Raw genomic sequence first — 113,146 nt, forward strand, 5'->3', positions numbered from 1 at the left:
TCTCGCCCCCGCCGCCCCTACCCTTCCCCAAGCTCTCGACTTCGCTCCAGCAGGAGGGACCCCTATCGTCCCCGGGTCTCCGCCCCGGACCCCGCCAGGGGCGCTGCGGCCCCCTGGACCCCCGCCGTCGCCCGAAGGCCTCGTCCTCAAACGCCGGACGGGCTGACACATATGACCCGGGCGCCAGCCTCCGAGGGCCACCCTCAGCGCGGGCCCGCACCTCCAGCCCGTCCGGACCCATCCAGCGCGGGTCGACATCTCCGGCGCGGGCCCGCACCTCCAGCCCGTCCCGCGTTCGAGGACGAGGCCGTCCAGGCCGAAGTGGGGGTCTGGGGCGGCAGCCCCCAGTGACGGGACGGGGGCACCCCGAAAACCTCAGCCGAGCTGCGGCATCACCGCGGACGCGATCAGCTCCAGGTGGTCCAGGTCGTCGAGGTCGAGCATCTGGAGATACATCCGCTGTGAACCGACGCCCTGGAACTGGGCGATCCTCTCGACGACCTCCGCGGGCGAACCCGCGAGCCCGTTCGCCTTCAGCTCCTCGACGTCACGTCCAATGGCGTCCGCCCGACGCTTCACCTCCAGGTCGGTCCTGCCGACACAGGCGACGAGCGCGTTGGAGTACACCAGGTCGTCCCCCTTGCGCCCGGCCTGCTCGGCCGCCGCCCGTACTCGCTGGAACTGCTGCTCGGTGTCCGCGAGGGAGGCGAAGGGGATGTTGAACTCGTCGGCGTACCGCGCCGCCAGTGCCGGCGTCCGCTTGGCCCCGTGACCACCGATCAGCACCGGCACCCTCGACTGCGCGGGCTTCGGCAGCGCGGGGGAGTCCTTGAGCTGGTAGAACTTCCCCTCGTAGGTGAACCGTTCACCGACCGGCGTGTTCCACAGGCCCGTGACGACGGCGAGTTGTTCCTCCAGCCGGCCGAACTTCTCCTTGGGGAACGGAATCCCGTACGCCTCGTGCTCGGCCTCGTACCAGCCGGAGCCGAGCCCGAGTTCCACCCGCCCGCCCGACATCTGGTCGACCTGTGCCACCTGGATGGCAAGGACGCCCGGGAGGCGGAAGGTGCCGGCCGTCATAAGGGTGCCCAGGCGGATCCGGTCCGTCTCGCGCGCGAGGCCGGCCAGCGTGATCCACGCGTCGGTCGGACCGGGAAGGCCGTCCGCGGACCCCATGTGCAGGTAGTGGTCGGAGCGGAAGAAGGCTCCGTAGTGGAGGTCTTCGGCGGCCTTGGCGACGCGGAGCAGCGTCTCGTAGGTCGCCCCTTGCTGCGGTTCTGTGAAGACTCGAAGATCCATGTATCCATCATGCACCGGTCGCATCAACCGTCCCACCACAACCGTCCCCCCTGCGTCGCCGCCACCCCCGTGACCGACCGTGCCGATCCGGACACGGGGTGCCGTGACCGTCGGCTCCCCGCTCCCCGGGAGCCCGGCGGGGGCCGCCACCAGCGGAAATTCCCGGCTCCGCCGGAGACGTTCGCTGTAGGTTGGGCAGGCGCGCCGAAGGCACCGCATGGCGCGCTCTTCCCCTGCCGCGGTTCACCGTCGTCCGGCACCGGACACCCGGAGCACCCGCACCCGGAGCACGCGTTCCCGGAGTGCGCGGTCACGTCCGTACGGAAACTCCGCGGCTCAGATGACGTTTCGAGGCTGACCCACAGTGTTTCTGACGATCAGCACCACCGGCGACCCGGAACGCCCCGCGACCGACCTCGGATTCCTGCTGCACAAGCACCCCGACAAGGCGCAGGTGTTCTCGACCTCCTACGGCACGGCTCACGTCCTCTACCCCGAGGCGTCCGCCGAGCGGTGCACGGCCGCGCTGTTGCTCGAGGTCGACGCGGTGGCGCTGGTCCGGCGCGGCAAGGGCAAGGGCCGCGGCGGCGCACCCGACGCCGCGCTCGCGCAGTACGTCAACGACCGCCCGTACGCGGCGTCGTCCCTGCTGGCCGTGGCGCTCAGCGCGGTGTTCTCCAGCGCGATGAAGGGACAGTGCGCCGCGAAGCCGGACCTGCCCGCGCGTGCGCTGCCCCTCCGGATCGAGGTGCCCGCGCTTCCCGCGCGAGGCGGCGCCGATCTCGTACACCAGCTGTTCGAGCCGCTCGGCTGGACCGTGGGCGTCGAGGCCGTGGCGCTGGACGACCAGTTCCCCGAGTGGGGCGCGTCGCGGTACGTCCGCCTCGTCCTGGAGTCGGACCGGCTGACGCTCGCCGAGGCGCTGCGCCACCTCTACGTCCTGCTCCCCGTGCTCGACGACGCCAAGCACTACTGGGTGTCGTCCGACGAGGTCGACAAACTGCTGCGGGCAGGCGAGGGCTGGCTGCCGGACCACCCCGAGCAGAAGCTGATCACCAGCCGGTATCTCTCCCGGCGCTGGTCCCTGACGCGTGAGGCGATGGAGCGGCTGGAGCTCGTCCGGCTCGCCGAGACCGACGACACCGAGGTCGAGGACATCGACAACGCGGTCGACGAGGAGACCGACACCGAGGACAGGCCGGTACCGCTCGCCGTGCAGCGCCGGGACGCGATCCTCGCCGCACTGCACGCCCGCGGCGCCGGACGGGTCCTCGATCTCGGGTGTGGACAGGGACAGTTGGTGCAGGCGCTGCTCAAGGACGTGCGGTTCACCGAGATCGTCGGGGTGGACGTGTCGATGCGCGCGCTCACCATCGCCGCGCGCCGCCTCAAGCTGGACCGGATGGGTGAGCGGCAGGCGGCACGCGTACGGTTGCTGCAGGGCTCGCTCGCCTATACCGACAAGCGGCTCAAGGGGTACGACGCCGCCGTGCTCAGCGAGGTCGTCGAACACGTCGACCTGCCCCGGCTGCCGGCCCTGGAGTACGCGGTGTTCGGCTCCGCGCGCCCCAGGACCGTCCTGGTGACCACCCCGAACGTCGAGTACAACGTCCGCTGGGAGACCCTCCCGGCCGGACACACCCGGCACGGCGACCACCGCTTCGAGTGGACCCGCGAGGAGTTCCGGAGCTGGGCGCGCGCGGTGGCCGAACGGCACGGCTACGAGGTGGAGTTCACCCCCGTGGGTCCCGACGACCCCGAGGTGGGGCCCCCGGGATTCCTCCGGGGACACCATTGAAACGATCTTGTATAGATGATCTTTAGGGGTCCTGAAAATGCCCCTCTGACCTGCAGTTTCTCCCCGTTTTTCTGCCGCTCCCGCGATCGCCTTCGAATCCAAGGTTGGGCGCAAAACGGCCCCGGCCGGATGGCATCCGACCGGGGCCCTGTGCTGGCCGCCCCCTCTTCGCCGACGAAAAGAGGCGCCGCACACCGGCGCTGGTCCCGCTACGTCCCCAGCGTCGGGAGTCTCTACCAGGCCGTCTTGGTGTACGGGTGCCAGTGCCCGCCGCCGCCGTCCCGGGGCGGGTGCCCCACGGGCTCGGTGCAGTGGACGGCCTTCTCCGGGTGCTTCTTCCAGCAGTAGTAGCCGCCGAGGCCCTGCGCATGCTTCGGAACGGGTGTGCTCACGGAAGGTCTCCTGTCTGCGACGGGCGTTGTGGACGCTTCGGACAGCGGGGTCCGCACTCGTACACCTCGGTACTGAGGTCGTGAGCGCCGACGCCGCCGCGGGCCCGGCCGGCTGACCTTGCCCCGCCCATCAGTCGGACGCCGCACCAGCAGCAGTTCCAGCCGGAGTACTGGGCGCGGGTCAGGTTGACGGCGAGGGGAGGCTTCGGCCTCCATGTCATGTGCGGTCGGCGAGGGGGATGAGGTGGCGCTGCTCGCGGCAGGGGGCGCACGCCCACAGCGGGACGGGCGGGGCGCTGTTTCGCTCGATCGCGTCGACGATGACCGCAGTCGACGACGGGCCCTTGTGCCAGTCGCACCGGCGGTTGGCGCCTGTCGGGGTGGTGGGTGCGGCCTCGGTCTGCGTATCGTCGTCCATGTCGACTCCAACCAGTCGTCCAAGCCCCGGGCCGTGACAGCGGCCGCGGGGGTTTTTCTCGTGGTCTCGACGCTACGCCGGTTGTCAGGTGTTGTCATGTGACGTCACCTGATGAGAAGCATCGCCGTATGACTCCTACGGTCGATATATGACGCTGGACCTCGACGGACCCGAGCCTCTGTACGAGCAAATCGCCGCGATCCTCGCTGCCCGGATCGCCGACGGGACGTACCCGCCGAAGCGCCGCATCCCCTCCGAGGCAGGGATCGTTGCCGAGTTCGAGGTGTCCCGGCCCACCGCGCGTGCTGCTGTGCAACTGCTCGTCGAACGGGGCCTGGCCGTGACAGTGCGGGGCAAGGGCTCCTACGTGGCGGGGCCGGCCGAGGCCTGACCCCGGACGCACAAAAGCGGCCCCGCCCTCCCACACGGGGAGAGCGAGGCCGCTGTCATCGGGCGAAGAGGGCGACGGCACCGGTCGCGGCGCCAGCGAGACCGGCGAGGACGCCGATCGTAGGCATGGGCCACCGGGCCCGTTCGAGAGTACGGAGACGGCTCTCGTGGTCGGCAACATCCTTGCCGAGTTCAGTGAGGCCCTGGCCGATGCCGTCGAGTTTGGTCTCGACCCGGGTCACGCCATCGCTCAGGGATCTCAACTCCTGGTACATCTGGCCGCTGCTGATGAAGACGCCCGGGTCCGGGACCGGGGTGCCCATCAGGCGCCCGGGGTCTTGCGGTTGGGCACGGCGTAGGTGATGCCCCACGCGCCGAGGACTGCGAGGACGATGGTGACGCCCTCCCCGGTGGTGAGGACGTTGTCCTGCACGGCGGTGACGGCGGCCGCGGATCCGGCCGCGATACCGGCGAGCAGCGACTTGGCGATGCTGGCGATACGCATGGTGAGCCTCACTTCTTCTCGAGCGCGGTGACGCGCTTTTCCAGGGACGTGAGCCGCTCCTCGGTGGTGGGCGGCGCGGAGGTGGCCGGCGACCAGGACGCCGGGTGCTGCAGCCGCTCGGCGACGTCGGCGCGCAGCTGGCCCATGCTGAAGACGAACAGGCCGCGCGTGCCGTAGCCCTCGACCGGCCCCTTCGGGTCGACCTTTCCCTCGACGCTGGTCTCCAGGTGGCCGGCTACCGAGCCCGCACCCCAGCCGTGGTGGCGGCAGATCGCGGCATTCCAGCGGACCCACGCGTCGTACTGCTCGCGGGTGTAGGTGTCGGTGCCGTTGCCGAGGTTCTCGGTCTCGATGCCGTACAGCAGGTCGTTGCCGTCGACAGTCGACGTCTTGTCCTGCCGGGGCAGCTTCGTCTCCGCCGTGAGCGCGGCGATCACGTTCGCGGCGGCCAGCCCGGCGTGGTTGGCGCGGTGGCAGGACACCAGGACGGCTATCCCGGACTTGGGCAGGAACGTGTGGGCGAGGGGAGCGGGCAGGTTCGGCGCCCCGTCCACGGCGACGGCGCGCAGGCTGTTGCTCCCTGCGGTGTGGTGGTTGAGGACGCCGTGGACCGGGCCGAAACTCTTGCCGGTGGCGGCGTCGCGCCCGCGGGTGGTCCAGCTGTCGTACTCGGTGAACTTGACGCCCTCGGCCTTGAGGGCGGCGCGCCACTGTGCGGCGGTCATGGGTGTGGCCATGAGTTCTCCAGGCATAGAGAAAGCCCCGGCCATCTGGCTCGGGGCGGCGGGGCAGGCGGTCAGGCTGTGGGGGTGATCGGCTCGGAGTAGGAGTACAACCGGGTCGCGGACAGCAGTTGGAAGTCCGGCGAGGACGTGATGAGGTCGACGAACTGCTGGACGATCTCCGCCACGCCAGGTGCGTCCGGATTGTCGGTCGTCGCAGTCACGTCGAAGATGACCGGGTACTCACCGACCCGGTCGACGCTGCTCGCGATCGCCGTCCACTGGCTCCGAGACGGTCCTTCCGGGGTGCCGAGGGGCACGAGAGGCCTCCCTAGTTGTCGATGATGAATTCGGCGTGCAGGCGCAGGTTGCGGCCGTTGGCGATGTCGAGGTTGGAGGTCCTCAAGGTGGCGAGGCCGTCCGTGCCGAGGACGAAGCCGCCGAAGGAGGTGCCGTCATCCCAGGCGCCGTTGATGGTGCCGTTGGTGGGCCGCCAACCGACGGGCACGGTGGCACACGTGGTGTCTGGAAGATTCCCGCTCGTGAGGACGATGGCGGCACCGGTGCGCAGCAGGTACAGGTCCAACACGAAGCTGCGGCCGGTCCGATAGCCGCGGAAGTCGTTCACCGTGAACCCAGAGCCCGCCAACAGGCCCGAGTTGGTCGAGATGACGGGCGGGCCGTCGTTGAGCCGGTTGCTCGTGATCCGCATTCCGGGCTGCCACAAGGTCACGGAGGCCTCCTTACAGGGGGGCGATGGCAGGGCGGGCGAGCCGGACGTCCGTGCCCGCGGCCTGCGCCTTGACGATGCCGTTGACCGAACGGACCACGGTGAACTTCTGCGGCGTCAGCTGCTGGAAGGCCGCATACGACGCCACCACGGGCAGGGTGTTGGTGTTGGCGCTCGACAGAATCGACCGGGTACCGATGGCGCCGGCCGCCGCGAACTGGGTGTCGGTCGTGGTGACGGACCAGTCGGCCGGCTCGATGGTGCCCTCCGGCCAGATCTTCGCGGACAGCGTGCTGCCCGTGATCTGGAAGCGGACCGCGAACAGGGCGCCCGCGGCGTGCACGAGGCCGCTGGTGTTCGCGGCCGTCGCCAGCAGGGTCTCGGTGCCGCCGACGCGCTTGCGCAGGGTCAGCGTCACGGTCTGCGTGGTGGAGAGGTCGACGCGCGCCAGGTAGCAGTTGTTCACGTCGACGAACCGGCCCGCGAGGTGCAGGAAGTGCGATCCGCCGGTGGCGAGCTTGTCGGTGCCCATCAGTGCCATGATGTCGAGGTCGGCCGACGCCCAGGGGACGGTGGTCCACCGGGACACGTTGATGCTGCCCATCGACGCCTTGCCCTGCCCGAACACGGCGCGCAGGGCGCCGACGTAGGCGGTGAACGCCTTCGTCCGCTGCCCGCTGTCGCGCATCGACCGGGTCGTGTCGCCGTTCGGGAAGAACGACTCCCGTAGCGCCCTCGACATTTCGAGCTGTACTCCGGCGCTGATCGTCGTCTTGTTGGCGATGTTCGCCGGGTCGCTGCCGTTGATCTCCTGCGCGGCGTTGATGACCCGGAAGCCGGCCTGCGTGAGGGCGGCAGAGATCCTGCCCACCATGAGGGTGTCCAGGCCGCCGATGGACGTCTCCGGCACTCCGTCCGTCCCGGTGTAGCCGTGGAACGACAAGCACCGCTTGGCGGCGGTGACGATCCCCGTGGCGATCGGCTCGTTGAAGTTCGTGCTGGTGACGTGCAGGTCGACGTTGTTGGACGCCTTGATGCCTGCGAACTCGTAGTGGTTCATCAGGCCGGCGCCGACCGCGCGGGCGGCCTCTCCGGAGCCGACCTCGATGCCACCGCCGTGGATCGCGATGGATGACCAGGTGGCCCCGGAGACCGGGACGGTGCGCCGCTCGTAGGAGACGCCCTCGGTCTCGGCGGCCGCCAGTGCCGTGTACGACGCGTAGAGGTCTGCCACGTCATGCCCCCTGCACGCTGTAGTCGGATGCGCTGCCGCCAGTCGTCGTCCACGTCTCGCCGGTCAGTGCGGTTCCCCACCCGTTGGTGACGAGCCGGTTGAAGTCGTCGTCGACAGCGCCGGTGACCGCCGTGACGGTCATGACCTCGCCGCCGACCCCGATGTTGAATGCGGCCTCCCACACCCACAGCGTGCCGTCCGTGACGTTGACCGTCAGGGTGGTGGCGGTGGAGGTGACGGAGGTGGCCAGGCTGGAGGCGTCCGTATCGACGAAGCCGAGCGCGTCGTCCTCGACGATCCCGACTATCCACGGGCCGGCCGGGGTGCAGTTCAGCTGCAGGTCCCAGTCGTTGGGGTGCCCGATGGTCTCCTGCTGGCCCTGCATGAGCAGGTCGATCGGGCCCGGCGGCAGCCACGCCGGCGGGTTGGCGATCTGCGCCCGGTCCCCCGACTCCAGCAGCGTCACCGCATCGACCAGGCCCGGCGCGGCCGCCAGGTTGAGGTTGAGGACCGGATAGCGGGACTCGTCCCAGGTCCCCAGGTACAGCTGCCAGTAGGCGTGCGGCTCGGCCTGGTCGTCGCTGTACAGGTTCTGCGTGACCGCGGTGTCGTACAGGCCGACGCCGTTGGGCGGGTCCTGGACCGACAGCGGGCCCGAGGTCAGCACGGCCCGGCCGGAGGCGCCGCCGTCACGGGTGACGGTGACGTCGTTGCGGACCTTCTGGTCGTCGTCGACGGGCTCCAGCGGCGGGGCCACGTGCCCGGCCACGTTGTAGTCCAGGGCGAGGCCGACAGGCTGGTTGTACATCGAGATGCGGTCGCGGTAGGCGAGGCCGACAGCGTCGCGCCGTTCGTAGAGGATCCCGCCGTCGACGTCCGCGGCTTCCTCGAGGAGCGACAGCAGCGTGTCGATGCGCTGCGGCCCGACCTGCTCTTGCAGGGTCGGTTCGCCCCACTGTCCGAGGCGCACGCCTTCCTCCGAGGCGAGCCGGGACATGCGCTGGCCGGCTGTCTCACCGGTCCACGCGTCGACGGCCTTGTCGAAAGCGTGGGTGAAGTCGGTGTTCCACACCGCGATGTGGCCGATGGCCATGCCGTCGATGTCGGCGGAGTAGCCGTCTGGCGGGGAGGCGACTCCGGTCGGCCGCCCGATGGTGCCGGCGAAGCTGCCGGAGAAGAAGCCCGCGTCGCCGCCGACGTCGGTCCAGGTGATGTTCCAGTTCACGTTCCCGCCGACCTGGAGGATCGCGAGCTTCGCCCTGATCCACTGGTTGTACAGGTCGGTGCTGGTGACGATGTCCACGCTGAAGACGGTGGCGCCGTCGTCGTCCTTGCACAGGATGCGGGTGCTGACGTTGTTCTGCTGGACGTACCACTCGCGGGCGGTGCCGGTGGACAAGACGCGCATGATGGTGCGCAGGGTGGTGTTGACCGTGTCGATCCGGTACATCCACTCGACGGCCCACCGGGTGAGCGTCGTGGACGGGGCGGGCACCCGTCCGTACAGGGTGCACGCGGTCGTCGTCGACGAGATGATCGTGGGCAGGGCATTGGAGCTCACCAGCGAGTCCGCGGCCGCCCAGTTCGCCGGGGCCAACTCCAGCGGCTTGACGCCCGCGATGGGCGAGTAGGCGCCGTTGGCGGCCTTCCCTTCCTCCATCGGCCAGTACGCCATCGGCCCGAAGGACGGGATGCGCCGGCGCAGCGTGGAGTCCAGGCTCTTCGCGCCCTGTCCGAGGCGGCGCAGGATCCCCGAGGCCTCGATGGGCACACGGACGTCCTTGCCGGACACGTCCCAGCGCGACGGCCAGGACGACACCTCACCAACGAACCGGACCCGCCGGTTGCTGATGGACGTGCCCGCCGGGATCGTCCACGTGCGGCCCGCACCGTCCACGAACGAGGTGGCACCCACGGCCTGCGCGGTGAAGACGGGGTTGGCGACCACGGTGCCGCCGATCCCGTTGCGGACCTCCGCGGCGTGGACGCGCCCCGCCGGGAACGTCAGGGCAGCGTTCAGCGCCCCGACCTGCAGAGCGGCCGTGGAGTTGAAGATGGACGTGGTGCCGGCCTGAACGACCGGGTCCCCGAGCTGGGTCCAGGGCCCAGCGATCGTCGGCGCGGTGTAGAAGGTGATGGTGCGGCCGCTGGCGCCGTTGTCGACGTCCAGCGTCGCCCGGACTGCCAGGCGCCCGTTGGCGGGCAGGACCGGCTGTGCGGTCGACTTCACGCCGATCACGCTCGTACCGTCCACAGACCACTCGAGATACAGCCGCTGGTCGCGCACGGCGAACATCCAGGACTTGTTGGCGCTCGCGCTCCCGAGCTTCCCCATCAGCTCCGTGGTGTGAAGGCTGTCGGACGCGTCCAGCCAGTTCGTCAGCAGCGCGTCGATACGGACGTCGATGTCCCCGGTGATGTCCAGGGCTGCCACGTCCGGGGTGGACGCGCAGCCGCCGGGCACCCCCGGCAGGTCCAGGAACGGCGTCCCCGCCTTCACGATGACGCGCAATGGTGTGTTCCGCCCGATGATCCCGTAGTAGGGCGACAGCGGGTTGCGCGGCGAGTACTTCCCGGAGCGGTTGTTGAAGGTCAGCTTGCAGTTGCCGGGGTCGACGTCCGCGCCCTCGTCGGCCCGCCCTCGCGTGATCACAATCTTCTCGTTGACGTAGACGTCGTTGGTGATGTCGACCCAGGCGCCGTTGATCCAGAGATCGATCTCGACGTCGAGGGGCGTCTGGGGAAACACCACGGTCAGGCTCCTTACTGGCCGAAGGCCTTCTCTGCGCTGCCCCGGCCCTTGACCCGGACGATCTTCCGCAGCAGCTTGTGGAGGTCGTCCTCAGCACCCGAGGTCTCGAGCCGGATGACGAGCCCAGCGCCGCCGGGCACGATCGGCGAGGACTGTCCAAGCGCCGGCGCCCCCGCGAGGGCAACGCGGCCGCCCGCCGCGGTCGAGGTGAGCGCGTCGTTCATGGCGGTGCGCGGCTCGTCGGAGCGGTCCCGGATGCCCTGGGCGAGGTTCGACATGAGGGAGTGGCCGGAGTAGAGCGTCCAGCCGCGACCGCTGAACGGCCCCTGTTTCGCGGGGCTGAACGGGAGGTAGCTCCGGGCTTTGGACAGGGCGCTCTTCACGGCCTCCGCCGGCGCGCTGAGCATGGACTTGATGCCGTTGACGAAGCCCTGCAGCAGCGAGCGCCCGCTGCTGTACAGGTAGCTGCCGAGGCTGCCGAGCGCGCTGCGGGCCCGCCCTGGCAGGCCCCGCACCCAGGTGATGGCGGAGTTGCCGCGGCTGACCACCGCCGACCGGAACCGGTTGAACGCTGCCGAGCCGGTGGCGTACAGGCGGCTGCCCAGCGAGGACATGGCGGCGACGGTGCGCCCGGGCAGGCCGCCACCCAGCTCACGATCGCGGTTGCGATGCGGATCGTCCCGGACTTGATGCTGTTCCAGTGCTTGATCACCAAGCCGGGCAGCGTCCAGTTCAGGAAGAAGCTGAGCAGCTTGCCGGGTACGGCCTTCACGAAGCTGACCACGGCGTTCCAGGCGGAGGCCGTGCCCTTCTTCACCGTGTCCCAGTGCTTGATCACCCAGCCCACGGCGAGGCCGATCGGTCCCGCGATGATCCCGAGCAGGTAGGGCCAGTTCGTCTTGATCCAGTCCCAGACCGCGAAGGCGGCGGTCTTGATCCCGCCCCAGGCCGCGGACCAGATCTGCTGGAACCAGGTGGTCTTCGTCGCGATCAGGACGATGACGGCGATGAGGGCGACGATGCCGATGACGATCCAGGTCATGGGGTTGGCGAGCAGGGCGGCGTTCGATTCCCAGATCGACGCATTCCAGATCTTCGTGACCACCGTGCCGATGGTCTTGCCCGCGTTGTAGACCTTCTCCGCTGCGGACACGGCGAGGACGGCCACGGCGACGCCGGCGAGGATCCCGGCGAGCGGCCCGAAGATCTCCTTGTTCTTCATCGCGAAGTTGACGAACGTGCCCGCGACCTGCGTGGCCGTCATCGTCGCGGTCCGCTGGAAGCCCTCCAGCGCGGCCTTCGGGTTGTCGCCGAGGGTCTTGGTCATCTTGTCGGCGGCCCCCGACACGTCCCCCAGCCCCTTCACGGCCTTGGACGGGTCGATGGCGTACAGGGCCTTGGAGAGGTCCTCGGACTGCGTGCCGAGCAGCTGCTGCGCGAGGGCGTACCGCTTCGTCGGGTCCGTGACGCCGCGGAGCTTGTCGGTGATGGTCTGCAGCGCGGCCCGTGCCTTCGGGCCGCCGTGGGCGAACGCCTCTGCCATGTCGTGGGCGTTCAGCCCCAGGCTCTTCAGGCCCTTTGCCGCGGACTGGTCCTGGACGCGGATGTTGAGCTCCTTCATCGCGTCCGCGACTAGGTCGGCGTCCCGGGCGCCGGCCTGCAGGCCCTGCTTGAGGATGCCGGTCGCCGTCGCCCCGTCCAGCCCCAAGTCCCTGAACTGGGTTCCGTATTCGTTCAGGGTGTCCAGGAAGTCGTCGGCTTTGTTGACGCCCTTCTGGAATCCGGCGGTGATGATGTCCATGGCCTGATCGGCGTTCTGCGCCAGGCCGGTCTTGAGCATCTGGCCGACTGCCGCGGTGACCCCGCCGAGGTCCTGGTCGAAGGTGTCGCGCAGGGCGATGACCTTGGTGGTGATGCCCTGCAGGCCGCCCTCCGCCTTGGAGGTGTCGCCGATGTTCTGGTAGACGTTCCTGATCGCGTCGTTGACGTCCTCGGTGGACTCGCCCCACGCGTTCTTGTAGACGTTTGCGGAGACCTTCGCCAGGTTGGCGGCCTCCGCCTGGCCCACGCCGAGCTGCGCGGCCAGCTTGTCGTTGGCGGCCTCCACGTCCATGGCAGACACGAACGACGCGCCCACCCCGACGCCGAGTGCCGCTCCGATCGCCGTGCCCGCGTTGGAGAACTTCTCCTTCATCGAGCCGAGCTGCTCGGACGCCTGGTCGCGGGCCACCAGGTTGAAAACCAGAGAGGTGTCCGACGCCACGGGGAATCACCTCCCAGGTGTTCAGTTGTCGAGCTCCGCGCGGGCTTCGTCGATCTGCTCCTGGTAGTTGTCCAGCCAGCCGAGCAGCGCGTCCGTCTCCTCGACGGTGAGCAGCGCCCATTCCCAGGGACGGATGTGCAGCAGGTTCGCCGCGTTGCCCAGCTGCCTCAGACGGCGATCGGCGGCAGGGCTTTTCCCTCGGAGTCCTCGTCGATGGCCGTCGCGATCTCCCGGTTGATCTGGTCGATCTGCTCCGGGTCGGCGTTGCCGTTCTCGATGAGCTGGTCGCGCATCAGCTCGTACTCCTGCTTGGAGTACTCCAGGCGCAGCTCGTCCCACGCGAAGTCGACGTCCTCGAACTTCAGCGTGGGGTGCTCGCGCTTACGCAGCACCCACAGCAGGGCCCGCCGGCACACCGCGTTGCCGTTCAGGACGCCCTTGGTGAAGTCGGTGAAGTCCATTCGGGAGCGCCGCTCAAGGGCCTCCCGTTCGGCCGACATGAGCTTCTGCGGCTTGTACTGGAACCGCTGCTCCTCGCCGCCGTCCGGCTCGTACACCAGGTACACGTGCGTCTCCTTCTACCGGACCCGGCCGGCGATACGGGTGGCCATGGCTTCCATGGCCTCGTGAACTGCTTGGTTGTACGCGCCCTCGCGGCCGGTGAACGACCGGTCGAACCACTCCAGCTTTCCGCGCTGGTGCGCCCAGTTCTCCCGGTTGCCGTACACGGGGTGGCGCCAGCCGGACGCACGGTTGGTGCGCTTCGGCGCGTTCGGGAAGCCGCGGACGTTCTTCGTCTTGAAGGCCTTCACCCGGGCCCCGGACCAACGGCCGCCGAGCTTCACCTCGGGCCGGATCTTCTTCGCGATGGCGGCCCGCAGTGCCGGGGCCGGGTGGCTGTTCAGCGAGACCATGCCCATGATCGAGCCCTTGGCCTGCTCGGCTCCCGGCCGGAGAGCATCGCGCATGTTCGCGGCGAGCTCCTTGCGCAGCTGCTTGCCGTCTTCCTCGGCGCGGATGGCGCGGACCAGCTGGTCCAGGCCCTCGTGCGTGACGCGCAGATCGAACGGTGGCCCGTCAGCCATCAGGTCGTTCCGCGGGTGACGGCACCCGAGGTCGGGTAGCTGACGCCCACGGACGCCTCGTCGCCGACCGACCCGGAGATCGGGTTCCATGCGTTGATCAGCACGGACCCGGTGTACTTCGGGTTCGAGGTGCCGACCACGGCGTTGCTGGCGCGGACCTCGAACGTGACGACCGTGCCGAGCAGCGGCCACATGATGGAGTCCAGGGCGGAAGCCGCTACGTCCTGGAACAGGTCCAGGGCGAGCTCGCCGGACTTGAGGCCACCGAGCAGCTCCTTCCACCCCTGGCTGCCGTAGGTGGTGACGTCCTTCTCCTCCACCTTCGTGGTGAGCTCCGCCTTCTTGGCGTAGGCGGACAGATCGACGCCGTTGACCGCCACGTACTCGGCGAGCAGAACCATCTTGGGCATGACAAACGCCCCCTTCCAGGGCTAATGACGGCCCCGGTGCGGGCCGGACAGGGTGGGTACTGCGGTGGGGCTACTGGCTGCCGAGCGAGGACACGAACAGGAAGCTGGGCGTGGTCCCCGTGATGGTCCAGGCGACGCGCCACCACGTATCTGTGATGGCCGTCCCGGCGGTGCGCATGATCTGCCCGCCTGCCACGGCGGCCGCGTTGAACGTCAGCCGGGTGGTCGGGCTCGCGAAGGTGTTGTCCACGGACGACTCGACGCGGGCCGTCAGGCTCGGCGTCGTGCCGGCCACCGAGAGCACGTGCAGCGCGGCGTACAGCCGCTTGCCCGCCGCTATGGCGCCGAGCTGCAGGCCGGTGCCGGTACCGGTCGCCGTGCGGGCAGTACCGGGCGGGTGGGCGAACTGGCCGCGTGCCAGAGGCCAGCTGCTCTTGCCGCCGCTGGTCCACGGGGCGATCTCGCCGACCGCATCCAGCAGCTTGTAGTCGCAGCGCAGGGCGTTCGTCAGGTAGGCCAGGTTTCCCACCGCGGCGCCGTTCGGGCCCATCGACCAGGCGCCGACGCTGCCGAGCTGCGCCCAGGCGGCATCATCGACCTTGCTCGGGTCGCCGGCCTCCCACTGGCCCTCGCTGCTGATCTCGGCGGAGCCGAGGCCGCCGAGCAGTTCCTTGTAGCCGCCCGATGCGAAGTTGGTGGCGTCCTTCTCCTCGATCTTGGTGGAGATTTCGACCTTGTTGGAGGCGCTGGTGAGGTCGACGCCGCCGGTGAAGAGGCGCGCGTTGGTCAGGACGAACTTGCTCACTCTGCCGCCTCCTTCTTGGTCCTGCGGCGCGGGGCCGGACTGGTGTCGTCCTCGACTTCCTCGGCGATCCCGGAGGCTACGAGGTGCTGCGCCTCGCCGGTGGTGATGTCCTCCACGGCTCCTTCGTCGGGCCAGGGCACGCCGTTTCGCGTGGCACCCGGCGGCATCTGCACCAGCATGCGGATGCGCATCTCAGCTGCTCCCCTCTCCGATGACTTTGATCATCAGTTCGGCGCCGACGTAGTTGGAGCCGGCGTGTTCGTACCAGCGGTAGCCGCGGACACTCGTGACGTGCAGGTCGTGGGCGAGGCCTCCGAGGGCGTACTCGCCGGGGCCGCCGCGGGCCACCTCGATCGCCGCCTTCAGTGACGCAGGCCCGGAGCCGGACAGCATGGCGTCCAGTAGCCGCTGCGAGGCCCGGTCGTCGGCGGTGGAGACCAGGACTCGGGTGGTGAACGTCAGCTCGTCCAGGCTGCGGCCCATGGCCTTGTCGAAGTCCTGCTCGTACTCGCCGACGAAGAAGTGCGGCGCGATGACGCTGTCGGGGACGTAGCCGGAACAGGTCAGCTTGCCCAGCCCGTCAGGCAGGATCACTGGCCGGGCGGCGTCCGCGATCGCATCACGGACGGAGGAAATCTGCATGCCGCCCCCTATCCAAAGCCGGGCAGGATGTACGGCTCGATCAGCGCCCACACGTCCGGATCCCGGCGGGACAGGTTGCGCACGCCCCACTCGGCCGAGCCGATGATGCCCTCGGGGGAGTCCTTGCGCTTGTAGAGACGGGTGGCCTGGATGAGACAGGCCGATGAAACGTCGTCCGGGACAGCCGGCCATCCGAACTTCGCGGTGACCCGGATGCGAGTAAAGGCCGTGCCCCAGATGCTGTTGGACCGCAGCAGGCCGGTGATGGGGTACCCGTCGGCCAGGGCGTTTTCGGGGGTCGTCTCGTAGCTGCCGGTGATGGCAGCGAACGAGCCGCCCCCGGTTGACGCGCTCTCTACCGTCATGCCGGTGGTGTCGCCGATGTCGTCGACCAGGAGTACGTCACCGTCTTCCTCGCGGACGACACGGGCGTGCAGCCGGTAGGTGCGTGCGACAGGGGTGTCGTCCAGCCAGAAGCGGCGCCCGGTCGCACGGTCGATGCCGCGGGACGCAGACTTGAGCGCCTTGTCCAGCAGGGCGTCCCGGGTGGTGTCGCTCGTCTCGATGCCCAGCTGCACCTTGAGGTCGTCGCGGGTGGCGTACTCAGTGGCCATGTCAGGTGGCCTCCGTGCCTCGCGCCCTGCGGCCCTTGGGCGGCGTCGACCGCGACGACGGCCTGGCGGGCTCGGTCTTCTCGCCGGCGGGCGGTTCAGCGCCACGCAGCCGCAGCTGTTCGTCGACCTGGTCGACGCGGTCCGTCAAACCGCGCTGCACCAGGCCCTCGCGCTCGCGCAGCAGCGCGGCGACCATCGGGTCCTCGGTAGCCATGCCTTGCTCCCTCCCGGGATGAGTGGTGAACCACGAGGGCCCGCCCCAAGCGGGGCGGGCCCTACGCGGCGAGGGATCAGACGCCCGTGAACGTCGGCGTCACCAGGCCGGTGCCGCCGATCTTCCGGGCCTGGGCGTAGCGGGCGTGGGTGTACGCGAAGTAGCCGTACACGACCATCAGGACGCCGAGGCTGGCCAGCTTCGGCTGCTCCGCCCGGATGTACATCGGGGCGCTGGGGTCTTCCCACAGGTGGCACTCGTTGCGGTCCACGAGGTAGACCTCGTCCTCGTTGGTGCCCGCGCCGTAGTTCGTCGCGATGTTGTTGTCGACGATGACCGGAGTGCCGTTGGGCAGCGTGCCGCGCACGCCGCTGCCGTAGGTCGTGCCCAGGTTGGTGCCGGCCATCTGCGCGGCGATGCCCGGCTGGCTGATGAGCGGCCAGGTCGACGACAGGGCGTTCTGCATCCAGTACCAGCGCCGCGAGTGCATCACGGCGATGTTCTCGCCGGACGCCTGGTCCAGCAGTGCGGCCTCGACACCCGACAGGCCCTCCAGAACCTTCGGGTAGAACTCCGTCGCGGTCGGCGTGCCGTCGGTGTACGCCACGGCGGTGGCCACGTTGGTCAGGCCGTTGGTGGCCTGGTTCAACAGCGTGGAGTCCAGCGTCGTGGAGTAGCGGCGGAACAGGTCGTCGAGGACGACGGGCTCGACGCCGGCGCCGCGTTCGATGGCCTGCCGGGACAGCGTCTGCTGGCCCGCGTTGGTCTGCACCGGAATGGTCATCAGCGTGTCGTCGATGTCCGTCTCGGACACGTTGGTGTTCTCCGACGCCTGCAGCGCGGTGCTGGTCGTCGTGGTGATCCGGGACAGGTTGACCGTCATGCCCTGCGCGGGCAGGTCGTGGCCGCGGATGGCGTCCGCGAACGGGCGTCGAGCGGCCGCGGCCGGGGCGTACAGGTCGGTCAGGTACTGCGGGACCACCAGGCCCGCGAACGCGCCCGTACCGGCTGCACGCTGCTCGATCTGGTCCCCGCGTTCGACGCGCTCCTCCTGCATGTGGCGGGCAAGGCGGGACTGGGCCTCGTAGTCGCCGAAGAACGCGGACGCCACGTCCCGCTCGAAGCTGGAACCGCGGCGGTCGTGGTCGGGCCGGTAGGTGCGCTCTTCCTGGCCGACGCGGGCGACCTGGTCGTAGGCCGGGGCCCGGTTGGCCGCCGGGGCGGTGCGGGCGGACAGGGCGGCGATCTCGTCCTCGCGGGCCTGCTCGGCGAGCAGCTCCTCGAGGGCGCCCTGGCGCCGGGTGACCTCGGCGTCGGCGGCGTCGCGGGTGGCGACCCGCGCCGTGACGGCGTCCTCGGTCAGGTTCTCGTCGGAGCGCAGCGCGACCAGCGCGTCCTGCTCCTGCTGTCGGGTGGTGATCGCCGTCTCCAGCGCGGTGCGCGCCTGGGCGATCAGGTCGGCGAGAGTCATCTCGTCCTCCTTGTCGATGGAATCCAGACGCCCCGGTCCAGGTCAGACGGCCACCCGAGGCATGGCGCCGGGTGGTCTCGTGCGCGCGAGCGCAGGGCAGTAGCTCCCGCCGGACGGCGGGAAGATCAGGGGTCAGCGGGCGAGCGCGATCTCCAGGAGCGCGCGGGCCCGGCTGTTCGTCGGCGCGGCCGCGGGCTGCCGCAGGCTCGCACCGGTGTAGGGGTTGGCGCCGTAGCCGACGATCGCGACGTCGCCGCGGTGGATGTCGTACCGGTTGATGCGGTACTCGGTGTAGTCCGGGGACCACTGTCCCGACTCGATGCGGAACGCGAAGGACATCTCGTCGATCAGGCCCGAGCGCAGCTTCGGCGCGATGTACGCGACGTCGTGGTCCGTCGGGTCCAGCTGCGGGGCGCGCACGGACAGGCCGTTGGCGTCCTCAGCGAGGAACAGCGTCCCTGTGGTTGTGCGTGCCAGGCGGCGCAGCTGGTCGTGGCCCAGGACGAGAGGCACGTCGAGGTCCGCGCGGGCCAGGGAATCGGTTCCCGCGCCCTCGGTGACGACCTCGGTGTACGGGCCGAACATGTCCCACATCTCGTAGGCCTGCTCGTACACCGACGCGTGGCCAAGGAACTCCAGCGCGCCCGTATCTCCGGCCTCACGCACCTCGACACCGGACAGGGAAGCGCGCACCGTAGCGCGGGATCCTGCCTGCTCGGCGCTGCGGCGCTGTGAGGGCCGGTCGGCGCGCTGGCGCACGTTCTGGGCTCGGGCCGCCGCGGCCGCGGCGCGCGTGTTTGTGGTCATGACGTAGCTCCCGGTACGGCGGTCGTGGGCTGGGCAGGAACGGACCGCGAGCCGAACAGCCGGTCAAACTCGGCGAGCTGCTCCTCGGTGAACGGCGGCCGCTCCTCGATGGCCCGCGCCTCGGACGGGGCCAGCGTGCGCGAATCGATCTGGGTCTTCAGCGTCTGGGCACGAGCCGCAGGATCCATCCGCAGGAGTGCGTCCGTGTTGAGCTTCACGTAGCGCGGATTGGACACCAGCTTCCGGCTGAACGCGTCCTCGCGTCGGCCCACGGCCGGCCCCAAGTGCATGATGAGGAACTGCAAGTTTCTCTGGCTGATGTTGGCGTAGGTGACGCTGCTGCCCGACACCGCGGCGTCGATCAGGTCGCTGGGCACGCCGAAGAACCGGGCGATGTCGCCCATGCCGAACTGGCGGGCTTCGATGAACTGCGCCTGCTGCGCCACGGCCTGGATCGGCTTGTACTCCCAGTCCGAGCCGTGCACGAACACGTCCCCGTTGGAGACAGCCGCCCGGAACGCCTCCTTGGCCTCCCGCGCGTTCTTCTGGTTGATCGTCTTGCCGACGTTCTTCAGCGTGCCCGATGGGATGATGCCGGCCCCGAACCAGTCACGGGCGAACTGCTGCGCGTTCAGGGACTCCTCGATCGTCCACGCCGCATACGCCACCGGGGACAGGCCGAGCGGGAAGCCGGCGACGGTGTACTGCTTCTCGTGCCACACCTCCCACGGGTCGTACTCGGTGCCGCAGATCTTGAACTTTTTGATCTGTGAGCCGTTGGCGCGGACGGTGACTTCGCTCAGCTCCACCAGGTCGATACGGCCGGGCAGCCCGCGCCCGTCCGGGCCGATCACGCCCGTGCGTTCTGTGATCAGGCCGAAGCAGTTCCCGGCCCGGTCCAGGTCGAACTCGGTGGAGTACATCCACTCCTTGATGCCGACTTCCTGCCCGCCTGGGGTGACCAGGACGGGCGGCTTGGGCACCTCCACCTGCAGGCCCTGCACCTTGCGGTACACGTCGATCGGCATCATCGACACCAGGTCGGCCCGTAGCCGCAACGCCGCCCACACCGCGGAATGCCGCAGCGCTGAGTCGTTGGTGACGTGCACGCTCTTGCCGCCGAGCCGTCCCTCGCGGGACAGATTCAGCAGATCCTCGGCGGTGACGATGTTCGCGTCGCGGGTGACGGCGCGTCGCATCCTGTCCAAGATGCCCATACGGCCTCCCTACGCGAACGAATCGCTGACGTCGTAGTCCTCTTCGACCTGCGGGCCCCGGATGAGCAACGCCCAGCGGGCGAACGTGGCCGCGCACAGGGGGCTGATGTCCACCAGCGAGCTGGTGCGGTCGAGCGTCCAGGCGTCGCCGTTGCGGCGCGTCCGGGCCCCGTTCACGGCCGCAGTGAGGGGCACCTGGTCAAGGTGGGCGATGGTGCCCTGATTCATGGCGTCGGCCAGCTGGCCGCACGCCTCGACGATGTCCCCGTTGCGCATCACGGCCAGGTCGCCGCGTTCCGGATGTTCCTTGTCCTTCGGCACGTCGATGCCTGCGGCGATCAGGTCGTCGATGAGCGATCCGGCCGGCGCCCCAGACGACGCGATGGCCACGGCAACCGGCTTCCACAGGCCGCGCAGGCGGACTACGGCGGGCACCAGCCAGTCCGTGCCCGGTCGGCGGGCGACGACCTCGACGTGCACGCGCCCATCGGCCCGCTTGGACGCGGCCGCGATGGATGCGTAGCTGCGGTCCTGCGAGACGTCGATAGCGAGCGCCACACTGTCCGGCACAGGCTTACTGTCGGCGTCGAGCAGCCCCGGCCACTTGCCCTTCGGCACGTTCGGGTCCGTGGGCGGCGTGGGCTTCCGGGTCCGGTTCAGATAGGCCCGGTCGAACTCGGCCGGGTCCATCTTCTCCAGCTCGGCAGCGATGATGGCCTCGGTCACCGTGTGTCCCAGTGCGGGCAGCGTGGCCCGCCACGTCGCCGGGTTCGCCCGGTCCATATCCTCCGGAGCGAACCACTCGAAGTAGCAGGCCCGAGGCCGGGCCGCCGCGGCGTCCTCGGCGAGCGCCGCCCACAGGGCCTCGATCAGTGCACGGCCCATCTCCCGCTTCTTGTTCAGCCACACGCTCTTCGTCGTGCCGCCGGCCGACGCCCACCACAGCTGGGCCATGGATCGGGTCAGCATCGCCGGGGAGAACGCCTGCTCCAGCCGGTCGTCCTCATGAGCGAACGCCTCGTCGATGAACCCCAGGTCGAGCGGCGGGCCGTGCCCGGCTTTCTCGGTGTTCGCCGTGATGCCCATGCGCGAGCGGGTCGACGGCCACAGGATCGCCTCGTTGCCGTTGCTCTTCCGGATCCTGGCGCGCTTGGCCAGATCGGAGCCGGAGATCTTCTCCCAGAACTCATCCTCCCAGCGCTGCCGCGCCATGCCCCTCGTCTGCGCGGCGTAGACGATGTTCTGCCGCTGCCAGGCCAGCGCGCGGTGCACCTGGGCACCGAGGCACAGCTCGGTCTTGCCCTGCTGCCGGGAGACGGACAGGCCGACCTCGCGGTGCGCGAACAGGCCCGTCTCGGGGTCGATCTCCAGGGCGACGTCCGACACGTATTTCTGCCACGGCATCGGCGGGGCGCCGAGCTTGGCCATGACCTTCCACAGCTTCGGTCCGAGCGACGGCCTGTCCGGGTGGCGCGGTGTCCCCCAACGCGGCGGGCACTCCAGGCCGTACCGCTCGTACAGATCCTCGGCGAACTCAGTCGGGGGAGCCCAGGTCTCCGAGGTCGTCGTCATCGTCAGCGGCCCGCCCCTCCAGCAGCTGGGCGAGCGTCTGACGGAGCTCGCGGGTCAACTGAGGCAGCATCTTGTCGTCCTGGGCGACGGGCTCACCGCACGTCTCGCACGCGCCGGTGGCCGCAGCGTCGATGCGGCCGGCGAGCGTGTACGCCAGCTCCGACAGCGATGGCTCCACGCCGACCAGGTCGCCGAGCTGCTCGACGTCGCTCCGGACGGCGTCCTCCACCGAGCCCATGGCCGCCCCCTTCCATGATCATCCGGTCGGCATTGGCCCGGGGGGAGAAAAATAAAAGCTGGTCGCGGGGTTGAGAAGATGATCTTCCCTAAAAAATCTTGGCCGTCTCGGATCCGAACTGATCTGATCGGTCTGATCGTCGATCTCACGCGCCTCTGACCTGCATGTTTGTCAGGACACTCCGGGCATACGTCCGCCCCGCATCCGTTCCTCGCTGCGCACCAGGTCGGACAGCCAGCGTGGGTCGATGCGGGCCTCGCGGCGCAGCACGTAGCTGACGGCCTCACGGTTGGCCGGGTCCTTCAGCCAGCGAGCGATGTCGTCATGGCTGGGTTCGGCAGGGGGCGGCGGGGGTGGTGCTGCCGAACGTTCAGGCTGTGCCCCGCTGGCCTGATGCATGCCGTCCTCCCTCATCCGACGAGAGGTTCACAGGCCAGTAGTTCCTTGCCGCGTTCCTCGTACCACCGGATGATGGCGGCCTCGACGACTTCGCGAGCCTCAGCGGTGACGTCGTCGGCGTACATCTGCTCGCCGTCCTTTTCGGGCAGGTTGTCGACGGAGTGGACGACCAGGCTCACGTTGAAGCCGGTGCTGGTCTTGCTCACACGTCCTCCTCTACGGTCCGGCGAACCAGTCGACGCTGGTCTGCAGCTGGACGACGTCGGCGAGGGGGCGGTCGCCCTTCTCGTTGTTGCACTTGCGGAGGCAGGTGGGGCAGCCGATGACGCCGTGGATGGGCGCGAGGTTGTCGGGGTCGCGCCGTGCGCCGCCCTTGCTGACGGGGATGATGTGGTCGGCCGTGTCGGCGGCACCGTGGCCGCAGACGATGCACACGTCGGACTCGGCGAGCAGGCGGGCGCGCATCTGCCGGAACTCGTAGCTGGTGAGCTCTGACCGGTCGGTGGCCATGCTCACCTCCAGGTACGCCGAGGCCCGGCCTGCGTGTGCGGGCCGGGCCTGGTCGGTGCAGTGTCAGCGGCGGCGGAACAGGCAGACGAGGGCGACGCGTTCGCCTCCGAGAGTCTTGCTCTCGGCGGCCGCCATGTTGGCGAGCGCCCAGCCTTGGGCCTCGATGGCTTCGATCTGTTCGCCGACGCCGGTCATGGGCGCGGTCGTCATGCTGGTCTTGTTGGCCTCGATGAACTTGTACACGAGGACGCTGCGTCCCTCGGCGTAGGCCTTGCGCGCTTCGTCGGTCGCGCCCTTGGCCTTGGCGTTGTTGATGAACCCCATGGTCCCCCCTTGGACTCTGGTGATGAGGGGCTCAGTGTGGCGCTGCGCGGGTTGCCGGGCGAGCGCTGCGACAGGGTTGTGACACGACGAAGCCCCAGCCGGGGGGACCGAGCTGAGGCTTCGTCGTGCGTTTGTGGTGCCGGTTGAGGGCACAGTTGTACACGCAGATCGTCACACGCCGTCTGACCTGCGGTCAAGCGGCAGCGCGTGCTCGTCGTTCAGCGAGGAGCGCGGCGACGTCCTCGACGGCGTAGTGCGGGTGTCGTTCGGTGCCTCCGACCCGCTTGAGGCGGCCCCGGTAGACGAGGTTCCGGACGCCCCCGGGGCTGGTGCCGAGGGCTCGGGCGACGTCGCGGGTGGTGTACCGGCCGGGCGGGGCGGGCTGCTCATTCATCGGTCCAGTGTGGCGCGGAAGCGACCCGCAGGTTGTACCTCCGACAGTGCGCTTCGATCTCGCCCTGGATGCGGTCGAGGATCTCGCGGCAGGACTGCTCGAACGAGGCGCTGATCTCGTCGCCCTGCTCCTCGGAGTAGCGGCCGCTGTTGACGTCTTCTTCGATCTGTTCTCGGGCGCGGTCGTTGGCGATGTTCTGCTTGCGGTACTTGTCCTGCAGGCGCTGGAGCTCTGCGGTGCCGATGGGTTCCTCTACGGAGCCGAGTTCCTCGGTCATGGTGCTTCCCCTCCCTGTGGTGCTTGCACTGATAGTTCCGATGTTCGCGGTCAGCCATGCCTCGGCGGTCTCAGTTGGCTTGTTCGGGGTCGCTGGCGCCGGCATCAGGGTCTGGGTGCAGGATGCACATAACCCCGTTCGGGTCCAGAGCCCCTCTCGCCCTCTTGAGCCTGCGACGTGCAGCTTCAGCAGATTCGGGGGCAGCCCCTCTCGGTGGGGGAGTGGCTGACGAATCGGACATCCGGCGGGCGGCGCGCCACAGGGCCAGCGCCCCAACTACCCACAGCGCGAGGACTCCCACGGTCACGGAGAGCCGGAACGTCACGGCGACCACGACCCCGGCAAGGACGACCAGGAGGCAGGCGCCGGCCGCCCTGCTCGGCTCCTCGGACTCGGCTTCGGCCTGCTTCTTGCGGGCCATCAGAACGCCCCGTAGACGTGGTCGCCGATCCAGTTCACGGCGAGCGCGAGCGGCACCGCGGCGAACCCCGCGACCCCGGCCGAGGTGCCGAGCGTGATCCCGCACCAGGCGCCGCGCTTGAGGACGCCCGCCTGGTCGTCGCTGGCCTTCTTCACCGCGGCGATGAAGCACGCGGTCAGGATGAGCACCGTGCAGTTCCCCGGGCCGGACAGTGGGACGAACGTCTTCGCGGCGGCGAGCTGGCCGGGGTGCTCCCCGACTCCCCAGAACAGGGCGACGTCCCCCAACCAGTTGGACAGGCCGAGGACGCTGCTGGACGCGGTCCCGATGAGGCCGCCGATGCCGAGGGTGGTGAGGCAGCCATAGGACCAGGACAGCAGCCAGGGCAGGAGCTTGGCCGCGTGCTTGAGGGGGTCTTTCGTCAGGGGCTTGCGGCCGGGCCACCAGGTGATGATCTGCCAGCCGAGGAGGCAGAGGCCGACGGTCACGCCACCGGCGGTGACGTAGTTCATGGAGTGCATCGGGTTCCTAGCGGCAGACGGCCGCGGCGAGCGCGGCGCACGTGAGGATGAACGCGACGGTCCCGGTGATGCGGGGGACGTCGTGGAGCGCGACGGCGCACAGCCCGAAGAGGGCGAGCAGGGCGGACAGCCCGAAGAACGCGGCGAGGATCACGTGTCCTCGCGGGCCTTCCGGAGCAGACGCCGGCCGTAGCCGTCGGAGATTCCGAGTCTGGTTCCGATCTCGGTTCCGGTGAGTTCCGGTTCCGTCTCCAGCCAGTTCCGCACGGTGGTGACGCGGGTCTCGAAGGTGGTGTTCTGGGAGTCCTCGGTCTCGATGTCGGCGGCGCCGGTTCCGGTGGGCGGAACTGTGGGCGGAACTGGTTCCGGTGCCGGTTCCGTCTCGGGTCCGGTCGGTTCGGGGACGATGCCCCAGGTCCGGTACTCGTGCAGGTCGGGGCCTGTTCCGGTGGTTCCGCCTGCGAGTTCCGCCAGGGGGCGCCAGGGGCCGAGGACGGGGCCGACGGGCACCGCGTCGGCGGTCGTGTCTGGAATTCCAGACACCGGTTCCGCCCGCTCGACGGTGATCGGTTCCGCTGGTTCCGCCTCGACCGGAACCGGTTCCGGCGCGAGTTCCGGCGAGGCGGCAGGTGTAACAATTTCCCCGGCCGGTGTTACACCTGCGGGCCCCTCGGAGAGCCGGTGGACGCGCCACAGAACGAGCGGCGCGACCGCCGACACGGCGACGACGAGGAGTACGGATACGGGCAGGAGACTGACCTCGACGAGGTGGCTCGCCGCGTTCACCGCGATCAGCGTGAGCACGACCGTGAAGACGTCACGGCGGGCCCGGAGCGCGGCGAGCGCGTACACGTCGAGTGCGGCCGGCACGCCGGCGGCAACGTACGTCCCGAACCCGCAGGCGACCGCGAGCTTGTACTCGGCGGATGCGAGGACGGTGAGGACCGCGGCGAGCGCGGCCCACAGCAGGGGGTCCCGCTTCACGCTCCACCTCCGAACCGGCGGCGGTCCTTGCGCTCCCAGGCGTCGCCCTTGGCGGACGTCTTGCCGAGGTTGCGGTGGTGTCGCTCCCGGCGCTTGCGGGCCGCGCTCTCGGACGCGGACTCACGGCCCTCGTAGTTCGCGGCGCGCTCCTGGTCGTTGCCGAGGAGGCGGTCGAGGAAGCCCATTACTGGACACCCCCGGAGCGGAGCGTGTCGAGCTGGTCGGCGAGGCCGCGGATGCGGTCGGCGTAGGTGTCGAAAGCGGCGGCGAGTTCGTACAGGCCGACAGGGTCAAGGGTCTGTCCGAGCAGGCCGACCGAGGCACCGAGGCCGCCTCCGGGCAGTTCGGCGAACGGGGCTTCCACGAGTCCGGTGGTGTCGAAGACGTGGCCGTGGAAGACGAGTTCGACGTCTGCGCCCTGGTGGAGGATGTCGGCTCGCCTGTCGCCGGGCGTGGACTCGTGTCCGATGCACCACGAGGGTTCGGGCAGGGTGACGTCGCCGTGGTCGGCGGTGGGCAGGGTGATGGTGCGGGGCTCGCTCACTGGCTCTCCCCGGTGGGGAGGGTGACGGCCTGGGACCAGGTCTTGCCCTGGTTGAGGGCGGCGTCGGCCTGGTCGGCGGTGACGTACCCGGTGATCGGGTGCTCGGCGAGACGTTCGCGCAGGTAGTTGGCGTCCCAGGTCACGCCCAGGTCGGGGGCGTCGTCGCCGAGGACGCTGCGGAGGGCGATCCGGACGTGGGTGGCGCGGGTGGCAAGCAGTCGGACGCGGACCTCGTCACCGCCGATGGTCGCGGCGTGAGGCAGGTCGATCGCTTCGAGGACCGTGGCGAGCAGGTCGCGGACGGGATCGGGGATGACGCTCGGCCCGGCGGGGTTATCCACACTGTGGATAGGGGTGTGGATCACCGGGTCACCTGCTTGGTGCGCACGCGGCGGAGCGCCTCGTCCATGTCCGGGTCGCTGTCGCCCGGTCGGGTGACGGGGGCGGTGCGGAAGCCGGTGGGGGCGGGGGTGTAGTAGCCGCTGGCCTGGTTCATCTCGCGGTCCGCGTATTGCCAGGTGCCGGTGTCGACGGGCACTTCGGCCACGTTCCGCTTCGCGCGGTAGTGGGCGGTGACGGTGTGGCGGGCGAGGGCGGCGAGCCAGTTGTACATCTGGCCGTCGGTGGTGGCCCGGCATTTGTGGAGGTCGAGCCAGGCCCGGTAGAAGGCGTCCGCGGTGAGGTCCTCGGCGAGGTGCTGGTTGCCGCCGCGGACCTCGTGCTGGACGAGGCGGGTGATGGCCGGCTGGAAGCGGGTGTAGATACGGGTGAAGTGCTCGTTGAGCTGCTGCGCCGGGGTGATCTGGGCGCGCGAGGGCGCGCTAAAGTTCTGCTGGTCCATGAAGGAGGTCCGTTCTCCTGACTGGGCAAGCGGTCCCCGGACTGGCGTTGCAGTCGCCGTGCTCCGGGGGCCCACTTGTATGTGGGCCTGCTATTCGGTTGTGTCGGGGGAGTCCGAAGGCGTTGCAGTCGCCCGGCCGTGCTCCCGGATGTACTTCCGTACCGCGCTGACGTTGATCCCGAGTTCTCGGGCGACAGCTGATTTGCTACCGAGTTCCTCGGCGCCGTCTTCGAGCGCTGCGGCCCGCTGTCTGGCTACTTCGGATAGCTCGGCTTGCAGCTCGCTCCGCCGCTGGTCAGCGGCATCAACGCGTGCGCGCCAATGGGATGTTGGCACAGCCACTACTTTATGGAACCCCGGGGTTCCAGTCAAGGTGGTCATGCAGATTCCTTCGGCTGGTAATGCTTCATGAGGAGCCAGTCCTGCTCGGTGGCGTAGGTCGCCGAACACCAGCGGCAGACCACCCGGCCCTGCCCGGGGAGCCGGTTGATTGGGGCGCCGCACACCGTGCCGGTGTCGTCCGTCACCGCGACACACAGACCGACCCGCAGCGGCCGCGGCAGCGGAGCCCCGACGATCGACAGGGCCGCGCTCTCCAGCGCCCACACCTCCCGCGCCAGATCCCCGGCCGCGGGATAGTGCACCACGATCCACTCCAGCTCCATGCCCAGCCACCGGCAGTCCGCAGCCAGCCCAGACCGGGGCGGCGGCGTGTGCTGCGGCCAGCGCACCCGCTGCACGTCCACCCGCCAGCCCTCGACCACGGCCACCATGTGACCGCCGTCCACCAGGTCGAACACGTCTTCGTTCAGTGGTGAGCGGGGCCCGGCGCCGGACGTTGTGACCACCTCGACGGGGCCGGTGCGGCGCGGCACCAGGTGCACGCCGAGTTCCGTGTATAGATCGGGCAGCGCCGTCAGGGACTTCGCCAGCCTGGCGGTGTGCCGTTCGCACAGCATCCGGCCGCCAGTCTCTTCTCCGCACACCTCGCACCGGTTGTCGGGGGCTGCGGCTACGCTGGTGTGGACATTGCAAGCGTCTGCTGGCTGCGACGCTGTGAGCCCCCCGTCCGGCACGCTGGCGCGGGGGGCTCTCGTCGTACTGGGGGTCTCCATCCCGGGCTCCTTCGTGGTCTGCTGGGGGTGGCCGGCCCCGTCTCCCGCAGGGCCGGCCGGTTGCGCACGGACTACGGGGCCGCCCAACCGCCGCCGACGTGCTCGCCAAGGACGGCCTCGATGTCTTCCAGGCCCTGCTCGGTGAGGAAGATCGTCCCCAGGGGCGACGTTCCGGTGATGACGACCGGGCCGCGGATCTTCCCGGCCAGCCCGAGGTGAGTGGCAAGCCGGGTCGCGGCGTTGTTGACGGGGCGCCGGTAGGAGCCGAGCATGCCGCCGGTCTCGTCCAGCCACAGCGCCCACTCGTCGGTGAGGTCGACGGCTTCGAGGCTGCTGCTGTTGGTGACGGCGCGGATGACGACGGCCCGCTGGGCGGGGTCCTCGGGGAGGGTGATGCGGGTCGTGTAGCCGCCGGTGTCCATGAACAGGGCGTTGGGGGTGGTGGCCATGGAAGGCTCCTTCGGGGGCGAGGTGTTCCATTTGGAACACTTGGGATGCTGGGTGGGAGGCCGTCCCGGTTCCCGCGGGGCGGCCCTTGCCGCATAGGTCAGATGCCGGACTCGTGCCTGTGACCGGTGTGGTCTTCGGTTTTGCTGGTCGCCACGGGCTCGCCGTAGGTGGGCGGGATGGCCAGTACGTGGGGCGCAGGGATCACATCGACGGACACCCCGGTCCTCCAGTCGCCATCGAGGCCGCCCGCGTCGTTCTGCCAACGGAACTCGTTGGCGTGCGTGGCCCCGGCGCGCGTGAGGAACATGGGCTCCACCTGGACCTTTTTGTCGCCGCCGTGGAACATAGCGTCGATCAGCGCCCACGCAATCAGCGGGAAGACCTTGGCTTCGTCGCGCTCGATCTCGTTGGTCTTGCGGTTGATCCGCTCAACCTGGGTTCCGACAGACCATCCGTCAGGCGCGGGGATCAAGGAGAGCACCTTGCCCCCGTACCGGGTCCCGTTCTCGTGGGCTTCGATCGCTTCGTGATCGCTGGACATTTGATCCCCTTCGGTTTGGCCCGGCCGCGCCGTTCGGTGGCCGGCGGTATGCGGGTCAGATGGTGCGTCCGCCGTGATGCTCGGGCAGGAGCATGGGCAGCGGTTGGCGCCGAAGACGTTCGATGGCGGAGGTGACGCGTCCGTCGCCGATCGCCTGCCGCTGCGCATCTGAAGCCCTACGCATCCGGCCCCACACCTTGGCGAGCGGCAGGTTGGTCACGGCGATCAAATATCCGGTGGCTTCCCACGGGCCCCGGCAAATGCAGTGCGGATAGCGGTGGAGCACATCGCCGGGCTTGTTCGTGGCGTCTCCGTGACGGTGCCAGCCGGCACACCAGGGGCACCAGGCGAAGACCTGCGCGAAGGCGGCAGGCTCGCCAGGTCTCTTCCCAAGGAAGCCGTACAGGGTCGGTGCGTTGAGCCGAGCGCACGTCATGCAGTCTCCGCAGAAGCAGGTGCCGGGTTGGTGGGGCATGAGATTCCTTTCTTCGCCGGCGAGATCGTTGGCGTGGGTTCGTCCCACCCCCCTAAAGGGGTGTGGGACGCACACACACAAGTGCGTCCGGGACTCACTGGGACGCGCTGGGACGCACTAGTCGCTTTGTGGTGTTCCTGCAGGTCAGGGATGCAGAGAGCGCGTCCCGTGATGGACCATCAGATTCACCATGCATCTTGTTCCAAGATCGGGACGCGCTTACGGTGCCTCTGACCTGCGGAAATGCGAGCCTCCGAAAAGCTGATGCCCCGTCACGGGACGCACTGGGACGCACACGAACCTTCACTGCTCGGCCCCCCTCGCCTCGGCCAGGACGTGTAGTACGGCACCCTTCGGCCCCGGCACGCTCGCGACCTCGCCCGCCTGCACGAGACGCGCCAGGGCCCGCCTGGTCACGGACGCCCTGCCAGGCACCAGATCGCCGATCGTGCGACCGCTCAGCGGCTCCGACGCCTGCTTGAGGGTGATGAGGACCTTCGCCTTCCGAGCCTCGGTCTCCGCCTCCTGCTTGGCGTCCGCCTCCTGCTCGGCCTTCGCCTCCTCTTCCGCCTGCCGCTCGATCGGCGGGTACAGCACCGCCTCGACGGGCCCCGGCCCCGTGGCGTCGACGACCAGGTCGGCGAACCAGAACAGCCCGGACTCGTGCGGCAGCGCCTCCTTTCGGAGCTGGCCCGGCCGATCCTTCGCGATCCTGATCCGGGACCGACCCTTCACCCCGATGCCGAACGGCTGGACGTTCTCCATCAGGTACATCACGCCGTTGAGGCCGTTGAGCTTATGGACGCCGCCGATCGCGTACCGGCCCCGGTTGTCGGTCGACTTCACGACGTGGTCGAGGGTCACGACCGCCGGGCCCGCGTCCTGGAGGGGGCGCAGCACCTTCCGGCCGAAGACCGCGACATCCTTGTTGTCGTTGATGTTGAGCCCATGCAGCGACATTCCCTCGGTGACGCCATCGACCACGGCCAGCGAGGGCCCCAGGGCCAGGATCTCGGCGAGGTCGACCATGTCCGCGAGGCCGAGCGGCTCTTCGGGGCGGACGTAGTGGAAGCGCTCCAGCAAGGCGTCGGCGTCCGCGCCCATCGCCAGGAGCCGGCCGACGACGCCAGCGGCCTCGTCCTCGAAGTCGAGGAAGAGAACGTGGTTGCCACGGTTCAACTCCTGGATGGCGAGGATCATCGCGAACCAGGTCTTGCCCGCCTCGGATTCCGCGGCGACGGTGCTCATGCGCCCTGGGTAGAGCACACCCACGCCGTCGGCGCGCGCCCCTACGGTGGGCGTCGCGGGCTTGTGGGAGCCGTCCACGAAGGTGGTCAAGTCTTGCCCACGCCAAGATCTGCGACCGCCCTGCGCGGCCTCCCCACTCCGCTCGTCCGGCTGGTAGCCGTCGGGCAGGATCAGCCCGACGCCCTGACCCTTCGATGACGTGCGGGGAAGCCACAGCGGCTCGTCGCTCACGCCCCCACCGCCGGGTCTCCGGGGTGCGGGACCGGCGCCCAGACCTGCACGAACTCGGAGTCCTTGTGCCCGGCTGCAAAGTGGTCGGCGGCGTCCTTACCGGTCGCGGCCTGCACCACGTAGATCGTGCTGGCCACGCCCCGGAGTGTCTCGACGACGGCGCGCGCGTGCTTCTCGCCCTGCTCGTCCCGGTCAGCGACGATAGTGACGTCCGCGCCTTCGAGGTACGCGGCGTGGTCGGCCGTCCACTTCCCGGCCCCGGCTGCGTTGCAGGTGGCAGCAAGTCCGTGGTCGACGAGCGCCTGGACGTCCTTCTCTCCCTCGGCGATCCAGATCACACGGTCTGCTTCCTTCGCGACCAGCAGCTCGGGCAGGCGGTACGGGATGAGCGGGACGAGCCGGTTGCCCTCCTTGTCGTTGAGGGACCAGCGGCGCCCAGAGCGGGTGGTGTCGTCCGGCCTCCACTGTGCGAAGCACTTGTGGTCGCAGCGGGTCACGCCGTGGACCACGGCCTTGTTCTCGTTGCGGTAGACGTACTGCGCAACGCGCTTGTGGCCACGGTCTTGGCAGGGGATCCACGTGTCATCGGCGGGCCGGTCGCGGGATCGGTCCAGCGGCTCGTCGAAGAGGTCTGCCTCGGTCCATCCGATCGCCGTGAGGAAGTCGGCGTTGCCGTCGCACTTATGGCAGTGGATGACGACGCCGCCGTTGTTGCCGCGTCGAACGGCAACGGTGTCTGGTGAGTCTCCGTCGTGGCAGACGCCTTGGACGCGGAGGGCGCCGCCGCTGTAGCGGTGTTGCAGGCCAAGGTCGCGGACGCGGTCGGCGAGCTTGTTGTAGGCGATCCCGTCGGTCACGCGGTCACCTCCGGGAAGTAGTACGTGCCGGTCGGGCGGCCGATGCACCGCGAGCGGCGGGGGCAGACGCGCGGTGCGGCGGCGGGGCCGGCGGAGTGGACGTGCTGGCTGTCGCAGAACGGGCAGTCGACGACGAGCAGCGCGCGCTGCTGGCCGTCCTCGAACTGGGTGTCGCGGTATGCGACGAGGCGGGCCGCGGCGGCGGCCATGCCGAGAGCAGGCGAGGCGGGCTGGATCTCCGTCTCGTCGTGCTCGGTGTCCTCCCCGAAGATCGGGAGGACGCTGGTGGTGCTGTTCACGAACGTGCTCTCTTCTACGAGCGGGGCCAGTGGTGTTCGTGAGTGCGCAAGCGGCCCCGGGCCTGGGGGATGGCCCGGGGCGCGGCGCTTCCCTGAGTCAGCTGGTGTTCCGCCGCTTGGCCTTGGCGACCTCGTCGCCCACTGCGATGACGTCGTTGATCCACCTGCGGACGGCGGTGAGCACCGTGACCGGGGTCGGCTGCTCTTCGAGGTGGGCGCGGATGGAGCCGAGGACGATCTCGTGGCGTCCGTGCTCGGCGGCCCGCTGCAGGTAAAGGTCGTCCGGGACCAGGTCGACGGGTTCGTCCACCGGCCACCCGCCGGGACGCTGCTCGGTCACTTGCCGTCCTCCGTCGTGTTGCGCATCGCCAGCCTGTGGCGGAGCAGGTCGAGTTCGTCGAGGACGTTGGACAGGGCGGATGCGTAGACGTTGATCTCCGCTTCCTCGTCGATGGGGCGCCGGATGCCGCTGAGCGCGTCGTGGAGGAGGTGCTCGTCGTCGCCTTCGAGGTACGTCTTCACCTCGGCCGCGGCAGCGTCGAGCCTGGCGGCGCGCTCCTCGTCGTGGAGGCGGACGATGTACGCGACGAACAATCCGTCGAGCGACTGCGCTTGCTGGACCGGGGTGAGCTGCCGCCACGCCTCATAGCCGATCTTGGCTACGTCGACTCCGTGCGGGTGCTCGCGGTGCAGCTTGGCCCGTGCTTCCTGCACGGCCGCGTAGAGGTCGGTGTTGCCGGCCATACCGGAGACGATCTGGTTGAAGTCGTTCACGATGCCTCCCGTACCGAGGGCTGGTGGAACGCGGCGCGGATGATCGCGCGCTGGGTGTCGGTGAGCGGCGGCGCGGCGTCGACGATGCGGTCGATGCGCGCCCAGTACGCGGCGTTCCGTTCGGGGTCCTCGAACCGGACGGGCCGGGCCGGGCGGCCGGAGGTGTCTCCGGCCGCCGCGGTCTTGGCCGGGGCGGTCACTCGCCCGCCTTCTCGTCGAGGGCGCCGCGCAGCTGGTCGAGCGCGTCCAGCGCGGTGATGGCGTGCGGGAGGACGACCAGCCTGGGCCAGACGGTGATCTGCCCGTGCAGCTGGTCGTCAGCGCTCTCGTTCGCTCTCACCACTCGCATGCCGTGGTCCTGTGCGATGGCGGTGACCATCGCGCCGATGCAGACTTCGAGGACGGAGTCGACGTCGTTGGCCTCGCGGAACATGTCGCCGAGAGTGTTGAGGACACGCTCGTAGTTCTCGTCCCAGAGGCCCGCATCCTTGGCGGTCTGCTTGTCGATCTCGATCTGCGCGAGCGCGCGTTCGACATCGGGCGTCAGTGCCGGCTTCGCGGGCTGGCTGAGTTTGGCCACCATGGTGGCGGCGATCTGGTCGGCCTGCTCCGGTGTGCAGAACCCGGTCTCCGCAGCGGCCTTCCGCACGGCGTCGGGGATGGCGTGGAGAGTCTTGGCGCGGCTCGCGGTGAGGATGCGGTCCGTCATCTCGTCGGAGGGGGACTGCTTGGCCGCCGATGCGTGGGGCGGGGTGGGCTGTACGGTTGTGCTCATGAGCGTCTCGCTTCTTACTTGTGGGTAGGTGCGGACTTGCTCGACTGAGGCGACCCGGCTGGACCCCGGGTCGCTTCGTCGTTCCCGGCGGCTGACCCCGACTGGACCTCGGGGCCAACCGCCGCGCTGTGTTCGATGAGGTCGTCGATGCTCAGGCCGTAGGCCTGCGACAGGACGAGCAGAGTCTCAGACGCCGGTTTCGCTACGCCCCTGCGCAGCCGGGACAGCGTGGACTCGGAAATGCCCGTGCGCTTCGCGATGGCGTAGCAGCTCCGATCGCCTTGCGCCGACGCGGTCTCCAAGAGCAGACCGCTCCGGAGCCGGTAGTTCGCCATGACTATCTCCTTGCTCGACAGGTACTACCTGCCGGTGCAGGAAACTTACGCCCCTACTGCCTCAGCTGCAAGTATCTGTCTGGCGAGGCAGCAATGATGCTCTTGCTGGCGGGGTAGGCGCTGACTTACTTGCGCGCTAGCATGTAAGGCATGGCTGACCAAGACGTACTACGGACGGAGCGCTTTGCTGACTTCGTTCGCGACGCCGCCCGCCGGGCCGGCTATGACATCGACTCGCCCCGCGGGGGCGGCAAGACTGCGCTCTCCCGCGACACCGGCATGTCTCCGTCGTCTGTCGGCCGCGTGCTGGCAGGGAAGACCATGCCGGATCCGGCGTATCTGGAGCCGCTCGCCCGAGCGCTACGGGTCGCACTACCGGAACTTCTGGTTCTCTCAGGGCTCGTCTCCCGGGATGTCCTATCGGCACAACAGCCCGCGAGAAGCCTCTCTCCCCGCGAAGCCGCGGCAGATCTGGGGATTAGGGATCCCGCCAAGATCGAGCTTTTCGAAACAATGGTTCGCGCTCTACTGACGGATCAGAATATTTCGTCAGGCGGGCGTTCGAGCGAGGGGGAAGTAGCGTGAGTACAGGACGTCACCGCGGCACAACTCACTGGGGAATTCTGCCGAGGACTGGCCGTGACGTCACGCATTTGCCCTACGACATCTCGACCATCGCATTGAGATGCATGGGCAGCGGCATCGTCTTGGGGATGGTGGCCGGGACCGTCTTGGCATTCACCGACGGGGTCGGTCTCGGCGGCTTGATTTTCTGGTCCCTCATTGCGGCCACCGCCTCACTGTTCACGGTAGGGGGGGGCCTCGGTAAGTACGTGGTCTCAGCGGAGCGCTACTACAAAATGCTACAAGGCGACCTTTGGGTCTATGCGGTGAAGAGGGCCCGCGCGGACTACCTGGCCGCTCGCCAGACGGAACTCGAACTACATATCGCAGACTTGAGGGCGGACTTCGCGGCAGAGAAGGCCGCACTAGAAGATCTCCGCGAAGAGCGAATCGCGCAAGAGCGAATGGCTGGATTCATCGACGGCGTCAGCAAGTCGCCGGAAATGATGGCCTACCTGTCCAACCCCAGGAATCGACTCAGGATCGTTCCGGACTCCGAAGAGAAGTCCGCCTGACAGGGTCGGACCTCATACGGTCGGGACCCGCATCCACACGATTTCCACCGCGTCATAGTCGAAGTACCCGCCATCGGGCATGCGCCCGGGCTGTGGCGTGGACGGGGCTGCCTGCTCACCGCTTCCAGACGATGTGGATCGATCTGAAGAAGTCCTCATCGGATCGCCTCCCACCGCCCAAGGGCAGGATCGTGACGTCCATCAGGGACTTGAGTACCGAGCGGCGCCTGTCCAGCTCCAGCGCCTTCCACGCCTTACCAACGTCCGGAGCGCCCACCAGACTGACCAGAGGGTCCCGCTTGCCTGCACGCTCCAGGCTCTTGGTGATCACGGCGAGCTGCGCTCTGGCGGTGTCCGAGCCCTGAGCGAACTGGGCCATGTCGATGTGACCCGAGCCGAAGAGGGCCGCAAGGTCGACCAGCCGCTGACGGGTCTGATCGCTTTGCAACTGGAGCCCGGCGACGTCCACGTCGTCCGGGCCCGGCTCCAGCAGATCGACGGCGTCAGGCCGGGAGAGCCGCTTCACGATCAGGTCGCTGATGTAACGGTCCACCCTCTCCGCCTGACGCGCGCCGCCGTGGCCTGTGATGCATCGGTAGCCCGGCTGCGAAGTGCTTCCTCCCCGGCCACACTTTGTCCGCTCCGTGCACCCAGGCTGGCCACACCTGTAGATCAGGGAGCCCAGCCACTTCGGCTTGGATCCACGAGCAGAGGTGCGGGCCGGGTTCTTCAGCACAGCCACCACGCCCCGGAACTCGGCTTCGGTGACGATGGGCTCCCAGGAGCCCCGCCCGATCTCCTGGCCCTGGTAGATGGCGATGCCCGCGTTCCTCGGCCGGAGCAGCAGAAGGCGGGTGTCCGTCGGCCGGATCGCGTTGCCCTGGGTCGAGAGAATGCCCTCGTCCCGCAGCCAGCGGGAGAAGCCCTGGATCGAGCCGCCCGACAGGAGCAGATCGGTGCCGTACTTGATCGCGGCGGCTTCCTTGGGCACGGCCTTGTCCATGTCCAGGACCGGGACCTCGATCTCCTCGCCCGTAGCTTTGACGATCTTCTTGCGCGTCTCGCCCGTGGGCATGCCCCATCCGAACGGGCGGATCCCGCCTCCCCATTCGCCCGCCTTCGCCTTCTGCTGGCGTTTGCGGGCCACGCGGGCGCCCTTGTGTTCGGACTCCTGGCGGGCGACGGCGCCAAGGATGCGGGCCGTCATACGGCCGTGCGGGGTGGACAGGTCGATCAGCCCGGCCTGGACGGTGTGGGTCAGGACGGAGCGTTTCTCGGAGAGCGCGATGTACGCCTCAAGTTCCGTGGGGGAGCGGTGGAGCCTGTCGGTATGCCAGGCAAGGACCACCGTGGCGTCGCCATCTCCGAGGCCCTGGAGCATCTCCAGGTAGTCCTTGCGGGGCTTCCCGGAGTATGCCGACAGGTCGTTGTCCTCGAAGACTCGGACGACTTCGTACACCACGTCGGGAGTGGACAGCCGCTTGGCGAGAGCATGGCAGTCCTCGATCTGCCGCTCGGTACCGAGGTGGGCTCCGGTGCGGTCCTGCGAAATACGTGCATAAACGTAGCAACGGACAATCCGCCACGTTGAGTTGGTGGCCGTAGCGGCGGAGGACTTCATACGCTTGCTCCAGGTGGTACCGTACGGTCATGGAGAAGAGGGCATGCTCCGTCGGGAGCTGCGGAAGGCCCATCCACAGTCGCGAGACCGGCTACTGCTTGGCCCATCACGGTCGTTACAGGCGAACCGGTGACGTGCAGGCGTGGCGCCCCATCCGCGAGAACGTCACTGGCGATCCGGAGGCGTCGTTCTGGGCGAAGGTCAACAAGACCGAGACGTGCTGGCTCTGGACGCGCGGGCAGTTCGGCAACTCCGGCTACGGGAGCTTCAGCATCCGTACGCCCGAGGGGACCAAGAGCGTCCGGACTCACCGCTATTCCTACGAGATGGTCAATGGCCCGATCCCGGACGGACTCCACGTCCTCCACCGGTGTGACACGCCCCTGTGTGTCCGGCCGGACCACCTCTTCCTGGGGACCCCTCTGGACAACGCCAGGGACAAGGTCGTCAAGGGGAGGCTCCGAGTCGGCAACGTCAAGGGGGAGAGTCACGGGAAGGCCAAGCTGACGGACGACGCCGTTCGTGACATCCGGGCGCGGGCGGGGGTCCGGGGCAGTCAGGCCGCTCTCGCTCGTGAGTACGGCGTGAGCCCTCAGGTCGTGAACGACATCATCAAGCGGCGGCGCTGGGCCCACATCGAGTGAGTAACAACGGACCACCTTGATCGCGATGTTGAGCGTCTGCATGGCCCTGATTCTGTCATGGTTGTATGTCCTAGGAGAAATGTCGGGCCGCCGACCCAGATGGCCACGTTCTCCCTGAACACAGCCACCCCGGACGCGAAGGAGGAGAAGGCCGCATGAGCAGCGAAGTAACCACCCAGGGGCGGGTCCTGCCCGTCACCGACCTCTCCCTCGTCGTCCTGATCGGCGCGTCCGGCTCGGGCAAGTCGACTTTCGCCCGCAGGCACTTCAAGCCGACCGAGGTCGTCTCCAGCGACTTCTGCCGCGGTCTCGTCGCCGACGACGAGAACGACCAGAGCGCCAGCGGCGACGCCTTCGACGTCCTCCACTACATCGCGGGCAAGCGGCTCGCGGCGGGCCGGCGCACGGTGGTGGACGCGACGAACGTCCAGCAGGAGAGCCGCCGCCGGCTGATCGAGATCGCCAGGGAGCACGACGTACTGCCCATCGCGATCGTCCTCGACGTGCCCGAGGAGGTGTGCGCCGCGCGCAACGCGTCCCGGACCGACCGTGCCGACATGCCGCGCCGTGTCATCCAGCGGCACATCCGCGAACTCCGGCGCTCCCTGCGGAGCCTGGAGCGCGAGGGTTTCCGGAAGGTGCACGTGCTGCGCGGCGAGGCGGAGATCGAGGGCGCCGGGATCAGCACCGAGCGGCGCTTCAACGACCTGACCCACCTGACCGGTCCCTTCGACATCGTGGGCGACATCCACGGCTGCGCCTCGGAACTGGAGACCCTGCTCGGCAAGCTGGGCTACGTCGACGGCGTGCACCCGCGGGGCCGTACGGCCGTCTTCGTCGGCGACCTCGTCGACCGGGGACCGGACACACCCGGCGTACTGCGCCGCGTGATGTCCATGGTCGGGTCTGGCAACGCCCTGTGCGTTCCCGGCAACCACGAGAACAAGCTCGGCCGCCACCTCAAGGGCCGCAAGGTCCAGCACACCCACGGACTCGCCGAGACCGTCGAGCAGTTGGCAGGGGAGAGCGAGGAGTTCCGCGCACAGGTACGGGAGTTCGTCGACGGTCTGGTCAGCCACTACGTCCTGGACGGCGGACGGCTCGTCGTCTGCCACGCCGGTCTGCCCGAGCGGTACCACGGCCGCACCTCCGGCCGGGTGCGTTCGCACGCGCTGTACGGCGACACGACCGGGGAGACGGACGAGTTCGGCCTGCCGGTGCGGTACCCGTGGGCGGAGGACTACCGGGGCCGTGCGGCGGTCGTCTACGGCCACACCCCGGTGCCGCAGGCGACCTGGCTGAACAACACCCTCTGCGTCGACACCGGTGCCGTCTTCGGCGGCAAGCTCACCGCGCTGCGCTGGCCGGAGCGCGAGCTCGTCGACGTACCCGCCGAGCGGGTCTGGTACGAGCCCGCCAAGCCGCTGGCCTCCGAGGCACCCGGCGGCCACGAGGGGCGTCCGCTCGACCTCGCGGACGTGCACGGCCGGCGGGCCGTCGAGACCCGGTACGCCGGGCGGGTCGCGGTGCGCGAGGAGAACGCGGCGGCGGCCCTGGAGGTCATGAGCCGCTTCGCGGTCGACCCGCGGCTGCTGCCCTACCTCCCGCCGACGATGGCGCCGACCGCGACCTCTCGGATGGAGGGCTATCTGGAGCACCCGGCGGAGGCCTTCGCCCAGTACCGGGAGGACGGGGTCGCCCGGGTCGTGTGCGAGGAGAAGCACATGGGTTCGCGGGCGGTGGCGCTGGTCTGCCGGGACGCCGGGGTGGCGCGTGAGCGGTTCGGGGTGGCCGACGGGCCCACCGGGTCGCTGTACACCCGTACCGGCAGGCCCTTCCTCAGCGACGCCGAGGTCACCGAGGAGATCCTCGGCCGGCTTCGGGACGCCGCGGAAGCCGCGGGTCTGTGGGAGGAACTGGGGACGGACTGGCTGTTGCTCGACGCCGAGCTGATGCCGTGGTCGCTCAAGGCGTCCGGGCTGCTGCGGACGCAGTACGCGGCGGTCGGCGCCGCGTCCGGGGCGGTGTTCCCGGGGGCGCTGGCCGCGCTCGAAGGGGCGGCGGCGCGGGGTGTCGACGTGCGGGAACTGCTGGGCCGGCAGCGGGAACGGGCCGCCGACGCGGAGGCGTTCACCGACGCCTACCGGCGGTACTGCTGGACGACGGACGGCCTGGAAGGGGTGCGGCTCGCGCCCTTCCAGATCCTGGCGGTGCAGGGGCGCAGCCTGGCCGCGCTCCCGCACGACGAGCAGCTCGCGCTGATCGACCGGCTCGTGGAGCACGACGGGAGCGGGCTGCTGCAGACGACCCGGCGGTTGTTCGTGGACACGGGGGACGCGGAGTCGGTGCGGGCCGGTGTCGACTGGTGGCTGGAGATGACCGGGCGCGGCGGTGAGGGCATGGTCGTCAAGCCCGTGGAGGCGGTCGTCCGGGACGCACGGGGCCGGTTGGTGCAGCCCGGCATCAAGTGCCGGGGGCGGGAGTACCTGCGGATCATCTACGGACCGGAGTACACCCGGCCGGAGAACCTGGCGCGGCTGCGGGGCCGGTTCCTGAACCACAAGCGGTCGTTGGCGATCCGGGAGTACGCGCTGGGGCTCGAGGCGTTGGAGCGGCTGGCGGAGGGGGAGCCGTTGTGGCGGGTGCACGAGGCGGTGTTCGGCGTCCTTGCGCTGGAGTCCGAACCGGTGGACCCACGTCTGTAGCCGTTCTCCTCGCCCCCGCCGCCCCTACCCGACCCATCCTCCACTGGGGGGCTCGGCCCCCAGACCCCCGCTCCGGCCTGAACGGCCTCGTCCTCAAACGCCGGACGGGCTGGGTATTTCAGCCCTTCCGGCGTCTGAGGACGAGCCCTTCGGGCGATGCGGGGGTCCAGGGGGCGGCGGCACTTTGGCGGGGTCCGGGGCGGAGCCCCGGGGTCGGGTAGGGGCGGCGGGGGCGAGATCCGTCAGGTCACCAACCGCAACCTGACGCTCGCCACCCCCACCCGCACCGTCTGCCCCCACACCAACTCCACCGCATCCCCCTCCATCCCGTCCCCGAACGCGATCAGCCGATCGGACTCGACGGTGAGCGACAACCGGGCGGACGCCCCGAGCTCGCCGGCCACGAGCGACGTACCCGTGACCGGCGACGGCCAGGCCTCGCGGACGAACCAGATCAGCCGTTCGTCCGTGGGCCGGGGCAGCGGCAACTCGCCGCCCCGCCCCTGCCACACCGAGCGGAGCCACCCGCTCGCCCCCGTCCCGGTGCCCACCAGCACCCCGGACGAGGCCTGGGGCTCGACGGCACCCCCGTACTCGTCGAGCCCCAGCCGATAGCGGGCCGTCTGATGGCCCGCGGCTCCCAGATAGATCTCGTTGAGCGCCAGCAGCCGCTGCGTGTCGTCCGCGACCGCCTCGACCATGGTCAGCTCGTCGGCCCGGCCCCCGAGCGCCGACGTGAGCAGGGCGCCCGCGTCCCGGGGCCGATGCCGTACCAGCACGCCCGGATTGCGCCCGGGATCGGTGTCGATCCCGATCACGGGCTGTCCGGAGAGGTACTTGGCGACATTGGCGACCAGCCCGTCCTGCCCCACGACGACCACGACGTCCTCGGGCCCGAACAGGAACCGGTCCAGGTCGCCCCGCTCGACCCTGGCCTGACGCCACGTCAGCGGCACCGCCGACGCGACCTCGGCCAGCGCCCGCCGGTTCCGGCGGCTCCGCTCCGCGACCTCCTCGATGTCCCGGCCGCGGGAGGTGAGGAAGAACGCCGCCTGCCCGTGCGTCCCGTGCCGGGCCACCAACTCCTCGTACTCCGTGGTGCGATGGACGAGCACGACCCGCGGGGCGAGACTCACGCCGGCTCTCCCGGGGCCCCGCCGAGCCGCGAGAGCAGACCGGTCAGGACGTCGGGCGACACGGTGACGCTGTCGATGCGCGGCAGGTTCTCGGCGAGCCGCGTGCCCGTCAGGGCGTGCAGCGTGGCCACGTCCACGTCCGAGTGGACCCGCAGCCAGGCGGCCTGGGCCACGGCCCGCGCCTCGCCGACCTCGCGCGCGGCCTGCGCCTCGGCCTCGGCCAGCCGCACCACACGGGTGCCCTCGGCGTCCGCCAGACGTACGGTCCGTGCGGCCTCCGCCCCGGCCCGCACCGCGTCCGCCGCCGCGTGCTCCTCCGCCTCACGCCGTGCGTTCGTGCCCCGCTGGTCGACCAACTGCTCCTCGCGCCGCGCGAGTTCGATCTGACTCGCGAGCTCGTTCTCGGCGATCGCCCGCTCCCGCTCGACCGCGACGGCGCGCCGTTCGTACGTCGCCCGGTCCGCCTCCTGCTGGATCTGCTCGCGGGCGGGGGTGCGCAGAGCCCGCTCCACCTCGGGCTCGGGGCGCAGCGCCACGACACGTACGGCCACGACCTCGATCCCCGTGGAGGGAAGCCGGGGTTCGGCGGCCAGGCCGCCCGCGATCCGTTCGCGCACCGAGGCGACGCCGTCCACCAGGGCCGCCGCCAGAGGCGTACGGGCGAGGACGTCCAGGGCGTGCTGCTGGGCCGTCTCGGTCAGCAGCGTCCCCAGCTGTTCGAGGGGAGTGCCGCGCCAGGCGCCCGTGTCGGGGTCGATGGAGAAGTCCAGGCGCGCTGCCGCGACCCCCGGATCGCTGATGCGGTAGGTGACGGTGGCCTGCACCGCGACGTCCTGGAAGTCGGACGTACGGGCGTGGAAGGTCATCGCCAACTCCCGGTCGTCGACCGGTACCTCGGAGAGCGCGGCGGTCAGGGAGCGGTACCAGAAACTGAGCCCGGGGCCGTCGTGCACGAGTTGCCCCGACCGGTGGTGGCGGACGTGGGCGGTCGGCGCCCCGCGCAGATGGCGCCAGCCGAGACGCCGGGTGATGTCGGCCATGGGTACCCCCTTGTCACCGGGCGGTCCCGGCGACCCTTCGTTCCTTGTTGTCGTCAGTAAGACGATAATCAGTGTTCCGGTTATCGTCAAGGGGACGAAATCAAGTGGTCCGGGTCGGCCCGATCCGCGGGTGAACGGGCGTCCGGATGGTCAGGATGGAGGCATGGGATTCCACGTCGACTCCGAGGCCGGGCGGCTGCGCCGCGTCATCCTGCACAGGCCTGATCTGGAGCTCAAAAGGCTCACCCCCAGCAACAAGGACGCGCTGCTCTTCGACGACGTGCTGTGGGTACGCCGGGCCCGCGCGGAGCACGACGGGTTCGCGGACGTGCTGCGCGACCGGGGGGTCATCGTCCATCTCTTCGGCGATCTGCTCGCCGAGACGCTGGAGATCCCGGCCGCCAGATCGCTGGTCCTGGACCGGGTCTTCGACGAGAAGGAGTACGGGCCGCTCGCGACCGACCACCTGCGGGCCTCCTTCGAGACGCTGCCCGCCGACGAGTTGGCCGCCACGCTCGTCGGCGGCATGACCAAGCGGGAGTTCCTGGACGCTCATCCGGAGCCCACGTCCGTGCGCTTCCACGCCATGGAACTCGACGACTTCCTGCTCGGTCCGCTGCCGAACCACCTCTTCACCCGGGACACCTCCGCCTGGATCTACGACGGGGTCTCCATCAACGCCATGCGCTGGCCGGCCCGGCAGCGAGAGACCGTGCACTTCGAGGCGATCTACCGGCACCACCCGCTCTTCCGGGACGAGTCCTTCCCCCTCTGGTCGGAGGGGCAGGCGGACTACCCGTCGACCATCGAGGGCGGTGACGTCCTGGTCATCGGCAACGGCGCGGTCCTCATCGGCATGAGCGAGCGGACCACTCCCCAGGCCGTCGAGATGCTCGCGCACAAGCTGTTCGCCGCCGGCTCGGCCCGCACCATCGTGGCGCTCGACATGCCCAAGCGCCGGGCCTTCATGCATCTCGACACCGTGATGACGATGGTGGACGGCGACACCTTCACCCAGTACGCGGGGCTCGGCATGCTGCGCTCGTACACCATCGAGCCGGGCGCGGGGGAGAAGGATCTGAAGGTGACCGACCATCCCCCGGAGCACATGCACCGCGCGATCGCCGCGGCGCTCGGGCTCACGGAGATCCGTGTCCTGACCGCCACGCAGGACGTGCACGCGGCCGAGCGCGAGCAGTGGGACGACGGGTGCAACGTCCTCGCCGTCGAGCCGGGTGTCGTGGTCGCCTACGAGCGGAACGTGACCACCAACACGCATCTGCGCAAGCAGGGCATCGAGGTCATAGAGATCCCGGGCAGTGAGCTCGGCCGCGGCAGGGGCGGCCCCCGTTGCATGAGCTGCCCGGTCGAACGGGCAGCCGTATAGGCTCCGGTACCGCTCCCGCACCCGGCACCCCCAGGCCCCCGCCAGCCCCCCGGGTCACCAGGGCCGGCCTCGCGCACACCGGTCGCCGTACCGGTCGCCGCGACGCATTCCCCATCGGCTCCGTCGGCACGGCCGCCGGGGGTGTGCCGACCGCACCCTCCGTATAGAAATGTTGGACATCGTATAGAATTCCAAAGGTCCTCACCCGCGTCACCCTTTCCGTCCCGCAGCCCCCAGGAGCGCCCCCATGGCGACAGTCCCGACCGCCCTCGCCGGCCGCCACTTCCTCAAGGAGCTGGACTTCACCGGAGAGGAGTTCCGCGGTCTGATCGAGCTGGCCGCCGAGCTGAAGGCGGCCAAGAAGGCCGGGACCGAGACCCCGTACCTGCGCGGCAGGAACATCGCGCTGATCTTCGAGAAGAGCTCGACCCGCACGCGCTGCGCGTTCGAGGTCGCTGCCGCGGACCAGGGCGCCTCGACGACGTACCTGGACCCGTCCGGCTCGCAGATAGGCCACAAGGAGTCCGTGAAGGACACCGCGCGCGTCCTCGGCCGGATGTTCGACGCGATCGAGTACCGGGGCGACAGCCAGGCCTCGGTCGAGGAGCTGGCGGCGCATGCCGGCGTGCCGGTCTACAACGGTCTGACCGACGACTGGCACCCCACCCAGATGCTCGCGGACGTGCTCACGATGACCGAGCACTGCGCCAAGCCCCTCGACGGGATCGCCTTCGCCTATCTCGGTGACGCCCGTTTCAACATGGGCAACTCCTACCTGATCACCGGCGCGCTCCTCGGTATGGACGTCCGTATCGTCGCCCCGCGGGCCTACTGGCCGGCCGACGAGATCGTCGCGCGCGCCCGTGGACTCGCCGGGAGCAGCGGCGGCCGCGTCACCCTCACCGAGGACGTGGGCGAGGGCGTCCGGGGGGCCGACTTCGTCGCCACCGACGTCTGGGTGTCGATGGGTGAGCCCAAGGAGGTGTGGGACGAGCGCATCGAAGCCCTGTTCCCGTACGCCGTGACCATGGACGTGCTGCGCGCCACCGGCAACCCGGACGTGAGGTTCCTGCACTGTCTGCCGGCCTTCCACGACCTCGGCACCAAGGTCGGACGCGAGATCCACGCCGCCCACGGTCTCGACTCGCTCGAAGTGACCGACGAGGTGTTCGAGTCGCCCCACTCGGTCGTCTTCGACGAGGCGGAGAACCGGCTGCACACCATCAAGGCGATCCTGGTCGCGACCCTGGCCTGACCGGCGTCGCCGCAGGCCATATCCTGACCGGCGGTCCGGAGCCATCCCTTCCGCGGCCGCCACGCGACTCCCCCCGGGCCCTCGGCTCCGCCCGAGCGGGGGGACACACCCCACCGTCGCACCCCGCACCACCGGAAATGAGCACCACCCGCATGCCCGCTCCACGCACCACCCGCACGCCCGAATCCCCCCACGCGTCCCCAGCGCCCCGCACCACCACCGATACCCCCGCCGCGACCCGGGTCCCGGACGCCCCCGCACTCCCCGTGCTCTCCGTATCAAGTCCCCCGCGCTCCTCCTCGCCGAATCCGGCGCCGACCGCGAGGGCCACGGCCTCAAGCGCACCATGGGCCTCTTCCAGCTCATCTGCTTCGGCGTCGGCGCGATCGTCGGCACGGGGATCTTCGTCGGCCTCTCCGACTCGGTGGCGCAGGCCGGACCCGCCGTGGTCGTCTCGTTCATCCTCGCGGCGATCACCTGCGTCTTCACCGCGTTCTCGTTCGCCGAGCTCGGCGGCGCGATCCCGGTCTCCGGATCCTCGTACTCCTTCGCCTACGCGGGGCTCGGCGAGGGCACGGCCTTCCTCGTCGGCTGGTGCCTGCTCCTGGAGTACGGCGTCTCCGTGTCGGCCGTCGCGGTCGGCTGGAGCCAGTACGTGAACGAACTGCTGCACAGCCTCACGGGCGCGCAGCTCCCGGCGGCGCTCTCCACCGGCCCCTCCGACGGCGGAGTCGTCAACCTCCCCGCGGTCATCGTGATCGGGCTGGCCTCGGTGCTCCTGATTCGCGGGGTGCGCGAGAGCGCCCGGGCGACCGCCGCCATGGCCCTTCTCAAACTCGTCGTGCTCGTCGTCTTCTGCGCGATCGGGTTCAGCGCCTTCAAGGACGGCAACCTCACCCCGTTCTCGCCCGCCGGCCTCGGCGGCATCGGCGCGGGCACCACGGCCGCCTTCTTCTCCTACATCGGCTTCGACGCGATCACCACCGCCGGTGAGGAGGCCAAGAACCCCCGCCGGGACATCCCGGTCGCCATCCTGGTCTGCATCGGCCTGGTCACCCTGCTCTACTGCGCCGTCGCCCTCGCGGCGATCGGCGCGGTCGGCGGCGACGCGGTCGGCGGCCGGCCCGCCGCGCTCTCGTACGTCGTCGACGTGGTCACCGGCTCCACCGTAGGCGGCGCGGTCGTGGCGTTCGGCGCGGTCGTCGCCATCGCCTCGGTGGTGCTCGCGGTGATGTACGGGCAGACCCGCATCCTCATGTCCATGTCCCGCGACGGACTCGTACCGCGCGTCTTCGAGAAGATCTCGCCGAGGACGTCGACGCCGGTCGCGGGAACCCTGATCGTCGCGCTCGTCTTCGCGGTCCCGGCCGCCTTCGCCTCCCTCGACGCCGTCGTCAACCTGACGACCATCGGCACGCTCGCCACCATGGCCGCCGTCAATGTCGCGGTGATCGCACTGCGGAGGAGGGAGCCGGGTCTCGCGCGTACGTTCCGGGTGCCGCTCTACCCCGTCGTACCACTGCTCGGCGTCGGCTTCTGTCTGTATCTGATGTACGAGACGGGCTGGACGACCTGGATCCAGTTCGCCGGGTTCCTGCTGGCCGGAGTCCTCGTGTACGTCCTCTACGGACGCCGACGCTCGCTGCTCGCCCGTCCGGCGGGGGCTACGCGGGCCGCCGCTGAGCCGGCATCACGGGAAGCCTGAACCAGACCGCCTTTCCGGAGTCGGTCGGGCGGTGACCGCAGGAGGAGCTCAGGGTGCGGATCAGCAGGAGGCCGCGCCCGTGCTCCTGCCAGGGATCGGGCGCCTCGATCGCCCCGGGGACGGTGAGGTTGCCCGGCGGCGCCGGGTCCGGGTCGTGCACCTCGACCTGGCAGCCGGTCGCCATCAGTTCCACGACCAGCTCTATGGGACCGTCCCCCGCGGTGTGCTCCACGGCGTTCGCCACCAGCTCCGCGGTGAGCAGCTCCGCCGTGTCGCTGTCGGCCGAGTGCTCCAGCTCGGCCATCGCGGTGCGGACCAGGGCGCGGGCCACCGGCACGGCCGCGGCGGTGTGCGGCAGCGCGATGCGCCAGGATGCGGGGGCGGGGGTGTCGTGCAAGGTGGGTCCGTTCATGGAGCAGGCTGTCCTGCTTTCAACTTTAGGGATGGTACGGCGCGGCTGGGCAGAGGCGCTCGGCGGGCGCTTGGCGGGACGTTCGGCAGGGTCCTCCCGGGACGTTCGGCAGGTATGAGGTGCGTACCCAGGTCAGCGGCCCGCCTCCCGTGAGCGCCCCTGTCGTTACGGGCCTATCGAGGTTCCGTTACTCGGTGACGGGCGAGGCGCGGGGCGGCGGACGGCGGTCGCTTCACGCCGGGGTTATCGCGCACTCGTGACGACAGTCACAGACTGGTGATAGCTTCGTGAGGGAGCGCGGGCGGTCCCGCCGCGCAGACCGCCGCCCCGCCCGAGGAGGCCGTCCGTCATGAGTCCCTTCACCGGCTCAGCCGCCCGCACCTCCGACTGGCGGCACCTGAGGTGCGAGCTCGCCGACGGGGTCGCCACCGTCACCCTGGCCCGGCCCGAGAAACTCAACGCCCTCACCTTCGGCGCCTACGCCGACCTGCGCGACCTGCTGGCCGAGCTCTCCAGGGAACGGTCGGTGCGCGCCCTGGTGCTGGCCGGCGAGGGCCGCGGCTTCTGCTCGGGGGGCGACGTCGACGAGATCATCGGCGCCACGCTCTCCATGGACACCGCCCAGCTCCTCGACTTCAACCGGATGACCGGACAGGTCGTGCGCGCCGTACGGGAGTGCCCCTTCCCGGTGATCGCGGCGGTGCACGGCGTGGCCGCGGGCGCCGGAGCCGTGCTCGCGCTGGCGGCCGACTTCCGGGTGGCCGACCCCAGCGCCCGCTTCGCCTTCCTCTTCACCCGCGTCGGACTGTCCGGCGGCGACATGGGCGCCGCCTATCTGCTTCCCCGCGTCGTCGGGCTCGGCCACGCGACCCGGCTGCTGATGCTCGGCGACCCCGTCCGTGCGCCCGAGGCCGAGCGGATCGGCCTGATCAGCGAGCTGACCGAGGAGGGGCACGCCGACGAGGCCGCGCGGGCACTGGCCCACCGCCTGGCGGCCGGGCCGGCCCTCGCGTACGCCCAGACGAAGGCGCTGCTCACCGCCGAACTCGACATGCCGCTCGCCGCCTCCGTCGAACTGGACGCCTCGACGCAGGCCCTGCTGATGAACGGCGAGGACTACGCCGAGTTCCACGCCGCCTTCACCGAGAAGCGCCCGCCGAAGTGGCGGGGGCGATAGCCGTGGCCACCCCGCGACAACCGGGCGACCGGGAACCGGTCGGCACCGTTCGGCCGCCCACGGGTGCCGCGCTGGCCGCGCCGGACGTGACCGGACGGCCCGGCGCGCCCCTGCGCGTCGCCGTCGTCGGTGGCGGACCCGGCGGCCTGTACGCTGCCGCCCTCCTCAAACGGCTCGACCCCGGCCGTGAGATCACCGTGTGGGAACGCAACGCCCCCGACGACACCTTCGGCTTCGGCGTCGTCCTGTCCGACGAGACGCTCGGCGGCATCGAACACGCCGACCCGGTCGTGTACGCGGCGCTCCAGGACGAGTTCGTGCGCTGGGACGACATCGACATCGTGCACCGGGGCGTCCACCACACCTCCGGCGGCCACGGCTTCGCGGCGCTCGGCCGGCGCCGGCTGCTGGAGATCCTGCACGAGCGGTGCCGCTCGCTCGGCGTCGAGCTGCGCTTCCGCGCCGAGGCACCGGCGCCGGCCGAGCTGACCCGGGCGTACGACCTGGTCGTCGCCGCCGACGGGGTGCGCAGTCCGACGAGGGAGGCGTACGCGGACGTGTTCGGGCCGTCCGTCGAGGAACACCGGTGCCGCTACATCTGGCTGGCCGCCGACTTCGCCCTCGACGCCTTCCGCTTCGAGATCGCCGGCACCGAGCACGGTGTGATGCAACTGCACGCCTACCCGTACGCGGCCGACGCCTCCACCGTCATCGTCGAGATGCGCGAGGAGGTGTGGCGGGCCGCCGGGTTCGCGGACCTCGACCCGCAGGAGTCCGTCGAGCGGTGCGCCAAGGTCTTCGCCGACGCGCTGGGCGGACGGCCGCTGCGGTCCAACAAGTCGGCGTGGACCACCTTCCGCACGGTGGTCAACGACCGCTGGTCGCACGGCAACCTGGTGCTCCTGGGCGACGCCGCGCACACCGCCCACTTCTCCATCGGCTCGGGCACGAAGCTCGCAGTCGAGGACGCCCTCGCCCTCGCCGCGTGCCTTCAGGAGCGGCCCACGCTCGACGAGGCACTCGCCGCGTACGAGGAGGAGCGCCGCCCGGTGGTCGCGTCCACCCAGCGCGCGGCCCGTGCGAGCCTGGAGTGGTTCGAGAACGTGGGGCGGTACGTCGACCAGCGCCCACGCCAGTTCGCCTTCAACCTCCTCACCCGCAGTCGCCGGGTCACCCACGACAACCTGCGGCTGCGCGACGCGCACTTCACGGCCGCGGTCGAGCGCGAGTTCGGCTGCCCACCCGGCACACCCCCGATGTTCACCCCGTTCCGGCTGCGCGGACTGACCCTGCGCAACCGGGTCGTGGTCTCCCCGATGGACATGTATTCGGCCGTCGACGGCGTCCCCGGCGACTTCCACCTCGTGCACCTGGGAGCGCGGGCGCTCGGCGGTGCCGGTCTGGTGATGACCGAGATGGTGTGCGTGAGCGCCGAGGGCCGTATCACGCCCGGCTGCGCGGGGCTCTACACGCACCGCCAGGCCGAGTCCTGGCGGCGGATCATCGGTTTCGTGCGCGCCCAGGCGCCCGGCACCGCTGTCGGCGTCCAGCTCGGTCACTCCGGCCGCAAGGGCTCCACGAAGCTGATGTGGGAGGGCATCGACGAGCCGCTCGAAGAGGGCAACTGGCCTCTCGTGGCCGCGTCCCCGATCCCGTACGGACCGCGCAGTCAGCCACCCCGCGAACTCTCCCGCGCTCAACTGACCGACATCCGGGAACAGTTCGCGGCCGCCGCCTGGCGTGCCGCGCGCTGCGGCTTCGATCTCCTCGAACTGCACTGCGCGCACGGCTACCTGCTCTCCGGTTTCCTCTCGCCACTGACCAACCGGCGCACCGACGCCTACGGCGGCTCGCTGGAGCGCAGACTGCGCTTCCCGCTGGAGGTCTTCGACGCCGTACGTGCGGTGTGGCCGGAGGAACGTCCCATGACCGTCCGCATCTCCGCCACCGACTGGGCCGAGGGCGGCACCACCGGGGACGACGCGGTCGCCGTCGCGCGGGCCTTCGCCGCGCACGGCGCGGACGCGGTGGACGTGTCGACGGGTCAGGTGGTGGCGGACGAGCACCCCGAGTACGGACGCTCGTACCAGACTCCGTACGCCGACCGGATCCGCCACGAGACGGGCCTGCCGGTGATCGCCGTCGGCGCGATCTCCTCCTGGGACGACGTCAACTCCCTGCTCCTGGCCGGGCGCACCGACCTGTGCGCGCTCGCCCGCCCGCACCTCTACGACCCGCACTGGACCCTGCACGCGGCGGCCGAGCAGGGGTACGAGGGCCCGGGCGTCGCCTGGCCGAAGCCCTACCGCGCGGGCAGCAGACGCCCGCAGACCGGGCGCACCGACGCCCCCAGACCACGCCTGTCACTGGAGCCTTGAGGGCACCCCGCCAGGCACGTCCGGGACGACACCCGGGTGAGCTCTACGCGGGCACCTCGGTGAAGGCCGCCCCCGCGTCGCGCAACCGCTCGTGCAGGGCCCGGAAGACAGCGGCCGAACGGGCCCCGGGCCAGTCCCGTGGCAGCAGCGCGACGGGAAGTCCCGGGTCGGCGTACGGGAGGTGGCGCCAGGTGTCCAGGGCCAGCAGGTAGTCGCGGTACGCCTCCTCGGGAGGGGTGTCCGTCCGCCGCTCCCAGGCGCGCAGCACGGGCGCGTGCCGGTCGAGGAACGCCTCGTGCTCCTTGGCGATCGAACCCAGGTCCCACCAGCGCGCGACCGCGTCCGCCGTCGCCGCGAAGCCCAGGTGCTCCCCGCGGAAGAGGTCCACGTACGGATCGAGCCGCAGCCGCGCGAGGGTGTGCCGCGTCTCCTCGTACAGCCGGGCCGGAGCGAGCCACACCCCGGGCGCGGCCGTCCCGAAGCCGAGACCGGCCAGCCGCGAGCGCAGCACGTGCCGCTTCTGGCGCTCCGGCTCCGGCACGGAGAAGACGGCGAGCACCCAGCCGTCGTCCTCGGGAGGCGTCGTCGCGTACACCCGCCGGTCGCCGTCGTCGAGCAGCTGCCGCGCGTCCGGCGACAGCCCGTACCCCGCCGCGCCCGCCGGGGTTCGGGCCGGCTCGAGCAGTCCGCGACGCTTGAGCCGGGAGACCGACGAGCGCACGGAGGGCGCGTCGACGCCGACCGCGGCGAGCAGCCGGATCAGCTCGGCCACCGGCACCGGGCCGGGCATGAAACGGCCGTACGCGCCGTAGAACGTGACGATGAGGGACCGGGGGGCGCGCTGCTCTGACACATTGATCACTCTAGTGCTCGAAGATCACTTGGAACCGCCGCCGGGGGACAACTCACCCCCGGCGGGCAACTCGCCTCCGGGGGATGCCTGCGCGGGGATGGAGGCACGCAGCCGGAACCGCTGCAGCTTCCCCGTCGCCGTGCGCGGCAGCACGTCCAGGAAGACGAACTCGCGGGGGCATTTGTAGGGTGCGAGCTCGGACTTGAGGAAGACCCGCAGCGCCTCAGGGTCCCGTGGCGTGCCCGGCCGCAGTACCGCGTACGCCACCACGACCTGGCCGCGTGCCTCGTCGGGGCGGCCCACGACCGCTGTCTCGACGACGTCCGGGTGGCGCAGCAGGGCGTCCTCGACCTCCGGCCCCGCGATGTTGTACCCGGCCGAGACGATCATGTCGTCGGCGCGGGCGACATAGCGGAAGTAGCCGTCGGTGTCGCGGACGTAGGTGTCGCCGGTGATGTTCCAGCCGTCGCGCACGTACTCCCGCTGCCGCGGGTCGGCGAGGTAGCGGCAGCCCACCGGGCCGCGTACGGCGAGCAGGCCGGGTTCGCCGTCCGGTACCGGATTCCCGTCGGCGCCGACCACGCGGGCATGCCATCCGGGGACGGGCAGGCCGGTCGTGCCGGGTCTGATCCGCTCGTCCGCCGCGGAGATGAAGATGTGCAGCAGCTCGGTGGCGCCGATGCCGTTGATGATGCGCAGCCCGGTACGGGCGCGCCAGGCCTGCCAGGTCGCTGCGGGCAGGTTCTCACCCGCCGACACACAGCGCCGCAGCGACGTCGTGTCGTACCGGTCCAGTTCCGTCAGCATCGCCCGGTACGCGGTCGGCGCGGTGAACAGCACGGAGACACGGTGATCCGCGATCGCGGGCAACAACTGCTTGGGACCCGCCTGTTCGAGCAGCAGGGAGCAGGCGCCCGCGCGCATCGGGAAGATGACGAGTCCGCCGAGCCCGAAGGTGAACCCCAGCGGGGGACTGCCGGTGAAGACGTCGTCCTCGCGTGGCCTCAGCACATGGCGGGAGAAGGTGTCCGCCGTCGCCAGCACATCGCGGTGGAAGTGCACACAGCCCTTGGGGCGGCCGGTCGTGCCCGAGGTGAACGCGATCAGCGCGACGTCGTCGGCGGCCGTGTCCACGGCCGTGAAGGGCTCGTCGGACGCGCCCGTGATCCGCAGCAGCAGGTCGTCGGGCGCGTCACCGCCGTACGTCGTGATCCGCAGCCCCGGGATGTCCGCCCCGGCCAGGTCGTCGACCGACCGTATGTCGCACAGGGCGTGGGTGACCCGGGCGATCGTGCCCATCGTGGTCAGCTCGTGCGGGCGCTGCTGCGCGAGCACCGTGACGGCGATCGCGCCCGCCTTCAGGACCGCCAGCCAGCACGCGGCCAGCCAGGGCGTGGTGGGCCCGCGCAGCATGACCCGGTTTCCGGGCACCACGCCCAGCTCGGTGGTCAGCACATGGGCGATGCGGTCGACGCGCGCGAGGAGCTGTCCGTACGTCCACAGGTCGCCGGACGGCGTGCGGAAGACGGGGCGCTGCGGATGGCCGCCGCCGAGGAGCTCGGCGGCGCAGTTGAGCCGGTCCGGATAGTCCAACTCGGGTAGATCGAAGGAGAGTCGGGGCCACTGGCCCGGAGGCGGGAGGTGGTCGCGGGCGAAGGTGTCGAGGTGGGCCGAGGTCGTCGGCTCCAGGGTGTCGCCGGGGTCCATGGAGGTTCGCCCCCTTGTCGTGGTGGGCTCGCGGCTCTCAACTCGCGGCTTGTGGCACGTGGTTGGTGGCACATGGTGCGCGGCACGCCGTGCGTGATGCGTGACGGTTGATGCGTGATGCGTGGCGTGCGTGGTCTATGGCTCAGCTCTCGGTTTCGCACAAGGAGCGTATCGTGTTGGTGACGACAGTCAACGTCTCGCGATAACCTGGGGCCCGCAGGGGAGAGGGGACCGGCCGTGACCGTTTTCTCGCTCGACACGGCGCAGAGCGCCTGGTGCGCCGAGCTGCGTACGCTCGCCGCGGAGCGGCTGCGCCCGCTGGCCGAGAAGGGCGAGCCGGGCCACGTCAACCGCCCGCTCGTCGTCGAGCTGGGCCGACTCGGGCTGCTCGCCCGGCTGTTCACCTCCGGCGCGCTCGACCTGTGCCTGATGCGGGAGTCCCTGGCGCACGCCTGTACGGAGGCCGAGACGGCGCTCGCCCTGCAGGGGCTCGGTGCGCATCCCGTGCACGCGTACGGCACCCGGGCGCAGCGCACGTACTGGCTCCCGCGCGTCACGGACGGCACCGCGGTGGCCGCCTTCGCGCTCAGCGAGCCGGCCGCGGGCTCCGACGCGGCGGCGCTGGCCCTGCGCGCCGACCGGGCCGCGTCCGCCGACGAGGGGGACACCGGGGCCGTCGCCGAGGCCGACGGCGCCGGGCGCTGGCGGCTCACCGGGGAGAAGTGCTGGATCTCCAACGCGCCCGAGGCCGACTTCTACACCGTCTTCGCGCGGACCACCCCGGGGGCCGGCGCCCGGGGTGTCACCGCGTTCCTCATCCCCGCCGACCGGCCCGGTCTCACCGGGGCCCCGCTCGACATGCTCTCGCCGCACCCGATCGGCGCCCTCGCCTTCGACGCCGTACCGGTCACGGCGGACGACGTGCTCGGTGAACCCGACCGCGGCTTCCGGGTCGCGATGGGCACCCTCAACCTCTTCCGCCCGAGCGTGGGCGCCTTCGCGGTCGGTATGGCGGGAGCGGCCCTGGAGGCGACCCTCGCGCACACCTCCCGGCGAGAGGCGTTCGGGGGGAAGCTGAAGGACCTGCAGACGGTGGCCCACCAGGTCGCCGAGATGGCGCTGCGGACGGAGGCGGCCCGCCTGATGGTGTACGCGGCCGCGGCGGCGTACGACGAAGGAGCTCCGGACGTGCCCCGGCGCGCGGCGATGGCGAAGCTGCTGGCGACCGAGACGGCCCAGTACGTGGTCGACGCGGCGGTCCAGCTGCACGGGGCCCGCGCCCTGCGCCGCGGTCATCTCCTCGAACACCTCTACCGGGAGGTCCGCGCGCCCCGTATCTACGAGGGTGCGAGCGAGGTCCAACGGGCCGTCATCGCCAAGGAGTTGTACGCCACATGGGAGGAACTGTGAGCACCGAGCGTCTCAATCCGCCCGAACTCTCCCCGCCCACCGGCTTCTCGCACGCTGTCGTCGCCACCGGCAGCCGCGTCGTCTTCCTGGCGGGCCAGACCGCGCTCGACACGGACGGGAAGGTGGTCGGCGAGACCCTCCCGGAGCAGTTCGAGCGGGCGCTGACGAACCTGCTCACCGCGCTGCGGGCCGCGGGGGGAACCCCGGCCGACCTCGCGCGGGTCACCGTCTATGCCACCGATGTCGCGGACTACCGCGTCCACGCGTCCGAACTCGGGCGCATCTGGCGGCGGTTGGCGGGGCGTGACTACCCCGCGATGGCCGTCGTCGGCGCCGCGCGCCTGTGGGACGAACGCGCCCTGGTCGAACTGGACGGCTTCGCGGTACTGGCGTAGCGCGGAGCCGGCGCAGCAGGGGCGGTGATCAGGCGGCGACGCTGAGCCGCTCGGCGAACACGCGGTGCGGAGCGACCACGCTGCCGTCGGGGAGCAGTTCGCCGCTGTCGTCGAAGACGATCGCGCCGTTGCACAGCAGGCTCCACCCCTGCTCGTGGTGGGCCGACACCACGTGCGGAAGCCTGGAGTCCGCGGACGGGCACAGAGTCTGGTGGGAACACATGGCGCACCTCCACGTCGGATGCGATGAGTGCCTGCGGCGCTGTTCGCCGCCTCGCATGTCAAGACCATGCTCCCGCGGCGAACTCATCGGAACCGCCGGCCGAGAAGCGTGACAACACACGGACAACTCTCGGACGTTCCCATGACGCGTGGGGCGGACTCGCCACCAAAGGGGTGACGATCACCGTCCCGGGGCGCGGGGCCGCTACCTGTGGAGCCTTCCACGTCTCAGGAGGTACTTCCATGTCCTTGCGCCAGGTCATCGGCGCGGCCACCGGCGCCGCGCTCCTGTTGCTCGTCCCGTCCGCCGTCGCCGCGGCCGCCGCCGGCCTGCCGGACCCGTACGGGACGGTCACCGTGGACACCACCGGTCACCTCGCGACGGACGGCACCGTCACCCTCTCCGGCACCTACCGGTGTCTGACGAGCACCGGCCCGGTCCTGGTGTCCTCGTCGGTGCGGCAGGGCGACTCCAGGGTGCGTCACGGCATCGGCGGCACCGCGACCGTCTGCGACGGAGCGGCGCACCGCTGGGCCAACTCCGGGAAGCGCGAGCCCGGCACCCTCCGGCCGGGAGCCGCCCACGTCGAGGCCACGCTGATGGAACTGAGCCCCGGCGCGGGCGGCCTGCCGCTGCCGAAGTTCCACGCGGTGCGGCAGCAGGACATCACTTTCATGGAGAGCTGAGACGGCACCCGTCGGGGCCCGCCGGTCGACGCGCGGGCGTCCTCCGGCGGGCCCTGCGCCCGTGCGGCGGGCTCAGATGTCCCGGAACGTCTCGATCTGCGCCCCGAGCGAGTTGAGCCGCTCGGCCAGGTCCTCGTAGCCGCGGTTGATGACGTACACGTTGCGCAGCACGGACGTCCCGTCGGCCGCCATCATCGCCAGCAGGACGACCACGGCGGGCCGCAGCGCGGGCGGGCACATCATCTCGGCGGCGCGCCAGCGGGTCGGGCCTTCCACCAACACCCGGTGCGGGTCGAGGAGTTGGAGTCGCCCGCCGAGGCGGTTGAGATCCGTGAGATAGATCGCCCGGTTGTCGTACACCCAGTCGTGGATCAGCGTCTTGCCCTGCGCGGAGGCCGCGATGGCTGCGAAGAACGGGACGTTGTCGATGTTCAGACCCGGGAAGGGCATCGGGTGGATCTTGTCGATCGGCGCCTCCAGCTTGGAGGGCCGGACCGTCAGGTCCACCAGCCGTGTACGGCCGTTGTCGGCGAAGTACTCCGCCGTCCGGTCGTGGTCGAGGCCCATCTCCTCCAGGACCGCGAGCTCGATCTCCAGGAACTCGATCGGCACCCGGCGCACGGTCAGCTCCGACTCGGTGACGACCGCGGCGGCGAGCAGGCTCATCGCCTCGACCGGGTCCTCCGAGGGCGAGTAGTCGACGTCCACGTCGATGGTGGGCACACCGTGCACGGTGAGCGTCGTGGTGCCGATGCCCTCCACCCGTACGCCCAGGGCCTCCAGGAAGAAGCACAGGTCCTGGACCATGTAGTTGGAGGAGGCGTTGCGGATGACGGTCACGCCGTCGTGGCGGGCGGCGGCGAGCAGTGCGTTCTCGGTCACCGTGTCGCCGCGCTCGGTCAGGACGATCGGGCGGGCGGGGGAGACCGCGCGGTCCACCCGGGCGTGGTAGAGCCCCTCGGTGGCGGCGATGTCCAGACCGAAGCGGCGCAGCGCGATCATGTGCGGCTCGATGGTCCTGGTGCCCAGGTCGCAACCGCCCGCGTACGGCAGCCTGAACTGGTCCATGCGGTGCAGCAGCGGGCCGAGGAACATGATGATGGACCGCGTACGGCGGGCCGCCTCGGCGTCGATGGCCTCCATGTCCAGCTGGGCCGGGGGCACGATCTCCAGGTCGACCCCGTCGTTGATCCACCGGGTGCGGACGCCGATCGAACCGAGTACCTCCAGCAGGCGGTACACCTCTTCGATCCGGGCCACCCGGCGCAGGACCGTGCGGCCCTTGTTCAGAAGCGTGGCGCACAGCAGCGCGACACAGGCGTTCTTGCTGGTCTTCACGTCGATCGAGCCGGACAGCCGCCGTCCGCCGACCACGCGCAGATGCATCGGACCCGCGTAGCCCAGGGACACGATCTCGCTGTCCAGGGCTTCACCTATGCGGGCGATCATCTCAAGGCTGATGTTCTGATTGCCGCGCTCGATGCGATTGACGGCGCTCTGGCTGGTGCCGAGAGCCTCGGCGAGCTGCGACTGGGTCCAGCCCCGGTGCTGACGGGCGTCACGGATGAGCTTGCCGATGCGTACGAGGTAGTCGTCTGCCATGGCGCGACCGTATATCTCATGTGAGATAAAGAGAAATGGAGTGCACCCATCCGAGTGATGGTGGTCAGCGGGGCGCACTCATAGGGGAGTTCGAGCGAGACCGGGAGGAAAGGGAGGTGCCGACTGGTTCCTGCCTTTCCTGCCTTTCGCGCTGTTGATGCCTTTTGGTCGATGCGTCCCTCTCGCGCACGCTGGGCGGTTCGAGGGCGCCGTCCGCCGGCTCCGTGAGGCCGCGGCGCGTCCGCCCGGCCGGCCCTCGGAGCGGACCGGGGCCCGGGTGAGGGCCGCGGTGGGGGGACCGGGCTCGCCCGTCCCCCCACCGTGCGCGTCGTCCGTGCGCGTCACCGCCGTCATGGCGGCCGACCGGCGTGCTCACTCCCTCGCACGGGCGGGAGCGGGCCCGGTGGGGTCAGTGGTCCCGCCGCCGCGTGGTGCGGCGCCAGCCGAAGGGGCCCGGCAGGTCCATCGACGTGGTCTTGCGTCCGGTGCTGCTGTGCGTCTGCCGCGGCCCGTGCCGTCCGCCGGTGGTGATCGACCACGAGTGCCGGTTGATGTTCAGCCGCACCCCGGGAAGGATGCGGAAGCTCTTGCGGAAGGTGAGTGCCATTGAGGGCCCCCTAGAGGTGGTTCGCGACGCCGGGTGCGTCCCGGCTCGGACACCGGGTACCCCGAAATCCGCCCTTGGCCGCCTGCGGATCTGCGGCACTCATGAAATGCCGCCGTCGGTGAACTGCCGTGGACATCGGCCCTGTTCAGGCCAGTGTCTGGGTGCCGAGCACACCGAGCAGCGCGACCCGTTCGGCGTCCTGGCTGCCGGGCTCCGCCGTGTAGACCATGATGCGCAGGTCACTGCCGGCGACGCTGAGGATGTCGCAGTCCAGCGTGAGGGGGCCCAACTGGGGGTGGTCGACGGTCTTGCGCGAGGCCTCCTGGCGGCCCACGGCCCCGGAGTCCCACAACTCGGCGAACCGGTCGCTGCCCGCCCGCAGTTCCGCGACCAGCCGTTGCACCCGCCGGTCGGCCGGATACCGGCTCGCGGTCGCACGCAGATCGCTCACGAGCGCGGTCTCCAGTGTCCGCCGGGCCTGCGGTGTGTGGCGCACCCGGCCGGCCGGACCGAGGAAGGCACGCCACACCCCGTTGCGCTCCTGGTCGCGCCACCCCGACGGGTCACCCAGCAGGGCCGCGTACAGCGGGTTGGCCACCAGCAGCGTCCACGCCGCGTCGTAGGCCGCCACGGGGGTCCCGGTCAGCCGGTCCAGCAGCCGCTGCACGCTCGGCGTGAGATAGCCGGGTACCGTGCCCCGTCCCGGCGGGACCAGCCCGGCGGTGTGGAAGAGGTGCTCGCGCTCGATGCCGGACAGCCGCAGGGCCCGGCCGAGCGCCTCGACGACCTGTTCCGACGGGTGGGCCGCCCGGCCCTGCTCGAGCCGGGTGACGTAGTCGACCGAGATCCCGGCCAGCAGGGCGAGTTCTTCGCGGCGCAGCCCGGCCGCCCTCCGCTGCCCGCCGGCGGGGAGCCCGGCGGCCTCCGGGGAGACCCGGTCGCGCCAGCGCCGTACCGTCCGCCCGAACTCCGTACTCGCCATGCCTCCACTGTGCCCCGCGCGGACCGGACCTGCCTGGTACTGGGAGTCCCAGGAAGACGGGGCTCCTGGCTGGCCGGGGCGCCCGGCCGCAACCTGGAGCCATGACGACAACACTGATCACCGGAGCGAACAAGGGTCTCGGCTTCGAGACCGCCCGCCGCCTCGTCGCAGCGGGCCACACCGTCTACATCGGCAGCCGGGACCCGGAGCGCGGACGCCGGGCCGCCGAGCAACTGGGGGCGCGCGCGGTCGTCCTCGACGTCACCGACGACGCCTCCGTCGCCGCCGCGGCGAAGACCATCGAGGCGGACGGCGGCCTCGACGTACTGATCAACAACGCCGGCATCGAGGGGCGGACGCCGGACGGGGGTGTCGTCGGCGCCGCGGACCTGACGGCCGACGTGATCCGGTCGATCTTCGAGACGAACGTCTTCGGGGTCGTACGCGTCACCCACGCCTTCCTGCCCCTGCTGAGGCGCTCCGCGGCCCCGGTCGTGGTGAACGTGAGCAGCGGACTGGCCTCGCTGGCCCGGGTCAGCACCCCCGACACACCCACCTACGCGTACCCCGGGGTCGCCTATCCGGCGTCGAAGACCGCGGTCAACATGATCACCGTGCAGTTCGCGAAGGCCTTCCCGGAGATCCGGATCAACGCCGTGGAGCCCGGCTACACCGCGACCGACCTGAACGGGAACACGGGCACGCAGACCGTCGAGGAGGGCGCCGAGATCATCGTCCGCACGGCCCAGCTGGGCCCGGAGGGACCGACCGGAGGCTACTTCGACGTGGAGGGCTCCCTTCCCTGGTGACCGAGAGCCCCGGTGACCGCCGATTTCCGGCGCGCTCCACCGAGCTCCGCGGACCCGTCCCCGTCACCCGCGCCGTTTCGGCGGCGGGGGTGACGGGGTCTCCCTTCGTGGGCTGGTCACGAATCCTCAGCCGGGCGGGGCGGTGACCCGGCCAGCGGCGAAGCGTCTTCGTATCGGACCTCGTAGACGCGCTCGGTGAACCTCCAGCCGTCGTCGGTACGCCGGTAACGGTCGTGGTAGACGGCGTAGTTCAGCCCTCCGCGACCGTCGCGGGCACGCCCGACCTCCGACATGTAGGCGCGGCCGTACGCGGTGTCGCCGTCGAGCTGGATCACGCCCGGGTGCGTGTTCTGCACCAGGAAGTCCACGAAGTCGGGCACTCGCCTGCCCCAGGCGCGGATCGGCTCCCGCCCCTGGAGTTCGACGGGGATGCTGGGCATCCGCCATGTGCCGTCCGGTGTGAACAGCAGAGCGATGCGGTCGTAGTCGCGCATCATCACCGCGTCGGTGAACTCACCGCGCAGCGCCTCGATCTCGACGCGATCCGCGATGGCCCGAAAGTCACTCATCGATTTCCTCCCTGTCGCCTTGAACCCGGTGCGCGAACGACAGCGGTCCTCCAGCGGACGGAAGCTCCACGACGGCGGCACGGCGAGGTCCCGCCGAGCGCCCCTGGGTCTCCTGCCCACTGGAGGGTGCGTTCGTCCCAGCAGCACGACGAGAGGGCTCTCGGGAATGTGACATCGGCCCGTCCGAGGGAAGGCGGCCACGGCCTACGGGCCTACGGGCTTGCGGGTCTCCGGGTCTCCGGGCCCGGCGTCCCCGGCTCGCACGGCCGCCGCCCCCAGCAGGGGCCAGCCGTCCACCTCCACGGGCCGCAGCTCCTCCGGTTGCCACCCACGGGCCGGCGCCACGTCGAGCAGCGCCGGACGGCGCCCGGCTCGTGCAGGTTCAGGTTCGCGCCCTGGGTGAATCCCACGTCGCCAGAGCTGAAGGGGACCCCGCCCGGGACGTACCGGCCGGGCCCGTCGGCGAAGACGATGCGCAGCGGGCCACCGGTGCCGGCAGGCTGAGGGGACAGGGTGAGGATCCGGCGGCAGTCCACGGACCGTCCGTCGTGGTCCCTTCGGTGGTTGTGGCGCATCGTCCACAGGTACCCGCGCCCGTCGGCGACCAGCAGGCGGGACCTCTTCGCATGACGTGCCACGCAGGGAAGACTACGCGGCCGCACCCGACACGGTGGCGGACCGCCGGACACGGCAGGTGGCCAGGTTCGGGTCGGCCGTCTCCCCATGGTGGTGATCTCCACTGAGAGGAGGGGACCGGGATCATGGCGCCTTCTCGATCACGGCACGGTGGCGGCTCGAAGGGACCCGGCCGGGTACGCGCAGACATCACAGCCAGTGTCTTTGGACAACGAAGTTAGTCGGTTGCGGGTTGGTGACCTGGGCGGACTGGATTGGTTGGCAAGGAAGTCCTGCGACGTGGACGTCGAGGTTCGCGGTCCTGGACGTATTGCCTGATAGTGCCGTAGGAGATCGAGGTCTCGTGCTCATCCATGAGTTTCACCCAGATATCCCTGGGGCGGCCGTGACCGGATTCGATCATGGAGTCGATGAGGTGCTGGACTGGATCGATGGCGGTCGGCCGACGTGGTAGAGGTTTGCGGGGTCGGGGTTCGAGGCTGTCCAGGGCGGCTCGGACGGTCCGCCAGGTGACGTTGTGCCGTCTGACCAGGGATCTCAATGAGAGCCCTTCGGTCTCAGCGTCGTGCCGGATGCGTCGGTAAAGCTCTCTCTTGTTGGGTTTCTTGACCGGTGTGGGGTTCGGGCCGGGCTTGCGGCGCCGGCGGGGGGAACTGGCATCGGCCAGGACGTGTTCCAGTTGTTCGGGCGGGCGTCCGGTCAGGGCTGCAAGACGTTCGAGGCGGGGTTTCCCGAACCAGTTCGGTGAGCCGGTGAGAAAGCCGTGCAGGTAGCTGGGTTTGAGGTGGTTGGCGCGGGCGAGGCGCCGGATGTAGGAGTCGGTAGGTTCTCCAGGACGCGGCCTGATCTGGACGGGAAGCTGGTGCAGCCGCTGTTCCTGGGCCTCGGTCACCTGCGGGCCGCCTTCTTGAGCGGGGACGCCGCGGTCTCTGCGGCATGATCCAGGGGGATTGCGTCGATCGCTTCCTTCGTCACGCGTTCGGTGCCGCTGAGAATGGCGTCGATCGCGGCCCCGCGGATTGCGTGGGACAGGGCTCCGATCATGCCGTCGGCCCGGTTGTGGAGGTAGCGGTCGAGTTTGACCAGGCTGCCGGGCTGGTGACCGTGCAGCAGCAGGGTGTTCTCCAGGGTGGCGACCAGCCCTTTCCACTCGGCTCCGTAAGGGAACGGGCGGGTGGGCACGAGTGTGAAGCGGCCCGCGATCTGGGCTCCGCGGGTTCCGGCCAGAAGCTCGCTGTCCTCGACGCCGATGCCCGCGTAGACGAACGTCGCGGGAATGCGCTCGGAAAAGTACTTCAGGGTGTCGGAGACTTCGGCGCCGGACCGGGTGGTCTGGGAAATGTTGTGGATCTCGTCGACCAGGACCAGGCCGGTGCGGGTGTCGGTGCAGACGCCGACCACGGCCTCGATGATGTCGGTCATGTTCAGCCGGGACCGGACGGGCAGGCCCAGGAAGCGGGCGAACTCGGCTGCGACCATGCGGGCGGTCGCGGCGGGCGGGACGGTGATGTAGAGCACCGGGATGCGGTCCGGGACGTTCGGGTGCCGGGCCCGGTCGAGGAGTTCGTGGGCCCGGCCCAGCTGGGTGATTGCGATTGTCTTGCCGGTTCCGGGCAGGCCGGAAACAATCAGGCCGCGACGTGCACTGATCGCGTGCCGGTTGAGCAGAACGAGCCGCCGGCCGCAGGTGACCGTCTTCTCGACGAACGAGGTGGCGACCACGAGCATCCGGGCATGATGGTCGAGCCGGTCATCGTCGTAGAGGTCCCGTTCGGTCCGGGACAGACGCCTCAGCGCGTCAGGAGACAACAGAACTGGAGGCGCGGGCGGGTTCTCGATGAACTTCCGCCACCCGTCCAGTGTGGTCAGCTGCCGGTTGGTCTCGGCATCGACCTCGCTCAACGCGGTGTGCCGGACTGCCGGTTGGGAAAGGGTCACGTGCGCCTCCAGGGATTGGCGAGCGGATCGAACAGGCCCAGCGGGATGACCTTCGCGATCTCGGTGCCGGCCTCGTCGTCGGGCACGGGCTCGGCCGCCGTCGGTTCAGGGACCGGCCGATCGGTGACAGTGGCCCGGGTGCGGGCGGCGACGCGCCGGTCCCGCTTCGAGCGTGTGGCCGGGCGGTCATTCTCAGCGGCGGGGCCGTCGTGGGCCCGCCGCAGCAGGGCAGCGGCGGCCTCGGCGATCTGTTCCTCGGTCCCGCCCGGGACCTGTTCGCGAGCGTGGTCCCAGGCCATCTCGCCGAACGGGACGCCGACGCGGTGCAGGTGTTTCCAGAACACCGTGATCCATCGGGCCGGTTCGCTGCGGCGGTCGCGTACCCAGATCCGGGAGACGTCGTAGGGGTCGTAGTGGATCTCCCACAGACCCTTCTTCTCCACCACCCCGGAGTGCTGGCGACGCAACGGGGTCAGCTCACCGTCGTCGTATGTGCGGTGGTTGATCCGGATGCCGTAGGAGTTGATCGCTTGCCAGCGTTCGGGCAGCAACTCGACGTAGTCCTCGCCACTGAACGGGGCCGGAACGTAGCCGCACGACTCCAGCAGCATCGCGTACTTCTCGTTCGGCGTGAACGCGCGCTTCGGTGAGTCCGGATCCCGCAGCGCGTCGTGCGGGCGGTTCTGCCAGATGACGATCCACTCGTCCAACAGACCCTGGAGTTCGGGCAGGGACCACAGCGGTCCGTTCTCCAGGCCCCGCCCCCGGCGGTCCACCGACCGGCCGGTGTAACCCGCGACGAACTGTGCGAACAAGGTGGCCACCGAACCCAGCGTCTTCTCGATCGCACCCTTCTCGAAAGGCGACGCCTTGTGAGTCGGCTGGAGACTGATGCCCAAGTAGCGGCAGGACGCGCGGAAGTTGTTCGAGATGAAGACCTTGCCGTGGTCGCAGACGATCGTGTCCGGCACGATCACCGGCCGCGCAGCTGCGTGCTCCAGCCGCTCGTCCAAAGCCAGCAGCCGACGGTGCGGCATCACCGACCTCGACATCCGCAGGGCATCCGACCAGCCGGGACGCATCATCTCCGGGGTGATGCTCCGGGCCAGAAGGGCAGAAGCGTCGGCAGCCTTCGTCGTCGGCCGCAGCACCGCAGCGGCGAGTGACCTGGTCGCCAGGTCGATCATGGCGGTCAGTTCGACCTTCTCGGCGATGCCGTCGTCGAGACGCACCAGGACGTCCAGCGGCGTGGAGTCGATCTGCATCCACTCGCCCGGCGCGCAGGCCGGCACTTCCCCGAACGGGCCAGCCGGACGCGCGTTCACCGAACGGCGCGTGGTCGCCGATCCCGTCGCATGAGTGCCGGTGGCCAGCCTGTCGAACAGCCGGTAGAGCGTGCGCTCGGACGGCACCTCGACACCTTCCGCGTCCTCGTGCGCGGCCAGGATCTGTGTCGTCCGCCAGACCACGAAGCCGATCGTCTTCGACGACGCCTCGGCGGTCTCCTCGATCGCCTCCCGCATCGCCTCGACCACCGCCGGAGAGATCCGGCCGAAGGACGGCATCTGCTTGGCCGACCGGCCGTCGGCCAGTCCGACCAGCCCGTCGCGCTGGTAGCGCTGGCGCCGCTGCTTGATCCCGCTGGCCGACATCGCGTGCCCCGCCGCCGTCAACTCAGCAGCCTTGGCCCGCTCCCGCTGAGCCAGCGAGTTCCGTTGCGGATCGAACTCCGGCCGTGGCGCCGTCCCCGCAGGAGCATCCGGCGGCAAGCCGTCCAGCACCTCCAGAATGTGCCTCTCCCACCAGCGGGCCTGTTCAGCGGCGGTCTGCGGGAACTCCGCGATCCTGCCCGTCGGAGGCACCCGCCGCCCTCTCCCCGTCACCGGCCACCTCCGTCCGCCAGGCGCACGATGGTCGACGGCCCCAGTAACTCGACCGCCAGTCCCTCGGCGGCCACCTCCTGGAGCCAGAGGAGATGAAACAAGACGGGAAGCGTCTCAAGCCGGTCGCCGACGGCATCGGCGCCGGCCATCAACGGGACCGGAGCCGCGAGAACCTCCCGCAGCCGGTCCACGACCGGGCCACGCAGACACCGCGGGTGCCGGTAGCGCGACAGCCACCGCACATTCGCCAGCAGCACCGCATCCGGCACCCCGACCCGCTCGAAGCCCCATCCGGCCTGGTGGCAGGCCATGCGTGTCGCCTCGAACGCCTCCATGTCCTTCGGGTCGATCCGCTCATCAGCGCGGACATCGACGACCACCGCCGAACCATCCGCGCGGCGCACAAAGTAGTCCGGAGCGTGCCGACGCTCACGCTCGCCGTCGTGCCAATACAGCCAGAACGGCTGCGAGGCGATCCCCACCACCCTGGGATCGAAGTCCATCAGCAGCAGCCGGTCCCGCTCCAGCCATGACTCGAACCCGACATGCCGACCGGTCGTCGCCGCCCAGTACCAGCCCGAGAAGTGACGCTCACCACGCGACCACCGGAACGGCCGTACCGCAGCCACGTCCTCGAACCGGGACGTCGCACAGTCCAGCAGCGGACGTCGCCGACGCTCGCGTACGGCATCCACGTACGACAGCTCGACGTACGGCTCCGCAAGATTCACCCTGACCGGTACGGCCACCCAGCACCCCCAGCACCCCCAGCACGTCACCTCGTACGACTAGGTTCGCTGGCAAGGAAGGCGAAACGACTGGGTTCGCTGTCAAACGCCTCGATTGGATGACAGCGGACAGCCAGCCCGCGCATGACCAGGCCGCCCCCATGTACTAGAGTTATCTCGACATCGAGATATCTGCCGAGGCGCACCGCAGCCGCCATTGGTAAGGCATACCTAACTTAGCCTTACCTTAGCGGATCGGCCAAGAGATCGTGGCGGCAGGATGCGGTGGGAACGCGCACATCAATGAAGGAGACTGTCGTGTCGGCGAACAGCTTCGACGCCCGCAGCACGCTGCAGGTGGGCGACGAGTCGTACGAGATCTTCCGGCTGGACAAGGTGGAAGGCTCGGCTCGCCTTCCGTACAGCCTGAAGGTGCTGCTGGAGAACCTGCTCCGCACCGAGGACGGCGCGAACATCACCGCCGACCACATCCGGGCCCTCGGCGGCTGGGACTCCCAGGCGCAGCCCAGCCAGGAGATCCAGTTCACGCCCGCGCGCGTGATCATGCAGGACTTCACCGGCGTGCCCTGTGTCGTCGACCTCGCCACCATGCGCGAGGCCGTCAAGGAGCTCGGCGGTGACCCGGCGAAGATCAACCCGCTGGCCCCGGCCGAGCTGGTCATCGACCACTCCGTCATCGCCGACAAGTTCGGCACCCACGACGCGTTCGCGCAGAACGTCGAGCTGGAGTACGGCCGCAACAAGGAGCGCTACCAGTTCCTGCGCTGGGGCCAGACCGCCTTCGACGAGTTCAAGGTCGTCCCGCCGGGCACCGGCATCGTCCACCAGGTGAACATCGAGCACCTGGCGCGCACGGTCATGGTCCGTAACGGCCAGGCCTACCCCGACACCCTCGTCGGTACGGACTCCCACACCACGATGGTCAACGGCCTGGGCGTCCTCGGCTGGGGCGTCGGCGGCATCGAGGCCGAGGCCGCGATGCTCGGCCAGCCGGTGTCGATGCTCATCCCGCGCGTCGTCGGCTTCAAGCTCACCGGTGAGCTCACCCCCGGCACGACCGCCACCGACCTGGTGCTCACGATCACCGAGATGCTGCGCAAGCACGGCGTCGTCGGCAAGTTCGTCGAGTTCTACGGTGAGGGTGTGGCCGCCACTTCGCTGGCCAACCGCGCCACCATCGGCAACATGTCGCCGGAGTTCGGCTCCACCGCCGCGATCTTCCCGATCGACGGCGAGACCATCAAGTACCTGAAGCTGACCGGCCGTTCCGAGCAGCAGATCGCGCTCGTCGAGGCGTACGCCAAGCAGCAGGGCCTCTGGCTCGACCCGGCCGCCGAGCCCGACTTCTCCGAGAAGCTGGAGCTCGACCTCTCCACGGTCGTCCCCTCGATCGCCGGCCCGAAGCGCCCGCAGGACCGCATCGTCCTCGCGAACGCCGCCGAGCAGTTCAAGAGCGATGTGCGCAACTACGTCGCCGACGACGACGAGGCGGGCAAGGAGTCCTTCCCGGCCTCCGACTCCCCGGCCGCCACCAACGGCGTGCCCTCCAACCCGGTCACGGTCACGGCCCCCGACGGCTCGACCTACGAGATCGACCACGGTGCGGTGACGGTCGCGGCCATCACCTCCTGCACCAACACCTCGAACCCGTACGTCATGGTCGCCGCCGCGCTCGTCGCGAAGAAGGCCGTGGAGAAGGGCCTGACCCGCAAGCCGTGGGTCAAGACCACCCTCGCGCCGGGCTCCAAGGTCGTCACCGACTACTTCGACAAGGCCGGGCTCACCCCCTACCTCGACAAGGTCGGCTTCAACCTCGTCGGCTACGGCTGCACCACCTGCATCGGCAACTCCGGCCCGCTGCCGGACGAGGTCTCCAAGGCCGTCAACGACCACGACCTCGCCGTCACCTCGGTCCTCTCCGGCAACCGGAACTTCGAGGGCCGTATCAACCCCGACGTGAAGATGAACTACCTGGCGTCCCCGCCGCTGGTCGTCGCCTACGCGCTCGCGGGCTCCATGAAGGTGGACATCACCAAGGACGCCCTCGGCACCGACCAGGACGGCAAGCCGGTCTACCTCCAGGACATCTGGCCCTCCGAGGCCGAGGTCAACGACGTCGTGGCGAACGCCATCGGCGAGGACATGTTCAACAAGTCCTACCAGGACGTCTTCGCGGGCGACGCCCAGTGGCAGGCGCTGCCGATCCCCGAGGGCAACACCTTCGAGTGGGACCCGCAGTCGACCTACGTGCGCAAGCCCCCTTACTTCGAGGGCATGACGATGGAGACCACCCCGGTCTCGGACATCGCCGGCGCGCGCGTCCTCGCCAAGCTCGGCGACTCGGTCACCACCGACCACATCTCCCCGGCCGGTGCGATCAAGGCCGACACCCCCGGAGGCAAGTACCTCACGGAGCACGGTGTCGAGCGTCGTGACTTCAACAGCTACGGCTCCCGCCGCGGCAACCACGAGGTCATGATCCGCGGAACGTTCGCCAACATCCGCCTGCGCAACCAGATCGCGCCGGGCACCGAGGGCGGCTACACCCGCGACTTCACGAAGGAGGACGCCCCCGTCTCCTTCATCTACGACGCCTCGCGCAACTACATCGAGCAGGGCATCCCGCTGGTCATCCTGGCGGGCAAGGAGTACGGCTCCGGCTCGTCCCGCGACTGGGCCGCCAAGGGCACCGCGCTGCTCGGCGTCAAGGCCGTCATCGCCGAGTCCTACGAGCGCATCCACCGCTCGAACCTCATCGGCATGGGCGTCCTGCCGCTCCAGTTCCCGGAGGGCGCCACCGCGGAGTCCCTCGGCCTGACCGGCGAGGAGACCTTCTCCTTCACCGGTGTCGAGGAGCTCAACAACGGCACCACCCCGCGCACGGTGAAGGTCACCACCGACAGCGGCGTCGAGTTCGACGCGGTCGTCCGCATCGACACCCCCGGCGAGGCGGACTACTACCGCAACGGCGGCATCATGCAGTACGTGCTGCGCAACCTGATCGCCAAGTAGCCCCCGCGGCGGGCGATCCGGCGGACCGGATCGGGCCGCACTCCTCACGACGAGGAGTGCGGCCCTCCGTCTTTTCGGCCTTCTGCGCGGAGTCCTTCCGCGGTCGTCCTGGCCAATGTCCCCTGCGGGCAGGGGAGTCGGCGGCACGGTACTGCGGGGGCGCGGCCGGCGCACGGCGCGTGCGGTACAGAGGCCGCCACGCGCGCTCTTCGGACACGACGTCCAAGGCGCGTCGATCGGGACATGTCGTCCAGGACGTGACGTCCGGACACGGCCGCCGGGACACCGACGCCCGGACGCGACGTCCAGGTCCCGGGGGTGATTCCTCCACCACGCCTGCCTGCCGGGCCGCCCGATCCGCTCGATCCGCTCGGGGCGGACCGGGTGGGTGCTGGGAGACCCACCCGGTCCGCGAGCCCGGACCGGCGGGGGAGTGCCGGCCCGGGATGGTGCGTGGCTTGTGACGACCATGGCGTGCGACAACGTTGTCTGATGGTCTGCATATGACTCTACCGTCTCAACAGACAACGATGTCAAGCCTGTTGACCCGAGAGGTGAGTACCGGGCTGGGCCGGCGGGGTGGGAACCGTGCGCGCCTTCCGCGTCGGACGCGGTCTTCCGTGGTACGGGTGGCGCACGTTACTGTCCCTGCGGCTTGTGCGACCCGTGGTGCGCGACCCGTCCGAAGGAGGAGGGGCCGCGTCATGCGTTTCCGTCCGTCAACCGTCCTGCTCGCCGTCGTCCTGGCGGCCGGCGGGATCACCCCCGCGGTGGCCGCCACCGCCGCGCCGCCCGACCTCGTCCGGGACCCCACCACCTACGTCGATCCGCTCATCGGCACCAAGAACGGCGGCAACGTCTTCCCCGGCGCCGTCGTGCCCTTCGGGATGCTCTCCTGGAGCCCGGAGAACACCCGCGGGGACGCCACCCGCACGGCCGCGCCCGGCGGTTACCAGTACGACGCCACCCGCGTCCGGGGGTTCAGCCTCACCCACATGTCCGGCACGGGCTGCGCGGGCGGCAGCGGCGACATCCCCTTCTTCCCGTACGCGGGCGAGGTCACCTCCTCCCCGGCGAGCGACACCAAGGACGCGGTCTACGCCGCCGGCTTCGCGCACGCGGACGAGACCGCCGAGCCCGGCCACTACAAGGTCGGTCTCTCCTCCGGTGTCACCGCCGACCTCACCGCGACCGCGCGCACCGGCTCGGGCCGCTTCACCTACCCGGCCGGCAAGCCGGCCTCGCTGCTGATCCGCACCGCCAACTCCGAGGTGGGCTCGACGGCGTCGGACGTGCGCATCGACCCGGCGACCCGGACGGTCTCGGGCTCCGTCACCTCCGGGAACTTCTGCGGCTACCTCGATCCCGAGGGCCAACGCGCCTACTACACCCTGTACTTCACCGCCCGCTTCGACCGGGCCTTCAAGACCACCGGCACCTGGCAGGACGACCGGCTGAGCCCGGGATCCACGCAGGCGAGCGGCGGTACCGGAGGCTTCTCCCACGGCGGGAATCCCGTCCCGGGCAAGGGAGCCGGCGGATACGTGGAGTTCGCCCCCGGCACCGATCCGGTGAACGTGAAGGTCGGCATCTCGTACGTCAGCCAGGCGGGGGCCGCCGCCAACCTCGCGGCCGAGAACCCGCCGTCCCGTTCCTTCGGCGCGGTCCAGGCCGCCGCCCACCGCGCCTGGCGCGACCGGCTCGGCGCGATCCGGGTCGGCGGCGGCAGCGACACCGACCGCACGACCTTCTACACCGCGCTCTACCACGCCCTCCTGCATCCCAACGTCATCAGTGACGCCGACCGCAGATACCGGGGAAGCGACGACAAGGTCCATGTCGTCGGCCGCGGCCACCGGGCCCAGTACGGCACCTTCTCCGGCTGGGACGTCTACCGCTCCCAGGTCCAGCTGCTGACGCTCCTCAGCCCGGACACCGGCTCCGACATCGCGCAGTCGCTGCTCGAACTGGCCAGGCAGAACGGGGGAGTCTGGGACCGCTGGCTGCACGGCGCGAGCGGCACCCACGTCATGAACGGCGACCCCTCGCCGACCGCGCTCGCGGGCATCCGGGCCTTCGGCGGCACCGGCTTCGATCTGCGGGGCGCGCTGAAGTCGCTGGTCAAGGCGGCGACCGTACCGACCGAGCAGGACCTGTCGTCGTCCGGCAAGCCCGTCCTGTCCGTGGGGCAGCGACCGTCGCTCGACAAGTACCTCCAGCAGCACTACATGCCGTCCGTGTCCAACGCCTGGGGCGGCGCCGCCGAGACCCTGGAGATGTCCGGCGCGGACTTCGCGCTCTCCCAACTGGCCACGGCGGCGGGGGAGAAGCGGACAGCGGCGGACTTCGCCGAGCGCTCCCAGTGGTGGCAGAACAACTTCAACATCGCGGCCGACCGGACCGGCGGCTACATCGCCAACCGCGAGGCCGACGGCAGCTGGGTCACCGGCTTCACCCCGGCCACCGGCAACGGCTTCGTCGAGGGCACGGCGGCCCAGTACACCTGGATGGTCCAGCACAACCCGGCCGGGCTCTTCGCGGCCATGGGTGGCCGTGACAAGGCGCTCGACCGCCTCGACACGTTCTTCCACAACACCGACGGCAGCTGGGCGTTCACGGGGAGCGGCGGCGACAAGTCGGAGCTGGACAACGAGCCGTCGATCAACGTCCCCTACCTGTACGACTACGCGGGCGCCCCCTACAAGGCGCAGGAGACCGTCCGCGCGGCGATGAGCAAGCTGTGGTCGACGCAGCCCGGCGGCATCCCCGGCAACGACGACCTCGGCGAGATGTCGTCCTGGTACGTCTTCTCCGCGCTCGGCATGTATCCGCAGGTTCCCTCCCGCGCCGAACTCGTCCTCTCCTCGCCCCTGTTCAGCCGCGTCAAGATCGAGCGCCCGGGCGGCAACGACATCGAGATCCGGGCGGCCGGCGCGGCGGCGGACGCCCCGTACGTGCAGTCGCTGAAGGTCAACGGCCGTACCAGCGAACGCCCTTGGCTCCCCGCGTCCTTCGTCCGCGACGGCGGCACCCTCGACTACACGCTCTCCGGCACCCCCAACCGCGGCTGGGGCAGCGACCAGGCCGCCGCTCCGCCGTCCTTCCGCGACGGTGAGCAGCCCTACCAGATCGGCGTGGGCCCGACCGCGGCGACGCTCGCGCCCGGCGGCAGTACGCAGATCGACATCCGTGCGCTGTCACTGAGCGGTGGCACGGGCCCCGAGGTCCGCTTCCACGTGGACACGCCGGACGGAGTGACCGCGACCCCCGCGGAGGGAACGGTGACCGACGGCTCCCGGTCGATCACCCTGGCCGCGGGCGACGCGGCCCGGCAGGGCTTCTACGACGTCAAGGTCACCGTGACGTCCGGCGCCACCTCGTACGGGCAGCCGGTGGCGCTGACCGTCGCGGCTCCCGGGTCCCTCCTGGCCGCCTACGACAACACCGGCGTCTCGGACGACGCCGGTGACCACGACGAGGCCGACTACGACGGCGGCGGCTGGAGCTACTCCCGTCAGGCACTCGCGGACGCGGGCCTGACACCGGGCGGCCAGGGCACCGTGGACGGTCTCACCTACACCTGGCCCGACTCGCCCGCGGGCCGCCCCGACAACGCCGCGGCGTCCGGCCAGAGCATCGAACTCGCGCGTCCGGCGACCCAGTTGTCGTTCATCGGCAGCGCGGTGAACGGAAACCAGCGGACCACGGCCACCGTCACCTACACCGACGGCAGCACCGACCAGATCGACCTCTCCTTCACCGACTGGACCGTCGGCGGCGGGGGCGGCACCGTCCAGTACGGCAACGAGACCGTCGCCAGGGCCGCGTACCGCAATGTCGCGGGCGCGGACAAGGACCCCGTCGCCACCTACGTCTTCGCGACGAAGCCCTTCGCGGCTCCGGCGGGCAAGACCGTCAAGAGCGTGAAACTGCCCGACAACGCGGATCTGCACGTCTTCACCCTCGCCGTGAACTGAGCGCACGAGGGCGGCGGTCGCCGGGCTTCGGCCCGACACAGCGGAGCGGGCGCGGAGAGTGATCTCCGCGCCCGCTCCTGTGGGGAGGTCGCGTCAGGCCAGCAGCTCCACCTCCGCGAGCGTCGCCGCGCCGTCGAGGACCAGACGGTAGTGCGCGTACGAACCCGGGTGCGCCACCGAGAACGCCCGCGTCTGCTTGTCCCACGCGAACGACTCGCCGGAACGCCGGTCGAGGTCGGTCCACCTGGTGCCGTCGGACGAGCCCTGCAGGACCCAGCCGGCCGGAGCCTTCGTGTGGTCCCCGGACGACGTCAGGGTGTACTGGACGCCCTTGGCGGAGGCGGCCGTCGGCAGGTCCACCGTCGTGACGGTGGCGTCCGTCGCCGAGGTGTTGTCGAAGAGCGCGCCCTCACCCTTCAGGACGTCCGCCCGCGGTGCGGGCACCTTGTCGTCCTTCGTGATCGACACGGGCGCCGCGTTCCTGCCGCTGCCCCACGAGGACGGCTTGGAACCCATGTCGAACTCCAGCACGCCGCCACGGGAGATGAGCGAGTGCGGGAGCGAGGTGGAGTTCCACTTCTTGCCGTTGAACCGCACGCCCTGCACGTACACGTTCTTCGCGCTGTTCCTGGGCGCCTTGACGACCAGGTCCCGGCCGTTCTCCAGGTGGACCGTCGCCTTGGTGAACAGCGGTGAGCCGATGGCGTATTCACCACTGCCCATCACCAGCGGATAGAAGCCGAGCGAGGAGAAGAGGTACCAGGCCGACTGCTCGCCGTTGTCCTCGTCGCCGTGGTAGCCCTGCCCTATCTCGCTGCCGGTGTAGAGCCGGGAGAGAACCTCGCGGACGTCCTTCTGCGTCTTCCACGGCTGGCCGGCCGCGTCGTACATGTAGGTGACGTGGTGGGCCACCTGGTTGGAGTGCCCGTACATGCCCATCCGTACGTCGCGGGCCTCGGTCATCTCGTGGATGACCCCGCCGTAGGACCCCACGACGTCCTGAGAGGCCGTCTCGGGAGTGGCGAAGTACGTGTCGAGCTTCTGGCCCAGCGCGTCCTGGCCGCCGTACAGATTGGCCAGGCCCCGCGAGTCCTGGGGCGCGGTGAACGCGTACCCCCAGCCGTTCGTCTCGGTGTAGTCGTACCCCCACACGCGCGGGTCGTACTTCGCCGAGTCGACGCGCCAGTCGCCCTGCGCGTCACGGCCCTGGAAGAACCCGGCCTTCTTGTCGAAGAGGTTCACGTAGTCCTGGGCGCGGTTGAGGAAGTACGCGGACTCCTCCTTGTAGCGCTTCTTGCCGGTCTTCTTGTAGAGGGCCTCGCCCATCTTCGCGATGCCGTAGTCGTTGACGTAGCCCTCCATGGCCCAGGAGAAGCCCTCGCCCGTCGCGGTGGACGTGTAGCCGAGGAAGGGGGAGGTCGTCATGCCCTTGCGGCCCACACCGGAGGCCGGCGGGACGACCGTCGCGTTCTTCACCGCCGCGTCGTAGGCAGCCGCCGCGTCGAAGTGCACACCCTTCACGTACGCGTCCGCGAACGCCACGTCGGAGGAGGTGCCGGTCATCAGGTCCGCGTAGCCGGGGGAGGACCAGCGCGAGGTCCAGCCGCCGTCCTTGTACTGCTGCACGAACCCGTCGACCATCTCACCCGCCTGACCGGGCGTCAGAAGGGAGTAAGCCGGCCAGGTGGTCCGGTAGGTGTCCCAGAAGCCGTTGTTGACGTACACCTTGCCGTCGACGATCTTCGCGCCGGTGTGGGTCGGGGTGTCCTGGCCCGGCATCGGGGAGAACGGCGACGCGTACTGGTACTTCGAACCGACCTTCTCGAAGCCGGAGTTGGGATACAGGTAGAGCCGGTACATGCTGGAGTACAGCGTCGTCAGCTGGTCGGGAGTGGCGCCCTGGACCTCGACTTTGCCCAGCAGCTTGTCCCACTGCTTCTGGGCCCGCGCCTTCACGGTGCCGAAGGACGTGCCGTCGGGGATCTCCTGGCGCAGGTTGTCCTTGGCCTGGTCGACGCTGATGAGCGAGGTGGCCAGACGCAGCGTGACACTGTGGTCGGCGCCGGGCTTGAACTTCAGATAGCCCTTGACCCCGGACGAGGCGCCGTCCGTCACCGCCGCGTCGAAGACCCCGTACACGAAGAGCCGGGTCGCGCCCGTCGACAGCCCCGACTTCACGTCGGAGTAGCCGGTGACCACGCCGTTCTCCTTGTCGAGGGTCAGCCCCGCCTGCTCGGTCACGTTGTCGAAGAGCACGCTCGCGTCCGCGCCCGGATAGGTGAAGCGCAGCGCCGCCGCGTGGTCCGTCGGGGCCATCTCCGCCTTGAGCCCGTTCTCGAAGGTCACCCCGTAGTAGTACGGGCGCGCGGTCTCGTTCTCGTGCTTGAAGGCCAGCGCGCGGGCGGTGCGCGAGGTGTCCGGGGTGCCGGACGCGGCCGAGGGCATCACCTGGAAGGTCTGCCGGTCGCCCATCCACGGGCTCGGCTCATGGCTGGCGCTGAACGCCTCGATGGTCGGCAGGTTGTCCGCGTTGTTCGCACGTGCGTAGTCGTACAGCCAGCTCAGCGAACCCGCGTTGGTCACCGGGGTCCAGAAGTTGAAACCGTGCGGCACGGCCGTCGCCGGGAAGTTGTTGCCGCGCGAGAATCCGCCGCTGGAGTTGGTGCCACGGGTGGTCAGCGCGTAGTCCGACAGATGCGCCTTGGCCTTCTCGCGCGCGACGGTCTTGAGCGAGATGTCGTCCAGCCAGCCACGGAACTTGGCCGGGCCCTTCGCGGAGTCGTAGCCGAGCAGGATCCGGTCGACCGTCTTCCCGGCGGCGACGGAACCGATCCGCGAGGCGACGTTGTTCCACTGGTTGACGTAGAGGATCTTGGCCGCGCCCTGTCCCTGCGGCGTGAGCGCGAACCCGTGCGAGTCGACCGGGTTCAGGTCGCTCAGATAGGTGCCGTCCGTGAACGCCAGGTCCACCGACACGTTCGTGGCGTCGTAGTCCCGGTCACCGTCCGCCATCGACGGGAAGATCCGGTACGCCAGTTCGGTGTCGCGCCCGACGGCCACGTTCACGTCGAAGATCTTGTTGTACGAGTACGCCCGGCCGTCCGCCTGATGCGTGCCCGCGTAGCGCAGGGCCCGTTTGCCGGTGAAGCCGGCGCCCGCCTTCGCGGTGGGGGAGCCGCTCGGCCCGCGGTCCACCAGCGAGAGCATGTCCTTGGGCGTCGGGTCGTCGGTGCCGCCGGTGGAGAACTGGACATCGGCGAGCTGGAGGATGTCCCCGCTGTGGTTCTTCGTGATGTCGAGCCGGAAGTGCTGGTACTCCACGGGGCTCGCGATGTCGTACGACTTGGTCTGGAAGCGCTCGCCGAACGACTGGTCCGAGCGCGTGTCGAGGGTCTTCCAGTCCTTGCCGTCCGTGGAGCCCTGCAGCGTCCAGTCGCTGGGGTCGCGCTCGTCGTGGTCGTTGGCCGACGTGAGCGCGTAGGTGACCACCTTCACGGGCGCGTCGAGGTCGAACTCCGCCCAGCCGGTGGGCTCGAAGGTCAGCCACTTGCTGCTCGACTCCCCGTCGACGAGGTTCTCCTTGACCTCACCGGAGCCCGTGTTCTCGGCGCTGGCGCGGACGTCCGTGACGTGGTCGGTGACGTTGCCGGGGATGCCCGTGCTGTAACCGCCGTCGACACCGGACGACCGCTTTTTTCCGTCGGGTCCCGTGTCTACGGTATTGATCCAGTCCGGCGCGGGATCGCCCGATTCGAATGAGGAGGCGAACTGCCGGTCGGCGGAGACCGCTTGGGCCGGAAGGGCAACCGCGGTGCCCTGCGAGGCCACGATCAGGGAAAGCGCTGCCACCCCCATTGTCATCGAGGAACTCCACCTCGGCCGGGCCGAGGAACTTTGTCTGGATCGAGCTCCGTACTGCATCCGCGAGGACCCTCCCTGCTGTTTTGGCGCGTTCGCCTCGGGGCGCTCCAGCGGGATTCGGGAGTGCGGCCGCGCTCGGCCCTCCGGGCCTGCGTGTACTCGCTCTTCCGATACCGGCGCGTCCCTTCGACTCACCCGCATGCGCGTGGACAACGTTGTCAATTCTGCTGCGCAAGGACCAGTAGGGAGTCAAGTTGTCAGCGGTGTCAAGGGTGTTGGATGTGGCATCCGGGGAGAATGTCGCGTGGTGGGGTGCGCATTACTCACATGGCGGGAGATTGACGCCGTGTCGATCTTCTGCCGGGGAGGGGTCGGTCGCCCCATATTTCCGGGAGGTCTCAACTCGGAAAAGACCCGCGGGCAAACCTGCATTCGATCTTGCTCCGCTGGCGGGAAGTGGACTATACCTGTCGGCATCCGCCCAGTCGTTCGACGGCCGCGGACAGGCATGTACCAGGGGGAATCGGGCGTCGGCGGCCGTTTACAAGGGCAGGGATCGCCGCGTTGACCCACTGAATCCCTCATGCACGACCCCAGCTTGACCTAACCGCGGTGCCGGGGAGGATCCGGTTCACCGCCTGAGTCCTGGAGAAGGCGAGGACTTGAGCATGGGATCCACTTCCGCCGAGAACAGCAGCCCCGAAGGTGTCGGCCGGCGCGATCTGATCAAGCGGTCGGCCGCACTCGGTCTGATCTCCGTACCCACGATGAGCTTCCTGTCCGCGTGTGCGAGCGGCGGAGGCGACGACAACTCCTCCGACAAGGGCAAGGAGAAGGGCAAGACCAGCAAGACCAACCCCTTCGGTGTGGAAAAGGGCGGAAAGCTCGACGTCGTCGTCTTCAAGGGCGGCTACGGCGACGACTACGCCAAGGCCTGGGAAGCCGCCTTCGACAAGAAGTGGGGCACCACCAGCGCCCACACCGGCACCCAGGAGATCACCGGCAAGCTCCAGCCGCGCTTCAACGGCGGCAACCCGCCGGACATCGTCGACGACTCGGGCGCCCAGCAGATCAAGCTGGACGTGCTCTACAAGAACGGCAACCTGCTCGACCTGGCCGCGGTCCTCGACGCGCCGTCGATCGACGACCCGTCCAAGAAGGTCCGCGACACCCTCATCCCGGGCACGCTCGACCCGGGCCTGCAGGGCGGCAAGGTCGTGGCCCTCAACTACATCTACACGGTGTGGGGCCTGTGGTACTCGGGCAAGTTCTTCAAGGAGAAGGGCTGGGAGGCCCCGAAGACCTGGGACGACTTCCTGGCCATCTGCAAGGACGCCAAGTCGCAGGGCATCGGCGGCCTCGCCCACCAGGGCAAGTTCCCGTACTACATCAACGTCGCCATCATGGACCTGATCGCCAAGCAGGGCGGTCTGGACGCCATGAAGGCGATCGACAACCTCGACCCCAAGGCGTTCGTCGGCAGCGACGCGGCGGCGGCGGCCATCGACGCGATCTACGAGGTCGTCGAGAAGGGCTACCTCATGCCGGGCACCAACGCCCTGACGCACACGGAGTCCCAGACCCGCTGGAACCAGTACAAGGCCGCGTTCATCACCTGTGGCTCCTGGCTGGAGAACGAGCAGCTCAAGCAGACCCCCACCGACTTCGACATGAAGTTCATGCCGATGCCCAGCCTGTCGGGGGACAAGCTGCCGTTCGAGGCGATCCGGGCCGGCTCGGGCGAGCCCTTCATCATCCCCGCGAAGGCCGGAAACCTGCCCGGGGCCCAGGAGTTCATGCGCTCCATGCTCTCCAAGGAGTGGTCGACGCTCTTCGCGCAGAAGGCCAACTCGCTCACCATCGTCAAGGACGGTGTGAACGCCGGCGTCACGCTGCGGCCGGGTACGCAGTCGACCGTCGAGGCCTCGAAGGCGGCGGGTGACAACACCTTCAACTACCTGTACCCCAACTGGTACAGCGAGATGGACGTCTCCATTCAGAACGCGTCCAACGAGCTGATGGCCAAGCGAATTCAGCCGAAGGAATGGCTGAAGCGCGCCCAGGCCGCCGTCGACAAGGCCGCCAAGGACCCGGCGTCCAAGAAGAACCACCGCGACTGATCACGCACACCCGGAACACCAGGGGCAGGATGCCATGCGAAAAGGGCAGTACCGGTTCGTCGCGGGGTTTCTCCTCGCACCTTTGGCGCTGTATCTGATCTTCGTGATCTGGCCTTACGTACAGACCATCGGTTACTCCTTCACCGACTGGAAGGGCCAGTCCCAGACGTTCAGTTTCGTCGGCCTGGACAATTACAAGGCGTTGTTCCAGGACGACGTGTTCATGGGCGCCATCTGGCACAACATCCTGTTCCTGGTGTTCATCCCGGTGATCACCATTCTGCTCGCCCTGTTTTTCGCCTTCATGGTGAACGCGGGCGGCCGGGGCCGCGCCGGCGGTGTGCAGGGCGTCGCCGGATCCGGCTTCTACAAGATCGTCTATTTCTTCCCGCAGGTGCTGTCCCTCGCCATCGTCGCGGTGCTCTTCGGGGCGCTCTACCGCAGTGACAGCGGCGGTCTGCTCAACGGAATCCTGATCAAGCTCGGTCTGGAGAACGCGAACAATCCGATCGAGTGGATGAACGAGCCCGACCTGGTGCTCTGGTGCCTGATGGCGGTCGTCGTCTGGCACGGCGTCGGCTTCTACCTGGTGCTGTTCTCCGCGGCCATGCAGTCCGTCCCGCGGGACATCTACGAGGCCGCGCTGCTCGACGGCGCGAGCCGCACGCACACCTTTTTCCGGGTCACCCTGCCGCTGCTGTGGGACACCGTGCAGACCGCCTGGGTCTATCTCGGCATCATCGCGATGGACATGTTCGTCCTGGTCTCGACCATGACCCAGGGCACGGGGTACGGCGGCGGACCCGACCACCACAGCGAGGTCATGGCGAACGTCATGATGCGCAACTTCCTCTACTACGGGAAGAGCGGCTACGCCTGCGCCATGGGCGTCATCATGCTCCTTCTCACCCTGGTCCTGTCCGTCGTCACGCTGCGCGCCACCCGCCGCGAGCGCATCGAGTTCTGAGCGGGAGACAGACGACTATGAGCGCACCCATCACCGAGCCGACGAAGGTCGGCGGCGCCGGCGTACCCCCGCAGCGGACGGTCAGGAAGACACCGCCGCGTCCGGGCGACCGGCGCAGCGAGGGCCTGACCCTCAATGTCTTCTCGCACGGGTTCCTCGTCCTGTGGGCCGTGCTGATCATCCTGCCGCTGCTCTGGCTGGTCCTGAGCTCCTTCAAGACCGATGCGCAGATCGGTGGTTCGGCCCTGGGCTGGCCCTCGCACTGGCAGCTCGACGTCTTCCGGCGGGCCTGGAACAAGGGCATCGGCGACTACTTCGCGAACACCCTGATCGTGCTGGTGTTCTCGGTCCCGCTGACGATGCTCCTGGGCTCCATGGCGGCGTACGTCCTGGCCCGCTACGAGTTCCCGGGCAACCGGATCGTGTACTACTTCTTCGTCGGCGGGGCCATGTTCCCCGTCTTCCTCGCCCTGGTGCCGCTGTTCTTCATGGTCAAGCGTCTCGACATGTTGAACACGTACCAAGGGCTGATCCTGGTGTACGTCGCCTACTCGATGCCGTTCACCGTGTTCTTCATGCACTCGTTCTTCCGCACGCTGCCCACGGCGGTCTTCGAGGCGGCGGTGCTGGACGGGGCCTCGCATTCCCGGGCGTTCTTCCAGGTCATGCTGCCGATGGCCAAGCCCGGCCTGCTGAGCGTCGGCATCTTCAACGTGCTGGGCCAGTGGAACCAGTACATCCTGCCGTCCGTGCTGATGCAGCCGCAGACCAGTTCCGATCCGGAGCGATATGTCCTGACCCAGGGGCTCATCCAGCTCCAGCAGCAGCAGGGGTACGCGACCGACCTGCCCGTGCTCTTCGCGGGCGTGACCATCGCGATGGTGCCCATGCTGATCGTGTACCTGTCCTTCCAGCGGCAGGTCCAGGCGGGCCTCACCTCGGCAACGCTCAAGTAACGATCCGTACCTTTCGCGCACCCGCCACCCCCGACCCGGGGGTGGCGGGTGCGTGTCGGGGCGGTAACGGAAACGGAACGGGGCTTGTCGTCCCCGATTTCCCTCAAGGACTTGACTGCGGTAACCCGTTCAGCGGAGCTTGGAGTTCACAACTTGTAAGTGACCCGGGTTCCACTGCTGTGACCCGGATCACACGGGCGGCATCGGGGCCGTCCGGCTGAGGGCAGGAGTGGATGAGTCGATGGAGACTCCGGGGTCGCAGTCGTCGCTGCACCGAGCCAATCTGGAGCGCGTCGTGCGAGCGGTGCGCCTTGCCGGATCGCTCACGCAGGCGGAGATCGCGAGGACGACGGGCCTGTCCGCCGCGACCGTTTCCAATATCGTCCGGGAGCTGAAGGACAGCGGAACGGTCGAGGTCACACCCACTTCGGCGGGTGGCCGCAGGGCCCGCAGCGTGTCCCTGAGCGGCGACGCCGGCATCGTCATCGGAGTCGACTTCGGTCATACGCATCTGCGCGTCGCGATCGGCAACCTCGCGCACCAGGTGCTGGCCGAGGAGTCCGAGCCGTTGGACGTGGACGCTTCGGCCGCGCAGGGCTTCGACCGGGCGGAAGAGCTGGTCAGCCGCCTGATCGCGGTGACCGGAGTGGACCGAACCAAGATCGCCGGTGTCGGGCTCGGGGTGCCCGGTCCGATCGACGTCGAGTCGGGGACCCTGGGGTCCACCTCGATCCTGCCGGGCTGGACCGGCGCGCGGCCCGCCGAGGAGCTGCGGGGGCGGCTCGGCGTGCCCGTGCACGTGGACAACGACGCCAATCTGGGTGCGCTCGGGGAGCTGGTCTGGGGCAGTGGCCGCGGGGTCAGGGACCTGGCGTACATCAAGGTCGCGAGCGGTGTCGGCGCCGGTCTGGTGATCAGCGGCAAGATCTACCGCGGACCGGGCGGCACGGCGGGTGAAATAGGGCACATCACCCTCGACGAATCCGGCCCCGTCTGCCGCTGCGGCAACCGGGGCTGCCTGGAGACCTTCACGGCGGCCCGGTACGTGCTGCCGCTCCTGCAGTCCAGTCACGGCACCGACTTGACCATGGAAGGCGTGGTCAGGCTGGCCCGGGACGGCGACCCGGGCTGCCGGCGCGTGATCGCCGATGTCGGGCGTCACATCGGGAGCGGTGTGGCGAATCTCTGCAATCTGCTCAACCCGAGCCGGGTGGTGCTCGGCGGAGATCTCGCCGAGGCCGGGGAACTCGTCCTGGGGCCCATCAGGGAGTCCGTGGGACGCTATGCGATCCCCAGTGCCGCCCGCCAACTGTCCGTGCTTCCAGGGGCACTTGGCGGCCGCGCGGAGGTTCTCGGCGCGCTCGCGCTGGCACTCAGCGAGATGGGCGATTCGACCCTTTTGGACGGATCGCTGTCCGCAGTTACCCCTGCCTTCACTTAGAGAACGCATGGCACCGTTGCCATCTCGTTAAGTATTTACTTCTTGACGTCGCACGTGTGGCCGAGTTGACTTCCAGCCACCTCGGCCGCAACGACGCGGCCTCGTCAGGGAGGTTTCTGAAGTGAACACGCGTATGCGTCGTGCCGCCGTTGCCGTTGCCGCTGGTGCGATGGCCGTCTCGCTGGCCGCCTGTGGCAGTGCCAAGGAGTCCAGCGACAAGAGCGACAGCTCAAGCTCCGCCAAGAAGGGCGACGCGATCAAGGTCGGTCTGCTGCTTCCCGAGAACCAGACCGCGCGTTACGAGAAGTTCGACAAGCCCCTGATCGAGAAGAAGATCAAGGAGCTCACGAACAACAAGGGCGAGGTCGTCTACGCCAACGCCAAGCAGGACGCCAGCACGCAGAACCAGCAGGTCGACACGATGGTCACCAACAAGGTGGACGTCCTGATCGTCGACGCTGTGGACGCCGCGGCCATCAAGAGCTCGGTCCAGAAGGCCAAGGACGCCGGCATCCCGGTCGTGGCCTACGACCGCCTCGCGCAGGGCCCGATCGACGCCTACACCTCGTTCGACAACACGACGGTCGGCAAGACCCAGGGCCAGGCCCTTCTCGACGCCCTCGGCGCCAAGGCCAAGTCCGGCAAGATCGTGATGATGAACGGCTCGTCCACCGACCCGAACGCCGCCCAGTTCAAGGCCGGAGCCCACTCCGTCCTCGACGGCAAGGTGAACGTCGGCAAGGAGTACGACACCAAGGACTGGAAGCCGGAGAACGCCAACGCCAACATGGAGGGCGCCATCACCGCCCTCGGCAAGAAGAACATCGTCGGCGTCTACTCCGCCAACGACGGCATGGCCGGCGGTATCATCACCGCCCTCAAGGCCGCCGGCATCTCCGTCCCGGTCACCGGCCAGGACGCCGAGCTCGCGGGTGTGCAGCGCATCCTCGCGGGTGAGCAGTTCATGAGCGTCTACAAGCCGTACGCCCCCGAGGCCGACGCCGCCGCCGAGATGGCCGTCGCGCTCGCCCAGGGCAAGTCGCTCTCCACGGTCGCCAAGGACAAGGTCGACAGCCCCACCACGAAGGCCGTCCCCTCGGTGCTCGTCCCGGTCACCTCGCTGACCAAGGACAACATCAAGGACACCGTCATCAAGGACGGCGTCTACACGGTCAGCGACATCTGCACGGGCGCCTACAAGGCGAAGTGCGACGCGCTCGGCATCAAGTAAGCCGCCGCAGGTATCCCACCGTGCAAGGGAATTCGCACCTGAATTCCCTTGCCGGACCTGCGTGATCTAGAACTCCTCCGGCGCCCCGCATCCATCAGCCCCGCAAAGCTAGGGCGGGGCGCCGGACGGAACACTCCACAAACTTCTGCACAACCTCCCGCCGGGTCAGGCGGCGAAGGAGATGGTTCACGTGTCCGCTACGCCTGTTCTGGCGTTGCGCGGGGTCTCCAAGCGATTCGGTGCCGTCCAGGCGCTCACCGATGTCGAGCTTGAGGTCCACGCCGGCGAAGTGGTCGCCCTGGTGGGCGACAACGGTGCCGGAAAGTCCACACTGGTGAAGACGATCGCCGGTGTGCACCCCATCGATGAAGGCGCCATCGAGTGGGACGGCAAGGCCGTCCACATCAACAAGCCGCAGGACGCCCAGGGCCTCGGTATCGCGACCGTCTACCAGGACCTCGCGCTCTGCGACAACATCGACGTCGTCGGCAACCTCTACCTGGGCCGGGAGCTGAAGAAGCGCGGCATCCTGGACGAGGTCGAGATGGAGCGCCGCTCGCGCGAGCTGCTGGACACGCTGTCCATCCGCATTCCCAGCGTCCGTATCCCGATCGCCTCGCTCTCCGGCGGTCAGCGCCAGACCGTGGCGATCGCCCGTTCGATGCTCGGCGAGCCCAAGCTCGTCATCCTCGACGAGCCCACCGCGGCCCTCGGTGTCGAGCAGACCGCCCAGGTCCTCGACCTGGTCGAGCGGCTGCGCGAGCGCGGCCACGCGGTCATCCTCATCAGCCACAACATGGCGGACGTCAAGGCCGTGGCCGACAAGGTCGCCGTCCTGCGCCTCGGGCGCAACAACGGCATCTTCGAGGTCAAGTCGACCTCGCAGGAAGAGATCATCTCCGCCATCACGGGCGCCACGGAGAACGCCGTGACCCGTCGTGCGGCGCGCAGCAATGGGGAGGCTCAGAAGTGAGCATCGACAAGACCTCTGAGACCCCCGAGGACCACGCCGTGGAGAACCCCGAGGCGGCCGCCGCGGCGGTCACCGTGGTCGACCCCCGGCTCCTCGTCCGCGAGCAGGGCCTCGCGGGTTACGTGTCCGAGTTCAAGCGCAAGATGAAGGCCGGCGACCTCGGCTCGATGCCGGTCGTCATCGGTCTCATCATCATCTGGATCATCTTCCAGAGCCTGAACTCCAACTTCCTCACCGCGGGCAACCTGTCCGACATCTCCGTCGCCATGGTCGGCACGGGCATGATCGCGGTCGGTATCGTCTTCGTCCTGCTGCTCGGCGAGATCGACCTGTCGGTCGGCTCGGTCTCCGGTGTCGCGGGCGCGGCCTTCGCGGTCCTGAACGTCACGCACGGCATGAACGAATGGCTGGCCTTCGTGCTCGCCATCCTCACCGGCACGGTCGCCGGCGCGATCCACGGCTTCGTCTTCGCGCGCATCGGTGTGCCGGCCTTCGCCGTCACCCTGGCCGGTCTGCTGTTCTGGAACGGCTTCATGCTCCAGATCCTCGGCAGCAGCGGCACCATCAACCTGGACAGCGAAGGCCTCGTGGCCAAGCTGACCAGCTACTACTTCACCGATGTGGCCGCCGCCTACGTGCTCGCCATCGGCGTCACCGCGGTGTTCTTCCTGACGTCCTTCTACGGCAACAAGCGCCGTGAGGCCGCGGGCGTGCCGTCGCGTCCGCTGAGCGAGACGATTCTGCGCACCGCGCTGCTGGCGATCGTCGCCTTCGCCGTGGCGATCACCTACAACCAGTACAAGGGTCTCCCGCTGGCCGTGGTGATCTTCATCGCGGTGCTGCTGGTCACGGACTTCGTGCTGCGCCGTACCGCGTACGGCCGGAAGATCTTCGCGCTCGGTGGCAGCGTCGAGGCCTCCCGTCGTGCCGGTATCAACGTCGAGATGGTCCGGATCTCGGTCTTCGCGATCTCCGGCACCTTCGCCGCCATCGGCGGTCTGTTCATCGCTTCGAAGATCGCCTCCGCCAACCAGGGCGCGGGCGGCGGTGACCTGCTGATGAACGCCATCGCGGCGGCCGTCATCGGTGGCACCAGCCTCTTCGGTGGCCGTGGCCGCACCTGGAACGCGCTGCTCGGTGTGCTGGTCATCGTCTCGATCCAGTACGGCCTGGCCCTGCAGGGCATCGCCTCGCCGGTCCAGTACATGATCACCGGTGGTGTGCTGCTCGCCACCGTCGTCATCGACGCGGTGACCCGCAAGACCCAGAAGTCGGCCGGGCGCGCGTAGCGGCTGACGGGGAGGGACCGTCGTCGCGGCTCTCCCGGACCTGTGCCCGGCACCAGTGGATGGTGCCGGGCACTGTCGTGTCCGCACCCGGGTACTCCGAACGGGTGACATGGACCCCCGGGGTCGGGCGCCGGGTGAAAAGGCGGAACATTAGACTCGACAAGCCCGGCAAAGCTCGAACAGCTCTACCTGCAAGGAGGCACGGGTGCCGCTGCTGACCCGCATCACGGGACCGCGCGATCTGGACCGGCTCAGCCTGGAGCAGCTGGACCAGCTGGCCGGCGAGATCAGGACCTTTCTCGTCGACGCGGTCTCCAAGACCGGCGGCCACCTCGGCCCCAACCTCGGTGTCGTGGAGCTCACCATCGCGCTGCACCGCGTCTTCGAGTCGCCCAGGGACAGGGTGTTGTGGGACACAGGTCACCAGTCCTACGTCCACAAGCTGCTCACCGGCCGTCAGGACTTCTCGAGGCTGAAGATGAAGGGCGGCCTGTCCGGCTACCCCTCGCAGGGCGAGTCCGAGCACGACGTGATCGAGAACTCGCACGCCTCGACGGTGCTCGGCTGGGCCGACGGCCTGGCGAAGGCCAACGAGGTGCTCGACAGGAACGACCACGTGGTCGCCGTCATCGGTGACGGCGCGCTCACCGGCGGCATGGCCTGGGAGGCGCTGAACAACATCGCGGACGCCAAGGACCGCCCGCTGGTGATCGTCGTCAACGACAACGAGCGTTCCTACGCCCCGACCATCGGCGGCCTCGCGAACCACCTGGCGACCCTGCGCACCACGGACGGCTACGAGCGCTTCCTCGCCCGCGGCAAGGACCTCCTGGAGCGCACGCCGGTCGTCGGCAAGCCGCTCTACGAGACCCTGCACGGCGCGAAGAAGGGCCTCAAGGACTTCATCGCCCCGCAGGGCATGTTCGAGGACCTCGGCCTGAAGTACGTCGGCCCGATCGACGGCCACGACATCGAGGCACTGGAGTCGGCGCTCGCCCGCGCCAAGCGCTTCGGCGGCCCGGTCATCGTGCACTGCCTCACCGAGAAGGGCCGCGGCTACCAGCCCGCCCTGCAGGACGAGGCGGACCGCTTCCACGCCGTCGGCAAGATCCACCCCGACACGGGTCTGCCGATCGCCTCCTCCGGCGCCGACTGGACCTCCGTCTTCGGCGAGGAGATGGTCAGGCTCGGCCAGGAGCGCAAGGACATCGTCGCCATCACGGCCGCCATGCTCCAGCCGGTCGGCCTCGACAAGTTCGCCAAGGCCTTCCCCAAACGGGTGTACGACGTCGGCATCGCCGAGCAGCACGCCGCCGTCTCCGCGGCCGGCCTCGCCACCGGCGGCCTGCACCCCGTCTTCGCCGTCTACGCGACCTTCCTCAACCGCGCCTTCGACCAGGTCCTGATGGACGTGGCCCTGCACAAGTGCGGTGTCACCTTCGTCCTGGACCGCGCGGGCGTCACCGGCACCGACGGCGCCTCGCACAACGGCATGTGGGACATGTCGATCCTCCAGGTCGTCCCCGGCCTCCGGCTCGCCGCACCGCGCGACGCCGACCAGGTCCGCGCCCAGCTGCGCGAGGCCGTCGAGGTCGACGACGCGCCGACGGTGGTCCGCTTCTCCAAGGGCGCGGTCGGCCCGGCCGTGCCCGCCGTGGGCCGGATCGGCGGCATGGACGTCCTGCGCGAGGCCGGCACCGACATCCCGGACGTCCTCCTCGTCTCGGTCGGCGCGCTCGCGCCGATGTGCCTGGAGATCGCCGGTCTCCTCGACAAGCAGGGCATCACCACGACCGTCGTCGACCCGCGCTGGGTCAAGCCGGTCGACGAGGCCATGGCGCCGCTCGCCGAGCAGCACCGGGTGGTCGTCACCGTCGAGGACAACTCGCGCGTCGGCGGTGTCGGTTCGTCGATCGCGCAGGCCCTGCGCGACGCGGGCGTCGACGTCCCGCTGCGCGACTTCGGCATCCCGCCGCGCTTCCTCGACCACGCCTCCCGGGCCGAGGTCATGACGGAGATCGGCCTGACCGCTCCGGACATCGCCCGCCAGGTCACCGGCCTCGTCGCCAAGCTCGACGGGCGTTTCGAGCGCACCGCCGCGCACGCCGTGGACTCGGTGGAACCCGCGCGCGACTGACACCCGGGACACAGACCCATCGGGCCGGTTCCAGCACCCTGTACGGGTGGTGGAACCGGCCCGTTCGCGTGAACCCGTCCGCGCCGGGGCATGCGCCGTACACGCCCCCTCGATCACGTCGAGGACGTCAAGCGTGGAGGTAGGCCCGTGAGCAGCAACCTCTTCAGGACCAAGAAGATCGAACAGTCGATCCTGGACACCGAGGAGCCGGAGCACGCACTCAGGAAGTCGCTGTCCGCTCTGGACCTCACCGTCTTCGGCGTCGGTGTCATCATCGGCACCGGCATCTTCGTCCTCACCGGCAAGGTCGCCAAGGAGAACGCGGGTCCCGGGGTCTCGCTGGCGTTCGTCGTGGCGGGCGTCGTGTGCGCCCTGGCCGCGCTGTGCTACGCGGAGTTCGCGTCCACGGTCCCGGTGGCGGGGTCCGCGTACACCTTCTCCTACGCCTCGCTCGGTGAACTGCCCGCCTGGATCATCGGCTGGGACCTGGTGCTGGAGTTCGCGCTCGGCACGGCGGTGGTGGCCGTCGGCTGGTCCGGGTACGTGCGCTCACTGCTGGACAACGCCGGCTGGCACCTGCCCGACTACCTCAGCGGGCGCGACGGGGCCACCGGGTTCGGGTTCGACGTGCTGGCCGCGGCACTGGTGCTGGTGCTCACCGCCATCCTGGTCATCGGCGTGAAGCTGTCCGCCCGGGTCACCACGGTCGTCGTCGCCGTCAAGGTCACCGTGGTCCTGATCGTGATCATCGCGGGCGCCTTCTTCATCGTCGGCGACAACTACGAGCCGTTCGTCCCCAAGGCGCAGGCACAGGAAGCGGGCAGCAGCCTCAAGGCCCCGCTCATCCAGCTCCTGTCCGGCTACACACCCTCCAACTTCGGCGTGATGGGCATCTTCACCGCCGCCTCAGTCGTCTTCTTCGCCTTCATCGGCTTCGACGTCGTGGCCACCGCCGCCGAGGAGACCAGGAACCCGCAGCGGGACATGCCGCGCGGCATCCTCGGCTCCCTGTTCATCTGCACCGCGCTCTACGTCGCCGTGTCGATCGTCGTCACAGGCATGCAGAAGTACACCCGGCTGTCGATCGACGCCCCGCTCGCCGACGCGTTCAAGGCGACCGGGCACCCCTGGTACGCGGGCGTGATCAGCTTCGGCGCCGCCGTCGGACTGACCACGGTCTGCATGATCCTGCTCCTCGGCCAGACCCGCGTCTTCTTCGCGATGAGCCGCGACGGGCTGCTGCCGCGGTTCTTCTCCCGCGTCCACCCGCGGTTCCGCACCCCGCACCGGCCGACCATCCTGCTCGGCGTGATCATCGCGATCCTCGCGGGCTTCACGAGCCTGAGCGAACTGGCCGAACTGGTCAACATCGGCACGCTCTTCGCCTTCGTCGTCGTGGCGACCGGCGTCGTCATCCTCCGCCACACCCGCCCCGACCTGCACCGCGCCTTCCGTACCCCGCTGGTGCCGCTGGTCCCGGCGCTGTCGGTGCTCGCCTCGCTGTGGCTGATGCTGAACCTGCCCACGGAGACCTGGCTGCGGTTCCTGATCTGGATGGCGGTCGGCTGCGTCGTCTACTTCCTGTACGGACGCTCGCACAGCCGTCTCGGGCTGCAGCGGAAGGCCAGGGAGGGCGAGGCCGGGAAGGCGCCGGGATCCGACCGGCCCTGACCGGCCCGCCAAGGGGTGCCGGGATCCGACCGGCCCTGACCGGCCCGCCAAGGGGTGCCGATTGCTCCGGTGGGGAGCACGGGGCCGGATAGCGTGCACCGTATGCGCGCCGGGCTCCTGGACACACCACGCACCGCCACCGGGTCACGGATGCCGGACGGCTACTGGAGACGGCTGCTGCCCGTCCTCGCGGTACTGGTCGCCGCCACCCGGATCCCCTCCTTCGTACGGCCCCTGTGGAACCCGGACGAGGGCTATCTCGCCGTGCAGGCGCGGATACTGGCGGGCGGGGGAGAGCTGTACCGGACGGTCGTGGACCGCAAGCCGCCGCTCGTGCCGTGGCTGTACGAAGGCGCGTTCGCGGCGTTCGGCTCCGGGTCGCTGACATCGGTCAGGGTCCTGGCGGTGGTGGCCCAGTTGTCGACCGCCGTGCTGCTGGCCTCCCTGGCCCGGCGCCGCTGGGGCGACCCGGCCGGGCGCACGGCGGGCGTGCTGTACGCGTTGGTGTCGATCGGGCTCAACCCCGAGGACGCGCAGGCCGCCACCTTCGAGGTGTTCATACTGCCCTGCACGGCCGCCGCGATGTGGTGCGCCGACCGGCGCCGCTGGGGTGCGGCCGGAGTCGCCGTCGCCGGCTCGTTCCTGGTCAAACAGACCGGCGCGGCCATCCTCGTCCCGGTGCTCTGGCTGCTGTGGCACCACGCGGAGTCCCCCCGAAGAGACCTGCTGCGGACGGGAGTCGGCGCCCTCGTCCCCGTGGCGGCCGTGGCACTGCTCACCGACCCGGCGGGCCTGCTGTTCTGGACCGTCACCGGCTCGGGCGCCTACGCCTCCTTCACCGGCTCGGAACTCCACGTCCTGGGCCGGGGGCTGGTCAACGCGGCGATCCTGGCGGTGGCCTGCGCGGGTCTGATCCCGCCGGTCGTACGGATGCTGCGGGTCGCCCGCAGGGGCTCGGCCGACCTGTGGCTGTGGCTCGGCTCGTCGACGGCCGCCGTCCTGGCCGGCTTCCACTTCTTCGGCCATTACTACCTGCAACTCATCCCGCCCCTGGTCCTGTTGGCGACCGCGGCGCTGCAGCTCCTGCCCCGCGAGCGCGTGCTGACCGCGGCCCTGACCTCGGCCTGCTGCTGTGCGCTGTTCCTGGCCTGGGGCCTGCTCGCGCCGCGCCCCGAACTCGCCCACTCCCAGCGTCTCGCCGCCGCCGTGGCCCACCGCACCCGGCCCGGGGACCGCGTGCTCGTCTGGGGCATACACCCGGAGACGTACTGGCTGGCGGGCCGTGCCCCCGCCACCCGCTATCTGACCGCGGGCCTCCTCACCAACTACAGCGGTGGCCGCGACGGACCGGAGGTCGGCGAGAAGTACGCCGTCGAGGGCGCCTGGCCCGTGTTCCGGGCGGAGTTGACTGCCCGCCCGCCGGTCCTCGTCGTCGACGACTCCCGCGGCCGGCCGTACGCGCCGGACCGGGTGCCGTCGCTGCTCCGGCTGCTGGCCGCGGGGTACGAGGAGGCGGGCACCGTGGACGGGGCGGTGCTGTACACGCGTACGGACGCCCAGGGCTGACCAGGCGCCCTCGCGCGCCGCGCAGGGGCGCCGTCAGGGAGCCGCCGCACCACACGCACGGCGCCCCAGCGCCGACGGGCCGTCAGGGGGCCGCGTACGGGCGTCAGGCGCCATCCGGCAGGCGCCCGGACATCAGGCCACCAGCGGACCACGTACGGGCGTCAGCGGGCCGCGTACGGGCGTCAAGTCGCCGGCGGGGCACGTATGTCGGGCATCAGGGCGCCGCGGGCCACGTACGGGCGTCAGGGCACCAGCGGGCCACGTGTGTCAGGCGTCGGGGCGCCGGCGGCCCGCGTACGGGCGTCAGGCCGCCAACGGGCCGCGCGTGTCACGTGCAGGGCGCCAACCGTCCACGTACCGGCGGCGGGAGCGCAGGGCGGATCCGGTGCCGGACCGCGCCGAGGGCCTGTTCATGATCCGTCCCGTACCGCCCGTGGCCCCGTCACCTCGGCGCCCGCCGCGGTGACCCTGCGCCGCAGTTCACGGTCCGCCGTGACGACCAGGCGCGGGCGGTCACGGGACTCCTCCACCAGCTCCACGATGCGGTCGTCCCCGCTGCCGGGGGCCGCCTCGACCCGTACGCCCTCGACGGACTCCACGTCCCTGGCCGCGCCCTCGACCACGAGGACGAGTTCCACGGGTCCGTCGTGGCCCGGCATCCCCTCCCGGGCGAGCCGGTCCCGCAGCCGCTCCGCGGCGCCCCGGCGGTCGCGCCACCAGCCGTCGGGCACGGAGCCGACGACATTGGCAACGTCGATGATCACGAGCAGGCGGTCGTCCATGGGGCCAGGGTCGCACGCGCCACCGTCGCACCGATGGTGACCGGGCCCCTGGCGAGGGCCACAGGGCCCCGGCTTAGAGTGAACCGGTGAACGGCGAATGGCTCAGACGCGGTCGCGACGGCAGGCTCAGTGCGTACCTGCTGTCGGATGCAGCCGTCCTCTGCCGGGCGGAGCGCGGGCCCGACGGTTCCTGGGACCCCGCGCGCACCGTCGGCGGCGACCAGCGCCTGCACCCCGTGCTCGCGGTCGGCCAGGGCGCCGACGGCTACACCCACCTCGTCTCCTGGCGGCCCACGGTGACCGGGGAGTCGGGGCTCGTCCACTCCACGCACTTCCGGCCCCGGCTGTCCGCCCTGGACTGGACCCCGATCGGACACCCCAACAAGAAGGGCGACCGGACCGGTGCCCCGGCGGTGGCGGTCGACGGCCGAGGCCGCGCCCATGTCTTCGTGCGCAACAAGGGCGGCGGGGTCAGCATGGCCGCCCAGAAGGAGAAGGGCGGCTGGGATCCGTGGCGCGACCTCAAGGGAAGCGCCGTACGGGAGGATCTGGCGGCCGTGACGGGGGAGTCGGGGCTCGTCGAGCTGTTCGCGGCGGTCCCGGACGGGATCCTGCACTGGCGCCAGGAGGAGCCGGGCGCGGTACCGGTCATCGAGGAGGCGCTGGAGACGTCGGTGCGCCCCGGCACCCTGCGGGCGCTCGCCACGTCCGCCGGGTCCAGCACGCTCTTCTACACCGACGAGGCGGGTGAACTGTGTGCCTGGCGGCCGGGTGCCAAGCCCGTCCCGCTGCTGTCCTCCGTCGGACCGGGGCCGGTGTCCGTCATCCGCTGCGAACTCGACGGCTTCGACTGCACGTTGCTCGCGCAGCGCTCCGCGAGCGGACGGACGGCGTTCGCCGCGTACCCGACCGAGCAGGAGTCGGCGGGGGCCTGGTGGACCGAGTCGGGCCCCCGACTGCCCGCCGACGCGACGGTGTCGCTGGCGCAGGACGAGGAAGGGCGGGTGGTCGCGGCCGCCCTCACGCCGGGCACGGGGGAACTGCTGCTGACCCGCCGCAAGGACGAGCCGGGCCTGGCCCTGGAGGCATGGCGCCCGGTCTGACCCCCCTCACCCGACAGCCCGACGAGCCCTTTCCACACGGCCTGACGGCCTGTCCCGTCAACCGGGACGTTCTTGTCCCGCCGGCCCGAACGGCCGCGTCCTCGATCGCCGGACGGCGTGAGTGCCCGTCAGGGGCGCGGGGAACGGCGCGCCCAGCCCCCACCACCCGCACCCGAGGGAGCGGACGGAGGCGGCGCCCGAGCACGAACGACCGGGTGCCCCGCGCACCGGGGAGGTGTACGGGGCACCCGGAAAGAACAGCGGAGCGCCTACGCGGGGACGGAAGCCACGCCCGTCTCCAGGAACCGCTTCCCGTTCACCCGCTCGGAGACACCCTCACGGTCCAGGTACGGAGTGAGACCGCCCAGGTGGAAGGGCCAGCCCGCGCCGGTGATCAGGCAGAGGTCGATGTCCTGCGCCTCGGCGACGACACCCTCGTCGAGCATGAGCCCGATCTCCTGGGCGACGGCGTCCAGGACGCGGTCACGGACCTGCTCCTCGCTGAGGACGACGTCGCCCTGCTTGAGGAGCGCGGCGACCTCGGGGTCGAGCTCCGGCTTGAAGCCGTTCTCGGCGGAGTACACGTAGAAGCCGCGCTTGCCCGCCTTGACCACGGCCGCGAGGTTCGCGGAGACCGTGAAACGGTCCGGGAAGGCCCGGTTGAGGGTCTCCGAGACGTGCAGGCCGATCGCGGGGCCGACCAGTTCGAGAAGGACCAGCGGGGACATCGGCAGGCCCAGGGGCTCCACCGCCTTCTCCGCGACCGCGACCGGGGTGCCCTCGTCGATGACGTTCTGGATCTCGCCCATGAAGCGGGTGAGGATGCGGTTGACGACGAACGCCGGGGCGTCCTTCACCAGGACCGCCGTCTTCTTCAGCTTCTTGGCCACGGCGAACGCCGTGGCCAGAGAGGCGTCGTCGGTCAGCTCGCCGCGCACGATCTCCAGGAGCGGCAGGATCGCGACGGGGTTGAAGAAGTGGAAGCCGACGACCCGCTCGGGGTTCTTCAGCTTCGACGCCATCTCGGTCACCGACAGCGAGGAGGTGTTGGTGGCGAGGATCGCGTGCGCCGGGGCGACCGCCTCGACCTCCGCGAACACCTGCTGCTTGACGCCGATCTCCTCGAAGACGGCCTCGATGATGAAGTCGGCGTCGGAGAAGCCCTCGGCCTTGTCCAGCACACCGGAGACCAGGGCCTTGAGGCGGTTGGCCTTGTCCTGGTTGATACGGGACTTCGACAGCAGCTTGTCGATCTCCGCGTGGACATAGCCCACGCCCTTGTCGACGCGCTCCTGGTCGATGTCCGTCAGGACGACGGGTACTTCGAGGCGGCGCAGGAAGAGCAGGGCGAGCTGCGAGGCCATCAGGCCCGCGCCCACGACGCCGACCTTGGTGACCGGACGGGCCAGGGACTTGTCCGGGGCGCCGGCCGGGCGCTTGCCGCGCTTCTGCACCAGGTTGAACGCGTAGATGCCGGAGCGCAGTTCACCACCCATGATCAGGTCGGCGAGCGCCACGTCCTCGGCGTCGTACCCCTTCTGCAGGTCGCCGTCCTTGGCGGCCTCGATGATCTCCAGCGCGCGGTACGCGGCCGGAGCCGCCCCGTGCACCTTGCCGTCGGCGATGAAGCGGCCGCGGGCGACGGCCTCGTCCCAGGCCGCGCCGCGGTCGATCTCCGGGCGCTCGACGACGATCTCGCCCTTGAGGACGGCAGCCGTCCACAGCAGCGACTGCTCCAGGAAGTCCGCGCCTTCGAAGAGGGCGTCCGCGATGCCCAGTTCGTAGACCTGCTTGCCCTTGAGCTGCTTGTTCTGGTTCAGCGAGTTCTCGATGACGACCGAGACGGCCTTGTCGGCGCCGATCAGGTTGGGGAGCAGCGTGCAGCCGCCCCAGCCCGGGACCAGGCCGAGGAAGACCTCGGGCAGCGAGAAGGCCGGCAGGGCCGCGGAGACCGTGCGGTACGAGCAGTGCAGGCCGACCTCGACGCCGCCGCCCATCGCCGCGCCGTTGTAGTACGCGAAGGTCGGCACCGCGAGCGCGGACAGCCGCTTGAAGACCTCGTGGCCGCCCTTGCCGATGGCGAGCGCGTCCTCGTGCTTCTTCAGCAGCTCGACGCCCTTGAGGTCGGCGCCGACCGCGAAGATGAACGGCTTGCCGGTGACGCCGGCACCGACGATCTCGCCGGCCGCAGCCTCCTTCTCGACCTGGTCGATCGCGGTGTTCAGGTTCGCCAGCGAGGCCGGGCCGAAGGTGGTCGGCTTGGTGTGGTCGAAGCCGTTGTCGAGGGTGATGAGCGCGAAACGGCCCGCACCGAACGGCAGGTCCAGGTGACGGACGTTCGCGGACGTCACGACCTCGTCGGGGAACAGCTCGGCCGCACCCTTCAGAAGCTCAGCGGTGGTGCTCACTTTTCCCCCTCGAAGTGCGGGTTCTCCCAGATGACCGTCGCGCCCATGCCGAAGCCGACGCACATGGTGGTCAGGCCGTAGCGGACGTGCGGCTGCTCCTCGAACTGGCGGGCCAGCTGCGTCATCAGACGGACGCCGGAGGAGGCGAGCGGGTGGCCGTACGCGATGGCGCCGCCGTACTGGTTGACGCGCGCGTCGTCGTCGGCGATGCCGTAGTGCTCCAGGAAGGCGAGGACCTGGACGGCGAAGGCCTCGTTGATCTCGAAGAGGTTGATGTCCTCGATCGTCAGGCCGGCCTGGGCGAGGGCCTTCTCGGTCGCGGGGATCGGGCCGTAGCCCATGACCTCCGGCTCGACGCCCGCGAAGGCGTACGAGACCAGGCGCATCCGCACCGGCAGGTCGTGCTCGCGGGCGAAGTCCTCGGAGGCGATGATCGACGCGGTCGCACCGTCGTTGAGACCGGCCGCGTTGCCCGCGGTGACCCGGCCGTGGACGCGGAAGGGCGTCTTCAGGTTCGCCAGGTTCTCCAGCGTCGTCCCCGGGCGCATCGGCTCGTCGGCGGTGACCAGGCCCCAGCCCGTCTCACCGATCTCCGCGTTGGTGTTGCGCACCGAGACCGGCACCAGGTCCTGCTGGATCTTGCCGTTGGCGTACGCCTTGGCGGCCTTCTCCTGCGAGCGCACCGCGTACTCGTCGGCGCGCTGCTTGGTGATCGTCGGGTAGCGGTCGTGCAGGTTCTCGGCGGTCATGCCCATGAAGAGGGCGGACTCGTCGACCAGCTTCTCGCTGACGAACCGCGGGTTAGGGTCCACGCCCTCGCCCATCGGGTGGCGGCCCATGTGCTCGACACCACCGGCGATGACGGCGTCGTACGCGCCGAAGGCGATGGAGCCCGCGGTGGTGGTGACGGCGGTCAGCGCACCCGCGCACATGCGGTCGATGGAGTAGCCGGGGACCGACTGGGGGAGCCCGGCGAGGATGCCGGCCGTGCGGCCCAGCGTCAGACCCTGGTCACCGATCTGCGTGGTCGCGGCGATGGCGACCTCGTCGATCTTCTTCGGGTCGAGGCCCGGGTTGCGGCGCAGCAGCTCCCGGATGGCCTTCACGACGAGGTCGTCGGCGCGGGTCTCGTGGTAGATGCCCTTCGGGCCCGCCTTGCCGAACGGGGTGCGGACGCCGTCGACGAAGACGACGTCCCTGACGGTACGAGGCACGATGGCTCTCCTCCAGATGCGGGATGGCACTGCTGCGCGGCGCACACGCCTGAGCGCGCGCTCACCTCCCCATGCTACTTACGAGTAACCACCCTGCCCAGTCCCGGCGCCGGGAGCGGCGAACGTCACACGGGAGCGGGGCCGCGCGGGAGCCGTTTCGGCGGCCCGTGGCTCGCGATCGGGACCGTCGCTCCCGTGAAGGGGCCACCCGCCACGACGGGGGGCTCGTCCCTTTCGTCCGAGCCACCCTCCGGAGATCTTGGCGTGATATCGACGCCGGTGTTCCGGTACGTGGGGCCTCTGGAGGCCCACCGGAGGGCGATTTCGGCACGTGGGGAGGCAGCCGGTCGCGCGGCGCGCACGGCGCGGTGGACGGCGTACGCGCGCTGTGGGTGCCCTGAGGGGTGGCCGGGTCGCGTGGCGCGAGCGGGCGGAGGGCGCGCACGCCGCGGAGAAGGCGGCCGGGTGCGTGGCGGCGCGAAGAGGTGGGTGGTGGACGGGCCCCGCGCCCCGGAGGAGCGCGGGCCGATCTCGCGTGCGTCCCGGGCCGTCAGTCCCCGGCCGCCAGCGAGGCCACCAGGACCGGCGTCACCTGTTCGACCTGCCAGGGCCGGGCACCGTATCCGGCGAGCGCGGCGGCCACGGAGTCCGCGTCCGGCGCCGTCGGCGGCTCCCAGCACACCCGCCGCACGGTGTCCGGGGTGATCAGGTTCTCCTGCGGCATGTTGAGCTGTTCGGCCAGTGCCGACACGGCGGCACGCGCGGCGGAGAGCCGGGCGGCGGCGGCCGGGTCCTTGTCGGCCCAGGCGCGCGGCGGCGGCGGACCGGTCACCGGCTGCCCCGGCTGCGGCAGCTCCGCGTCGGGCAGCGCCTTGGCGCGGTCGACCGCGGCCTGCCACTGTTCCAGCTGGCGCCGCCCCATGCGGTGCCCGTAGCCGTTCAGCGCGGACAGGGCGTGCACATTGGGCGGCAGGGAGAGTGCGGCCTCCACGATCGCCGCGTCCCCGAGGACCTTGCCCGGCGAGATGTCACGGCGCTGGGCGACCCGGTCCCGGGTCTCCCACAGCTCGCGTACGACCGCCATCTGACGGCGGCGGCGCACCTTGTGCATCCCGGACGTACGGCGCCACGGGTCCTTGCGCGGCGGCGCGGGCTCGGCCTGTGCGATCGCGTCGAACTCCTGCTGGGCCCAGTCCAGCTTGCCCTGCCGGTCGAGCTCCTTCTCCAGGGCGTCGCGCAGGTCGACGAGGAGTTCCACGTCGAGCGCGGCATAGCGCAGCCACGGCTCCGGGAGGGGGCGGGTGGACCAGTCGACCGCGGAGTGTCCCTTCTCCAGGACGAAGCCGAGGACGCTCTCGACCATCGCGCCGAGGCCCACCCGGGGGAACCCGGCGAGGCGGCCGGCCAGCTCGGTGTCGAAGAGCCGCGTCGGCACCATGCCTATCTCGCGCAGGCAGGGCAGGTCCTGGGTGGCGGCGTGCAGCACCCACTCCGCCCCGGAGATCGCCTCGCCGAGGCCCGACAGGTCGGGGCAGGCGACGGGATCGATCAGGGCGCTGCCCGCGCCCTCGCGGCGCAGCTGCACCAGGTAGGCGCGCTGGCCGTACCGGTAGCCGGACGCGCGTTCGGCGTCGACGGCCACGGGGCCGGATCCGGCGGCGAACGCGGCGATCACCTCGGCGAGCGAGGTCTCGTCGGCTACGACGGGCGGAATGCCCTCTCGGGGCTCAAGCAAAGGGATCGGCGCCGATTCGACGTCGTCCGGAGGGCCGCCTCCGGTGGTTCGCAGTGAGCTGTCTGCTGCGGTCTCTTGGGCGTCGGTCACCTGTCAAGGGTATCCGTGTATGGAGTACGCCCGCCGACGGAACGTTCCGTCGACGGGCGTATGAGGGTCGTAAACCAGTCAGGTCGGTGAAAGATCGCGTTCACGAACGGGTGGACGGGGTGCGGCTGGACGTTCCCGTACGCGGGGTCAGTGGATGATCCCCGTCCGCAGGGCCACCGCCACCATGCCGGCGCGGTCGCCCGTGCCGAGCTTGCGGGCGATGCGGGCGAGGTGGCTCTTGACGGTCAGGGCGGACAGGCCCATCGAGACGCCGATGGCCTTGTTCGACTGGCCCTCCGCGACCAGCCGGAGCACCTCGACCTCACGGCCGGAGAGCTCGCGGTAGCCGCCCGGGTGGCTCGGGGCACCCGGGGGGCGGCGGTGCATACGGGCGGCGGCCGAGCCGATGGGCGCGGCGCCGGGTCGGGTGGGGAGCCCGACGTTGGTGCGGGTGCCGGTGACGACGTAGCCCTTCACGCCGCCCGCGAGGGCATTGCGTACGGCGCCGATGTCGTCGGCGGCGGAAAGGGCGAGGCCGTTGGGCCAGCCGGCGGCCCGGGTCTCGGACAGCAGGGTGAGCCCGCTGCCGTCGGGAAGGTGGACGTCGGCGACGCAGATGTCGCGCGGGTTGCCGATTCGGGGGCGGGCCTCCGCCACGGACGACGCCTCGATGACGTCGCGCACACCGAGCGCCCAGAGGTGGCGTGTGACGGTGGAACGGACCCGTGGGTCGGCCACGACCACCATGGCGGTCGGCTTGTTCGGGCGGTAGGCGACCAGGCTTGCGGGCTGCTCGAGGAGAACGGACACCAGGCCTCCTGGGGTGCGGGACGGGACCGGCTCTGGGGATGAAGCCGGGACGAACCGTGCTTTCAAGGTCACAGACGTCTTCGGCACCAAACCCGTTCTCCTTTAGAGAATGATCACGATTTGGTGAGTAACAATCCGTGCAATTCGGACACGCGATCGATCATCCGAAGATCGAACCGAGTCGTTCCGTGTCACGACACGGCTGAAAGTGGCCGTATCGACAAAGCCTGGGTAACGGACTCGGCAGGAAGTTCGGCGCTCGCACACCTGCCCGCGCACAGCCCGCGCGCGGTTCGCGCACCAGCCCCCACAAGAAAGTGCCGCCCGGCATGGGGGCGGTGAGTGCTCGGCTGCCCGGAGCCGGGCGGAGGGGCGGCGGGGCGGGCGGCGAGGGGAGGGGGCGGCGAGTGGGTGGCGGGACGGCCGGGGGTGCGGTGAGCGGCCCGGTGAGTGCCTCGGCGAGCGCTCACCGCCACGTGCTCAGCGCGACTGGGGGCCCCGGCGCTGCGGGAGCGTCACCACCGAGGCGTCGCCCGGTCCGGCCGGCGGCAGGCCCGCGATCTGGCAGAGCAGATCGCACCAGGCGGCGAGATGCGCGGCCGTGTCCGGTACACCCCCCAGCCCCTCGCGCGGCGTCCAGGAGGCGCGGATCTCGATCTGGGACGCGGACGGACGCTCGGCCAGCCCCCCGAAATAGTGCGAGCTCGCGCGGGTGACGGTGCCGCTCGGCTCCCCGTACGACAGACCGCGGGCCTGCAGTGCGCCGGTCAGCCACGACCAGGAGACGTCCGGGAGCAGTGGGTCGGCGGCCATCTCCGGCTCCAGCTCGGCGCGGATCAAGGTCACCAGGCGGAAGGCGCCCTGCCAGGCCTCGTGCCCCGCCGGGTCGTGCAGGAGGACCAGCCGGCCGTCCGCGAGATCCTCGTCCTCGGCGACGACCGCGGCCTCCAGTGCGTACGAGTACGGGGCGAGGCGCTGTGGCGGACGCGTCGGGTCGATCTCGATCTCCGGCCGCAGCCGTGCCCCCTTCAGCGCGTCGACGGCGGCCCGGAACGGCAACGGAGCAGTCTCCTTCGCATCTTGGTCCCCCTCCTTGGCATCGTCCATTCCCCCAGTGCCGTCCGACAGTCGTCCCTGAGCCGCAGCCATGCGGGGAAGATTAAGGGGAACTGGGCCCGCGCGCAGGGAGAGACACCCGTGCGTGGGACCACTGTCCGGTTCGTGCCACGCCAACCGGTCCGGTACGGGTACCGGGCCGGGGTGCGCGTCCGCCGCGGAGCCCGGCACTTGCGGGTCCGCGGGGCGTGCGAGACTTTCCGTCGTGAGTGCCATTGACCGCCCCGCCGCGGGCCAGCCGCCGAAAGCCACGTACGAGTCCGCCTTCCTCAAGGCGTGCAGGCGCGAGCCCGTGCCGCATACACCGGTGTGGTTCATGCGGCAGGCAGGTCGCTCGCTGCCCGAGTACCTGAAGGTGCGCGAGGGCATTCCGATGCTGGAGTCCTGCATGCGGCCGGAGCTGGTCGCCGAGATCACTCTCCAGCCGGTGCGCCGGCACGGCGTGGACGCGGCGATCTACTTCAGCGACATCGTCGTCCCGCTGAAGGCCATCGGCGTCGACCTCGACATCAAGCCGGGCGTCGGCCCGGTCGTGGAGAAGCCGATCCGCACCCGCGCCGACCTGGCGCAGCTGCGCGATCTGACCCCCGACGACGTCTCGTACGTCACCGACGCGATCAAGCTCCTGACGGCCGAGCTGGGCGAGACGCCCCTCATCGGTTTCGCGGGCGCGCCCTTCACGCTCGCGAGCTATCTCGTGGAGGGCGGTCCGTCCAAGAACCACGAGCACACCAAGGCGCTGATGTACGGGGACCCGCAGTTGTGGGCCGACCTGCTCGACCGCCTCGCCGAGATCACCGCCGCCTTCCTCAAGGTGCAGATCGAGGCGGGCGCGAGCGCCGTGCAGCTCTTCGACTCCTGGGTCGGTGCCCTGGCACCCGCCGACTACCGCCGCTCGGTGATGCCCGCGTCCGCCAAGGTCTTCGAGTCCGTGGCCGGGTACGGCGTCCCGCGCATCCACTTCGGCGTCGGCACCGGCGAGCTGCTCGGTCTGATGGGTGAGGCGGGCGCGGACGTGGTCGGCGTCGACTGGCGTGTGCCGCTCGACGAGGCCGCACGCCGGGTCGGCCCCGGCAAGGCGCTCCAGGGCAACCTCGACCCGGCCGTGCTCTTCTCCTCGACCGAGGCCGTGGAGGCCAAGACCCGCGAGGTGCTGGATGCCGCCGCCGGTCTGGAGGGCCACATCTTCAACCTCGGCCACGGCGTCCTGCCCACCATGGACCCGGACGCGCTGACCCGGCTCGTGGACCACGTCCACACCCAGACGGCGCGCTGACGCCTCACCAGCCGTGCCGCGCCTGTCTGCCCCACAGCAGGCTGCGCGGTTCCGGCGGCGGCGGGGTGCCCCGGCGCAGCGGCCAGGCCAGCAGCATGCCCGCGAGGAAGCCGGCCACATGGGCCTCGTACGCGACGGTTCCGGCGGCGGAGACACCGCCGCCCGACGAGTACACCGCCTGCAGCGCGAACCAGAATCCGAGGACGAGCCAGGCGGGCAGTCGCAGCGGCAGGAAGACCAGGAACGGGACCAGGACCCACACCCTGGCCCTCGGATAGAGCACCAGGTAGGCGCCGAGCACCCCGGCGATCGCCCCGGAGGCACCGAGCAGCGGGTCCGACGAGCTGTCGTTGAGGAGCGCGAAGCCGTATCCGGCCGCGTACCCGCACGCCACGTAGAACAGCGTGAACCGCACATGTCCCAGGCGGTCCTCGATGTTGTTGCCGAAGATCAGCAGGAAGAGCATGTTGCCGAGCAGGTGCAGCCAACTGCCGTGCAGGAACATCGCGGTGAGGACGGAGAGCGGCGGCGACTTGTCGTAGTCCGGCGCGCTGACCAGGCAGCCGGGGCCGTGTGCGCCGGCCCCGACCTCACCGGTGGGCACGAGCCGCGGCATCTGATGGTGGATCAACTCCTGTGGCACCGCGGCGTAGTGGTCCAGGAACGCCTGCAGGTGGCACAGCTGGGACAGCCCGCTGTCGCCCGCCACCGATCCGGCGAGGCCGGGGGTGTAGAGGAACACCAGCACATTGGCGGCGATCAGCGCGTACGTCACATAGGGCGTGCTGCGTACCGGGTTCACGTCATGGACGGGTATGACCACAAGGAAGTAGTGCCCGGGATACGCCGCGGGTATCCGCACGTCCCCGGGGGGCACGCGCGCCGTCACCGGCGGGGCGCGTGCCCCGGCTCGCGCTCCTGCCCGCGCCACTGAACGCTGTCGCGCCCCGGTGCGTATGTCTCGTCAACCGCCCGCGCCGCGACGCAGACGCGACACGAGGAAGACGTGAGGACACAGGCGATGAACGACCGAGTTACTCCTCCGATGCACGCCCTGCCCGACGGTGAGGCGGAGATCGCCCTGGTGGTGCACCTCCCCTGGGAGGACGTGGCCGCGCTCGGCCAGGAGGCCGGACGGCTCGCTGCGCGCCTGCAGCGTCCGGTGACCCTCGACGAGGCCGTGAGCCACCGGCTGCGCTCCGTAAGGTCGGCCGCGCACGCGAAGCCGCCCACCACGCCGCCCGCGGCCGTCACCGCCTCGGGCTCCGTCTCCTCGCTGCCCGCGCGACCGCCGGCCGAGCAGGCACGGCAGGCGATAGACCGCATCAACCAGAACGCCGGTCACGAGTCCGCGTAGGCGGGCAACGGGGGCGCCGTCGCGAGTCCGTGAGCCGCGCCACGGGGGCGACGGCGAGTGCGGCCACCGGTCCCGCCGCCGGTCGCGCGGCCCGCGTCCCTACTCGGCGCTTCGCCGTACCGCCGTGACAGCCTTGCGCGCCGCGACCAGGATCGGGTCCCACACCGGTGAGAACGGCGGGGCGTAGCCCAGGTCCAGGGCCGTCATCTGTTCCACGGTCATGCGCGCGGTCAGCGCCACCGCGGCGATGTCGACGCGCTTCGCGGCGCCCTCGCGGCCGACGATCTGCACGCCCAGCAGCCGTCCGGTGCGGCGCTCCGCGAGCATCTTCACCGTCATCGGGGCCGCGTTCGGGTAGTAGCCCGCGCGGCTGGTCGACTCGATGGTGACGGTCACGAACTGCAGGCCCGCCCGGCGCGCGTCCTTCTCGCGCAGCCCCGTGCGCGCGATCTCCAGATCGCAGACCTTGCTCACCGCGGTGCCCACCACACCGGGGAAGGTGGCGTATCCGCCGCCCACGTTGCTGCCGATGACCTGCCCGTGCTTGTTGGCGTGGGTGCCGAGCGCGATGTGCCGCTCGCTCCCCGAGACCAGGTCGAGGACCTCGACGCAGTCGCCGCCCGCCCAGATGTTCTCGTGTCCGCGCACCCGCATCGCCAGATCGGTGAGCAGCCCCCCGTGGTCGCCCAGCGGCAGCCCGGCCGCCCTGGCGAGGCCGGTCTCGGGGCGCACCCCCATGCCGAGCACCACCACGTCCGCCGGGTACTCCGCGTCCTGGGTGGTGACCGCCCGGACCCCGTCGGCGCCGGTGACGATCCCGGTCACCGCGGCGTCGTCGACCATGGTGATGCCCAGACCCGACATGGCCCGGCGCACCAGCCGGCCCATGTCCGGGTCGAGCGTGGCCATCGGTTCGGCGCCACGGTTGACGACCGTCACCTCGTACCCGCGGTTGATGAGTGCCTCGGCCATCTCCACGCCGATGTAACCGGCGCCGACGACCACCGCGCGCCGGCCGCGCGTCGCGGCCAGCGTTTCCAGGAGCGCCTGGCCGTCGTCGACGGTCTGCACCCCGTGCACGCCGGGAGCGTCCATCCCCGGCAGGTCCGGGCGGACCGGACGGGCGCCGGTCGCGATCACGAGCTTGTCGTACGACGTCCACGCCTCCGCCCCGGACTCCAGGTCCCGCGAGCGCACCCGGGCGCCCGCGACATCGATCTCCGTGACCTCGGTGCGCATCCGCAGGTCGATGTCCCGCTCCCGGTGCTCCTGCGGCGACCGCGCGATCAGCTGGTCCGGCCCGGAGACGTCGCCGCCCACCCAGTACGGGATGCCGCAGGCCGAGTAGGAGGTGAAGTGGCCGCGCTCGAACGCCACGATCTCCAGCTCGTCCGGGCCCCGCATCCGGCGCGCCTGCGACGCGGCGGACATGCCCGCCGCGTCGCCGCCGATGACGACCAGCCGCTCCGTCGCCCCACCGGTCCCGCCCGTGCTGCCGGTGGCGTTCGTCGCGCTCGTACGGTTCATGCTCATGCGAACACGCTACGGGGGCCCGCCCTTTCAGGCGTCCTTGCCACCCTCCCCGCGCACCGGCGGCGCCGCCGGCAGCGAACCGGCGCCCGACACGGCCGGCACCGACGCTCGACGGCGCGGGAGCCGGGAGCGTCCGAACCGCAGCCACAGCACCACGAGCACCGCCGCGCAGACGGCGAACGGGAGCACCGCTCCCAACACCATCGCGATCCAGCGCAGCGTCGTGACGAACGCGTCCCAGCCACCCGCGAGGGCGTCCACGAAGCCGGGATCGCCGGCCTTCTCCGCGGCCTTCCGCACCGGCGTCTCGGAGAGGGACAGCGTGATCGTGGCCAGGCTGGTGCGGTCCTTCAGTGACGACTGCCGCGCGAGCAGTGCCTCGAGATCGGCCTCGCGGCTGCTCAGCTCCCCTTCCAGAGCGACCACATCGCTGAGCTTGGCCGCCCGGTCCATCAGCCCGCGGACCCGGGCCACACTGGCGCGCTGCGACTTGATACGGCTCTCCACGTCGACGACCTGGTCGGTGACGTCCTGCGCCTTGGCCGTCCGCTCCAGGATCTTCCCCGCACCGCCCAGATCGGCGAGCACCTGGTCGTAGCGGTCGGTGGGCACCCGCAGCACGACACGGGTGCGCTCGTGGCCCCGGCCGTCCCGGGTGGTCGTCTCGTCACCGACGAAACCGCCCGCGCCGGTGGCGGTGACCCGGGCCCGGTCCAGGGCCTCGGGGACGTCCTTGACCTGCACGGTCAGGAACGCTGTACGGATGATGCCGCTCGTGTCCAGCCGGGGCGCGGTGGCGGCCCGGGAGCCGCCCGCGCCCGAGGCGGCACTGTCCGAGGCGGCACTGTCCGCGGTTCCCGGAGCCGCCTCCTTGGCACCCGGGCCGGCCTTCCGGTCACCCGACGCCGCCTTGTCGCTCGACGTGCCACCGTCACCGGCGGCGCCGCACCCCGCCAGCGCGAGGGAGGACACGAGCAGGACACCGGCCAGGGCCCGGCCGGTTCGTATGCGGCGTACGGAACGTGGTGTGTGCATGTGGGACTACCCCCGGGGGTTCGTGACGGATGCTGTCTCTTCGACGCCGGGACCCGGCAGGACGTTGGGGTGCTCCGGTCCCGAAGAGGTCACGGTCGGGACTCGCATCGGACACCCCGGGCCCGGCGGACGCGCCGGCGGGGTCTGAGAAAGTGGAGGCATGCGCGCACAGGACAGTCGTACGGGTACGGGGCATGTCGTCGTCGTCGGAGGTGGGATCGCCGGTCTGGCCGCCGCCCACCGTCTCCTCGACCGCGGCGCCCGGGTGACCGTCCTGGAGGCCTCCGGCCGCGTCGGCGGCAAGCTGCTGCCCGGCGAGATCGCGGGCGCCCGCGTCGACCTCGGCGCCGAGTCGATGCTCGCCCGGCGCCCCGAAGCGGTCGCGCTCGCCCGCGAGGCGGGGCTCGCCGACCGCCTCCGGCCCCCCGCCACCGCGACCGCCTCCCTGTGGACCCGCGGCGCCCTGCGGCCCATGCCCAAGGGACACGTCATGGGCGTCCCCGGCACCGCCGCCGCCCTCCACGGAGTCCTGTCCGACGAGGGCCTGCGCCGCATCGAGCGCGACACCGAACTGCCCCGCACGGAGATCGGTGACGACGTGGCGGTGGGGGAGTACGTGGCGGCGCGCCTCGGCCGCGAGGTCGTCGACCGGCTGGTCGAGCCCCTGCTCGGCGGTGTCTACGCGGGCGACGCCTACCGCATCTCCCTGCGCGCCGCCGTCCCCCAGCTCTTCGAGGCGGCCCGCACCCACACCTCCCTGACGGAGGCGGTGCGCGCGATCCAGGCCAAGGCCGCCGCGCACCAGCAGACCGGCCCGGTGTTCATGGGCATCGAGGGCGGCGTCGGCACACTCCCGCTCGCGGTCGCCGAGTCGGTGCGCGCGCGGGGCGGCGAGATCGTCACCGGCGCCCCGGTCACGGAGCTGCGCCGGACGCGCGGCACCGAGCCCGGCTGGCGCGTCGTGGCCGGAGACCGTGTGCTGCGCACCGACGCCGTCGTCCTGGCCCTGCCCGCCCCGGCCGCCGCCACCCTGCTGCGCGCCGAGGCACCCGCCGCGGCCACCGAGCTCGCCGGCGTCGAGTACGCCTCCATGGCACTGGTCACCCTCGCCTACCGGCGCGCGGACAGCACCCTCCCGGAGGGGAGCGGCTTCCTGGTCCCGCCCGTCGACGGACACACCATCAAGGCGTCCACGTTCGCCTCCCGCAAGTGGGGCTGGATCGACGAGGAGAACCCCGGCCTGCTCGTCCTGCGCACCTCCGTGGGCCGGTACGGCGAGAGCGAGGTGCTGGGCCGCGACGACGCCGGCCTCGTCGCCGTGTCCCGCCACGACCTGCGCGAGGCCACCGGCCTGACCGCCGAGCCCGTCGCCACCCGCGTCACCCGCTGGGACGACGGACTGCCGCAGTACCCCGTCGGGCACCACACGCGGGTCGCCCGGATCCGCGCGCACGTCGCCGGGCTCCCCGGGCTCGCGGTCTGCGGCGCCGCGTACGACGGGGTCGGCATCCCCGCCTGCATCGCGAGCGCGTACGCCGCCGTGGACCAGCTCGGCGGGGACCGCGCCGGACTGGACGCGCTGATCAGGAACCCGGTGCAGAGCCTGCACGGCGGCGCGGGAGAATAGGCCCATGAGTGACGACGCCCCCGGCAAGATCCCGAACATCGGCAAGAAGGCCAAGGACCTCAACGAGGTCATCCGCTACACCCTGTGGTCCGTCTTCAGGCTGCGCGACGTGCTCCCCGAGGACCGTGCCGGATACGCCGACGAGGTCCAGGAGCTCTTCGACCAGCTCGCCGCGAAGGACGTCACCGTCCGCGGCACGTACGACGTGTCGGGGCTGCGTGCCGACGCGGACCTGATGATCTGGTGGCACGCCGAGACCGCCGACCAGCTCCAGGAGGCGTACAACCTCTTCCGCCGCACCCGGCTCGGCCGCGCCCTGGAGCCGGTCTGGTCGAACATGGCGCTGCACCGCCCGGCCGAGTTCAACCGCTCGCACATCCCGGCGTTCCTCGCCGACGAGACGCCCCGCGACTACATCAGCGTCTACCCGTTCGTACGCTCCTACGACTGGTACCTGCTGCCCGACGAGGACCGCCGGCGCATGCTCGCCGACCACGGCAAGATGGCCCGCGGCTACCCGGACGTGCGGGCCAACACGGTCGCCTCGTTCTCCCTCGGCGACTACGAGTGGATCCTCGCCTTCGAGGCCGACGAGCTGTACCGCATCGTCGACCTCATGCGTCACCTGCGCGCCTCCGAGGCCCGGCTGCACGTCCGCGAGGAGGTCCCGTTCTACACGGGCCGCCGCAAGGACGTCGCCGAACTGGTCGCGGGTCTCGCCTGACCGCTGTCCGGCGCGGGGCCGGGCGGTCTACGAAGCCCGCCCGTCCTTCGCGTGCGGTGCCCGCGCGCCCGGGGCCGCCGGCTTCGGGCCGGCCGGCTTCGCGGCCGCGGGTCGCGGTTCCGCGCGCGGTGCGCACCGCGCGCGCCATTGCGGGAGGCGGCCCGTCAGCAGATACGCGTCAAGGTGGTCGTTGACGCACCGGTTGGGGCCGCCGGCGATCCCGTGCGTCCCGGCGCCGGTCTCGGTCACCAGGACGGAACCGGACAGCCGCCGCTGCAACTCCTCCGCCCCCTCGTACGGCGTGGCCGCGTCCCGCTCGGCCGCCAGGATCAGGGTCGGCGCCAGCACCCCGGGCAGCGTCCGTACGTCGAGGGGCTTCTGCCGGGGCGCCTGCCAGTACGCGCAGGGCAGGTTCATCCACACGTTGTCCCAGGTCTCGAACGGTGCCCTGCGCGCGAGCCGGGTGTTGTCGCGGTCCCAGGTGCGCCACCGGGTCGGCCAGGACGCGTCGTTGCACTCGACCGCCGTGTAGACGGCGCTCGCGTTCTCCGCCCCGACCGAGGCGTCCGGACGCGCGGCCTGCTCGATCAGCGGCTTCGGGTCGCCCTTCAGATAGGCGGAGAGCGCCAGGGCACGCTGCGGCCAGTAGCCGTCGTAGTACCCCGCCTCCAGGAAAGCGCCCTGCAACTGCGCAGGCCCCACCTTGCCCCCGGCGGGCGACGCGGCGAGCTGCGCCCGCGCCTTCTCGTAGCTGTGCAGCACCTCCTCGGGCGTGCCGCCGAGCCCGTACACCTCGTCGTGCCGGGCGGTCCACGCGCGGAAGTCGGCCCAGCGGCCCTCGAAGGCCGCCGACTGGTCGAGGTTGTTCCGGTACCAGATCTGGCCGGGGGCCGGGTTCACCGCCGAGTCGAAGACCATCCGGCGCACGTGCGAGGGGAAGAGCGTCGCGTAGAGGGCGCCGAAGTAGGTGCCGTACGAGGCTCCCATGAAGGTCAGCTTCCGCTCGCCGAGCGCGGCGCGCAGCACGTCGAGGTCACGGGCGTTGTTGAGCGAGGTGTAGTGCCGGATCGCCTCGCCGGAGCGCTCCAGACAGCCGCGCGCGTACGCCCGCGCCTCCGCGATGCGCTCCTTCTTGTACGACTCCGAGGGGTACGTCGGCGCCTGGGAGGGCCCCTTGACGGAGCGCTTCGGGTCCTTGCAGGACAGCGGGGCCGAGCGGTCGACCCCGCGCGGGGCGTAGCCCACCAGGTCGTACGCCGCCGCGATCCGCTTCCACTCGGGCAGGGAGCCGAACAGCGGGAAGTACATGCCGGAGGCGCCGGGGCCGCCGGGGTTGTAGACGAGGGCGCCCTGCCGCGGCACCTGGTGCTTCGCGTTCCGCGCGTCCTTGCCGGTGGCCCTGGTCCGGCTGACGGTCAGCCTGATCTGCTTGCCGTCGGGGTGCGTGTAGTCGAGCGGTACGTCGACCGTGCCGCAGCGCAGGCCGGCGGGGAGTCCCGTCTCCTTGGCACAGGCACCGAAGCGGATCCCGGCGGCGGCCGCGCGCGCGGCGGCGACGGCGGTACCGCGGGTCAGGGCCGACGCCGTGAGGCCGGCGGGGTCCGGCAGGGCCGGGGCGCCGCCCGCGGGAGCACCGGCGAAGGCGGTCAGGAGCAAGGACCCGGCGGTTCCGCAGAGGACGGCAGCTCTCATCGCGTATCCCTTCAGCGCACGGCAGCGACAAAGGGGATGTTTCGTTCGGGGGTGGGTGAAGTAAAGCACCGGGTGCCGGTGTCGGCCGCAATGACTCCTATGCGCCCCCTCGGGCGCCGGTCAGCGCTGCCGTCCGGCCGTCCGGTCGCGGTGCGCGAACGCCGCGCGCAACCCGGGCTCGCCGACCGCGCGGACGCCGCGTACGGCGACCGAGGTGAGGTAGGTGCGGTCGTCGGCGGTGGCGTCGGTGTGCCGGGCGAGGGTGCCGAGCAGCCGTTGGCCGGCCGGGGAGGCCCAGCGTGTGTAGGGGTGGACCTCGATGCGGGCGATGGCGAGGCAGCTCAGCGTGAGGACGAGCGGGAGGGCGAACCAGACGGCTACCGGCACCTCGTCGGCGCGCGGCTGAGAGGGCATCAGCACGGCCACGGCGCCCAGCGCGAGGACGGCCGCCGAGGCGGCCTGGACCTGGCGGACGGCGCCCGCGACGGTGGTGCGGGCGCCGTCGGGCACGGCGAGGCCGGCGGCGACGAGACGGTCGGCGAGGCGGCGCACCGAGTCCGCGGCGGCCGTCGTCGTCCGTACGGGCGCTATCCGGGACTGCCCCTCCGGGCCTATGGCGCCGAGCACCGAACGCTCCATCTCGTCCCGCCCGCGCGGGTCCACGACCGTCGCCCAGCCCGTGTGCGCGAGCAGCAGGCGGCGCTGGCGGGCCATCGACACCAGGGTCAGATCGGCGACCCTGGCCGGGCCGCCGGAGAGGAACGCCGCCTCGTAGAGCGTGAGGTGGTGTCCGCGCGCCGCGTCGGCGTCGACCGCCGCGGCCCGCACGGCGGCCAGGCACAGCCGGACGCAGGACGTGCCGGCCGCGGCCCAGGCCAGGAGCAGGAGAAGGACCCAGAACATGGCGTGTTTCTATGCGACCCGGGCAGTCCGGCGCCACGGTCTGTTCACGATGTGGACGGAGCGTTGTGGGTCTGTGACGTTCGGGTGCCGCGTCAGCTCCTGCCGCGGGAGGCGGCCGGGGGGAGGGGGTAGTTCGCCGACGGGGTGACGGGGACGGGGGTGCCCGGAGAGTTCGTGGGGCCCGGCGGGGCGGGAGAGGCGGTGAGCGGCGGCGGCGCGGCCGTCGCGGCGTCCCGGGCGAGCGCGTCGAAGTCGACGTACCCGGTGGCTTCGAGGACCTTGATGTGGTCGAGCACCGTGGTGTTGGCGTCGTCGGCGAGCTCCCGTACGAGGGAGTTGCGGGTGTTCGCGCGGACCTGGGCGACGACGGCGAAGACCTTGCCGTGCGCCCTGCGCAGGATGTTCGCGAACTTCCGGTCGTAGTCCGTGCCGTGCGCCGCCTCGAGCGTGGCCAGCCAGCCGCGCTGCTGCGCGTTGGGCTGGTTCGGCAGGGTCAGACCGAGCCGGGCGGCGACGTCGCGGACGCGGGCGTCCAGGAAGGTGTGGCCCTCGACGAGGTGTCCGCCGGCCGTCCGTACGGCCTGGGTGGTGCCGCGTTCCTCGGCCTGCTGGCCCGCGGGCAGTTCCCACAGGCCGGCCAGTCTGACCTTGGTGACGAACTCCCGGTCCAGCCCGGACAGCGGACCGAACCGAGTCGGCACGCTCTGGGTGTTCAGGGAGTCCAGACCGGTGCCGGAGCGGTCCGCGTACGACCAGATCGGGAAGACCAGCGCGATGAGGGTCGCCGTGAGGGCGGCGATGATGAGTCCTGTCCCACTGACCAGTCCGGTGCGGTTGATGGATCGCATGGTGTCTCCAGTTGCGGCACCGCACGCTGGTGCGCTTCGCGTGCGGGTTGGCATGTTACTGCGGGCACTGCGCCAACTTCCGTACGGGAAGAAAGGGTTGACGAACGGGAGGAATGGCGTCGAACGGGACGTGTCGGACAGGGTGCAGGCGGGTCGAAAATCGCGCAAACCCGGCGCGTTGTCCGGCCGGCCGGGGTGCGGTGTTAACCCCGGCACACTCCAGGGGGCGGACCGCGCCGGCGGTGGAGCTGCGGGGTGGGGAGGGACGGATCAGTGGCGCAGCAGCGCCCGGCGGGTGGCGCGGGCCAGCCTGGCCGCCGGCCGCAGTGAGCGGGGTGCCGGACCGGAGCGCTCCAGCCACCAGTCGCGCAGCAGATGCCGTGTCCGCGCGTCCCGCGGGTGCCCGGCGAGCAGCAGGTGCTCGGCGAAGTCCAGCGCGTCGCGCCGGTAGCCACCGGTCATCGGACGGCCCTGCGCGTATCCGAGGAAGGCGGCCCGGTAGCCGTCGCCGAGCAGTTCCGGCAGCTCCGCCGCCACCTTCGCGACGACATCCGCGCGCTTGGCGGCGAGGGCCCGCGCCTGTACTCCCGTCCGTACCCGGTCGAACCCCTCGGGCACCGGGGTCCCCGCGACGAGCGCGGAGAGCAGGGCGGCCTGCGCGAGGGCGAGACGCTGACGGGCGGGCGCGAGGCCGAGGCCGGGGTCGGGGTCGGCAGCGGGAGTGGGGGCGCCGGTGAGGACGGACGTGCCGGACGCGGCCGGCTCGGACGGCGGCTCGCTCTCCGCGGTGCCGCTCGCCCCCGTCGTCGCCCCGGCCTTCTCCAGAGTCCCCCTGATCGCGGCCAGTTCCCTCTCCAGCTCGCCCGGCTCGGGAAAGTTCTCGTCGCGTTCCAGCAGGACCCCCGGTGGGGTCACCCGGGACGCCAGGTCGGCCAGGATGTCGAGGACCGGGCGGGGTACGGGGTGGGCGTGGCTGTCGTGCCAGACGCCGTCGCGTTCGAAGCCGCCGGCGACATGCACGTAGGCGATGGCCTCGACGGGGAGTTCGTCCAGGGCCCTGGCCGGGTCCTCGCCGCGGTTGACGTGGTTGGTGTGGAGGTTGGCGACGTCGATGAGCAGGCGCACGCCGGTGCGGTCCACCAGGTCGTACAGGAACTGCCCCTCGGTCATCTCCTCGCCCGGCCAGCAGAGCAGCGCCGCGATGTTCTCCACGGCCAGCGGGACGGGAAGCGCGTCCTGCGCGATCCGGACGTTCTCGCACAACACGTCCAGCGCGTCCCGGGTGCGCGGCGCCGGCAGCAGGTGCCCCGCCTCCAGCGACGGCGACGCGGTGAGGGCGCCCCCGGCCCGTACGAACGCGATGTGCTCCGTGACCAGCGGCGCACCCAGCAGCTCGGCACGCTCGGCGAGGGCGGCGAGACGCGACTCGTCGGGGCGGTCCGCGCCGCCGAGGCCGAGCGAGACGCCGTGCGGTACCACCGTGACGCCCCGCTCGCGCAGCCGCCGCAGCGACTCGGGCAGGTGCCCGGGACACAGGTTCTCCGACACGGCCTCGACCCAGTCGATGCCGGGCATGTGCTCCACGGCCTCGGCGATCTCCGGCCGCCACCCGATTCCCGTTCCCAGCCGTCCCAGTTGCGTCATGTCCCCTCCTCCGTCACGCCCTGCCCGGTCCTGCCTGTCGTCTCCCCACGACGGAGCCGTCCCGCGGTGTGACGGGGTCATGGCCCCGGGACGGCGGGCCCAATCCAACAGGGCGGACGTTCAGAGCAACATTTGAGGTTCCACCCGGGCCGCCACGGCCTCGGCTACCGCAGCCGGCCGTCCGGGTCGGAAGGCTCCGGACGGGCGGTGTTGACCTGCCCCGGCGCCGCGGGCGACGGGCTCGACGAGGCGGTGACGCCGGAGTCCGGCCGCACCGGCGGCGCGGAGGGCACCGTCGCCCCGGCGGCCGGCGCGGCGGGTCCGGTCGGGCCGGCGGTCGAGAGCGCCGCCGTGTCGTTGGCGATGGCGTCGAAGTCGACGTTCCCGGTCTTCTCCAGCACCGTGATGTGGTCGAGCACGGTCTGGTTGGTGTCCGTGGCCAGCTGCCGGACCAGCGAGTTGCGGGTGCTGTTGCGCACCGCGCCGATCGCCGGGAAGATCTTGCCG

The 113,146-nt window shown here is 70.3% G+C and carries 112 protein-coding genes and 1 pseudogene (1 of these 113 only partly in view); 32 read left to right on the plus strand and 81 right to left on the minus strand.

The features are described 5' to 3' along the window. Positions 1-375 precede the first annotated feature (375 nt). Positions 376-1,299, minus strand: coding sequence for an LLM class F420-dependent oxidoreductase (locus OHB41_RS33915; protein WP_266702277.1), 924 nt, complete (start codon positions 1,297-1,299; stop codon positions 376-378). A gap of 364 nt (positions 1,300-1,663) precedes the next feature. On the opposite strand from OHB41_RS33915, the gene OHB41_RS33920 reads away from it, so the two are divergent. Further along, the gene (locus OHB41_RS33920; protein ID WP_266702279.1) at positions 1,664-3,097 is read left to right on the plus strand and encodes a 3' terminal RNA ribose 2'-O-methyltransferase Hen1; all 1,434 of its coding nucleotides are present in this window, start codon (positions 1,664-1,666) and stop codon (positions 3,095-3,097) included. A gap of 233 nt (positions 3,098-3,330) precedes the next feature. On the opposite strand, the gene OHB41_RS33925 is transcribed toward OHB41_RS33920, so the two are convergent. After that, positions 3,331-3,489: a hypothetical protein gene (locus OHB41_RS33925; protein WP_266702281.1), complete on the minus strand. Its 159-nt coding sequence runs from the start codon at positions 3,487-3,489 to the stop codon at positions 3,331-3,333. 217 nt (positions 3,490-3,706) lie between these two features. Beyond that, positions 3,707-3,907, minus strand: a complete 201-nt coding sequence (locus OHB41_RS33930; protein ID WP_266702283.1) for a hypothetical protein — start codon at positions 3,905-3,907, stop codon at positions 3,707-3,709. Positions 3,908-4,055: 148 nt separating this feature from the next. Between OHB41_RS33930 and OHB41_RS33935 the strand changes: the two genes are divergently transcribed. After that, positions 4,056-4,298: a GntR family transcriptional regulator gene (locus OHB41_RS33935; RefSeq protein ID WP_266702285.1), complete on the plus strand. Its 243-nt coding sequence runs from the start codon at positions 4,056-4,058 to the stop codon at positions 4,296-4,298. 55 nt (positions 4,299-4,353) lie between these two features. On the opposite strand, the gene OHB41_RS33940 is transcribed toward OHB41_RS33935, so the two are convergent. The 48 genes from OHB41_RS33940 to OHB41_RS34175 form a co-directional block, all read right to left on the minus strand. Continuing rightward, complete coding sequence (locus OHB41_RS33940; RefSeq protein WP_153289385.1) at positions 4,354-4,620, minus strand: hypothetical protein; 267 nt, start codon at positions 4,618-4,620, stop codon at positions 4,354-4,356. Beyond that, positions 4,620-4,802, minus strand: a complete 183-nt coding sequence (locus OHB41_RS33945; RefSeq protein ID WP_266702289.1) for a hypothetical protein — start codon at positions 4,800-4,802, stop codon at positions 4,620-4,622. Before OHB41_RS33945 ends, OHB41_RS33940 begins: the two co-directional genes overlap by 1 nt. 8 nt (positions 4,803-4,810) lie before the next feature. Further along, positions 4,811-5,539, minus strand: a complete 729-nt coding sequence (locus tag OHB41_RS33950) for a peptidoglycan recognition protein family protein (protein ID WP_266702291.1) — start codon at positions 5,537-5,539, stop codon at positions 4,811-4,813. 59 nt (positions 5,540-5,598) lie between these two features. Then, a complete protein-coding gene (locus OHB41_RS33955) occupies positions 5,599-5,844 on the minus strand; it encodes a hypothetical protein (protein ID WP_266702293.1) in 246 nt (81 codons plus the stop codon). Positions 5,845-5,855: 11 nt separating this feature from the next. Continuing rightward, the gene (locus tag OHB41_RS33960) at positions 5,856-6,257 is read right to left on the minus strand and encodes a hypothetical protein (protein ID WP_266702295.1); all 402 of its coding nucleotides are present in this window, start codon (positions 6,255-6,257) and stop codon (positions 5,856-5,858) included. Between the two features lie 10 nt (positions 6,258-6,267). Then, on the minus strand, positions 6,268-7,488 hold the full coding sequence (locus OHB41_RS33965; RefSeq protein WP_266702297.1) for a poly-gamma-glutamate hydrolase family protein: 1,221 nt from the start codon (positions 7,486-7,488) through the stop codon (positions 6,268-6,270). Position 7,489: 1 nt separating this feature from the next. Beyond that, the gene (locus tag OHB41_RS33970) at positions 7,490-10,240 is read right to left on the minus strand and encodes a hypothetical protein (protein ID WP_266702299.1); all 2,751 of its coding nucleotides are present in this window, start codon (positions 10,238-10,240) and stop codon (positions 7,490-7,492) included. Positions 10,241-10,251: 11 nt separating this feature from the next. Further along, positions 10,252-10,647, minus strand: coding sequence for a hypothetical protein (locus tag OHB41_RS33975; protein WP_266702301.1), 396 nt, complete (start codon positions 10,645-10,647; stop codon positions 10,252-10,254). After that, positions 10,620-12,503 (minus strand): phage tail tape measure protein, encoded by a 1,884-nt coding sequence (locus OHB41_RS33980; protein ID WP_266702303.1) that lies wholly within the window; start codon positions 12,501-12,503, stop codon positions 10,620-10,622. The genes OHB41_RS33975 and OHB41_RS33980 overlap by 28 nt, the downstream gene beginning before the upstream one ends. Before the next feature lie 167 nt (positions 12,504-12,670). Next, a complete protein-coding gene (locus OHB41_RS33985; RefSeq protein WP_266702305.1) occupies positions 12,671-13,069 on the minus strand; it encodes a hypothetical protein in 399 nt (132 codons plus the stop codon). A gap of 12 nt (positions 13,070-13,081) precedes the next feature. After that, positions 13,082-13,588: a hypothetical protein gene (locus OHB41_RS33990; RefSeq protein WP_266702307.1), complete on the minus strand. Its 507-nt coding sequence runs from the start codon at positions 13,586-13,588 to the stop codon at positions 13,082-13,084. Next, complete coding sequence (locus tag OHB41_RS33995; RefSeq protein ID WP_266702309.1) at positions 13,588-13,998, minus strand: phage tail tube protein; 411 nt, start codon at positions 13,996-13,998, stop codon at positions 13,588-13,590. Before OHB41_RS33995 ends, OHB41_RS33990 begins: the two co-directional genes overlap by 1 nt. Positions 13,999-14,068: 70 nt before the next feature. After that, entirely contained in the window at positions 14,069-14,803 is a 735-nt protein-coding gene (locus OHB41_RS34000) for a hypothetical protein (RefSeq protein ID WP_266702311.1), read from the minus strand. Then, complete coding sequence (locus tag OHB41_RS34005) at positions 14,800-14,994, minus strand: hypothetical protein (RefSeq protein WP_266702313.1); 195 nt, start codon at positions 14,992-14,994, stop codon at positions 14,800-14,802. Before OHB41_RS34005 ends, OHB41_RS34000 begins: the two co-directional genes overlap by 4 nt. A gap of 1 nt (position 14,995) precedes the next feature. Beyond that, on the minus strand, positions 14,996-15,445 hold the full coding sequence (locus OHB41_RS34010; RefSeq protein ID WP_266702315.1) for a hypothetical protein: 450 nt from the start codon (positions 15,443-15,445) through the stop codon (positions 14,996-14,998). Between the two features lie 8 nt (positions 15,446-15,453). Then, entirely contained in the window at positions 15,454-16,059 is a 606-nt protein-coding gene (locus OHB41_RS34015; protein ID WP_266702317.1) for a phage gp6-like head-tail connector protein, read from the minus strand. 1 nt (position 16,060) lies between these two features. Beyond that, a complete protein-coding gene (locus tag OHB41_RS34020) occupies positions 16,061-16,273 on the minus strand; it encodes a hypothetical protein (protein ID WP_266702319.1) in 213 nt (70 codons plus the stop codon). Positions 16,274-16,349: 76 nt separating this feature from the next. Then, on the minus strand, positions 16,350-17,744 hold the full coding sequence (locus OHB41_RS34025; RefSeq protein WP_266702321.1) for a hypothetical protein: 1,395 nt from the start codon (positions 17,742-17,744) through the stop codon (positions 16,350-16,352). 132 nt (positions 17,745-17,876) lie between these two features. Then, positions 17,877-18,551 (minus strand): HK97 family phage prohead protease, encoded by a 675-nt coding sequence (locus OHB41_RS34030; protein ID WP_266702323.1) that lies wholly within the window; start codon positions 18,549-18,551, stop codon positions 17,877-17,879. Next, positions 18,548-19,768 carry a phage portal protein gene (locus tag OHB41_RS34035; RefSeq protein ID WP_266702325.1) on the minus strand — a complete coding sequence of 407 codons (1,221 nt, stop codon included), beginning with the start codon at positions 19,766-19,768 and terminating at the stop codon, positions 18,548-18,550. Before OHB41_RS34035 ends, OHB41_RS34030 begins: the two co-directional genes overlap by 4 nt. 9 nt (positions 19,769-19,777) lie before the next feature. Further along, complete coding sequence (locus OHB41_RS34040) at positions 19,778-21,340, minus strand: terminase large subunit domain-containing protein (protein WP_266702327.1); 1,563 nt, start codon at positions 21,338-21,340, stop codon at positions 19,778-19,780. Further along, positions 21,303-21,578: a hypothetical protein gene (locus OHB41_RS34045; protein WP_266702329.1), complete on the minus strand. Its 276-nt coding sequence runs from the start codon at positions 21,576-21,578 to the stop codon at positions 21,303-21,305. The genes OHB41_RS34040 and OHB41_RS34045 overlap by 38 nt, the downstream gene beginning before the upstream one ends. 171 nt (positions 21,579-21,749) lie before the next feature. Further along, positions 21,750-21,977, minus strand: a complete 228-nt coding sequence (locus OHB41_RS34050) for a hypothetical protein (RefSeq protein WP_266702331.1) — start codon at positions 21,975-21,977, stop codon at positions 21,750-21,752. An 11-nt stretch (positions 21,978-21,988) separates the two neighbouring features. Further along, the gene (locus OHB41_RS34055) at positions 21,989-22,183 is read right to left on the minus strand and encodes a hypothetical protein (protein WP_266702333.1); all 195 of its coding nucleotides are present in this window, start codon (positions 22,181-22,183) and stop codon (positions 21,989-21,991) included. 10 nt (positions 22,184-22,193) lie between these two features. Beyond that, on the minus strand, positions 22,194-22,487 hold the full coding sequence (locus OHB41_RS34060) for an HNH endonuclease (RefSeq protein WP_266702335.1): 294 nt from the start codon (positions 22,485-22,487) through the stop codon (positions 22,194-22,196). A gap of 63 nt (positions 22,488-22,550) precedes the next feature. Next, positions 22,551-22,811, minus strand: coding sequence for a hypothetical protein (locus tag OHB41_RS34065; protein WP_266702337.1), 261 nt, complete (start codon positions 22,809-22,811; stop codon positions 22,551-22,553). Positions 22,812-23,004: 193 nt separating this feature from the next. Then, positions 23,005-23,205 carry a helix-turn-helix domain-containing protein gene (locus OHB41_RS34070; protein ID WP_266702338.1) on the minus strand — a complete coding sequence of 67 codons (201 nt, stop codon included), beginning with the start codon at positions 23,203-23,205 and terminating at the stop codon, positions 23,005-23,007. Then, positions 23,198-23,482, minus strand: coding sequence for a hypothetical protein (locus tag OHB41_RS34075; RefSeq protein ID WP_266702340.1), 285 nt, complete (start codon positions 23,480-23,482; stop codon positions 23,198-23,200). Before OHB41_RS34075 ends, OHB41_RS34070 begins: the two co-directional genes overlap by 8 nt. Positions 23,483-23,552: 70 nt before the next feature. Beyond that, positions 23,553-23,903, minus strand: a complete 351-nt coding sequence (locus OHB41_RS34080) for a hypothetical protein (RefSeq protein WP_266702342.1) — start codon at positions 23,901-23,903, stop codon at positions 23,553-23,555. Next, positions 23,903-24,415: a hypothetical protein gene (locus OHB41_RS34085; RefSeq protein WP_266702344.1), complete on the minus strand. Its 513-nt coding sequence runs from the start codon at positions 24,413-24,415 to the stop codon at positions 23,903-23,905. Before OHB41_RS34085 ends, OHB41_RS34080 begins: the two co-directional genes overlap by 1 nt. Before the next feature lie 16 nt (positions 24,416-24,431). Next, the gene (locus tag OHB41_RS34090; protein ID WP_266702346.1) at positions 24,432-24,578 is read right to left on the minus strand and encodes a hypothetical protein; all 147 of its coding nucleotides are present in this window, start codon (positions 24,576-24,578) and stop codon (positions 24,432-24,434) included. Further along, positions 24,575-25,408 (minus strand): hypothetical protein, encoded by an 834-nt coding sequence (locus tag OHB41_RS34095; protein WP_266702348.1) that lies wholly within the window; start codon positions 25,406-25,408, stop codon positions 24,575-24,577. The genes OHB41_RS34090 and OHB41_RS34095 overlap by 4 nt, the downstream gene beginning before the upstream one ends. Continuing rightward, positions 25,405-25,593, minus strand: coding sequence for a hypothetical protein (locus OHB41_RS34100; RefSeq protein WP_266702350.1), 189 nt, complete (start codon positions 25,591-25,593; stop codon positions 25,405-25,407). The genes OHB41_RS34095 and OHB41_RS34100 overlap by 4 nt, the downstream gene beginning before the upstream one ends. Next, complete coding sequence (locus OHB41_RS34105) at positions 25,593-25,952, minus strand: DUF6907 domain-containing protein (protein ID WP_266702352.1); 360 nt, start codon at positions 25,950-25,952, stop codon at positions 25,593-25,595. The genes OHB41_RS34100 and OHB41_RS34105 overlap by 1 nt, the downstream gene beginning before the upstream one ends. Continuing rightward, positions 25,949-26,317 (minus strand): hypothetical protein, encoded by a 369-nt coding sequence (locus tag OHB41_RS34110; protein WP_266702354.1) that lies wholly within the window; start codon positions 26,315-26,317, stop codon positions 25,949-25,951. Before OHB41_RS34110 ends, OHB41_RS34105 begins: the two co-directional genes overlap by 4 nt. Beyond that, positions 26,314-26,793 (minus strand): RNA polymerase sigma factor, encoded by a 480-nt coding sequence (locus tag OHB41_RS34115; protein WP_266702356.1) that lies wholly within the window; start codon positions 26,791-26,793, stop codon positions 26,314-26,316. The genes OHB41_RS34110 and OHB41_RS34115 overlap by 4 nt, the downstream gene beginning before the upstream one ends. A gap of 377 nt (positions 26,794-27,170) precedes the next feature. Further along, entirely contained in the window at positions 27,171-27,752 is a 582-nt protein-coding gene (locus OHB41_RS34120) for a hypothetical protein (RefSeq protein WP_266702358.1), read from the minus strand. Between the two features lie 227 nt (positions 27,753-27,979). After that, a complete protein-coding gene (locus OHB41_RS34125; protein ID WP_266702360.1) occupies positions 27,980-28,357 on the minus strand; it encodes a hypothetical protein in 378 nt (125 codons plus the stop codon). A gap of 98 nt (positions 28,358-28,455) precedes the next feature. After that, complete coding sequence (locus tag OHB41_RS34130) at positions 28,456-28,899, minus strand: hypothetical protein (RefSeq protein WP_266702362.1); 444 nt, start codon at positions 28,897-28,899, stop codon at positions 28,456-28,458. 55 nt (positions 28,900-28,954) lie between these two features. After that, positions 28,955-29,374 carry a hypothetical protein gene (locus tag OHB41_RS34135; RefSeq protein ID WP_266702364.1) on the minus strand — a complete coding sequence of 140 codons (420 nt, stop codon included), beginning with the start codon at positions 29,372-29,374 and terminating at the stop codon, positions 28,955-28,957. Between the two features lie 303 nt (positions 29,375-29,677). After that, positions 29,678-30,853, minus strand: coding sequence for an AAA family ATPase (locus OHB41_RS34140; protein ID WP_266702366.1), 1,176 nt, complete (start codon positions 30,851-30,853; stop codon positions 29,678-29,680). Beyond that, the gene (locus tag OHB41_RS34145) at positions 30,850-31,710 is read right to left on the minus strand and encodes a toprim domain-containing protein (protein ID WP_266702368.1); all 861 of its coding nucleotides are present in this window, start codon (positions 31,708-31,710) and stop codon (positions 30,850-30,852) included. The genes OHB41_RS34140 and OHB41_RS34145 overlap by 4 nt, the downstream gene beginning before the upstream one ends. Beyond that, positions 31,707-32,009, minus strand: coding sequence for a hypothetical protein (locus tag OHB41_RS34150; protein ID WP_266702370.1), 303 nt, complete (start codon positions 32,007-32,009; stop codon positions 31,707-31,709). Before OHB41_RS34150 ends, OHB41_RS34145 begins: the two co-directional genes overlap by 4 nt. Positions 32,010-32,106: 97 nt before the next feature. Next, positions 32,107-32,349: a hypothetical protein gene (locus OHB41_RS34155; RefSeq protein ID WP_266702372.1), complete on the minus strand. Its 243-nt coding sequence runs from the start codon at positions 32,347-32,349 to the stop codon at positions 32,107-32,109. After that, positions 32,346-32,783: a hypothetical protein gene (locus OHB41_RS34160; protein ID WP_266702374.1), complete on the minus strand. Its 438-nt coding sequence runs from the start codon at positions 32,781-32,783 to the stop codon at positions 32,346-32,348. The genes OHB41_RS34155 and OHB41_RS34160 overlap by 4 nt, the downstream gene beginning before the upstream one ends. Beyond that, positions 32,780-32,983, minus strand: a complete 204-nt coding sequence (locus OHB41_RS34165) for a hypothetical protein (protein ID WP_266702376.1) — start codon at positions 32,981-32,983, stop codon at positions 32,780-32,782. Before OHB41_RS34165 ends, OHB41_RS34160 begins: the two co-directional genes overlap by 4 nt. Further along, entirely contained in the window at positions 32,980-33,558 is a 579-nt protein-coding gene (locus OHB41_RS34170; protein WP_266702378.1) for a hypothetical protein, read from the minus strand. The genes OHB41_RS34165 and OHB41_RS34170 overlap by 4 nt, the downstream gene beginning before the upstream one ends. Positions 33,559-33,572: 14 nt before the next feature. Beyond that, positions 33,573-33,893 carry a helix-turn-helix domain-containing protein gene (locus OHB41_RS34175; RefSeq protein ID WP_266702380.1) on the minus strand — a complete coding sequence of 107 codons (321 nt, stop codon included), beginning with the start codon at positions 33,891-33,893 and terminating at the stop codon, positions 33,573-33,575. Positions 33,894-34,043: 150 nt separating this feature from the next. Between OHB41_RS34175 and OHB41_RS34180 the strand changes: the two genes are divergently transcribed. After that, complete coding sequence (locus tag OHB41_RS34180) at positions 34,044-34,478, plus strand: helix-turn-helix domain-containing protein (protein WP_266702382.1); 435 nt, start codon at positions 34,044-34,046, stop codon at positions 34,476-34,478. A gap of 68 nt (positions 34,479-34,546) precedes the next feature. After that, positions 34,547-35,032, plus strand: coding sequence for a hypothetical protein (locus tag OHB41_RS34185; protein WP_266702384.1), 486 nt, complete (start codon positions 34,547-34,549; stop codon positions 35,030-35,032). Between the two features lie 115 nt (positions 35,033-35,147). On the opposite strand, the gene OHB41_RS34190 is transcribed toward OHB41_RS34185, so the two are convergent. After that, positions 35,148-36,653 (minus strand): recombinase family protein, encoded by a 1,506-nt coding sequence (locus OHB41_RS34190; protein ID WP_266702386.1) that lies wholly within the window; start codon positions 36,651-36,653, stop codon positions 35,148-35,150. A gap of 134 nt (positions 36,654-36,787) precedes the next feature. Here OHB41_RS34190 and OHB41_RS34195 point away from each other — a divergent pair, with 134 nt between their 5' ends. Together OHB41_RS34195 and OHB41_RS34200 are read left to right on the plus strand one after the other, a co-directional pair. Next, positions 36,788-37,297 carry an HNH endonuclease gene (locus OHB41_RS34195; RefSeq protein WP_266702388.1) on the plus strand — a complete coding sequence of 170 codons (510 nt, stop codon included), beginning with the start codon at positions 36,788-36,790 and terminating at the stop codon, positions 37,295-37,297. Positions 37,298-37,452: 155 nt separating this feature from the next. Then, a complete protein-coding gene (locus OHB41_RS34200; RefSeq protein WP_266702390.1) occupies positions 37,453-40,002 on the plus strand; it encodes a polynucleotide kinase-phosphatase in 2,550 nt (849 codons plus the stop codon). Positions 40,003-40,244: 242 nt separating this feature from the next. Here the strand turns inward: OHB41_RS34200 and OHB41_RS34205 are convergent, their stop codons facing one another. Both OHB41_RS34205 and OHB41_RS34210 read right to left on the minus strand, forming a co-directional pair. Then, positions 40,245-41,138 (minus strand): ferredoxin reductase domain-containing protein, encoded by an 894-nt coding sequence (locus OHB41_RS34205; RefSeq protein ID WP_266702392.1) that lies wholly within the window; start codon positions 41,136-41,138, stop codon positions 40,245-40,247. Next, positions 41,135-42,178, minus strand: coding sequence for an SPFH domain-containing protein (locus OHB41_RS34210; RefSeq protein ID WP_266702394.1), 1,044 nt, complete (start codon positions 42,176-42,178; stop codon positions 41,135-41,137). The genes OHB41_RS34205 and OHB41_RS34210 overlap by 4 nt, the downstream gene beginning before the upstream one ends. A gap of 163 nt (positions 42,179-42,341) precedes the next feature. On the opposite strand from OHB41_RS34210, the gene OHB41_RS34215 reads away from it, so the two are divergent. From OHB41_RS34215 to OHB41_RS34225, 3 genes are all read left to right on the plus strand, one after another. After that, positions 42,342-43,565 carry an arginine deiminase gene (locus tag OHB41_RS34215; RefSeq protein WP_266702396.1) on the plus strand — a complete coding sequence of 408 codons (1,224 nt, stop codon included), beginning with the start codon at positions 42,342-42,344 and terminating at the stop codon, positions 43,563-43,565. A gap of 247 nt (positions 43,566-43,812) precedes the next feature. Beyond that, positions 43,813-44,820, plus strand: a complete 1,008-nt coding sequence (argF, locus tag OHB41_RS34220; protein WP_266702398.1) for an ornithine carbamoyltransferase — start codon at positions 43,813-43,815, stop codon at positions 44,818-44,820. Positions 44,821-45,166: 346 nt separating this feature from the next. Continuing rightward, positions 45,167-46,525, plus strand: coding sequence for an amino acid permease (locus tag OHB41_RS34225; protein WP_266702400.1), 1,359 nt, complete (start codon positions 45,167-45,169; stop codon positions 46,523-46,525). On the opposite strand, the gene OHB41_RS34230 is transcribed toward OHB41_RS34225, so the two are convergent. Continuing rightward, complete coding sequence (locus OHB41_RS34230; protein ID WP_266702402.1) at positions 46,485-46,937, minus strand: ATP-binding protein; 453 nt, start codon at positions 46,935-46,937, stop codon at positions 46,485-46,487. The two genes, OHB41_RS34225 and OHB41_RS34230, sit on opposite strands and share 41 nt — an antisense overlap. Positions 46,938-47,286: 349 nt before the next feature. Between OHB41_RS34230 and OHB41_RS34235 the strand changes: the two genes are divergently transcribed. Next, positions 47,287-48,114: an enoyl-CoA hydratase family protein gene (locus tag OHB41_RS34235; RefSeq protein ID WP_266702404.1), complete on the plus strand. Its 828-nt coding sequence runs from the start codon at positions 47,287-47,289 to the stop codon at positions 48,112-48,114. A gap of 110 nt (positions 48,115-48,224) precedes the next feature. Further along, positions 48,225-50,492 (plus strand): bifunctional salicylyl-CoA 5-hydroxylase/oxidoreductase, encoded by a 2,268-nt coding sequence (locus OHB41_RS34240; protein WP_266706348.1) that lies wholly within the window; start codon positions 48,225-48,227, stop codon positions 50,490-50,492. Positions 50,493-50,535: 43 nt separating this feature from the next. Here the strand turns inward: OHB41_RS34240 and OHB41_RS34245 are convergent, their stop codons facing one another. Next, positions 50,536-51,354 (minus strand): PaaX family transcriptional regulator, encoded by an 819-nt coding sequence (locus tag OHB41_RS34245; RefSeq protein WP_266702406.1) that lies wholly within the window; start codon positions 51,352-51,354, stop codon positions 50,536-50,538. 15 nt (positions 51,355-51,369) lie between these two features. After that, on the minus strand, positions 51,370-53,052 hold the full coding sequence (locus OHB41_RS34250) for an AMP-binding protein (protein ID WP_266702408.1): 1,683 nt from the start codon (positions 53,050-53,052) through the stop codon (positions 51,370-51,372). A gap of 237 nt (positions 53,053-53,289) precedes the next feature. Here OHB41_RS34250 and OHB41_RS34255 point away from each other — a divergent pair, with 237 nt between their 5' ends. Next, positions 53,290-54,462, plus strand: coding sequence for an acyl-CoA dehydrogenase family protein (locus tag OHB41_RS34255; protein ID WP_266702410.1), 1,173 nt, complete (start codon positions 53,290-53,292; stop codon positions 54,460-54,462). Beyond that, on the plus strand, positions 54,459-54,857 hold the full coding sequence (locus tag OHB41_RS34260) for a RidA family protein (RefSeq protein ID WP_266706350.1): 399 nt from the start codon (positions 54,459-54,461) through the stop codon (positions 54,855-54,857). Before OHB41_RS34255 ends, OHB41_RS34260 begins: the two co-directional genes overlap by 4 nt. 28 nt (positions 54,858-54,885) lie before the next feature. Here the strand turns inward: OHB41_RS34260 and OHB41_RS34265 are convergent, their stop codons facing one another. Further along, positions 54,886-55,080 (minus strand): DUF5999 family protein, encoded by a 195-nt coding sequence (locus OHB41_RS34265; protein WP_266702412.1) that lies wholly within the window; start codon positions 55,078-55,080, stop codon positions 54,886-54,888. 242 nt (positions 55,081-55,322) lie between these two features. Between OHB41_RS34265 and OHB41_RS34270 the strand changes: the two genes are divergently transcribed. Beyond that, positions 55,323-55,766 carry a DUF6299 family protein gene (locus OHB41_RS34270; protein ID WP_266702414.1) on the plus strand — a complete coding sequence of 148 codons (444 nt, stop codon included), beginning with the start codon at positions 55,323-55,325 and terminating at the stop codon, positions 55,764-55,766. Between the two features lie 72 nt (positions 55,767-55,838). Here the strand turns inward: OHB41_RS34270 and relB are convergent, their stop codons facing one another. The 3 genes from relB to OHB41_RS34285 all read right to left on the minus strand — a co-directional run bounded on the left by relB (position 55,839) and on the right by OHB41_RS34285 (position 58,957). Continuing rightward, entirely contained in the window at positions 55,839-57,368 is a 1,530-nt protein-coding gene (gene relB, locus OHB41_RS34275) for a type II toxin-antitoxin system RelB family anti-toxin (protein WP_266702416.1), read from the minus strand. Between the two features lie 409 nt (positions 57,369-57,777). After that, complete coding sequence (locus OHB41_RS34280) at positions 57,778-57,975, minus strand: DUF4236 domain-containing protein (RefSeq protein WP_266702418.1); 198 nt, start codon at positions 57,973-57,975, stop codon at positions 57,778-57,780. Between the two features lie 145 nt (positions 57,976-58,120). Then, the gene (locus tag OHB41_RS34285; RefSeq protein WP_266702420.1) at positions 58,121-58,957 is read right to left on the minus strand and encodes a helix-turn-helix transcriptional regulator; all 837 of its coding nucleotides are present in this window, start codon (positions 58,955-58,957) and stop codon (positions 58,121-58,123) included. A gap of 101 nt (positions 58,958-59,058) precedes the next feature. Between OHB41_RS34285 and OHB41_RS34290 the strand changes: the two genes are divergently transcribed. After that, a complete protein-coding gene (locus tag OHB41_RS34290; RefSeq protein ID WP_266702422.1) occupies positions 59,059-59,766 on the plus strand; it encodes an SDR family NAD(P)-dependent oxidoreductase in 708 nt (235 codons plus the stop codon). Positions 59,767-59,882: 116 nt separating this feature from the next. Here OHB41_RS34290 and OHB41_RS34295 read toward each other — a convergent pair whose 3' ends face one another. From OHB41_RS34295 to OHB41_RS34320, 5 genes are all read right to left on the minus strand, one after another. Further along, a complete protein-coding gene (locus OHB41_RS34295) occupies positions 59,883-60,335 on the minus strand; it encodes a nuclear transport factor 2 family protein (RefSeq protein WP_266702424.1) in 453 nt (150 codons plus the stop codon). Positions 60,336-61,188: 853 nt separating this feature from the next. Beyond that, positions 61,189-61,863, minus strand: coding sequence for a TniQ family protein (locus OHB41_RS34305; RefSeq protein ID WP_266696142.1), 675 nt, complete (start codon positions 61,861-61,863; stop codon positions 61,189-61,191). After that, the gene (locus OHB41_RS34310; RefSeq protein WP_526024875.1) at positions 61,860-62,909 is read right to left on the minus strand and encodes a TniB family NTP-binding protein; all 1,050 of its coding nucleotides are present in this window, start codon (positions 62,907-62,909) and stop codon (positions 61,860-61,862) included. The genes OHB41_RS34305 and OHB41_RS34310 overlap by 4 nt, the downstream gene beginning before the upstream one ends. After that, the gene (locus OHB41_RS34315) at positions 62,906-64,771 is read right to left on the minus strand and encodes a Mu transposase C-terminal domain-containing protein (RefSeq protein ID WP_526024876.1); all 1,866 of its coding nucleotides are present in this window, start codon (positions 64,769-64,771) and stop codon (positions 62,906-62,908) included. The genes OHB41_RS34310 and OHB41_RS34315 overlap by 4 nt, the downstream gene beginning before the upstream one ends. A gap of 17 nt (positions 64,772-64,788) precedes the next feature. Further along, positions 64,789-65,541, minus strand: coding sequence for a TnsA-like heteromeric transposase endonuclease subunit (locus tag OHB41_RS34320; protein ID WP_266696143.1), 753 nt, complete (start codon positions 65,539-65,541; stop codon positions 64,789-64,791). A 297-nt stretch (positions 65,542-65,838) separates the two neighbouring features. Here OHB41_RS34320 and acnA point away from each other — a divergent pair, with 297 nt between their 5' ends. Beyond that, positions 65,839-68,553: an aconitate hydratase AcnA gene (gene acnA, locus OHB41_RS34325; RefSeq protein WP_323138415.1), complete on the plus strand. Its 2,715-nt coding sequence runs from the start codon at positions 65,839-65,841 to the stop codon at positions 68,551-68,553. A 704-nt stretch (positions 68,554-69,257) separates the two neighbouring features. Further along, a complete protein-coding gene (locus OHB41_RS34330; protein ID WP_266702428.1) occupies positions 69,258-72,530 on the plus strand; it encodes a glycoside hydrolase family 92 protein in 3,273 nt (1,090 codons plus the stop codon). 93 nt (positions 72,531-72,623) lie between these two features. Here the strand turns inward: OHB41_RS34330 and OHB41_RS34335 are convergent, their stop codons facing one another. Next, positions 72,624-76,391, minus strand: a complete 3,768-nt coding sequence (locus tag OHB41_RS34335; RefSeq protein ID WP_526024995.1) for a GH92 family glycosyl hydrolase — start codon at positions 76,389-76,391, stop codon at positions 72,624-72,626. A 668-nt stretch (positions 76,392-77,059) separates the two neighbouring features. Between OHB41_RS34335 and ngcE the strand changes: the two genes are divergently transcribed. The 10 genes from ngcE (at position 77,060) to OHB41_RS34385 (ending at position 90,742) form a co-directional block, all read left to right on the plus strand. Next, on the plus strand, positions 77,060-78,511 hold the full coding sequence (gene ngcE, locus OHB41_RS34340; protein WP_266702430.1) for an N-acetylglucosamine/diacetylchitobiose ABC transporter substrate-binding protein: 1,452 nt from the start codon (positions 77,060-77,062) through the stop codon (positions 78,509-78,511). Between the two features lie 34 nt (positions 78,512-78,545). Then, complete coding sequence (locus OHB41_RS34345; RefSeq protein ID WP_266702432.1) at positions 78,546-79,478, plus strand: carbohydrate ABC transporter permease; 933 nt, start codon at positions 78,546-78,548, stop codon at positions 79,476-79,478. 17 nt (positions 79,479-79,495) lie between these two features. Beyond that, positions 79,496-80,434, plus strand: a complete 939-nt coding sequence (locus OHB41_RS34350; protein WP_266702434.1) for a carbohydrate ABC transporter permease — start codon at positions 79,496-79,498, stop codon at positions 80,432-80,434. A gap of 241 nt (positions 80,435-80,675) precedes the next feature. Continuing rightward, a complete protein-coding gene (rok7B7, locus tag OHB41_RS34355; protein WP_153288098.1) occupies positions 80,676-81,875 on the plus strand; it encodes an ROK family transcriptional regulator in 1,200 nt (399 codons plus the stop codon). 133 nt (positions 81,876-82,008) lie between these two features. Then, positions 82,009-83,106 carry a substrate-binding domain-containing protein gene (locus OHB41_RS34360; protein WP_266706354.1) on the plus strand — a complete coding sequence of 366 codons (1,098 nt, stop codon included), beginning with the start codon at positions 82,009-82,011 and terminating at the stop codon, positions 83,104-83,106. Positions 83,107-83,287: 181 nt separating this feature from the next. Next, complete coding sequence (locus tag OHB41_RS34365; RefSeq protein WP_060899984.1) at positions 83,288-84,079, plus strand: ATP-binding cassette domain-containing protein; 792 nt, start codon at positions 83,288-83,290, stop codon at positions 84,077-84,079. Beyond that, positions 84,076-85,368: a sugar ABC transporter permease gene (locus tag OHB41_RS34370; protein ID WP_266702441.1), complete on the plus strand. Its 1,293-nt coding sequence runs from the start codon at positions 84,076-84,078 to the stop codon at positions 85,366-85,368. Before OHB41_RS34365 ends, OHB41_RS34370 begins: the two co-directional genes overlap by 4 nt. Positions 85,369-85,573: 205 nt before the next feature. Continuing rightward, positions 85,574-87,505, plus strand: a complete 1,932-nt coding sequence (dxs, locus tag OHB41_RS34375) for a 1-deoxy-D-xylulose-5-phosphate synthase (protein ID WP_266702443.1) — start codon at positions 85,574-85,576, stop codon at positions 87,503-87,505. Positions 87,506-87,652: 147 nt separating this feature from the next. Beyond that, positions 87,653-89,176 (plus strand): amino acid permease, encoded by a 1,524-nt coding sequence (locus OHB41_RS34380; RefSeq protein ID WP_266702445.1) that lies wholly within the window; start codon positions 87,653-87,655, stop codon positions 89,174-89,176. A 102-nt stretch (positions 89,177-89,278) separates the two neighbouring features. Beyond that, positions 89,279-90,742 (plus strand): ArnT family glycosyltransferase, encoded by a 1,464-nt coding sequence (locus OHB41_RS34385; protein ID WP_266702447.1) that lies wholly within the window; start codon positions 89,279-89,281, stop codon positions 90,740-90,742. 410 nt (positions 90,743-91,152) lie between these two features. Here the strand turns inward: OHB41_RS34385 and OHB41_RS34390 are convergent, their stop codons facing one another. Then, positions 91,153-91,524, minus strand: coding sequence for a PIN domain-containing protein (locus tag OHB41_RS34390; RefSeq protein WP_266702452.1), 372 nt, complete (start codon positions 91,522-91,524; stop codon positions 91,153-91,155). Positions 91,525-91,610: 86 nt separating this feature from the next. Between OHB41_RS34390 and OHB41_RS34395 the strand changes: the two genes are divergently transcribed. Further along, positions 91,611-92,627: a PLL family lectin gene (locus tag OHB41_RS34395; RefSeq protein WP_266702454.1), complete on the plus strand. Its 1,017-nt coding sequence runs from the start codon at positions 91,611-91,613 to the stop codon at positions 92,625-92,627. A gap of 269 nt (positions 92,628-92,896) precedes the next feature. Here the strand turns inward: OHB41_RS34395 and OHB41_RS34400 are convergent, their stop codons facing one another. The 5 genes from OHB41_RS34400 to OHB41_RS34420 all read right to left on the minus strand — a co-directional run bounded on the left by OHB41_RS34400 (position 92,897) and on the right by OHB41_RS34420 (position 99,991). After that, complete coding sequence (locus tag OHB41_RS34400) at positions 92,897-95,035, minus strand: 3-hydroxyacyl-CoA dehydrogenase NAD-binding domain-containing protein (RefSeq protein WP_266702456.1); 2,139 nt, start codon at positions 95,033-95,035, stop codon at positions 92,897-92,899. Next, a complete protein-coding gene (locus OHB41_RS34405) occupies positions 95,032-96,249 on the minus strand; it encodes a thiolase family protein (RefSeq protein ID WP_266702458.1) in 1,218 nt (405 codons plus the stop codon). The genes OHB41_RS34400 and OHB41_RS34405 overlap by 4 nt, the downstream gene beginning before the upstream one ends. Before the next feature lie 550 nt (positions 96,250-96,799). Further along, a complete protein-coding gene (locus tag OHB41_RS34410; RefSeq protein ID WP_266702460.1) occupies positions 96,800-98,074 on the minus strand; it encodes a ribonuclease D in 1,275 nt (424 codons plus the stop codon). A 147-nt stretch (positions 98,075-98,221) separates the two neighbouring features. Then, positions 98,222-98,884 (minus strand): response regulator transcription factor, encoded by a 663-nt coding sequence (locus OHB41_RS34415; RefSeq protein WP_019073943.1) that lies wholly within the window; start codon positions 98,882-98,884, stop codon positions 98,222-98,224. Positions 98,885-99,364: 480 nt separating this feature from the next. Further along, positions 99,365-99,991, minus strand: coding sequence for a DUF3000 domain-containing protein (locus tag OHB41_RS34420; protein WP_356798670.1), 627 nt, complete (start codon positions 99,989-99,991; stop codon positions 99,365-99,367). A gap of 214 nt (positions 99,992-100,205) precedes the next feature. On the opposite strand from OHB41_RS34420, the gene hemE reads away from it, so the two are divergent. Continuing rightward, on the plus strand, positions 100,206-101,276 hold the full coding sequence (hemE, locus tag OHB41_RS34425; protein WP_266702470.1) for a uroporphyrinogen decarboxylase: 1,071 nt from the start codon (positions 100,206-100,208) through the stop codon (positions 101,274-101,276). A 4-nt stretch (positions 101,277-101,280) separates the two neighbouring features. Here the strand turns inward: hemE and OHB41_RS34430 are convergent, their stop codons facing one another. Beyond that, entirely contained in the window at positions 101,281-102,099 is an 819-nt protein-coding gene (locus OHB41_RS34430) for a rhomboid family intramembrane serine protease (RefSeq protein WP_266706356.1), read from the minus strand. 198 nt (positions 102,100-102,297) lie between these two features. On the opposite strand from OHB41_RS34430, the gene OHB41_RS34435 reads away from it, so the two are divergent. After that, on the plus strand, positions 102,298-102,633 hold the full coding sequence (locus OHB41_RS34435; protein WP_153288083.1) for a hypothetical protein: 336 nt from the start codon (positions 102,298-102,300) through the stop codon (positions 102,631-102,633). Positions 102,634-102,732: 99 nt separating this feature from the next. On the opposite strand, the gene OHB41_RS34440 is transcribed toward OHB41_RS34435, so the two are convergent. Both OHB41_RS34440 and OHB41_RS34445 read right to left on the minus strand, forming a co-directional pair. After that, positions 102,733-104,166: an FAD-dependent oxidoreductase gene (locus tag OHB41_RS34440; protein ID WP_526024996.1), complete on the minus strand. Its 1,434-nt coding sequence runs from the start codon at positions 104,164-104,166 to the stop codon at positions 102,733-102,735. Between the two features lie 27 nt (positions 104,167-104,193). Beyond that, positions 104,194-105,201: a DUF4349 domain-containing protein gene (locus OHB41_RS34445; protein ID WP_266702475.1), complete on the minus strand. Its 1,008-nt coding sequence runs from the start codon at positions 105,199-105,201 to the stop codon at positions 104,194-104,196. A 160-nt stretch (positions 105,202-105,361) separates the two neighbouring features. On the opposite strand from OHB41_RS34445, the gene hemG reads away from it, so the two are divergent. Both hemG and hemQ read left to right on the plus strand, forming a co-directional pair. Next, complete coding sequence (gene hemG, locus OHB41_RS34450; RefSeq protein ID WP_266702477.1) at positions 105,362-106,828, plus strand: protoporphyrinogen oxidase; 1,467 nt, start codon at positions 105,362-105,364, stop codon at positions 106,826-106,828. A gap of 4 nt (positions 106,829-106,832) precedes the next feature. After that, positions 106,833-107,552 (plus strand): hydrogen peroxide-dependent heme synthase, encoded by a 720-nt coding sequence (hemQ, locus tag OHB41_RS34455; protein ID WP_266702479.1) that lies wholly within the window; start codon positions 106,833-106,835, stop codon positions 107,550-107,552. A 27-nt stretch (positions 107,553-107,579) separates the two neighbouring features. Here the strand turns inward: hemQ and OHB41_RS34460 are convergent, their stop codons facing one another. The 5 genes and pseudogenes from OHB41_RS34460 to OHB41_RS34480 form a co-directional block, all read right to left on the minus strand. After that, positions 107,580-109,244: an alpha/beta hydrolase gene (locus tag OHB41_RS34460; protein WP_266702481.1), complete on the minus strand. Its 1,665-nt coding sequence runs from the start codon at positions 109,242-109,244 to the stop codon at positions 107,580-107,582. Between the two features lie 120 nt (positions 109,245-109,364). Then, positions 109,365-110,147 (minus strand): TIGR04222 domain-containing membrane protein, encoded by a 783-nt coding sequence (locus OHB41_RS34465; protein ID WP_266702483.1) that lies wholly within the window; start codon positions 110,145-110,147, stop codon positions 109,365-109,367. Positions 110,148-110,239: 92 nt separating this feature from the next. Further along, a complete protein-coding gene (locus OHB41_RS34470) occupies positions 110,240-110,995 on the minus strand; it encodes a DUF4142 domain-containing protein (RefSeq protein ID WP_266702485.1) in 756 nt (251 codons plus the stop codon). 270 nt (positions 110,996-111,265) lie between these two features. Next, entirely contained in the window at positions 111,266-112,639 is a 1,374-nt protein-coding gene (locus OHB41_RS34475) for an MbnB/TglH/ChrH family RiPP precursor modification enzyme (protein WP_266702487.1), read from the minus strand. Between the two features lie 164 nt (positions 112,640-112,803). Further along, positions 112,804-113,146: pseudogene (locus tag OHB41_RS34480) on the minus strand (DUF4142 domain-containing protein); it runs 445 nt beyond the window's last position.

It is taken from the genome of Streptomyces sp. NBC_01571 (assembly GCF_026339875.1).
Classification (GTDB): Bacteria; Actinomycetota; Actinomycetes; order Streptomycetales; family Streptomycetaceae; genus Streptomyces.

Excerpts from the sequence above, each read along its gene's own strand:
- OHB41_RS33915 (WP_266702277.1), bottom strand. The coding sequence starts at position 1,299 with ATGGATCTTCGAGTCTTCACAGAACCGCAGCAAGGGGCGACCTACGAG.
- OHB41_RS33930 (WP_266702283.1), bottom strand. The coding sequence starts at position 3,907 with ATGGACGACGATACGCAGACCGAGGCCGCACCCACCACCCCGACAGGC.
- OHB41_RS33935 (WP_266702285.1), top strand. The coding sequence starts at position 4,056 with ATGACGCTGGACCTCGACGGACCCGAGCCTCTGTACGAGCAAATCGCC.
- OHB41_RS33940 (WP_153289385.1), bottom strand. The coding sequence starts at position 4,620 with ATGGGCACCCCGGTCCCGGACCCGGGCGTCTTCATCAGCAGCGGCCAG.
- OHB41_RS33945 (WP_266702289.1), bottom strand. The coding sequence starts at position 4,802 with ATGCGTATCGCCAGCATCGCCAAGTCGCTGCTCGCCGGTATCGCGGCC.
- OHB41_RS33950 (WP_266702291.1), bottom strand. The coding sequence starts at position 5,539 with ATGGCCACACCCATGACCGCCGCACAGTGGCGCGCCGCCCTCAAGGCC.
- OHB41_RS33975 (WP_266702301.1), bottom strand. The coding sequence starts at position 10,647 with ATGCTCAGCGCGCCGGCGGAGGCCGTGAAGAGCGCCCTGTCCAAAGCC.
- OHB41_RS33990 (WP_266702307.1), bottom strand. The coding sequence starts at position 13,588 with ATGGCTGACGGGCCACCGTTCGATCTGCGCGTCACGCACGAGGGCCTG.
- OHB41_RS33995 (WP_266702309.1), bottom strand. The coding sequence starts at position 13,998 with ATGCCCAAGATGGTTCTGCTCGCCGAGTACGTGGCGGTCAACGGCGTC.
- OHB41_RS34005 (WP_266702313.1), bottom strand. The coding sequence starts at position 14,994 with ATGCGCATCCGCATGCTGGTGCAGATGCCGCCGGGTGCCACGCGAAAC.
- OHB41_RS34010 (WP_266702315.1), bottom strand. The coding sequence starts at position 15,445 with ATGCAGATTTCCTCCGTCCGTGATGCGATCGCGGACGCCGCCCGGCCA.
- OHB41_RS34015 (WP_266702317.1), bottom strand. The coding sequence starts at position 16,059 with ATGGCCACTGAGTACGCCACCCGCGACGACCTCAAGGTGCAGCTGGGC.
- OHB41_RS34020 (WP_266702319.1), bottom strand. The coding sequence starts at position 16,273 with ATGGCTACCGAGGACCCGATGGTCGCCGCGCTGCTGCGCGAGCGCGAG.
- OHB41_RS34025 (WP_266702321.1), bottom strand. The coding sequence starts at position 17,744 with ATGACTCTCGCCGACCTGATCGCCCAGGCGCGCACCGCGCTGGAGACG.
- OHB41_RS34030 (WP_266702323.1), bottom strand. The coding sequence starts at position 18,551 with ATGACCACAAACACGCGCGCCGCGGCCGCGGCGGCCCGAGCCCAGAAC.
- OHB41_RS34035 (WP_266702325.1), bottom strand. The coding sequence starts at position 19,768 with ATGGGCATCTTGGACAGGATGCGACGCGCCGTCACCCGCGACGCGAAC.
- OHB41_RS34040 (WP_266702327.1), bottom strand. The coding sequence starts at position 21,340 with ATGACGACGACCTCGGAGACCTGGGCTCCCCCGACTGAGTTCGCCGAG.
- OHB41_RS34045 (WP_266702329.1), bottom strand. The coding sequence starts at position 21,578 with ATGGGCTCGGTGGAGGACGCCGTCCGGAGCGACGTCGAGCAGCTCGGC.
- OHB41_RS34050 (WP_266702331.1), bottom strand. The coding sequence starts at position 21,977 with ATGCATCAGGCCAGCGGGGCACAGCCTGAACGTTCGGCAGCACCACCC.
- OHB41_RS34060 (WP_266702335.1), bottom strand. The coding sequence starts at position 22,487 with ATGGCCACCGACCGGTCAGAGCTCACCAGCTACGAGTTCCGGCAGATG.
- OHB41_RS34065 (WP_266702337.1), bottom strand. The coding sequence starts at position 22,811 with ATGGGGTTCATCAACAACGCCAAGGCCAAGGGCGCGACCGACGAAGCG.
- OHB41_RS34070 (WP_266702338.1), bottom strand. The coding sequence starts at position 23,205 with ATGAATGAGCAGCCCGCCCCGCCCGGCCGGTACACCACCCGCGACGTC.
- OHB41_RS34075 (WP_266702340.1), bottom strand. The coding sequence starts at position 23,482 with ATGACCGAGGAACTCGGCTCCGTAGAGGAACCCATCGGCACCGCAGAG.
- OHB41_RS34080 (WP_266702342.1), bottom strand. The coding sequence starts at position 23,903 with ATGGCCCGCAAGAAGCAGGCCGAAGCCGAGTCCGAGGAGCCGAGCAGG.
- OHB41_RS34085 (WP_266702344.1), bottom strand. The coding sequence starts at position 24,415 with ATGAACTACGTCACCGCCGGTGGCGTGACCGTCGGCCTCTGCCTCCTC.
- OHB41_RS34100 (WP_266702350.1), bottom strand. The coding sequence starts at position 25,593 with ATGGGCTTCCTCGACCGCCTCCTCGGCAACGACCAGGAGCGCGCCGCG.
- OHB41_RS34115 (WP_266702356.1), bottom strand. The coding sequence starts at position 26,793 with ATGGACCAGCAGAACTTTAGCGCGCCCTCGCGCGCCCAGATCACCCCG.
- OHB41_RS34120 (WP_266702358.1), bottom strand. The coding sequence starts at position 27,752 with ATGCTGTGCGAACGGCACACCGCCAGGCTGGCGAAGTCCCTGACGGCG.
- OHB41_RS34125 (WP_266702360.1), bottom strand. The coding sequence starts at position 28,357 with ATGGCCACCACCCCCAACGCCCTGTTCATGGACACCGGCGGCTACACG.
- OHB41_RS34130 (WP_266702362.1), bottom strand. The coding sequence starts at position 28,899 with ATGTCCAGCGATCACGAAGCGATCGAAGCCCACGAGAACGGGACCCGG.
- OHB41_RS34135 (WP_266702364.1), bottom strand. The coding sequence starts at position 29,374 with ATGCCCCACCAACCCGGCACCTGCTTCTGCGGAGACTGCATGACGTGC.
- OHB41_RS34170 (WP_266702378.1), bottom strand. The coding sequence starts at position 33,558 with ATGAGCACAACCGTACAGCCCACCCCGCCCCACGCATCGGCGGCCAAG.
- OHB41_RS34175 (WP_266702380.1), bottom strand. The coding sequence starts at position 33,893 with ATGGCGAACTACCGGCTCCGGAGCGGTCTGCTCTTGGAGACCGCGTCG.
- OHB41_RS34180 (WP_266702382.1), top strand. The coding sequence starts at position 34,044 with ATGGCTGACCAAGACGTACTACGGACGGAGCGCTTTGCTGACTTCGTT.
- OHB41_RS34190 (WP_266702386.1), bottom strand. The coding sequence starts at position 36,653 with ATGAAGTCCTCCGCCGCTACGGCCACCAACTCAACGTGGCGGATTGTC.
- OHB41_RS34200 (WP_266702390.1), top strand. The coding sequence starts at position 37,453 with ATGAGCAGCGAAGTAACCACCCAGGGGCGGGTCCTGCCCGTCACCGAC.
- OHB41_RS34210 (WP_266702394.1), bottom strand. The coding sequence starts at position 42,178 with ATGGCCGACATCACCCGGCGTCTCGGCTGGCGCCATCTGCGCGGGGCG.
- OHB41_RS34215 (WP_266702396.1), top strand. The coding sequence starts at position 42,342 with ATGGGATTCCACGTCGACTCCGAGGCCGGGCGGCTGCGCCGCGTCATC.
- argF (WP_266702398.1), top strand. The coding sequence starts at position 43,813 with ATGGCGACAGTCCCGACCGCCCTCGCCGGCCGCCACTTCCTCAAGGAG.
- OHB41_RS34225 (WP_266702400.1), top strand. The coding sequence starts at position 45,167 with ATGGGCCTCTTCCAGCTCATCTGCTTCGGCGTCGGCGCGATCGTCGGC.
- OHB41_RS34230 (WP_266702402.1), bottom strand. The coding sequence starts at position 46,937 with ATGAACGGACCCACCTTGCACGACACCCCCGCCCCCGCATCCTGGCGC.
- OHB41_RS34235 (WP_266702404.1), top strand. The coding sequence starts at position 47,287 with ATGAGTCCCTTCACCGGCTCAGCCGCCCGCACCTCCGACTGGCGGCAC.
- OHB41_RS34250 (WP_266702408.1), bottom strand. The coding sequence starts at position 53,052 with ATGGACCCCGGCGACACCCTGGAGCCGACGACCTCGGCCCACCTCGAC.
- OHB41_RS34265 (WP_266702412.1), bottom strand. The coding sequence starts at position 55,080 with ATGTGTTCCCACCAGACTCTGTGCCCGTCCGCGGACTCCAGGCTTCCG.
- OHB41_RS34270 (WP_266702414.1), top strand. The coding sequence starts at position 55,323 with ATGTCCTTGCGCCAGGTCATCGGCGCGGCCACCGGCGCCGCGCTCCTG.
- relB (WP_266702416.1), bottom strand. The coding sequence starts at position 57,368 with ATGGCAGACGACTACCTCGTACGCATCGGCAAGCTCATCCGTGACGCC.
- OHB41_RS34280 (WP_266702418.1), bottom strand. The coding sequence starts at position 57,975 with ATGGCACTCACCTTCCGCAAGAGCTTCCGCATCCTTCCCGGGGTGCGG.
- OHB41_RS34285 (WP_266702420.1), bottom strand. The coding sequence starts at position 58,957 with ATGGCGAGTACGGAGTTCGGGCGGACGGTACGGCGCTGGCGCGACCGG.
- OHB41_RS34290 (WP_266702422.1), top strand. The coding sequence starts at position 59,059 with ATGACGACAACACTGATCACCGGAGCGAACAAGGGTCTCGGCTTCGAG.
- OHB41_RS34295 (WP_266702424.1), bottom strand. The coding sequence starts at position 60,335 with ATGAGTGACTTTCGGGCCATCGCGGATCGCGTCGAGATCGAGGCGCTG.
- OHB41_RS34330 (WP_266702428.1), top strand. The coding sequence starts at position 69,258 with ATGCGTTTCCGTCCGTCAACCGTCCTGCTCGCCGTCGTCCTGGCGGCC.
- OHB41_RS34335 (WP_526024995.1), bottom strand. The coding sequence starts at position 76,391 with ATGACAATGGGGGTGGCAGCGCTTTCCCTGATCGTGGCCTCGCAGGGC.
- ngcE (WP_266702430.1), top strand. The coding sequence starts at position 77,060 with ATGGGATCCACTTCCGCCGAGAACAGCAGCCCCGAAGGTGTCGGCCGG.
- OHB41_RS34345 (WP_266702432.1), top strand. The coding sequence starts at position 78,546 with ATGCGAAAAGGGCAGTACCGGTTCGTCGCGGGGTTTCTCCTCGCACCT.
- OHB41_RS34350 (WP_266702434.1), top strand. The coding sequence starts at position 79,496 with ATGAGCGCACCCATCACCGAGCCGACGAAGGTCGGCGGCGCCGGCGTA.
- rok7B7 (WP_153288098.1), top strand. The coding sequence starts at position 80,676 with ATGGAGACTCCGGGGTCGCAGTCGTCGCTGCACCGAGCCAATCTGGAG.
- OHB41_RS34360 (WP_266706354.1), top strand. The coding sequence starts at position 82,009 with ATGCGTCGTGCCGCCGTTGCCGTTGCCGCTGGTGCGATGGCCGTCTCG.
- OHB41_RS34365 (WP_060899984.1), top strand. The coding sequence starts at position 83,288 with ATGGTTCACGTGTCCGCTACGCCTGTTCTGGCGTTGCGCGGGGTCTCC.
- OHB41_RS34385 (WP_266702447.1), top strand. The coding sequence starts at position 89,279 with ATGCGCGCCGGGCTCCTGGACACACCACGCACCGCCACCGGGTCACGG.
- OHB41_RS34390 (WP_266702452.1), bottom strand. The coding sequence starts at position 91,524 with ATGGACGACCGCCTGCTCGTGATCATCGACGTTGCCAATGTCGTCGGC.
- OHB41_RS34420 (WP_356798670.1), bottom strand. The coding sequence starts at position 99,991 with ATGGACGATGCCAAGGAGGGGGACCAAGATGCGAAGGAGACTGCTCCG.
- OHB41_RS34435 (WP_153288083.1), top strand. The coding sequence starts at position 102,298 with ATGAACGACCGAGTTACTCCTCCGATGCACGCCCTGCCCGACGGTGAG.
- OHB41_RS34440 (WP_526024996.1), bottom strand. The coding sequence starts at position 104,166 with ATGAGCATGAACCGTACGAGCGCGACGAACGCCACCGGCAGCACGGGC.
- OHB41_RS34445 (WP_266702475.1), bottom strand. The coding sequence starts at position 105,201 with ATGCACACACCACGTTCCGTACGCCGCATACGAACCGGCCGGGCCCTG.
- hemG (WP_266702477.1), top strand. The coding sequence starts at position 105,362 with ATGCGCGCACAGGACAGTCGTACGGGTACGGGGCATGTCGTCGTCGTC.
- hemQ (WP_266702479.1), top strand. The coding sequence starts at position 106,833 with ATGAGTGACGACGCCCCCGGCAAGATCCCGAACATCGGCAAGAAGGCC.
- OHB41_RS34460 (WP_266702481.1), bottom strand. The coding sequence starts at position 109,244 with ATGAGAGCTGCCGTCCTCTGCGGAACCGCCGGGTCCTTGCTCCTGACC.
- OHB41_RS34465 (WP_266702483.1), bottom strand. The coding sequence starts at position 110,147 with ATGTTCTGGGTCCTTCTCCTGCTCCTGGCCTGGGCCGCGGCCGGCACG.
- OHB41_RS34470 (WP_266702485.1), bottom strand. The coding sequence starts at position 110,995 with ATGCGATCCATCAACCGCACCGGACTGGTCAGTGGGACAGGACTCATC.
- OHB41_RS34475 (WP_266702487.1), bottom strand. The coding sequence starts at position 112,639 with ATGACGCAACTGGGACGGCTGGGAACGGGAATCGGGTGGCGGCCGGAG.